The organism is Kitasatospora sp. NPDC101155 (genome assembly GCF_044768305.1).
Lineage (GTDB): Bacteria > Actinomycetota > Actinomycetes > Streptomycetales > Streptomycetaceae > Kitasatospora.
Window position 1 is genome coordinate 1 of record NZ_JBIWPN010000005.1, and the last position, 111,302, is coordinate 111,302.

Consider the following 111,302-nt stretch of genomic DNA (forward strand, 5'->3'; position numbering starts at 1 on the left):
GAAAGGGAGAAGGGCCAAGCCGCCGACGAAGGAGGTGGCGCAGTGCCCGCCGACCGTCGGCACCGGATCAGAGCGCCCCGGAGGCGAGCGGGCGAATAACAGCATTACAGCCGGAGGCCCGGCCCGCCTCCCCGAGGGAGCGGACCGGGCCTCCGGTCAGGCGTCGGAGCCTCAGTGCGAGTGGCCGTGGCCGTGCGAGTGGCCGTGACCGTTCTCGGCCTCCTCCTCCTTCTTCTCCACCACGAGGGTCTCGGTGGTGAGGAGCAGGGAGGCGATCGAGGCGGCGTTCTCCAGCGCGGAGCGGGTGACCTTGACCGGGTCGATGACGCCGGCCTTCAGCAGGTCGCCGTACTCGCCGGTGGCCGCGTTGTAGCCGTGACCGGTCTCCAGCTCGGCGACCTTGTGGGTGATGACGTAGCCCTCCAGGCCGGCGTTCTGGGCGATCCAGCGCAGCGGCTCGTGCAGCGCCTTGCGGACCACGGCGACACCGGTGGCCTCGTCGCCCGACAGGCCCAGGCCGTCGTTCAGCACCTTGGCGGCGTGGACCAGGGAGGCGCCACCACCGGCGACGATGCCCTCCTCGACCGCGGCGCGGGTCGCCGAGATGGCGTCCTCCAGGCGGTGCTTGCGCTCCTTCAGCTCCACCTCGGTGGCGGCGCCGACCTTGATGACGCAGACGCCGCCGGCCAGCTTGGCCAGGCGCTCCTGCAGCTTCTCGCGGTCCCAGTCGGAGTCGGTCGCGGCGATCTCGCCCTTGATCTGGGCGACGCGGCCGGCCACGGCCTCGGCGTCACCGGCACCGTCGACGACCGTGGTCTCGTCCTTGGTGATGGTCACGCGGCGGGCGGTGCCCAGCACGTCCAGGCCGACCTGGTCGAGCTTGAGGCCGACCTCCTCGGAGATGACCTGGCCACCGGTCAGGACGGCCAGGTCGCCGAGGATCGCCTTGCGGCGGTCGCCGAAGCCCGGGGCCTTCACGGCGACGGCGTTGAAGGTGCCACGGATCTTGTTCACGACCAGGGTCGACAGCGCCTCGCCGTCGACGTCCTCGGCGATGATCAGCAGCGGCCTGGAGGCACCGCCCTGCAGGATCTTCTCCAGCAGCGGCAGCAGCTCCTGGATGGAGGAGATCTTGCCCTGGTTGATCAGGATGTACGGGTCCTCCAGGACCGCCTCCTGCCGCTCCGCGTCGGTGACGAAGTACGGCGACAGGTAGCCCTTGTCGAACTGCATGCCCTCGGTGAAGTCCAGCTCCACGCCGAAGGTGTTCGACTCCTCGACGGTGATGACACCGTCCTTGCCGACCTTGTCGATCGCCTCGGCGATCAGCTCGCCGACCTGGGTGTCCTGGGCGGAGAGGGACGCGACGGCGGCGACGTCGTCCTTGCCCTCGATCTCGCGGGCCACCGACAGCAGGTGCTCGGAGACGGCGGCGACGGCCTTGTCGATGCCCTTCTTCAGGGCGGCCGGGCCGGCACCGGCGGCGACGTTGCGCAGACCCTCGTTGACCAGGGCCTGAGCCAGCACGGTGGCGGTGGTGGTGCCGTCACCCGCGACGTCGTTGGTCTTGGTGGCGACCTCCTTGACGAGCTGCGCGCCAAGGTTCTCGTACGGGTCGTCCAGCTCGACCTCACGGGCGATGGTGACACCGTCGTTGGTGATGGTCGGGGCGCCGAACTTCTTGTCGATGACGACGTTGCGGCCCTTGGGGCCGATGGTCACCTTGACGGTGTCGGCCAGCTTGTTGACACCGCGCTCCAGCGAGCGGCGGGCGTCCTCGTCGAACTGCAGGATCTTCGCCATGTTCCCTATTCCCTCGGGGCTGCGGCCGGCCCAGCGGCCGCCGAACTACGTGAACCAACAACCACGCCCCGGGCCCCTGTCACTTGGGACACGGATCCGGGGCGGGTCGGGACGTCTTACTTCTCGATGATCGCGAGAACGTCGCGAGCGGAGAGCACCAGGTACTCCTCGCCCTGGTACTTCACCTCGGTGCCGCCGTACTTCGAGTACAGGACGATGTCACCGACGGCGACGTCGAGCGGCAGACGCTGGCCGTCCTCAAAGCGGCCCGGGCCGACGGCCAGGACGACGCCCTCCTGGGGCTTCTCCTTGGCGGTGTCCGGGATAACCAGGCCGGAGGCCGTGGTGGTCTCGGCGTCGAGCGGCTGGACCACGATGCGGTCCTCAAGCGGCTTGATGGCAACCTTGCTGCTGGTGGTCACGTCCGAGCTCCCCTTCGGAGATTACGGGGTTTTCTAACGGGTAGGGGCGAACCTGCGAGTCTGCCGTCGCGGGGGTCAGACACGCGTCGTCGCGTTAGCACTCCCCCAGTGGGGAGTGCCAAGGACGACCATAGGCCGGTGTTAGCACTCAGTCAACCAGAGTGCCAACGGCGCGCCCTGAAGTACCGTGCTACGGATGAGTAGCCGTACTCATGTGCGACGCCTCCCCCGCGACCGACACTCGGGCCATGCCTCAGAAGCCCAAGCGCATCGGCCCGGCGCTGTCGGACGATCTGGTTCCGGCCCTGCTGCTCCTGCCCCTGCTGGCGGTTCTTCCGCTCGTCGCCGTCTCGCTCACGATCGCACTCGTCCTGAACGTGCCAGGACACGCCCAGGAGCTGGTCCTGACCGTCGCTCTGTTCGTCGACACCGCGCTCGTCCTCGGGGTCCCCGGCACGGTGGCCTTCCGCACCTGGCAGAAGGGGTACCGGTTCCTCCCGGTCATCGCCGGGCTGGCACCGCTCGTCCTGCCGGCGCTGTTCTGCTCGGGCGCCCTCCGGTGACCGGGCCGACCCGGGGGCGAGACGTGGCCTCCGCGCTGCTCGCGGCGGTGGCGGTGCCGGTCGGGATGGTGGTCGAGACCGCGGTGGTCATCGTCCTCATGTGGGACAGCGCCCCGCACTCGGCAACCACCGGCAGCATCGTCGAGGCCGTCTGGTTCTCGATCCCGCTCCTGGCGGCCGGGTGGGCGGCCCGGCGCGCCCGGCGGCGCGGGTACCGGATCACGCCGGTCGTCCTCCTGGCCACGCCACTCACCCTCGGTCTGGCACTGTGGCTGCTCGACTGACCGGCGAGAATGGCCCCGTGGACACCGAGAACCTCCAGCCCCTGCTGACCCCCGAGGGTCAGGCCCTGCTCGCCGAGTTGCGCGAGTTCACGCCCGAGGAGGAGTTGGCGCTCGCCACCCGGCTGCGGCGGGAGCATCCGGCGGAGCTGGTGTCGGCGGCGTTCGGGCAGGCGCGGTTGCGGCAGCGGGCGCGGGCGAAGTTCGGGGCGGACGCGGACCTGATGTACTTCACGCCCAACGGGGTCGAGCAGTCCACCCGACGCAGTGTGGCCGAGTGGCGGGCGCGCCGGTTCGCCGGGCTGGGGGTGCGGCGGCTCGCCGACCTGTGCTGCGGCATCGGCGGGGACGTGCTGGCGCTGGCCCGGGCCGGGATCGAGGTGCTGGCCGTCGACAAGGACCCGGCGGCCTGCGCCGCGACCGCGGCCAACGCCGCCGCGCTGGGGCTGTCCGAGCTGGTCGAGGTGCGCTGCGCGGACGTCGCCGAGGTGGACGTCACCGGCTACGACGCGGTGTTCACCGACCCGGCCCGCCGCACCTCGCGCGGCCGGGTGTTCGACCCCGAGGCGTACACCCCGCCACTGTCCTGGGCGATCGAGGCCGGACGGCGGACCCCGATCGGCGCGCTGAAGGTGGCGCCGGGTATCCCGCACGAGGCCGTCCCGGCGGACGCCGAGGCGGAGTGGGTCTCCGACCACGGGGACGTCAAGGAGGCGGTGCTCTGGTTCGGCACCGAGTCCGCCCGCCCGCACCGCGCCACCCTGCTGCCGCAGGGCGCCAGCCTGACCGGCGGTGACCTGCCCGACCCGCCGGCCGGCCCGGTCGGGCGGTACCTGTACGAGCCGGACGGCGCGGTGATCCGGGCGCACCTGGTGGCCGAGGTGGCCGAGCAGGTCCGCGGCCGGCTGATCGACCCGAAGATCGCCTACCTGACCTCGGACGAGCTGGTCGCCACCCCGTACGCGCACGCCTTCGAGCTCACCGACGTGCTGCCGTTCCACATCAAGAAGCTGAAGGCGCTGCTGCGCGAGCGTCAGGTCGGCACGGTGGTGATCAAGAAGCGCGGGATGGCGATCACCCCGGAGGAGTTGCGCCGTCAGCTCAAGCCCTCCGGGCCGAACACCGTCACGGTGATCCTCAGCCGCACCGACCACGGCCCGCTGATGATGCTGGGCCGGCCCGTCCAGGCGCCCTGAGGGGCGTCCTAGGAAGCGGGCGGCTGGATGTAGTCGTCCAGCCGGGCCACCGAGAAGCCCTGCTCCTGGATCCGGGCCAGCAGCTCGCCGAACATCTGGGTCATCGTGGCGCCCTTGAGCTCCTTGGGGCCGCGGAAGTGCGCCAGGATGATGTCGCCGGGCTTCAGCTTCTTGTCGGCGGCCTGGTACTGCATGTCGTGGATCTGCATCGACTCGCGCCAGAGCACGATCGCGCGCGGACCGCACTGCTGCACCGAGGTGTTGAGCATCGGGGTGTTGGCGCCGTCGCCGAACGGCGGGCGGAACAGCAGCGGGGCGGTGCCGTACTGCTGGGTGAGCGTGGCCTGGTCGTCGCAGATCTCGGACTTCTGCTTGTCCGCCGGGAGCTTGCTCATCACCGGGTGGGTGACGGTGTGGTTCTGGATGTGGTTGCCGAGCGCCTGGAGCGGCTTGAAGTAGCCGTAGTCGTTCTTGACGATGTCCTTGGTCAGGAACATCGTGATCGGCACCTTGAGGTCGGTCAGCATCTCGACGAACTTCGGGTCCTTCTCGGCACCGTCGTCGATGGTGATGAAGACGACCTTGTCGCTCGTCTTCACGTCGCTGAACACCGGTACGGTGCCGGTGCGTTCGAGCTTGATCGGCTTGTCCGTGGGCGGTGCGGGGGCCGGGGCGAGCGGCTTGAGGTTCCACTTCGCCCAGGCCGCGGCATCACCCTCGGCCGGGGCCGCGCCGGAGGTGGTGGCCGCGGCCGCCGGTGCGGCACCGCCGGACGGCTGGGGCGCGGCCGAGGCGTTCTTCGTCGCGGCCGGGGCGGCGCTGCCGCCGCCCCCGTTGTCGCCGCACGCCGTGGCGAAGGCCAGCAGGGCCAGCGCCCCCGCCGCGTACGTCCTGGTCCTGCTTCGCCCGTCCCTGTTCACCGCACCGCGCTCCCGGTCCCGTCCAGCTTTCTCTCGGCTATGCACGGTAACGGCCGGGGTGGCGGTTCCCGACCACCGCCTACTCGACGTGGTCGCTGGTGAAGGACCAGCGGTGCACCGGGCGGCCGAGCAGCTCGGCCGGCGGGTCGGCGACCGGGGTCGGCTCGCCGCTCCACCAGGTGATCAGCAGTACCCGCTCACCCGAAGCGGAAAGCAGTTCGAGGCGCTCCAGCCCGGCCGCGCCGCGGACCGCAGGCAGCGCGAACTCCCGCACCCAGGCGGCGAGTTCGACCCCGCGGCCGTCCGCCGCCCTGGCCTCCCACATCGCGGCGACGGTCACGCGGCACCCCCACCGAGGGCGTCGTAGGCCTGGCCGTGGACATCCCCGTGCCCGATGTCCGCAGTGGGCACGTGGACGTCGGTCACCGGCAGCGAGGAGTCGGCGGACAGGTCGAGGGCGGAGGGCGTGCGGCCCCGCCACACCATCTCGGAGCCCAGCGCCGCCACCATCGCGCCGTTGTCGGTGCACAGGCCCGGCCGCGGCACCCGCAGCCGGATCCCGGCGCGGTCGCAGCGCTGCTGTGCCATCTCGCGCAGCCGGGAGTTGGCCGCGACGCCGCCGCCGATCATCAGGTGGTCGACGCCGCTGTCCTTGCACGCCTTGACGGCCTTGCGGGTGAGCACGTCGGTGACCGCCTCCTGGAAGGAGGCCGCGACGTCGGCGATCGGCACCTCCTCGCCCGCCCGGCGCTTGGCCTCCACCCAGCGGGCGACGGCGGTCTTCAGGCCGGAGAAGGAGAAGTCGTACTCGGGGTCGTTCCTGCCGCTCAGGCCGCGCGGGAAGTTGATCGCCTTGCGGTCGCCCTCGCGGGCCGTCCGGTCGACGATCGGCCCGCCCGGGAAGCCCAGGCCGAGCACCCGGGCGACCTTGTCGAAGGCCTCGCCGGCCGCGTCGTCGATGGTCGCGCCGAGCGGGCGGACGTCCGTGGTGATGTCCTCGCTGAGCAGCAGCGAGGAGTGCCCGCCGGAGACCAGCAGGGCCATCGTCGGCGAGGGCAGCCGGCCGTGCTCCAGCTGGTCGACGCAGATGTGCGAGGCGAGGTGGTTGACCCCGTACAGCGGCTTGTCCAGCGCCCAGGCGTACGCCTTGGCGGCGCTGACGCCGACCAGCAGCGCGCCGGCCAGGCCGGGGCCGGCGGTGACGGCGATGCCGTCCAGGTCGCTCGCCTTGATCCCGGCGGTGTCCAACGCGCGCTGGATGGTCGGGACCATCGCCTCCAGGTGGGCGCGGCTGGCGATCTCCGGGACGACGCCGCCGAAGCGGGCGTGGTCGTTGACGCTGGAGGCGACCGCGTCGGCCAGCAGCGTGGTGCCGCGCACGATGCCGACGCCGGTCTCGTCGCAGGAGGTCTCGATGCCGAGGACGAGCGGTTCGTCAGCCATGGCGGGTGTCCTCAATGTCCTTCGGGTCAGTGCTGTCAGTGCTGGGGTGGTCGAGGCGCATCACCAGCGCGTCGACGTTGGCGGGCTGGTAGTAGCCGCGCCGGATGCCCACCGGTTCGAAGCCGTAGCGCTCGTACAGCCGCTGGGCGCGCAGGTTGTCCACCCGCACCTCCAGCAGCAGTTCGGCGCAGCCGCGCCGGGCGGCCTCGCCGATCAGGTCGGTGAGCAGCGCCGCGCCGAGGCCGGCGCCCTGGTGGCGCTCGTCGACGGCGATGGTCTGGACGTCGCCCTCGCCGGCGACGACCATCAGCCCGGCGTAGCCGACGATGGCGCCGTCCCCGGCGGTGGCGACGGTGTAGTGGCGGGTGCCGCCGGGGTGGGCCTCGGCGAGTTCGGACCAGTACATCCCGTGGGACCAGGCGTCCTCGGGGAAGAGCTTGAGCTCCAGCTCCATCACCGGCTCGATGTCCCACCAGCGCATCGGGCGCAGGGTGGTGCCGTGGTTCACGCCGGGAGCACCGCCTTGTAGCCGGCGGGGACCTGGGCGTCCGGGCGGCGCAGGTACAGCGGGAGGTTCGGCAGCAGCTCGCGGCCGGCGGCCAGCTCGGCGGCGGCGAAGCCGGCCAGGGAACCGGCCGAGACGTGCTCGGGGCTGTGGGCGCCCGGGAAGGCGTCGGGGTAGAGCAGTGCGCCGGCGCCCACCGACCGGGCCTCGGGCGTCAGCTCGGCCGGGCGGTCCACGCCGGGGCCCTCGGTGCGGCGGCCCTCGGCGTCGTAGGAGGCCCAGTAGACCTCCTTGCGGCGCGCGTCGGTGGCCACCGTGAACGGCTGCCCGGCCAGGCCCTCGGCGCGGGCCTGGAAGGCGATCGCGTCCAGGGTGCAGACGCCGTGCACCGGCAGCCCGAGGGCGTGGCCGAGCGCGGCGGCGGTCACCAGACCGACCCGCAGGCCGGTGTACGGGCCTGGGCCGACGCCGACCGCGATGCCGGTGAGCCGGTGCTTGTCCACCCCGGCCGCCCGCAGGACCTGGTCGATCGCGGGCAGAAGCAGTTCGCCGTGCCGTCGGGCGTCGACCTGGTGGGTCTCGGCGAGGACGGCCGTGCCGTCGTGGACGGCGGCGGTGACGGCGGGGGTAGCGGTGTCGAACGCGAGCAGCAGCACGGGGTCAAGGTTAGACCGCCGTCGGACCGGCCGACCGATCGAGCTGGTGTCCCCATCCGGAACACACGTGCTGGGCGCTCCCGACCGGCCGAGGGGACCTGGCACGATTAGGGCGGTACGTACAGAGGACGGCGGCGGGAGCGGCACGTGGCGAAGATGGGTCCTGGAGTGGTGGTCACGGGGTTGACCCTGGGGGCCCTGGCGGTGGTGAGCCTGCTGGCCTTCCAGGCCAGCGGCGCGCAGGACCGCGCGGGCGGAGCCCGTCCCACCACCACCACCGCCGCGACGTCCACCGGCCCGGTCGCCTCGGCGACGCCGAGCGCCTCGGCCACCCCGACCGTCCCGCCGCTGCCGACCAGCTCGGGCAGCGGCACGCGGGTGGTCTACTCGGTGAGCAGCCACTACGTCTGGCTGATCGACCCGAAGAAGAACCCGCAGGTCGCGGCCACCTTCCAGGTCTCCCCGGGCACGGTCGAGCCGACCCCGGGCAGCTACTCGGTGTACAGCCGCACCCCGGTCGGCACCGGGACGGACGGCCGGCAGATCGAGCACGTGGTGCGCTTCGCGCAGCAGAACGGCGTGGTGTTCGGCTTCAGCTCGGCGATGGACGGCTCGACGCCGACCGCCGACCCGAAGACCAAGACCGGCGGCATCCGCAGCGGCCGCGCCGACGGGCAGCTGCTCTGGGACTTCGCGCCCAACGGCACCAAGGTGGTCGTGGTCGCCTGAGACAGGCCCCTAGGCGGCCCGGGGTGTCTCCGCCTCGGGCTCCTCGGCCTGCTCCGGCCGCGGTTCGGGCGGGGTGGACACCGCCTCGGCGGCCGCGCAGGCGGCCAGCAGCGCCCGCATCGGCGCTCCCGGAGCGCGGCGGGCGGACTCTCCGGCCCCGGTGTCGCGCGCGGCGCGCTCCGGGGCGGGGGTGGTGCTCGACATGGCGCCTCCCTAGTTAGGCAGACCTAACCTCAGCACCCATCCCACCACGCCCGGCACCCCGCCCGCAACACCATGCCGACAGGCTGTCGGTAAAACGGGGAACGCCTACCCGAGCTCCGTCAGCTCCACACCCGACCAGCGGGCTCCGATGCCGGTCAGCACCACCCGGCGCGGGTCGTGGTCCTCCCCGGCGGTGTCGCCGATCGCCCGTTCGATCCGCACCTCCAGCCGGTCCTCGGACAGCCGCTCGACCTTGCCCTCGCCCCACTCGACCACGATCACCGACTCCGGCAGCGAGACGTCCAGGTCGAGGTCCTCCATCTCGTCCAGGTTCCCGCCCAGCCGGTACGCGTCCACGTGCACCAGGGCCGGGCCGCCGACCAGCGAGGGGTGCACCCGGGCGATCACGAAGGTCGGCGAGGTCACCGCCCCGCGGACCTGCAGCCCCTCCCCCAGGCCCCGGGTCAGCGTGGTCTTCCCCGCCCCCAGTTCGCCGGAGAGCAGCACCAGGTCACCCGGCCGCAGCAGCGCGGCCAGCTCCCGGCCGAGCCGGCCCATCCGCTCCGGAGTGGGGATGGTGAGAGTGGCGTGCGAGCCCATGCGCGTGTCTTGCCCTTCGGTCCGTAGCGGCGCGCCGACCACCGGCCGCCACCGCTACCGTGCCACACCGCCGCACCCCGATGTGGCGGGCGGGGGGCCGGGCGGGAGTCAGGCGGGGTCGACGACCGGGTTCGGCTCCGGCTCCCGGGGACGCTCGCTGGCGAGCTCCAGGACGGCCTCCGGCAGCGGCGCGGCGCCGGCGAAGTCGGCGGCACGGCGCAGCAGCCGCGCCAGCTCGTGGTCGACCAGCTCGGGGCGCTCCAGCAACACCAGGTGCCCGGCGCCCTCGACCAGCACCAGCTCGGCACCGGGCAGCCGCTCGGCCATCTCCTCGCTGTGCGAAGCGGGCGTCAGCAGGTCCTTCGTCCCGGCCAGCACCAGGGCGGGCAGACCGCGCAGGGCGTCCAGCGCCGCGTACTTCTCGTGCGCGTCGAACGCCGGGTAGAACTCGGCGACCACGTCGATCGGGGTGGCGTCCAGCAGCTGCTCGGCGAAGCGCACCACACCGGGGTCGACGTCCCGGCCGCCGAAGGAGAACCTCCGGTAGAAGACGGCGGCCACGTCCGAGCCGACCCGCCTGGTCGCCTCCACCAGGTCCACCTGACGGCCCAGCAGCCGCATCACCCCGGGCGCGACCTTCTTGAACAGCTTCGCCCCGGCCCTCGGCAGCCCGAGGCTCACCTCGTCCCAGTCCCCCGCCAGGGTGCCGACCAGCGCGACCCCGGCGACGCGCTCCCGGAACAGCTCCGGGTGCTGCTCGGCCAGCGCCATCACCGTCATGCCGCCCATCGAATGGCCCACCAGCACCAGCGGCCCGGTCGGCGCGACGGCGTCCAGCACCGCCTGGAGGTCGCCGCCCAGCTGATCGATGCTCGCCGGGTCACCGGCCAGGTACGAGCGGGAGCGCTCGGAGCGACCGTGGCTTCGCTGGTCCCAGAAGACCAGCCGCATGCCCTCGCGCAGCGCGGCGCGCTGGAAGTGCCAGCTGTCCTGGTTGAGGCAGTAGCCGTGGCAGAACACCACGGTCAACGGCTCGGCGCCGCCGTGACCCGCCCGCTCGCCTCCGGGGCGCTCGGGGCGGTGGCCGTCCGGCTCCGCCCAGCCGTCACCCGCCCGCTCGCGGGGGCCCTCCAGTTCCACGTACAGCTCCGTGCCGTCCGGCGCGGCCACCGTCAGCGGGAGCCCGCGCAGCGAGCCGTACGGGGCGGTCGCGTCCAGCTCGGCCCGGGCCCGGCGGCGCATCGCCCGGCCGACCGTCAGCCGCTCGATCGCGACGCCCGCGGCCGCGCCGGCCGCCAGCACACCGACGGAGATCCCGATCACACCGGCCCGGCTCACCCCGGACGCCGCGCCGGCCGCCTTGGCCACCGCCGCGACCGGGTTGCTCTCGGCCGGCGTGCCGGTCATGCCGGCAGGCCCTCGCGGTGGCTGCCGCCCAGGTAGCGGCGGGGCACTCGGGCGCCGATCCGGGTGACGACCTCGTACGAGATGGAGCCGCAGGCGCGGGCCCAGTCCTCGGCGGTCGGCTCACCGCGTTCGCCGTTGCCGAACAGCAGCACCTCGTCGCCGATCCCGGGGGTGTCGCCGCCCAGATCCACCACGAACTGGTCCATCGCGACCCGGCCGGCCACCGTGCGCCACTTGCCGCCGATCTGCACCGGGCCGGTGCCGCTGGCGTGGCGCGGGATGCCGTCGCCGTAGCCGACCGGGACGAGCCCCAGCGTGGTCGGGCCGGGCGTCACGTAGTGGTGGCCGTAGCTGACCCCGTGCCCGCCGGGGACGTGCTTGACCAGCGCCAGCCGGGCGGTCAGCGCCATGACCGGGCGCAGCCCGAAGTCCGCCGGGGAGCCGACCTCGGGCACCGGCGACAGCCCGTACGCGGCCAGGCCGGTGCGCACCAGGTCGAAGTGCGTCTCGGGCAGCAGCAGGGCGGCCGGGGAGTTCGCCAGGTGCCGGACCTCCGGGCGCAGCCCGGCGGCCTCGGCGTGCGCCAGCGCGGCGCGGTAGGAGTCCAGCTGGCCCTGGATCGACGGGTGGCCGGGCTCGTCGGCGGCGGCGAAGTGCGACCAGACGCCGACGACCTTCAGCAGCCCCTCGGCCTCGGCGCGCCGGGCGTTCGCCACCAGCTGCGGCCAGTCGTGCGGCTGGCAGCCGTTGCGGCCCAGGCCGGTGTCGGCCTTCAGGTGGACCCGCGCCGGGATGCCGGTCTCCCGGACGGCCGGCAGCAGTTCCTCCAGCGCCCACTGGCCGCTGACCGAGATGTCCAGGTCCGCGCGCAGCGCCTCGCGCCACGGCCCGCCGGGCGTCCACAGCCAGCACAGGATGCGGGCCCGCTCCGGGCGGATGCCCGCGGCCCGCAGCGCCAGCGCCTCCTCGGGCATCGCGCAGCCGAGCCAGCCGACCCCGTTCGCGACCGCCTCCCGGGCGCACTCGACCGCGCCGTGGCCGTAGGCGTCGGCCTTGACCGCGAGCATCACGGCGGAGCCGCCGACGCGCTCGCGCAGCGCGGCGAGGTTGCCGCGCAGGGCGGCGAGATCGATGGTCGCCTCAGCCCGTACGCCGTCGGTGAGGGTGGCTGTGCCGATCGTGTTCGCAGTTGTCATCAGGGTCAGTCTCCCAGACGTCCCGGAGTCCTCGCCGAACGGCCCATCGGCGCGGCGGTCGGTACCGGGGCGCCGGGCACCCCGCCGACCTGCGGCGGACGACTGGTCCGCCGTGTCTGGGACGCCCGGAACGGATGGTTCGGTTCCGTTCGACTATTCCTGCCGCACCGCCCGCCAGACCGCCGGGAGCGCCCCGGCGACGCCCGTCGCCGTCACCGGCGCGCCCGGGGTGCCCGCCGCCTCGCGGCCCGCCAGGCCGTGCAGGTAGGCGGCCACCGAGGCGGCGTCCAGCGGCGACAGGCCCGAGGCCAGCAGCGAGCCGGCCAGACCGGCCAGCACGTCCCCGCTGCCCGCGGTGGCGAGCCAGGAGGTGCCGGTCGGGTTCACCCGGACGGCCCCGCCCGGGTCGGCCACCACCGTGGTGGAGCCCTTCAGCAGCACGGTGGCCCGGTAGGCGGCCGCCAGCCGCCGGGCGGTGGTCAGCCGGGCGGCGGCCAGTTCCTCGGCGGCTGGCGGCGCGGTGCCCTCGGCGCCCGCGAGCAGCCGGGCGGCCTCGCCGGTGTGCGGGGTGAGCAGGGTCGGCGCGGTGCGGCCGGCCAGCGCCCGCGGGCCGAGCCGGCCCAGCTCGGTCAGCCCGTCCGCGTCCACCAGCACCGGGACGTCGGCCACCAGCGCCTCGGTCAGCGCCTGCCGCGCCCCCTCGCCGCCGCCCGGCCCGACCACCCAGGCCTGCACCCGTCCGGCCCCGGCCGGCCCGCCCTCGGTGACCAGCGCCTCCGGGAAGCGCCGCACCACCTCCTCGGCCGCCGTACCGACGTACCGGACGGCGCCCGCGCCGCCCCGCAGCGCCCCGGCGACCGCCAGCAGCGCCGCCCCCGGGTACGTCGCCGAGCCGGCCGCCACCCCGACCACGCCACGCCGGTACTTGTCGCTCTCCGCGCCCGGCAGCGGCAGCAGCGCCGCCACGTCCGCGTGCTGCAGGACCGTCACCTCCGGCTCCGGCAGCTCCAGCCCGATGTCCACCAGCTGCACCGCGCCCGCGTACGAGGCCCCCGGGTCGACCAGCAGCCCCGGCTTGTACGTGCCGAAGCAGACCGTGACGTCCGCGCGCAGCGCCGCCCCCGGCACCTCGCCGGTGTCCGCCTCGACCCCGCTGGGCAGGTCCACCGCCACCACCGGGCCGCGTCGCTCGGCCCGCGCGTACGGCTCCGCCTCGGGGCGCAGCCCGCCCCGGCCACCGATGCCGACGATCCCGTCCAGCACCAGGTCCGCGCGTGAGAAGTCGGCCAGGCCGACTTCCCGCTCCGCCGTCACCCGTCCGCCCGCGGCCCGCAGCGCGGCCAACCCGCCCTGATGCGCCTTCTGCGGCGCCAGCAGCACCGCCGTCACCCGCGCCCCGCGCCGCGCCAGCGCCGCCCCGGCGTACAGGGCGTCACCCCCGTTGTCCCCACTGCCCGCCAGCACCGTCACCCGGCTGCCGTACACCCGCCCCCGACGCCGCGTCAGCAGCCGGGCGCAGGTCGCGGCCAGCCCGGCGGCCGCCCGCTGCATCAGCGTGCCCTCCGGCAGCCGGGCCATCAGCGCGGCCTCGGCGGCCCGGACGGTTTCCACAGGGTGTGCATGACGCATGGGGAGAACTCCTTCGGCAGGCGCGGGCTACCCGCCGACGCTAGCCCGCGTCACCGCCCCACGGGGGCCGGGCCTGCGGCACACTTTCGAGTGACACCCACTTCGATTCCCCGCCGGTGTCGGCCCGTACGCCTACCTTGTGGGTCGGCACGGACCCACAGGAGGGAGAAGGGCCATGGTTGCCATGCCAGCAGTCGAGCACCCGCTGGACCAGGACAGCGTCCTCCAGGCGTTCCTGGAGCTGGACACGCCGCCCGGATTCAAGGCCGAGCTCATCGAAGGGGAGATCGTTGTGACGCCACCGCCGGACGGACCGCACGAGGGCGCGTTCTCGAAGCTCGCCAAGCAATTCTTTCGGAACGCCGCGATCGAATTGGACATCGCGGGCAACAAGGGCCTGATCACCCCCAAAGGCCGATTCATCCCCGACGGCACCGTGGTCCCGGAGGACCACTTCGATCACCTGGACTCCTGGGCGCCAGCAGAAGGAGTCCTGCTCGTGTTCGAGATCACCTCGACCAACCCGCACAAGGACCGCGAGCCCAAGCGCAAGGGCTACGCCGCTGCGGGCATCCCCTGCTACCTGCTGATCGACCGCAGTGAAGGCAAGGTCACGCTGTTCACCGAACCTGAGAACGGTGACTACAGGACGCTTGCCCAGACCGACTTCGGCAAGCCCGTCGACCTCCCCGCCCCGTTCTCCTTCACGCTCGACACGGCGCCCCTGCGGTAGGACGCAGCCACCGCAGGGGCGCCGTGAGAGGCCCGGCGACTACTCGACGGTGACCGACTTCGCCAGGTTGCGCGGCTGGTCGACCTCGTGGCCCTTGGCCGTGGCCAGCTCGCAGGCGAAGACCTGGAGCGGCACGGTGGAGACCAGCGGCTGCAGCAGGGTCGGGGTCACCGGGATGCGGATCAGGTGGTCCGCGTACGGCACGACCGCCTCGTCGCCCTCCTCGGCGATCACGATGGTGCGGGCGCCGCGGGCCCGGATCTCCTGGATGTTGGAGACGATCTTGTCGTGCAGGATCGACCGCCCGCGCGGCGAGGGCACGACCACCACGACCGGCAGCCCCTCCTCGATCAGCGCGATCGGGCCGTGCTTGAGCTCGCCCGCCGCGAAGCCCTCGGCGTGCATGTAGGCGAGCTCCTTGAGCTTGAGCGCGCCCTCCAGGGCCACCGGGAAGCCGACGTGGCGGCCGAGGAACAGCACCGAGCGGGCGTCGGCCAGCGAGCGGGCCAGCTCGCGCACCGGCTCCATGGTCTCCAGGACCTGCTCGACCTGCTTCGGCGCGTCGCCGAGTTCGCGGATGATGGTGACGATCTCGTCGCCCCACTTGGTGCCGCGCACCTGGCCCAGGTAGAGGGCGACCAGGTAGCAGGCGACCAGCTGGGTCAGGAACGCCTTGGTGGACGCGACCGCGACCTCCGGGCCGGCGTGGGTGTACAGCACCGCGTCCGACTCGCGCGGGATGGTGGAGCCGTTGGTGTTGCAGATCGCCAGCACCTTGGCGCCCTGCTCCCGGGCGTGCCGCAGGGCCATCAGGGTGTCCATGGTCTCGCCGGACTGCGAGATGGCGATGACCAGCGTGCCCGGGCCCATGATCGGGTCGCGGTAGCGGAACTCCGAGGCGACCTCGACCTCGCAGGGGATGCGGGTCCAGTGCTCGATCGCGTACTTCGCGATCATGCCCGCGTGGAACGCGGTGCCGCAGGCGACGATGACGACCTTGTCGACCGAGCGCAGGTCCGCGTCGGAGATGCGCAGCTCGTCCAGGGTCAGCCGGCCGTCGGCGCCGATCCGGCCCAGCAGGGTGTCGGCGACGGCCTTCGGCTGCTCGGCGATCTCCTTGAGCATGAAGTAGTCGTAGCCACCCTTCTCGGCGGCGGAGGCGTCCCAGTCGACGTGGTACTCGCGCACCTCGGCCGGGGTGCCGTCGAAGTTGGTCACCGTCACGCCGCCCTCGCGCAGCTCGACGACCTGGTCCTGGCCCAGCTCGATCGCCTCGCGGGTGTGCGCGATGAAGGCGGCGACGTCCGAGGCCAGGAAGTTCTCGCCCTCGCCGCGGCCGACCACCAGCGGCGAGTTGCGGCGGGCGCCGACGACCACGCCGGGCGCGTCCGCGTGCACGGCGACCAGGGTGAAGGCACCGTCCAGGCGGCGGCAGACCACCCGCATGGCCTCGGCGAGGTCTCCCTCGTACGCCTCGCCCAGCAGGTGGGCGACGACCTCGGTGTCGGTCTCGGACCGGAGGGTGTGGCCGCGCTCGGCGATCTCGGCGCGCAGCTGGGCGAAGTTCTCGATGATGCCGTTGTGGACCACGGCCACCCGGTTGTCGTCGTCCAGGTGGGGGTGGGCGTTGGCGTCCGTCGGGCCGCCGTGGGTGGCCCAGCGGGTGTGGCCGATGCCGGTGGTGCCGCCGGGCAGAGGGGATTCGGCGAGCGACTTCTCGAGGTTGGCGAGCTTCCCGGCCCGCTTGTCCGTGACCAGACCCCACTGCCCCTGGGAGTCCTGCGCCTGCACCGCGACACCGGCCGAGTCGTAGCCCCGGTACTCCAGTCGCTGCAGGCCCGCGATTACTACGTCGAGGGCGGACTGCGCGCCCACGTATCCAACAATTCCGCACATGCGTGCCAGCATAAGGGCGGTTCTGTGGCCGTTTTCCCGCCTCGGGCCAACTCTGCGTGACCGACACCACAGCCACCGTGAAGACCGCCACGGCTCACAATGGAGCATGTGCTGACCGAACTCTGTACGCGGGGCGCCGCCACGCCCGGCCCGTCGCCGTCCCCTTACGTGGACCTCAGCCGGGCCGAGTGGAGCGCGCTGCGCGAGCGTACGCCGCTTCCGCTGACCGCCGAGGAGGTGGAGCAGCTGCGCGGCCTCGGCACGGCGCTCGACCTGGACGAGGTCCGCGACGTCTACCTGCCGCTGTCCCGGCTGCTCAACCTGTACATCCACGCCACGCACGAGCTGCGCGGCACCCTGGGCACGTTCCTGGACACCCCGGACACCGAGCGCACCCGCACCCCGTTCATCATCGGCGTGGCGGGCTCGGTCGCGGTCGGCAAGTCCACCACGGCCCGTCTGCTGCAGGCCCTGCTGGCCCGCTGGCCCGAGCACCCCCGGGTCGAACTGGTCACCACCGACGGCTTCCTGCTGCCCAACGCCGAGCTGCGCCGCCGCGGCCTGATGGCCCGCAAGGGCTTCCCCGAGTCGTACGACCGCCGGGCGCTGATGCGCTTCGTCGCGGACGTGAAGGCGGGCAGGGAGCGGGTCACGGCGCCGGTGTACTCCCACCTGGTGTACGACATCGTGCCGGACCAGCGGCTGACCGTGGAGCGCCCGGACATCCTGATCGTCGAGGGCCTGAACGTGCTCCAGCCGGCCCTGCCCGGCACCGACGGCCGCACCCGCCTCGCGGTCGCCGACTACTTCGACTTCTCGATCTACGTCGACGCCCGTACCGACGACATCGAGCACTGGTACCTGGACCGCTTCCGCAAGCTGCGGCAGACCGCCTTCCAGGACCCGAACTCCTACTTCCGCCGCTTCACCGAGGTGCCGGAGGCGGAGGCGATGGAGTACGGCCGCCAGGTCTGGCGCACCATCAACAAGCCCAACCTGCTGGAGAACGTGCTGCCGACCCGCGGCCGGGCCACCCTGATCCTGCAGAAGGGCCCGGACCACAAGGTCCGCCGGGCGCTGCTGCGCAAGCTCTAGCAAGCCCCCGCGAAGCCCGGGAAGGCCCCCGGAGGCCCCCCGGAGCCCTGGAAACGCCCCGCAGGCCCCCACTGTCTCCAGTGGGGGCCTGCGCGTGCCTATCAGGGGGGCCGTCAGCCCAGGTGGGTGCGCACCGCCTCGGCCAGCCGCTGCCCGACCGTCTCGGCCTGCGCCGGGTCGGCGGCCTCGACCATGACCCGGACCAGCGGCTCGGTGCCGGACGGGCGCAGCAGCACCCGGCCGGTGGAGCCCAGCTCGGCCTCGGCCGCGGCGACCGCCTCGGCCAGCTCGACGCTGGTCTTCACCCGGCTCTTGTCGACGCCCTTGACGTTGATCAGCACCTGCGGCAGCCGGGTCATCACGGCGGCCAGGTCGGCCAGCGGCTGCTTGGTGGCGGCCAGTCGGGCGCCCAGCATCAGGCCGGTCAGGGTGCCGTCGCCGGTGGTGGCGTGGTCCAGCAGAATGACGTGGCCGGACTGCTCGCCGCCCAGCGCGAAGCCCTGCTCCTTCATCGCCTCCAGCACGTAGCGGTCGCCGACGGCGGTCTCCACCAGGTCGATGCCCTCGCGCTCCATCGCCAGCTTGAAGCCGAGGTTGGACATCACGGTGGCCACCGCGGTGTTGCGGCGCAGGGTGCCGGCCTCCTTCATGGCGACGGCGAGGATGGCGATGATCTGGTCGCCGTCCACCTCCTGGCCCTCGGCGTCGGCGGCCAGGCAGCGGTCGGCGTCGCCGTCCAGGGCGATGCCGAGGTCGGCGCGGTGCTCCTTCATCGCGGCGCGCAGCCGGTCCAGGTGGGTGGAGCCGACGCCGTCGTTGATGTTGAGGCCGGTGGGCTCGGCCCCCAGGGTGTGGACGACCTCGGCGCCGGCCCGGGCGAAGGCCTCGGGGGCGACGTACGCGGCGGCGCCGTGGGCGCCGTCGATGACGACCTTGATGCCGTCCAGGCGGTTGGGCAGCACGCCGATCAGGTGGGCGACGTACTTGTCGAAGCCCTCGGTGTACTCGCGCACCCGGCCGACGGCCGCGCCGGTGGGACGGTTCCAGTCCTCGCCGCCGACGGTGTGCTTGCGGTAGTGCGCCTCGATCGCGTCCTCGATCCGGTCGTCCAGCTTGTGGCCGCCGCGGGCGAGGAACTTGATGCCGTTGTCCGGCATGGCGTTGTGGCTGGCGGACAGCATCACGCCGAAGTCGGCGCCGAGCGCGCCGGTGAGGTAGGCCACGGCCGGGGTGGGCAGGACACCGACCCGCAGGACGTCGACACCGGAGCTGGCCAGACCGGCGATGACCGCGGCCTCCAGGAACTCGCCCGAGGCACGCGGGTCACGGCCGACCACCGCGACCGGCCGGTGCCCGTCGAAGGCGCCGGCCTCGCCGAGCACATGGGCGGCCGCGACCGACAGGCCGAGCGCCAGCTCCGCCGTCAGGCCCTCGTTCGCCACCCCGCGTACGCCGTCCGTACCGAAGAGTCGTCCCACTGTCCCGTCCTCCATCACCATGCTCGGAACCCACCGATGATCCCGGCCGCCGCACGTTAGCCGGGGAACACGTCGCCCCGGAGTACACGAGGTACTCCGGGGCGACGGTTTGCGCAACCAGGGGGTGCGCCGCCAGGGCGGAACGCACCCCCGGGGACGCGATTAGCGCTTGCTGTACTGCGGCGCCTTGCGGGCCTTCTTCAGACCGGCCTTCTTGCGCTCGACGGCGCGGGCGTCACGGGTCAGGAAGCCGGCCTTCTTGAGGGCGCCGCGGTTGTTGTCCACGTCGGCCTCGTTCAGGGCACGGGCCACGCCGAGGCGCAGCGCGTAGGCCTGGCCGGAGACGCCGCCACCGCTGATGCGGGCGACGACGTCGTAACGGCCGTCCAGCTCCAGGAGCTTGAAGGGCTCGTTCACGGTCTGCTGGTGCACCTTGTTCGGGAAGTAACCCTCAAGGGTGCGACCGTTGATCTTCCACTGGCCGGTGCCGGGGACGATGCGCACGCGGGCGATCGCCTCCTTGCGACGGCCGAGGCCGGCGCCGGGGACGGCCTCGCCGAAGCGGCCGGCCAGGGACTCGGAGGTGTAGCTCTCCTCGGAGGTGTACTCGCCCTCGACAGCCTCAACGGCCTCGTCGAAGTCGACCTCAAGGGTTTCAGTGGTCTCGGCCACGGTGTTCCTCAGCTCTTTTCAGTGATGGGGGGCTTGGTGGCCGGAATTACTGCGCGACCTGGGTGATCTCGAACGGCACCGGCTGCTGGGCAGCGTGGGGGTGCTGGTCGCCCGAGTAGACCTTCAGCTTCGAGAGCATCTGGCGGCCCAGGCTGTTCTTGGGGATCATGCCCTTGATGGCCTTCTCGACGGCCTTCTCCGGGTTGTTCGCCAGCAGGTCGTCGTAGCGCACCGAGCGCAGACCGCCCGGGAAGCCCGAGTGGCGGTAGGCCAGCTTCTGGGTCTTCTTGTTACCGGACAGGTGCACCTTGTCGGCGTTGATGATGATGACGAAGTCACCAGTGTCAACGTGCGGCGCGTAGATCGCCTTGTGCTTGCCCCGGAGGAGGTTGGCGGCCTGGGAAGCCAGGCGGCCGAGCACGACGTCGGTCGCGTCGATGACGTGCCACTGACGCTGGACGTCGCCGGGCTTGGGGCTGTACGTACGCACGGTCGTAGCCTTCGCTTTTCAGTGAGTGAGTCCTGACAGGAGCACCCGGACGGAAGAGCAGCCTGGCCAACCTTGGACGCAATTCAAGGGGGACCGCTGGTCGTCGACCTGATGTCTCCGGCGTACCGACCTCTCACGTGAGATAGAGCGAGCCAATACGCACATCAAGCGTCCAGATTACCGGGCGGGCGGGGAGGGGTCAAAAATCCCCTCCCGCCCATCGGGTCGTCACTCAGCGTTCGCGCTCCACCCGGGTGACGTCCCAGACCGGCTCGGGCGACTCAAACACCCGGCCGTCGGCCCCGAACACCAGGTAGCGGTCGAAGGTCCTGGCGAACCACCGGTCGTGGGTGACGCACAGCACCGTGCCGTCGAAGACCTCCAGCCCGGCCTGCAGCGCCTCGGCGCTCTCCAGGTCCAGGTTGTCGGTCGGCTCGTCGAGCAACAGGGCCGTCACACCGGAGAGTTCGAGCTTGAGAATCATCAGCCGGGCCTGCTGCCCACCGGACAGCGACTCGAACTTCTGCTCCTCCTGGCGGTCCAGCTCGTACCGGCGCAGCGCACCCATCGCGGCGCCGCGGCTGAGCGCGTGCTCCTCCTCGACGATCGAGCGGACGGTGCGGCCGAACAGCTCCGGGTGGGCGTGGGTCTGCCGGAAGTGGCCGGGGACGACCCGGGCGCCGAGCTTCCACGCCCCCGTGTGCTCGACCGTCTCGTCGCCGGCCAGCAGCCGCAGCAGGTGCGACTTGCCCGCGCCGTTGGCGCCGAGGACGCCGACCCGCTCGCCGTAGAAGACCTCCAGGTCGAAGGGCTGCATCAGGCCGGTGAGCTCCAGCCGCTCCATGGTGAAGGCGCGCACGCCGGTGCGCCCGCCCTTGAGCCGCATGGTGATGGACTGCTCGCGCGGGGGCTCCTCGGGACGGCCGGCCTCCTCGAACTTCTTCAGCCGGGTCTGCGCGGCGGCGTAGCGGGTGGCCAGCGCGTGGCTGACGGAGGCGGCCTGGCGCAGGGTGACGACGAGCTTCTTGAGCTTGGCGTGCTCCTCGTCCCAGCGTCGACCCAGCTCCTCGAAGCGCGCGAAGCGGTCCTTGCGGGCCTCGTGGAAGGTGTCGAAGCCGCCGCCGTGCACCCAGACGCTGCTGCCGGCCGCGCCCGCCTCGACACTGATGATCTTGTCGGCGGTCTTGGACAGCAGCTCGCGGTCGTGCGAGATGTACAGCACGGTCTTCGAGGTGGCCTTGATGGCCTCCTCCAGCCAGCGCTTGCCCGGGACGTCCAGGTAGTTGTCCGGCTCGTCGAGGAGGAGCACCTCCTCCGGGCCGCGCAGCAGTGCCTCCAGGACGAGCCGCTTCTGCTCGCCGCCGGAGAGGGTGTTCAGGCCGCGCCACTGGGCCTTGTCGAAGGGCACACCGAGGGCCGCCATGGTGCAGACGTCCCAGTCGGTCTCGTAGTCGTAGCCGCCGACGTCGGCCCAGTCGGAGAGCGCCTGGGCATAGGCCATCTGGGTCTTCTCGTCGTCCTGCGCGATCATCGCGAGCTCGGCGGCGTCCACCGCGCGGGCGGCCACGGCTATCCGCTCCGGGGCGACGGACACCAGCAGGTCCCGGACGGAGGCGTCGGCCGGCAGCGCGCCGGGGGTGGACGCCTGGTCCTCGCGGCCGGTGGTGCCGACGAACTGGCGCATCACGCCGAGCCCGCCGCTGATCGTCACCGAGCCGCCGTGCGGCTGGAGGTCGCCCGCGATCATGCGCAGCAGCGTCGTCTTGCCGGCGCCGTTGGCCCCCACGAGGGCGACCGCGGCGCCCTCGCCGACCCGGAAGGACGCGTCGTCGAACAGCACCCGCCCGTCCGGCAGGTAGTACTCCAGGTGCGAAATCTCGACGTGTCCCATGGGAGCGATTGTCGCAAGCGGACGCCCCCGGCCAAAACGGATTACCCGGCGGTCGGCTGCCCGGGCAGCGTGCGCATCCGCCTGGCCTGGCGGTTGCGCTCGGCGAGCTGGTCGTCCGGCGGGTAGCCGACCTCCTCAAGGGTGAGCCCGTACGGCCGGATCACGTTGACCGCCGAGTTGCGGACCCCGCCGGCCAGCACCTCGCCCGGGAACTCCACCGGCCGGTGCCCGTCGCCGACCAGCAGCATCGCGCCGACCAGCGCCCGGACCATGTTGTGGCAGAAGGCGTCGGCCCGTACGGTGGCGACCGCCAGCGAGCCCTCCTGCGCCGCGTAGGTGTCCACCGGGACACGGTCCCAGTGCAGCTCCAGCAGGGTGCGGATGGTGGTGGCGCCCTCGCGCTTCTTGCAGTACGCGGCGAAGTCGTGCTCGCCGAGCAGCAGCTTCGCGGCCGCGTTCATCCGGTCCAGGTCCAGCGGCCGGTCGTGCCAGAGCACGTGCCCGCGCAGCAGCGGGTCGACCCCGCCGGGGTGGTCGGCGACCCGGTAGGCGTACCGGCGCCAGATCGCCGAGAAGCGCGCGTCGAACCCGGCCGGCGCCTCGCCGACCCGGTAGATCCGGACGTCCCCGGGCAGCCGCCCGGCCAGCCGGCGCAGCAGCTTCTCCCGGTGCGCCTCCCACAGTTCGGCCGGCAGGTCGACGTGGGCGACCTGGCCGCGGGCGTGCACCCCGGCGTCGGTGCGGCCGGCCACGGTGAGCGGGAAGAGCTCCTGGCTGCGGGTGACGACCTGCAGCGCGCTCTCGATCTCCTCCTGGACCGTCCGGCGGCCGCCCTTCTGGCGGGCCCAGCCGGAGAACTCGGCGCCGTGGTAGGCGAGGTCGAGCCGGACCCGGACGTACCCGTCGGCCGGACCGTCCTTCACCGGCGGCTGCTCGGCGCAATCACTGACCACTGCTTCTCTTCTCCCAGGGACCTCGCGGACAAGGAACGGGCCCGCTCCCCCATCGCTGGGAAAGCGGGCCCGCGGCAACACCTAGAGGCGTCAGGCCTGCTCGGCGGCCTCGGCCTCGTCGGCCTTGGTCTCGACGGCAGCGGCCTCGTCGGCCTCCTTGACGGCGCGCTTGGTGGCGGCCTCGGCCTCGCCGACGGCGGTCTGCGCGACGGTCAGCGCCTCGACCAGCTCGATCACGGCCATCGGGGCGTTGTCGCCACGACGGGGACCGATCTTGGTGATGCGGGTGTAGCCACCCGGGCGGTTCTCGTAGCGCGGCGCGATCTCGGTGAAGAGGGTGTGCAGCACGGCGATGTCGGTGATCGTCTTGCGCACCAGGCGACGGTTGTGGATGTCGCCCTTCTTCGCCTTGGTGATCAGCTTCTCCGCCAGCGGGCGCATCCGACGGGCCTTGGCCTCGGTCGTGGTGATGCGGCCGTACTGGAACAGCTCCCGGCACAGACCGGCGAGCAGCAGCGGCTCGTGGTGCGGGCCGCCGCCGAGGCGGGCACCCTTGGTGGGACGCGGCATGGAATTACTCCTTGAATCTCCGACTGCGGCCGTACCAGGTACCGCAGCGGGCGTACGGGCACGGTGCCCGTACGGCTTTCATGACGACGGGGGCGGCTCCGTGGAACCGCCCCCGCGGCCAAATCTCTTAGTACTGCTCGGTCTCGGCGAAGTGCGAGTCGTCGAGGTCGTCGGCGCCGAAGGCGTCGGCGGCAGCGGTCGGGTCGAACCCGGGCGGGCTGTCCTTGAGGGCCAGGCCCATGCCGGCCAGCTTCGCCTTGACCTCGTCGATCGACTTCGCGCCGAAGTTGCGGATGTCGAGCAGGTCGGCCTCGGAGCGGGCGACGAGCTCACCCACGGTGTGGATGCCCTCGCGCTTGAGGCAGTTGTAGGAGCGGACGGTGAGCTCCAGCTCCTCGATCGGCAGCGCCAGGTCGGCGGCCAGGGCGGCGTCCGTCGGGGACGGGCCCATGTCGATGCCCTCGGCGTCGATGTTCAGCTCGCGGGCGAGGCCGAACAGCTCCACCAGGGTCTTGCCGGCCGAGGCCATGGCGTCGCGCGGACGCATGGCGGGCTTGGTCTCGACGTCGACGATCAGCTTGTCGAAGTCGGTCCGCTGCTCGACACGGGTGGCCTCGACCTTGTAGGTGACCTTCAGCACCGGGCTGTAGATCGAGTCGACCGGGATGCGGCCGATCTCCTGGCCGGAGGCCTTGTTCTGGACGGCGGAGACGTAGCCGCGACCGCGCTCGACGGTCAGCTCCATCTCCAGCTTGCCCTTGCCGTTCAGGGTGGCGAGGACCAGCTCGGGGTTGTGTACCTCGACACCCGCCGGCGGGGCGATGTCGGCGGCGGTGACGACACCCGGGCCCTGCTTGCGCAGGTACATCACGACCGGCTCGTCGTGCTCCGAGGAGACGACCAGCTGCTTGATGTTGAGGATGAGGTCGGTCACGTCCTCCTTGACGCCCGGCACGGTGGTGAACTCGTGCAGGACGCCGTCGATGCGGATGCTGGTGACAGCGGCACCCGGGATCGACGACAGGAGCGTGCGGCGCAGGGAGTTGCCGAGGGTGTAGCCGAAGCCCGGCTCCAGCGGCTCGATCACGAACCGCGAGCGGAACTCGTCGACGACCTCTTCGGTCAGCGAAGGACGCTGAGCGATAAGCATGGGGAGGTTCCTCCAGTTGTCTTCGGCACCCACTATTTGATGCCGACAGGACCAAGAGTACGGGCTCCTGCGCGCTGTATTGATTCAACGGCGTAGGAGCCCGTACCAGGTTTAAAGCAGAGACTGCGTGCCCGAAGGCGCTGCGTCAGACGCGGCGGCGCTTCGGCGGACGGCAGCCGTTGTGCGGGGTGGGGGTGACGTCCTGGATCGAGCCGACCTCCAGGCCGGTGGCCTGGAGCGAACGGATCGCGGTCTCGCGGCCGGAGCCCGGACCCTTCACGAAGACGTCAACCTTGCGCATGCCGTGCTCCTGCGCGCGACGGGCAGCGGCCTCGGCGGCCATCTGCGCGGCGAACGGGGTGGACTTGCGCGAGCCCTTGAAGCCGACGTGGCCGGCGGAGGCCCAGGAGATCACGTTGCCCGCGGGGTCGGTGATCGAAACGATGGTGTTGTTGAACGTGCTCTTGATGTGCGCGTGGCCGTGAGCGACGTTCTTCTTTTCCTTGCGGCGGATCTTCTTCGCGCCGGCAGCCTGACGACCCTTGGGGGGCATAAGTCTGTTCTCCTACTGAGGTGGTCGGTCCGCTGACCCGCGGGCCGGAGGGATGTCCGGTTACGGGACGGACTACTTCTTGCCCGGCTTCTTCTTACCGGCGATCGCGCGACGCGGGCCCTTGCGGGTACGCGCGTTGGTGTGGGTGCGCTGGCCGCGGACCGGCAGGCCACGGCGGTGACGCAGACCCTCGTAGCAGCCGATCTCGACCTTGCGGCGGATGTCGGCGGCCACCTCGCGGCGGAGGTCACCCTCGACCGTGAAGTTGGCGTCGATGTACTGGCTCAGCTTGACCAGGTCGTCCTCGGTGATGTCGCGAACGCGGACATCCGGGTTGACGCCGGTCTCGGCGAGGGTCTGCTGGGCGCGGGTACGGCCGATGCCGTACACGTAGGTGAGGGCGATCTCGATCCGCTTCTCACGGGGGAGATCAACGCCGGCGAGGCGTGCCATTCAAGGCTCCTGTGGTTCTTCAGAGGTCTTGCGTGCTACCTACTCCGACACCTCACGGTGAGGGAGCCCCGGCCTCTGACCGGGGGCGGCAGTCCGCCTGTTCCAGGACGGATCGGGTAGCCCGCTTATGACGTTTTCGCGTCGCGCGAAGTACTACGAGAAATGCTGGGGAGAGATCAGCCCTGGCGCTGCTTGTGGCGCAGGTTGTCGCAGATCACCATGACCCGGCCGTGACGGCGGATCACCTTGCACTTGTCGCAGATCTTCTTGACGCTCGGCTTGACCTTCATGTTCAGGTTCTCCGGGTCTAGATCTGACGTTCTTACTTGTAGCGGTAGACGATCCGGCCGCGCGTGAGGTCGTAGGGGCTGAGCTCCACGACGACCCGGTCGTCCGGCAGGATGCGGATGTAGTGCATGCGCATCTTGCCACTGATGTGCGCGAGGACCTTGTGACCGTTCTGCAGCTCGACCTTGAACATCGCGTTCGGAAGAGACTCGATCACGGTGCCCTCGATCTCAATGGCGCCTTGCTTCTTAGCCATGAACTGCGAGATCCACCTTCCGGGACCGGCTACCGTATGCGGAACGCTCGTGCGAACCTGGGTTCACCCCAGCCCCGAAGGGAAGAGGGCGTGCTGAAGCACGCTACGAGTGAGCCGACGGTCCATCCTACGCCAGCGCGTGCGATGGGCCAAAACCGGGGCCCGGAAGGCGGTACACGTCACACCCGCGCCTCAGACCCCGGTGGAGACGATCAGCGGCTCGACGTGGGCGGTGCAGGCCGAGCAGCGGCGGGCGGCCTCGGGGATCTCGGTCAGGCACTCGGGACAGGGGCGCTTCGGGGTCTTCGGCTTCTTCGGCAGGTAGCGCGCGGTGGCCTTGGTGACCGGCAGCACCACGCAGAAGTACAGCACCGCGGCGGTCATGAAGAACGCGATCAGCACGTTCAGGAACTGGCCGTACGGGAAGATCACCCCGCCGATGTCGGCCTTGTACGAGCTGAAGTCGCCGGCCGCGCCGACCACCACACCGACCAGCGGGGTGAGGAAGGCCGACACGAAGCCGGTCACCACGGCGGTGAACGCGGCACCGATGACCACACCGACCGCCATGTCGACGACGTTGCCGCGCATCATGAAGTCGCGGAATCCCTTGAGCACGTGCTCTCTCCTGCATCGATCGAAGGCCGGTCAAGCCGTAGATTGCCACTGCCAGCCGTTAAAAATAGGACAAAAGCCCTGGAGGTCCAAACCTCCAGGGCTCTGATCCCTTGTCAGGAGCGGCGGTCGGGCGCCGCCGCGACTACGCCAGCGGGTCCGGCGCGGCCGTGATGCCCAGCTTGGCGAGTTCGGCCTTGCCGCCGTCGAAGGCGGTCAGCACCAGCGGGCCCTGCTCGGTGACGGCCACCGAGTGCTCCCAGTGCGAGGCCCAGGTGCCGTCGTTGGTGACGACCGTCCACTCGTCGTCCAGCACGGTGGTGTGCGGGGTGCCCAGCGAGACCATCGGCTCGATCGCCAGCACGGTGCCGGGGATCAGCTTCGGGCCCTTGCCGCGGCCGCGCTCGACGTAGTTCAGCACGTGCGGCTCCATGTGCATCGCGGTGCCGATGCCGTGGCCGCCGTAGCCCTCGGTGATGCCCCACTTGCCCTTGGGCGGCAGCGGCTGGCGGCGGATGTAGCCCTCGATCGCCTTGGAGACGTCGACCAGGCGGTTGTTCTTCTTCATCTGGGCGATGCCGGCCCACATCGAGCCCTCGGTCACCCGGCTCAGCATCTCGACCTCGGGGCGGACCTCGCCGACCGCGACGGTGATCGCCGAGTCGCCGTGCCAGCCGTCCAGGATGGCGCCGCAGTCGATCGAGATGATGTCGCCCTCCTGCAGCGCCCGCTCGCCCGGGATGCCGTGCACGACCTCGTTGTTCACCGAGGCGCAGATCACACCGGGGAACCACAGGCCGCCGTGGTGGGCGCGGAAGTTCGAGGTGGCGCCGTGGCCGGTGATGACCTTGTCCGCGATGTCGTTGAGCTCCTGGGTGGTCACCCCGGGAGCGACCGCCTCGCGGCAGGCCTTGAGCGCCTCGGCGACGACCAGCCCGGCCGCTCGCATCTTCGCGATCTGCTCGGGGGTCTTGATCTCCACCATCAGGTCACGCCTTCCAAGTCCGGATTACCACTGCCTACCACCGTACGACGCCGAAACGGCCGGGCCGCCCGCTCCACGGGCGCCCCGGCCGTACACGCGTACCTCGCTGAGGGAACTCAGCCGTTCTGCTTCAGCGCCTCGATCGCGCGCTGGGTGACCTCGTGCACCTTGCCGAGGGCCGAGATCGTCGCCACCAGGCCCTGCTGGACGTAGTAGTCGATGATCGGCTCGGTCTCCGTGTGGTAGACCTCCAGGCGCGTGCGCACCTTCTCCTCGGTGTCGTCCGAGCGCTGGTACAGCTCGCCGCCGCACTCGTCGCAGACGCCCTCGACCTTCGGCGGGTTGTAGTCCACGTGGAAGACGTGGCCACCGTCGTTGCGGCACAGGCGGCGGCCGGCGATCCGGCGGACGACCTCGTCCTCGGGGACCTCCAGGTCCAGCACGCCGTCCAGCTTGATGCCCTGCTCGGCGAGGAACTCGTCCAGCGCCTTGGCCTGGCCCAGGTTGCGGGGGAAGCCGTCGAGCAGGAAGCCGTTGGCCGCGTCGGCCTGGAGCATGCGGTCCTTGGCCATCCCGATGGTGACCTCATCCGGCACCAGGCGACCCGCGTCCATGTAGCTCTTGGCCTCGAGCCCCAGTGGGGTGCCCTGGCCGATGTTGGCGCGGAACAGGTCGCCGGTGGAGATGTGGGGGATGGACAGGGTCTTGGCGAGCAAGTGCGCCTGAGTACCCTTCCCGGCCCCGGGAGGACCAACGAGGACGATACGCATCAGCGGAGGAACCCTTCGTAATTGCGCTGCTGGAGCTGGCTCTCGATCTGCTTCACAGTTTCGAGTCCGACGCCGACGACGATGAGAACGCTGGTGCCGCCGAACGGGAAGTTGGTCTGCTGTCCGAAGGCGACCAGGGCGATCATCGGGATCAACGCGATCAGGCCCAGGTAGAGCGAACCCGGCCACGTGATTCGGGTCAGCACGTAGTTCAGGTACTCGGCCGTCGGCCGGCCGGCCCGGATACCCGGGATGAAGCCACCATACTTCTTCATATTGTCGGCAACTTCTTCGGGGTTGAAGGAGATCGCGACGTAGAAGAAGGCGAAGAAGACGATCAGCAGGAAGTAGGTGGCCATGTAGATCGGGTGGTCACCCTTGACGAAGTTCTGCTTGATCCACACCGCCCAGCCGGCCTGGCTGTTGGTCAGCTGAACCACCAGAGCCGGGATGTACAGCAGCGATGAGGCGAAGATGACCGGGATGACGCCGGCCTGGTTCACCTTGAGCGGGATGTAGGTCGAGGTGCCACCGAACGCCCGGCGGCCGATCATCCGCTTCGCGTACTGGACCGGGATCCGGCGCTGGGCCTGCTCGACGAAGATGACCAGCATCACAACGATGACGCCGACCGCGATGACGGAGAGGAACTCGACCCAGCCGCCGCCGATGGTGCCGGACTGCTTGATCGCCCACATGTTGACCGGGAACTGCGCCGCGATCGAGGTGAAGATCAGCAGCGACATGCCGTTGCCGATGCCGCGGTCGGTGATCAGCTCGCCCAGCCACATGATGACCGTGGTGCCGGCCGTCATCGTGATGACCATGGTGGCGATCCGGAACACCGAGGTGTCCGGCACGATCTGGTTGGCCAGCGGGCAGCCCGAGAACAGCGCGCCGCTGGAGGCCGTCGCGACGATGCCGGTGCCCTGGAGCACGGCGAGCGCGATGGTCAGGTAGCGGGTGTACTGGGTGATCTTCGCCGTACCGGCCTGGCCCTCCTTCTTCAGCGCCTCCAGTCGCGGGATCACGACGGTGAGGAGCTGGAGGATGATGCTCGCCGTGATGTACGGCATGATGCCGAGGGCGAAGATCGTCAGCTGGAGGAGCGCGCCACCGCTGAACAGGTTGACGAGTCCGAAGAGGCCGTTGTTCTTGGTCTCCTTCACGCACTCGTTCACGGCCGTGAAGCTCACGCCCGGGATCGGAATGTGCGAGCCCAGCCGGAACAGCACCATGATGCCCAGCGTGAACAGCAGCTTCTTGCGCAGGTCGGGCGTCTGGAACGCCCGCGCGAACGCACTGAGCACGGTGCCTCCTGCGCCTCCCGCGCGTCGTCGGCGGGAGGGTCGGTCCTGAATGGGGAGTTTGCGGTTCGGGCTCCCGTACAGACGGCACAGGCGAGCCTACGCGCAGCCTACAAGGGAACTCCACGGACTCTAACAGTGCGCGGCCACTCGAAAGAAGCGCATACGGCCGCTCCCCCACTCACGGGGTACGGGATGCCCGGTTTTGCCACACAAAAGAACGAGGGCCTTACCGGGCCGATGCGGCCAATACAGGAATGGCCCGAAAAAGCACGAGCCCCGCACTTCCCGGAGGAAGTGCGGGGCTCGAAGCCGGTGGTCAGCGGGCTCAGACGAGCTCGGTGACCGTACCGCCGGCGGCGGTGATCTTCTCGGCGGCCGAGCCGGAGACGGCGTCAACCGTCACCTGCAGGGCGACCGAGATCTCGCCGGTGCCGAGCACCTTGACGAGGGAGTTCTTGCGAACCGCGCCCTTCGCGACCAGGTCCTCGACCGTGACCTCGCCACCCTGCGGGTAGAGCTCGGCCAGCTTGTCGAGGTTGACGACCTGGAACGTGATCTTGAACGGGTTCTTGAAGCCCTTCAGCTTCGGCAGACGCATGTGGAGCGGCATCTGGCCACCCTCGAAGCGCTGCGGAACCTGGTAGCGGGCCTTGGTGCCCTTGGTACCACGACCGGCGGTCTTACCCTTGGAACCCTCACCACGACCCACGCGGATCTTGTCGGTCTTGGCACCCGGGGCGGGACGCAGGTTGTGGATCTTGATCGGGTTGTCGCCCATGATCAGTCCACCTCCTCAACCGTCACCAGGTGACGGACCGTGTGGGCCATCCCGCGGATCTCGGGACGGTCCTCCTTCACCACGACGTCGTGCATGCGCTTGAGACCAAGCGAACGCAGGGTGTCACGGTGGTTCTGCTTGCTGCCGATGTACGACTTGGTCTGCGTGATCTTCAGGCGAGCCATCAGGCGCTCACCCCTGCAGCACGCGCCCGCAGCAGAGCGGCGGGAGCCACGTCCTCCAGCGGCAGGCCACGACGGGCGGCGATCTCCTCGGGGCGCACGAGGCCCTTCAGAGCAGCCACGGTGGCGTGCACGATGTTGATCGCGTTGTCCGAGCCGAGCGACTTCGACAGGATGTCGTGGATGCCGGCGCACTCCAGGACGGCGCGCACCGGACCACCGGCGATAACACCGGTACCGGGGGCGGCGGGCTTCAGCAGCACGACGCCGGCGGCCTTCTCACCCTGGATCGGGTGCGGGATGGTGCCCTGGATACGGGGGACCTTGAAGAAGTTCTTCTTGGCCTCCTCAACACCCTTGGCGATGGCGGCCGGAACCTCCTTCGCCTTCCCGTAACCGACACCCACGGTGCCGTCACCGTCGCCCACCACGACCAGCGCGGTGAAGCTGAAACGACGACCACCCTTGACAACCTTGGCGACACGGTTGATCGCGACGACGCGCTCGACGTAAGCGGTCTTCTCGACGGCGGGGGCGTTGCCCCGGTCGTCACGCTTACGGTCGCGCCGCTCGCCACCGCCGGTGCCACCGCCGGCGCCGCTACCGCGGCGCTGGGGTCCAGCCATTGGAATTACCTCTCTCGTTTACGTCCGCCGACAGAGTCGACGAGCGGCTTAGAAGTCGAGCCCGGCCTCGCGAGCCGCGTCCGCCAGGGCGGCGATGCGGCCGGCGTACCGGTTGCCCGCGCGGTCGAAGACGACCGACTCGATGCCGGCGGCCTTGGCGCGCTCGGCGACCAGGCTCCCGACCTTCTTGGCCAGCTCGGTCTTGTCGCCCTCGACGCCCTTGATGGACACGTCGAGGGTGGACGCCGACGCCAGGGTGTGACCCTTGGCGTCGTCGATGACCTGGGCGACCATGTGACGGTTCGAGCGCGTCACAACGAGGCGCGGACGCACCTCGGTGCCGACGACGCGCTTGCGAACGCGGATCGCGCGGCGCTTGCGAGCGGCGCTCTTGTAGGCGTTGCCCTTGCCGATCTTGACAGAGACGCTCATCGCTTACTTACCACTCTTTCCGACCTTGCGGCGGATGACCTCGCCCGCGTACTTGACGCCCTTGGCCTTGTACGGGTCGGGCTTGCGCAGCTTGCGGATCTTCGCGGCGACCTCGCCGACCTTCTGCTTGTCGATGCCGTCCACGTGGAACTTGGTGGCCGACTCGACGACGAAGGAGATGCCCTCGGGGGCCTCGACCAGGATCGGGTGGCTGTAGCCCAGCTGGAACTCCATGTCGGAGCCCTTCGCCAGAACTCGGTAGCCGACACCGCTGATCTCCAGCGACTTGCGGTAGCCCGCGGTCACGCCGGTGATCATGTTCGCCACCAGCGTGCGGGAAAGACCGTGCAGGGCCTTCGACAGACGCTCGTCGTTGGGGCGGGTGACGAGCAGCGTGCCGTCCTCGCCCTTACCGATCTCGATCGGCGCGGCGACGACGTGGGTGAGCGAGCCCTTGGGGCCCTTCACCGAGACCGTCTGGCCATCGATGGTGACGTCCACGCCAGCGGGGACCTGGATGGGCAGCCGTCCAATGCGCGACATTGCTGTACCTCCGTTTCCCGAATTACCAGACGTAGGCGAGAACTTCTCCGCCTACGCCCTTCTTGGCGGCCTGCTTGTCGGTCAGGAGGCCGGAGGACGTGGAGATGATCGCCACGCCCAGGCCGCCGAGCACCTTCGGCAGGTTGGTGGACTTTGCGTAAACGCGCAGACCCGGCTTGCTGATGCGCTTGATGCCGGCGATGGAGCGCTCACGGTTGGGGCCGAACTTGAGCTCGATGGTCAGCTTCTTGCCGACCTCGCCCTCAGCGGGCTCCTCAACCTTGTAGGAGGAGATGTACCCCTCCTGCTGCAGGATCTGGGCGACGTGCGCCTTGATCTTGCTGGCCGGCATCGCCACGGAGTCGTGGTACGCCGAGTTCGCGTTACGCAGACGCGTGAGCATGTCTGCGATGGGGTCGGTCATGGTCATGATGGCCTCAGGCCTCTCTCGCCGCGGTTTCTCCGCACCAGGTCCCCCCACCGCACTCGGAACGAGTGCGTCGGGGGCACAAGCGCAGGGGACCTACGACGTAGTAAGACTGGGTGCGAGCCCTCTCAGAAGAGGACCACGGGCATCCATGGGGAAGCCGTGGCGGGGGGCCCGACCCCACTACCTTACGGGAATCCGTACGGCAGCCCAAAAATGGGCGGTGTGGGATCGGGCACCTCTGCTTCGCTAGCGGTGCCTAAAGCTCTGGATTACCAGGAGCTCTTGGTCACGCCCGGCAGCTCGCCGCGGTGCGCCATCTCACGGAGGCAGACACGGCAGAGGCCGAACTTGCGGTACACCGAGTGCGGACGGCCGCAGCGCTGGCACCGGGTGTAGGCCCGGACGCCGAACTTCGGCTTGCGCTCGGACTTCGCGATGAGGGACTTCTTCGCCATTGGCTCACGCCTCCTTGAACGGGAAGCCCAGAGCGCGCAGGAGCGCCCGGCCCTCGTCGTCGGTCTGAGCGGTGGTCACGACGGTGATGTCCATACCGCGCTGACGGTCGACCTTGTCCTGGTCGATCTCGTGGAACATAACCTGCTCGGTCAGACCGAAGGTGTAGTTGCCACGGCCGTCGAACTGCTTCGGGGAGAGACCACGGAAGTCACGGATTCGCGGCAGGGCCAGCGAGACCAGACGGTCCAGGAACTCCCACATGCGGTCACCGCGGAGGGTGACGTGGGTGCCGATCGGCTGGCCCTCGCGCAGCTTGAACTGCGCGATGGACTTGCGGGCCTTGGTCACGGCCGGCTTCTGACCGGTGATCGCGGTCAGGTCGCGGATCGCGCCCTCGATCAGCTTGCTGTCACGGGCGGCCTCGCCGACACCCATGTTGACGACGACCTTGACCAGGCCGGGCGTCAGCATGACGTTCTCGTACGAGAACTGCTCCTGCAGCTGCCCCTTGATCTCGGAGTTGTAACGCTCCTTGAGGCGGGGGGTCACCTTCTCAACAGACGTCTCAGACATCAGATGTCCTCACCGGTTCGCTTGGCAACGCGGATCTTGTTGCCCTCGTCGTCGAAGCGGTAGCCAACGCGGGTGACGACCTTCTTGCCGTCCTTCTCCACGACCAGCTGGACGTTGGAGACGTGCACCGGGGCCTCGACGGTGACAATGCCACCCTGAGTGCCCGGGCCCGGCTTGGTGTGCTTCTTGACCCGGTTCACACCCTCGACCAGGACCTTGTTCTCAGCCGGCATGGCCTGGATGACCTTGCCCTGCTTGCCCTTGTCCTTGCCGGTGATGACCTGAACCAGGTCACCCTTCTTGATCTTCATGCTGTTCGCCATGAGTTAGAGCACCTCCGGCGCAAGCGAGATGATCTTCATGAACTTCTTGTCACGCAGCTCGCGGCCCACCGGGCCGAAGATGCGGGTACCACGGGGGTCACCCTCGGTGTTCTTCAGAACAACCGCGGCGTTCTCGTCGAAGCGGATGTACGAGCCATCCGGACGACGACGCGACTTCACGGTACGGACGACGACGCACTTGACGACGTCACCCTTCTTCACCGAACCGCCGGGGATCGCGTCCTTGACGGTCGCGACGATGACGTCCCCGATACCGGCGTAGCGGCGACCGGAGCCACCGAGAACGCGGATGCAAAGGATTTCCTTCGCGCCCGTGTTGTCGGCGACACGCAGTCGCGACTCCTGCTGGATCACAGCTTTCTCCTGATCGTCAACGAGAGCTGACGGGCCGGCCGCTGCTCACACCAGCGCCCGCAAGGGACCCGGTGCACATACGGCCGTACCGCATCAACTTCGTTACTTGGCCTTCTCGAGGATCTCGACGACGCGCCAGCGCTTCGTCGCGGACAGCGGACGGGTCTCCGCGAGGAGCACCCGGTCGCCGATGCCGCAGGCGTTCGCCTCGTCGTGCGCCTTCAGCTTGTTCGTACGGCGGATGACCTTGCCGTACAGAGCGTGCTTGACGCGGTCCTCGACGGCGACGACGACGGTCTTGTCCATCTTGTCGCTGACGACGAGACCCTCACGGGTCTTGCGGAAGCCGCGCGTCTCGTTGGTGTTCTCAGTCATCAGGCGCTCTCCACCGTCTCGATGCCCAGCTCGCGCTCGCGCATCAGGGTGTAGATCCGCGCGATGTCCTTGCGGACGAGCTTGAGCCGTCCGTGGTTGTCGAGCTGCCCGGTCGCCGCCTGGAAGCGGAGGTTGAACAGCTCCTCCTTGGCCTCACGGAGCTTGGCAACGAGACCCTCGTTGTCCAGCTCGCGGAGGTCAGCAGCCTTGGTGCCGGCCGACATCAGCTCTCACCTGCCTCGCGCCGGATGATCCGGCACTTCATCGGGAGCTTGTGAGCTGCGCGGGTCAGCGCCTCACGAGCCACCTTCTCGTTGGGGTACGACAGCTCGAACATGACCCGACCCGGGTGCACGTTCGCGATCCACCACTCGGGCGAACCCTTACCGGAACCCATGCGGGTCTCGGCCGGCTTCTTGGTGAGCGGACGGTCCGGGTAGATGTTGATCCAGACCTTGCCGCCACGCTTGATGTGACGGGTGACGGCGATACGAGCGGACTCGATCTGCCGGTTCGTCACGTAGGCCGGGGTGACGGCCTGGATGCCGTACTCGCCGAACGCGAGCTCGGTGCCACCCTTGGCAGCGCCACGGCGCTTCGGGTGGTGCTGCTTGCGGTGCTTGACCCTACGGGGGATCAGCATTGGGGTCAGGCCTCCGTTCCGGTGTTCTCGGCAGCCGGAGCCTCGGCGACCGGGGCCGCGGTGGCCTCGGCAGCGGCGGGGCGACGGCCGCGGCCACCGCGCTCGCCACCACGGCGCTCGCCACCGCGGGCGGGACGACCACCCTCGGGACGGGCCGGGCGGTTGCCCGAGCGGGCAGCGGCGTTCTCAGCGCGGACCTCGGCGATGTTCTTGACGTCGCCCTTGTAGATCCAGACCTTCACGCCGATACGGCCGAAGGTGGTCTTGGCCTCGAAGAAGCCGTAGTCGACGTTCGCGCGCAGGGTGTGCAGCGGCACACGGCCCTCGCGGTAGAACTCCGAACGGCTCATCTCGGCGCCGCCGAGACGACCGGAGCACTGGACCTTGATGCCCTTGGCGCCGGACTTCATGGTGCCCTGCATCGACTTGCGCATGGCACGACGGAAGGAGACGCGGGAGGACAGCTGCTCCGCGACGCCCTGAGCCACGAGCTGGGCGTCCAGCTCGGGGTTCTTGACCTCGAGGATGTTCAGCTGGACCTGCTTGCCGGTCAGCTTCTCGAGGTCGCCGCGGATGCGGTCGGCCTCGGTGCCACGGCGACCGATGACGATGCCGGGGCGAGCGGTGTGGATGTCGACGCGGACGCGGTCGCGGGTGCGCTCGATCTCGACCTTGGAGATGCCGGCGCGCTCCATGCCCTTCGTCATCATGCGACGAATGGCAACGTCTTCCTTGACGTAGTCCTTGTACAGCTTGTCGGCGTACCAGCGGGACTTGAAGTCCGTGCTGATGCCGAGGCGGAACCCGTGCGGGTTAACCTTCTGGCCCATTACCGGGTCCCTTCCTTGCTGCTGACGACCACGGTGATGTGGCTGGTCCGCTTGCGGATCCGGTAGGCACGACCCTGCGCACGCGGACGGAACCGCTTCAGGGTCGGACCCTCGTCAACGTACGCCTCGCTGATGACGAGGTCGTCCACGTTGGAGTGGTTGTAGTTGTGCGCGGCGTTGGCAATAGCGCTGTCGAGCACCTTGCCGACGGGCACGGTGGCGGCCTGCGGAGCGAAACGCAGGACGGCCTGGGCCTCCGTGGCCGGCAGGCCACGGATGAGGTCCACCACGCGGCGGGCCTTCATGGGCGTGACGCGGATGTACCGCGCCTGGGCCCTGGCTTCCATGGTTGTCCCCTTGCTGGTGTAAGTCATTGAGTCGGTAATCTCGCTGGCGACTAGCGACGCTTCGACTTGCGGTCGTCCTTGACGTGACCGCGGAAGGTACGCGTCGGCGCGAACTCGCCGAGCTTGTGGCCGACCATCGACTCGGTGACGAACACCGGGACGTGCTTACGGCCATCGTGCACCGCGATCGTGTGGCCGAGCATGGCCGGGAAGATCACGGAGCGACGGGACCAGGTCTTGATGACGTTCTGGGTACCCGCCTCGTTCTGCGCGTCCACCTTCTTGAGAAGGTGGCCGTCGATGAAGGGGCCCTTCTTGAGACTGCGCGGCATCTGACCTGCTCCTAGCGCTTCTTGTTGGTCTTGCGGCGGCGCACGATGAGAGCGTTCGACGCCTTCTTCGGGCGACGAGTGCGACCCTCCTTCTGGCCCCACGGCGAGACCGGGTGGCGGCCACCAGAGGTCTTACCCTCACCACCACCGTGCGGGTGGTCGATCGGGTTCATGGCGACACCACGCACGGTCGGGCGGACGCCCTTCCAGCGCATACGGCCGGCCTTGCCCCAGTTGATGTTCGACTGCTCGGCGTTGCCGACCTCGCCGACGGTGGCGCGGCAACGCGCGTCCACCAGGCGAACCTCGCCGGAGGGCATGCGCAGGTGCGCCATCTTGCCCTCACGCGCCAGCAGCTGGATGCCGGAACCGGCGGAGCGGGCCATCTTGGCACCGCCACCGGGACGCAGCTCCACCGCGTGGATGGTGGTACCGACCGGGATGTTGCGGAGCGGCAGGTTGTTGCCCGGCTTGATGTCGGCGCCAGCGCCGTTCTCAATCCGGTCACCCTGCGCGATGCCACGCGGCGCGATGATGTAGCGCTTCTCGCCGTCCGCGTAGTGCAGGAGCGCGATGCGCGCAGTGCGGTTCGGGTCGTACTCGATGTGCGCGACCTTGGCCGGCACGCCGTCCTTGTCGTGACGACGGAAGTCGATCACGCGGTAGGCGCGCTTGTGACCGCCACCCTGGTGGCGAACGGTGATCCGACCGGCGTTGTTACGGCCGCCCTTGCTGTGCAGGGGGCGAACCAGCGACTTCTCCGGCGTGGACCGCGTGATCTCTACGAAGTCGGCCACGCTGGAGCCACGACGGCCCGGCGTAGTCGGCTTGTACTTGCGGATGCCCATTTGGCTCTCTCGTCCTCGTCCTTATCGACGATCACGATCTCCGTTAGGAGACCGGACCACCGAAGATGTCGATGCGGTTGCCTTCGGCCAGCGTCACGATGGCGCGCTTGGTGTCCTTGCGCTTGCCAAAGCCCGTCTTGGAGCGCTTGCGCTTGCCCTGACGGTTGATCGTGTTGACAGCCTCGACCTTGACCGAGAAGACCGCCTCGACGGCCTGCTTGATCTGGGTCTTGTTGGCGCCCGGCGACACGATGAACGTGTACTTGTTCTCGTCGAGAAGGCTGTAGCTCTTCTCGGAGATGACCGGCTTCACCAGGACGTCACGGGGGTCCGTGAACGTCTTGCTCGTAACGTCGCTCATCAGGCGGCGCTCCCTTCGAGCTCGCCCTCAGCGGCAACGGCCTTGGCGGACGCGGCCGGACCGGCCACGAAACGCTCGAAGGCGGCCTGGGTGAAGACCACATCGTCGGAGACGAGCACGTCGTAGGTGTTCAGCTGACCGGCGTCCAGGATGTGCACGTGCGGCAGGTTGCGGGCGCTCTTCAGACCCAGCTCGTCGGCACGCTCGACGACGAGGAGGATGTTCTTGCGCTCGGTGATCTTGCCGAACAGGCCCTTGGCGGCCTTGGTCGACGGCGCCTCGGTCGCGGTCACGCCGGTGACGACGTGAATGCGGTTGTGGCGGGCCCGGTCGGTGAGCGCACCGCGCAGGGCGGCGGCGATCATCTTCTTCGGGGTCCGCTGCGAGTAGTCGCGCGGCACGGGACCGTGCACGACGCCACCACCGGCGAACTGCGGCGCACGGGTCGAGCCCTGACGGGCGCGGCCGGTGCCCTTCTGGCGGTACGGCTTCTTGCCGCCACCGCGGACCTCGGCACGAGTCTTGGTCTTGTGGGTGCCCTGACGGGCCGCAGCGAGCTGCGCCACGACGACCTGGTGCATCAGCGGAACGCTGACCTTCGCGTCGAAGATCTCGGCCGGCAGCTCAAGGCTGCCGGTCTTGTCGCCCGCGGGCGACAGGATGTCAATGGTGCTCATATCCTCACAGCCCCTTCGCCGCGGTGCGGACGAGGACGAGGCCGCCGTTCGGGCCCGGGATTGCGCCCTTGATCAGGAGCAGCCCCTTCTCCGCGTCAACGGCATGGACGGTCAGGTTCTGGGTGGTCACACGCTCGTGGCCCATCCGGCCGGCCATCCTCACACCCTTGAACACGCGACCCGGGGTGGCGCAGCCACCGATCGAGCCGGGCGAGCGGTGCTTGCGCTGCACACCGTGACCGGCGCCGAGGCCCCGGAAGTTGTGGCGCTTCATGACACCGGCGAAGCCCTTGCCCTTGGAGGTGCCGGTCACGTCGACCTTGACACCCGCCTCGAACAGCTCGGCGGTGATCTCCTGGCCCAGGGTGTACTCGGAAGCGTCCGAGGTACGGAGCTCGACCAGGTGGCGACGGGGGGTGACACCGGCCTTGGCGAAGTGGCCCGCGAGGGGCTTGTTCACCTTGCGGGGGTCGATCTCGCCGAAGCCGATCTGGACGGCGTCGTAGCCGGCCGGGCTGTCGGCGGTGTGGACCTGGGTCACGACATTGGGCCCAGCCTTGACGACGGTCACCGGAACGATCCGGTTGTTCTCGTCCCAGACCTGGGTCATGCCGAGCTTCTCGCCCAGGATGCCCTTAATCTGCTTAGCCATCTTCGGTGCGCCTCTCAGAGCTTGATCTCGATGTCGACGCCCGCCGGCAGGTCGAGACGCATCAGCGAGTCAACCGTCTTCGGCGTGGGGTCGAGGATGTCGATCAGACGCTTGTGAGTACGCATCTCGAAGTGCTCGCGCGAGTCCTTGTACTTGTGCGGCGAGCGGATGACGCAGTACACGTTCTTCTCAGTGGGCAGCGGCACCGGGCCCGCGACCTGCGCACCAGTACGGATCACCGTCTCGACGATCTTCTTCGCCGAGGAGTCGATGACCTCGTGGTCGTAGGCCTTGAGCCGGATGCGGATCTTCTGTCCCGCCATGGCTACTCAGTAGTCCTTTGTCCTTAGTTGCCGCACGACTCCCCCTCCGACCCCCGCGCTCGGGCGTGTCGCACTCGCGCTTGCAAAAAACCGGCGAAGAACTCGTCGGTTTCAAAATTTCGGGGTGGGGGGAGCCGGGCCGAGGCCCCGCCCACGCTTCCCGGAAGATTCCCGTACGTCCGCCCCGCAGCTGCCGTGGCGTAGAACTCACGCTTGACGGCCATCACGGGAACGACGAGTACATGGGACTCGCTTCCGGTCCTCCCGGCGGGAGGCGCGCAGCATCGGCACTCAACCGAGCAACTTGGACATACTGCCACATGGAGCAGCCCGGATGCCAATCGGGGCCGGTGAGGTGTACCTCACCGGCCCCGATCGGATGGTCCCGCCGGTCAGTCCTTGCGCCAGAGCACCCAGCCGTGGTCCTTGCTGTACTTCGCGACGTGCCAGCCTGGCAGCGGCTTCGCCCAGCTGCTCTCCGGCGTGGCGTTCTTGCCGAGGGTGAGCAGCATCGCGGTGGCCGTCGCCGGCGGAGTGTTGCCGTTCTTCACGTTGTCGGTCCAGACCCGGCCCCAGTAGACCTCGTAGGCCAGCGCCATCCTGACGCCCCAGTCGAAGTCCCAGTCCAGGATCACGTTGTCGCCCTTGCGCAGGCCGGCCTCCTTGGCCAGGCCGACGGCCTCGTACTGGCGACTCGTGGAGTGCGGCCGGGCGATGTTGTCGGTGATGGTGACCGTCGCGTACGCGGCGAAGAGCGTCACGCAGCCCACCACGGCCGCGACCACCTTGCGGCCGCCCGACGCCCGCAGCAGCAGGCAGGCGGCCAGCACCGCCAGCGCGCCGGTCGTCGTACGGGCCATGTGCAGGCCGTCCCAGGCCGACGAGAGGAACTGCGCGTCCGGCACGGTCCACGGTATGGCCCAGCCCTTGAGCTCACGGCCCGCGTACGCCGAGACCGAGACCTGGATGACCCCGATCAGCACCGCGCCGACCAGCGCGAGCTTCAGCAACGGGCGCAGGCCCGCCCGGAACAGGGCGGCCAGGCCGACCACCATGAACAGCGGCACCAGCACCGCGCAGTACCGGGCGTACACCCAGTTGTCCAGCCGGTCGGTGTCCGCCAGGCCGGCGGCGGAGGCCAGCGCCGTGCCGAACACCATGGCGGTCATGCAGAAGGCCACCACCCGTTCCGCCACCGAGAACCGGGTGCGGAAGAGGACCACCACGCACAGCACGAAGGCGACCGCGCCGAAGCCGAACGTGGAGGTCATGAAGTACCAGAGCTGGCCGAAGGTGCGACCGACGATGGTCCCGATGTACCGGCTGTTCTCCAGGTTCTCGAAGACCTTGTTGCCAACCGTGCTCGGCGGCACGTCCTTGAACTGGTTCTCGACGAAGCCCGCCAGCAGCTTGACGCCCACCAGCGACACGGCGAGCACGCCGAGGCCGGCCAGCGAGGAGAGCCGCGGCGCCCAGCCGAAGGCCAGCACCACGACCAGGACCAGCGCGGTCAGCGCCACGACCACGCCACCGCGGTCGTGGGTGGCCATCGAGTACCCGGCCGCCAGGCTCATCCCGGCCGCGTAGAGCGCGCGACGGCGCGGCGAGCCGGGCGAGAGCCAGCCGTGCATCGCGATCAGCCAGGCCAGCAGGAGCACCGGGAGGACGGTGTCCGACATGACGAACTGGGAGTAGAAGATCACCGGCGGCATCAGGGCCACGGCGGCCGCCGTCAGGTAGGCGTGCGGCCGGGACAGGGCCAGGCGCCGTGCGGCCACGAAGACCAGCGGGAAGACCAGCGCGTTGAGCACCGCGTTGATGCCCATGATCAAGTGGTACGCGGTGTTGGGGTTGTCGGCGATCCGTAGCGCCGGCGCCAGCAGCAGCGGGTACCCGCCGGGGATGACGACGCCAACGGGCATCTCGGTGGTCGGCCGGCCGGCCAGCACCCGGGCGATCACGAGGTACGAGTCCTCGTCCGCGTGCACCGACGGGTAGTAGTTGTGCATCGACAGCACGAACCGGAACAGCGTCTGCGCGAGGTAGCCGACCAGCAGCGCCGCCGGCCAGAACCACCGGTGCGCAGCGAGGGCCCGTAGTCGGATCCGAGCGGCCGAGGGCGGCGTCGTGGCGGCGGACCCGGCCACGCTCTCGCCGTCGCCCTCCCCCCGTCTCCGCCCGTCGGACGCATGGGCAGAGTCGATCAGCGGCTGCACCGAGACACTTCCCTACTTGTCGAACCAGTACTCGTCATGTCCGGCTCATAGGTACGCCGGGCGCTCCCGGCGCGCTCCCCCACTCGTCGGATCGCACCGGAAGTCTGCCACGCGGCCCGATGTGGGGGCCAGCGCGATCATTCAACGAATCGCATGCATACGAATTAGGAATGGCTTTTGGAACGCCATATCAACCTTCTTGTCGCATTTCGACGTTCCGCCCTTTACCCGACGTTTCGAAAACGGCCACCGCCCGGGGAGGCCGCCTGCGGCCCTGGCAGAATCGCACGGGGCACCTGTGACGACCGGGTGCCCGGGAGCGCACACTGCCCGCGCATCATTCCGCTTGCGACAGCTCAACGAGGATCAAACAGTGACGAACCTGTACCCCGCATCCGTCGCGGGCGAGACCCAGCGCACCCGGTCCACTCGGGGCAGACCAGCCACCGCTGGTCGGGTCCCCGTCGTCCTGTGGACCGCCGAGATCCTGACCGCGCTCGTGGCCGCACTTCTGATGGCCTGGCTGGCCCGGTTCGTCAATCTGAACCCCATATCACGAACAGGCCAGGTCAGCGGCCTCGCCGCGATCCAGCTGCAACTCCTCCTCCTGCTCGGCGGCATCGTCATGGTCTGCTGGCCGGCGATGCGCCGCTGGTCGGACACCCCGGTGCGGTTCGCCGCCGCGGCGGTCGCGGGCCTGTCCTCGGGCATTCTGGCCTCCGGCATCTCGCTGGCGCTGCGCGACACCAACTGGCCGCTGTTCGCCCAGGGCGGCGACTCCGGCAGCCTCCAGGCGTGGGTCGGCGCCCTGCTGGACGGCAAGCCGCTCGACGGCGCCTACCCGCCGATGTTCCCCCACATCGTCGCCTTCGTCGCCGAACACTTCACCCACGGACAGGTCGGTTACGCACTCAAGCTCGTCGACCTGCTGTTCGTCGCGCTGCTGGGACCGCTCGCCTACCTCTCCTGGCGGCTGCTGCTGCCCCCGCTCTGGGCGCTCGGGATCGGCGTCACGGCCGCGCTGCCGATGGCCCAGCCCTACAAGCCGTACACCAACTTCGTGCTGGTCGCCTTCATCCCCGTCCTGGCGAAGCTGATGCAGGTGATCCAGCAGGCGCCGCGGATCTCGCGCAAGACCGCCGCCGTCCGCGGCGCCGTCCTCGGCCTCGCGCTCGCCCTGCTGTTCCTGCTCTACTCCGGCTGGTTCGTCTGGTCCGCCGTCGGAGCGGTCGTCCTCGCGGTGGTCCTGCTGCTGCGCACCCGCCGCAGCGCCGGCACGCCGGCACTGCTCACCGCCCTGTGCACGGTGGGCGCCGCGGGTGGGGTCTTCCTCGCCGTGGCCGGCACGTATCTGACCCGCCTGCTCGGATCGGCCGGCAGCACCGTCGACCGCTACTGCTACTTCGACACCTACGTCGAGCCGACGTACTTCGCCATGTGGCGCGACGACCTGCCCGGCACCGACGCGCAGAGCACCTGGCCGATCCCCGGCGAACTCGGCGGAGTCGGCCTCTTCTCGATCCTCCTGCTGGTCGGACTCGGGATCGCGCTGGCCCTCGGGGTCAACCGGGCCGTCGTCCTGACCGCCGCCGCCTGCTCCGCGAGTGCCCTGCTGATGCGCTACTGGTACGCCTCCCACATGGAGCAGGACCAGGCCGTCATGCTCTACCCGCGGACCAGCGCCCAGCTGCTCTACTGCTTCCTGGTCCTCACCGGCTTCGCTTTCTACCTGGCCGCCCGCCGCCGCTCCACCGCGGCCGACCTGGCCGGCGGGGCGCCGTGGACCACCGGCTGGCGGCTCCCGTCCCGGTTCAACCCGCGCGCCGTGGCCGTCGGCACCATCTGCGCGCTGGGCCTGCTGTTCGGCATGGCCGGCTCCGCCACCGCCAGCAAGTACATGCCCGACCCGCGCTGGGGCACCGGCGCGCTGGCCTGGACCGCGCAGGGCACCGCGGACTTCGACGGCCACTGCTCCCGCTACGCGCCCGGGGGCAAGTGCGGCAAGCCGAAGGACCTCAAGCCGCTGCTCACGCCATCGGTGGACCCGGGCAAGCTCAACTGCCCGACGGTCAACCCGTACCCGGCGCAAGGTGCCGGAGCGTTCGGCCGACTGGCCGCGATCCTGGACTGACGGTCACGCCGGAAGCCCTCCGCACACGGCAGTGGGCCGGTAGTCCGAGTCGGACTACCGGCCCACTGCCGTGCTGCGACCGATCGAGGCGGTCAGTGCTTCTGGCCCGCCGTCAGCGCGTGCCGGAGCAGCACCTTGGCACCGTCCGACTGGCCGCGGCGCAGGGCGCCGGGGAGCATCGTGAGCGCGTGGAAGCGGGAGGCGCTGCGGACCCGGGCCGCGCGGGCGGCCTTGGGCCAGCCGCGGGCGTCCATCCGCTCGGCCACCGCGTTGAAGTAGCGCTCCGCCTCGGTGAAGCGGGTGCCGGAGAAGGCCTGCACCGATGACTCACTGACCGCGTGGCGGCGGTACTGGAAGACCACCGTGGTGTTGTCGATCATCATCGACTCACCCCGCTCCAGCAGGTCGACCACCAGTGCCAGGTCCTGGATCACCGAGTACTCGTCGCGGAAGTTGACCTGGCGCAGGGCCTCGCCCCGCCAGCAGATCGACGGGAAGTACAGCCAGTTGCCGCGCAGCACGCTGGCCGCGAGCTCCTCGCCGCCCATCAGGCGCCGGCCCTTGACGTTCGGGGCGTACAGCTTGCCCTTCACGTTGTCGGCCAGGCCGTAGCTGACCACGCCGTCACCGTCGATCACCTCGACGCCCGGCTGCACCATGCCCAGGTCCGGGTTGGCGTTGAGGATCGCCCGGACGGTCTCCAGGTAGTGCGGGTGCAGGAGGTCGTCGCAGCCCATGATCACCACGTGGTCCGCGGTGGACAGCTCCACGCACTTCTGGAAGTTCTTGGTGATCCCCAGGTTCTGCTCGTTGCGCAGGTAGCGGACCCGCTCGTCGCCGAGTTCGGCGAACCAGCCCGGGACGTCCGGCTCCTTGCCGTCGTCGATGACGGTCAGCCGGAGGTCCGGGTCGGTCTGCCCCAGGATGCTGCGCACGGCGGCCTGCATCAACGCCACGTCGCCGTAGTACGGCAGCATGAACTCGAAGGTCGCCATGGGACTCAGGCTCCGTTGCTCTTCACCGGGGCCGAGATCGGCAGGTCGAGGTCGAAGCGCTCCCCGTTCAGCCGGGAGCCCTCGTTGATCGCGACGGTGCGGGCCAGGTCCGTGAGCTTCTTCTCCAGCGAGCGGAAGCGCAGGAAGGTGTTCAGGGTCAGGAAGCCCATGGCCAGGACCATGACGTACAGCACCAGGTCGGTGCCGCGGCCGACGCCGAGCTTGTGGGCCACCCAGGTGACGTCACTCGGACGCAGGATCGCGTAGATGTTCGCGATCACGAAGACGGAGAACGCGATGCGCTTCCAGGCGCGGGTGTTCGCGGCGTCCCAACGCCGGATGAACATGAACGCGAGGGTGACCGCGCCCACGATCAGCACCAGCTGGATCCAGAAGTAGTTCATCGGCGGCCACGCTCCCGAAGCGAAATGTCGAAGATGATGTTCACGCCGTTGATCAGGGACTGACCCTTGGCGCGTGAGTAGTCGGTGTAGAGGATGTCCACCGGGAGTTCGGCCACCCGAAGGTCGGCGCCGGCCAGGAAGCTGACGATCTCCGAGGCGTGGGCCATGCCGTTCATGGTGATCCGGATCCGGCTCGCGGCCTCGCGGTTGAGCACACGCAGGCCGTTGTGCGAGTCGGTGAGCTTGAGCTTGCGCGCGGTCGGGCTGACCGTCGCGGCGGTCCGCAGCACGACGCGCTTGATCCACGGCACCTGGCCGTTCTGCTCGATGAAGCGCGAGCCGAGGACCACGTCGGCCTCGCCCGTGCGGAGCAGGGCGACCATCTTCTCGACGTCGGCGGTCTGGTGCTGGCCGTCCGCGTCGAAGGTGGCGAAGTACTTGGCGTCGGGCTGGTCGAGCGCGTAGGCGAGGCCGGTCTGCAGCGCGGCGCCCTGACCGAGGTTCACCGGGTGCCGCACCAGGTGGGCACCCGTCGTCATGATGTGCTTGGCCGAGTCGTCCGCACTGCCGTCATCGACCACAACGATGTTCGGGAACGTCTTGCGCGCTTCCTCCACAACGTCAGCGATCACCTGGCCTTCGTTGTAGGCCGGGATCACCAGCCAGACATCGTCGTACTGGGACACGGGGGCTCCATGTTCGGGGTGTCTCCCGCGCTCGTGCGCGGCAATCTGTATGGCGTGGGGCGGTGCGGTCATTCGCCGACCACCCCGGCAGGCATGGTGGGCGCGGCCTGCTCCGACGTGCTCAGCGCGGTACCGGCCCGGTTCCCGGTCGAACCGGGGAAGCTGCGCCTGAGAGCGGCCAGCATACCCAGCACGGCGACCACCGATCCGGCCGTGTAGGCCACGACCACACGGGTGGACACGTCGCCCGGCAGGAAGGTGACCCCGGCGAGGACCGCAGTCCCGACCGCCCAGCAGAGCAGCTGCAGGTTGTGCCGCTTGAATACCATCAGCGCCTGACCGAGCACCATCGCGAACATGTACGCCACGGTGCCGGCGGACATCCAGAAGAAGTCGAGGCAGCCGAGCACCGGCTTGGCGCCGAAGAGCACCTGGATCAGCCAGGGGCCGAGGGCCACCGCCGGGATCCCGCCGACCACGCCGAGTCCGCCGACCACGAGGCCGATCCGCCGGAGCATACCGGTGAAGGCCGCACGGTCGCCGACCGCGATCGCCGAGGACAGCCCGCTGAGCAGCGAGGCCTGGAGCGAGCCGAACACGAAGAGCGGGACCCGGGCCAGCACCAGCGCGTTGAGCAGCGCGGCGATCAGGGCGGAGTCCGAGGGGGCGAGCAGCTTGGTGCTCACCACGGCGGCGTTCACCACGACCTGGGACAGCAGGGTCGAGCAGATCAGCAGGCCCAGCCCGGAGCAGAGCTCCGACCAGGGCACCCGCGGGCCGGGCCGGACGGCCCGGAACAGCGGCGGCAGGGTCAGCAGGGTGGCCGCGACCGGCGCGACAGCCAGGATCAGGCTGAACGCCAGCGCCGAGTGCACCCCGCCGACCGCGGCGCCGAAGGCGAGCCCGATCCGCAGGCCGCCGTCGAGGCCGAGCTGAGTGCCGTACGCGCCGAACCGGCCGAGGCCGGCCAGCACGCCGCGGGTGAGGTAGCAGACCGCCATGCCTAGGAACGCGCCGCCCAGTGCCAGCACCAGCGAGCGGTCGCCGTGGAACATGGCGTCGGCGATCTGGCGCGAGCCGACCCCGAGCACCAGCAGCACGGTGGCGAGGATCCCGCCGGTCAGCAGGGTCGCGCGGCGCAGCACCGGGGCGGCGCCGTGCCCGAGCGCGGCGCGGGCCGCGACGATCCGGGTCAGCTCCTGCTCGATCGGGAAGAAGACTCCGATGCCGACGGACATCACGATGGTCCACAGCAGGGACACGTTCGCCATGTCGTCGACGGAGAGGCTGTGGCCCGCCACACCGAGGTGGATGTACGAAGCCGCGCCGAGCACGACAGTGCCGCCCGCCACCGCCAGGGTTCCCGGCGGTAGCGCGGCGGCCACCTTGGTCAGCGGATTCCTCACTGCGGTCTGTCGCTCTCGGTCGTCCGGGCCTTGACGGCCAGCTCGGTGAAGACGGGAGTGCCGAGCGCCTCGGCGAGCTGCTCGCGCCAGTCCGGCTGCGGGCTGAGGCCCGCCGCGGTCCACCGGTCGTGGCCCAGCACGCTGAACGCGGGCCGGACGGCGGGCGTGACGTACGCCGCGGAGGTGGTCGGACGGATCCGCTCCGGGTCGAGGCCGCTCAGCCGGTAGGCCTCGCGCGCCAGCCCGCACCAGGTCGTCCGGCCGGCCGCGGTGCCGTGGTAGACCCCGGCCGGGGCCCGCCCGGCGAGCGCGGCGGTGCCGAGCTCGACGAGCTGCCGGGCCAGGGCCAGCGACCAGGTCGGCTGGCCCTGCTGGTCGTCCACGACGTCCAGCGTCTCGCGCTGGGCGGCGAGCCGCAGCATGGTGGCGACGAAGTTCTTGCCGTGTTCGCCGTACAGCCAGGCGGTGCGCACCACGTAACCGTGCTGCGGGAGGAGTTCCGCCACGGCCTGCTCGCCGACCAGCTTGCCGCGGCCGTACGCGTTGACCGGGCCGGTCGGCGCGGTCTCGGCGTACGGCTCGGCGGCGTCCCCGGGCAGCACGTAGTCGGTCGACACCTGGAGCAGCCGGGCGCCGGTCTTGGCACAGGCGGCGGCGAGGTGGCGCACACCGGTGCCGTTGACGGCGGTGGCGGCCTCCTCCTCGGTCTCGGCCGCGTCGACGGCGGTCCAGGCGGCGCAGTTGACGACGACGTCGTGGCCCTCGACGGCGGCCAGCACGGCTGCCGCGTCGGTGATGTCGAGGTCGGCGCGGCCGAGGGCGGTCACCTCGGCCGTCGGGTCACCGGCGAGCACCGTCAGCAGGTCCCGGCCGAGCATGCCGGCCGCGCCGGTGACGAGCCAGCGGACCCGGCCCGGGGAAGTGGCGCTCACTTCTGCAGCGCCGCCTTCTGCTTCAGCGGCTCCCACCAGGCGCGGTTCTCGCGGTACCAGGTGATGGTCGCGGCGAGGCCGTCCTCGAAGCGGACCTGCGGCTCGTAGCCGAGCTCCTCGCGGATCTTGCTGATGTCCAGCGAGTAGCGCAGGTCGTGGCCCTTGCGGTCCTCCACGTGCTCGACCATGTCCCAGCCGGCGCCGGCGGCATCCAGCAGCAGGCCGGTCAGCTCCTTGTTGGTGACCTCGGTGCCGCCGCCGATGTTGTAGACCTCGCCGGAGCGGCCGCCGCGCATGACCAGCTCGATGCCGCGGCAGTGGTCCGAGACGTGCAGCCAGTCACGGATGTTGCCGCCGTCGCCGTACAGCGGGACCTTCTTGCCGTCGATCAGGTTGGTGGTGAAGAGCGGGATGACCTTCTCGGGGAACTGGTAGTGCCCGTAGTTGTTGGAGCAGCGCGTCACCACGACGTCCATGCCGTGGGTGCGGTGGTAGGCCAGGGCGAGCAGGTCGGAGCCGGCCTTGGAGGCCGAGTACGGGGAGTTCGGGGCCAGCGGCCAGGTCTCGGTCCACGAGCCCTCGCTGATCGAGCCGTACACCTCGTCGGTGGAGACGTGCACGAAGCGGCCCACGCCGTGCTTGCGGGCGGCGTCCAGCAGGACCTGGGTGCCGACGACGTTGGTCAGCACGAACGGGCCGGCGCCCGCGATCGAGCGGTCCACGTGGGACTCCGCCGCGAAGTGCACCACGACGTCGTGACCGGGCATCACCTGGTCGACGGCGTCGGCGTCGCAGATGTCGCCCTGGACGAAGGAGTAGCCGCTGTGACCCGCCACGGGCGCCAGGTTGGCCTCGACACCCGAGTAGGTGAGCTTGTCGAAGACCGTGATCTGGTCGGTGGAGTCGGCGCCCAGCAGCTGGCGGACGAATTCAGAACCGATGAAGCCGGCACCGCCGGTCACGAGGATGCGCATAGTACGCCGTAGTCTACCGGCGCGCCGGGGAGCCGCCGACCCGGGCCTCACTGACCTCGTCGGACTCGAATAAGGTGCACCCCATGCGTGGAATCCTTCTGGCCGGCGGCACCGGCTCGCGGCTCTGGCCGCTGACCCGAGCGGTGTCGAAGCAGCTCCTCCCGGTCTTCGACAAGCCGATGATCTACTACCCGCTGTCCACCCTGGTGATGGCAGGCATCAGCGAGATCCTGATCATCACCACCCCCGCCGACCGCGACCAGTTCGAGCGCCTGCTGGGCGACGGCTCGCAGCTGGGCCTGAAGCTGGAGTACGCCGTCCAGGAGAAGCCCGAGGGCATCGCCCAGGCCTTCGTACTCGGCGCGGACTTCATCGGCGACGAGTCGGTCGCCCTCATCCTCGGCGACAACATCTTCCACGGCAGCGGCCTCGGTACCCGGCTGGCCAAGGACACCGACACCCCCGGCGGCCGGGTCTTCGCCTACCCGGTGGCCGACCCGACCGCGTACGGCGTGGTCGAGTTCGACGAGCACGGCCACGCGATCTCCATCGAGGAGAAGCCCACCAAGCCCAAGTCCCGCTACGCCGTCCCCGGCCTGTACTTCTACGACAACCAGGTCGTGGAGATCGCCCGCGGTCTGAAGCCCAGCGCGCGCGGCGAGCTGGAGATCACCGCGGTCAACGACGCCTACCTGCGTCAGGGCGAGCTGAACGTCACCATCCTGGACCGCGGGACCGCCTGGCTGGACACCGGCACCTTCGTCTCGATGGTCCAGGCCTCCGAGTTCGTCCGGGTCATCGAGGAGCGTCAGGGCCTCAAGATCGGCTGCATCGAGGAGGCCGTCTGGCGAGCCGGCCTGATCAGCGACGACCAGCTGCGCGAGCTCGCCGAACCGCTGCTGAAGAGCGGTTACGGACAGTACCTGCTGGCCCTGCTGGACGAGGAGAACACCCGGTGAAGTTCCGCGAACTGACCATCGACGGCCTGATCGAGATCACCCCGCAGCTGCACGGCGACCCCCGCGGGCTGTTCACCGAGTGGTACCGCTTCGACCGGCTGGCCGAGGTCGTCGGCCACCCGCTGCGGCTGGCCCAGGCCAACCTCTCGGTCTCCTCGCGCGGCGTGGTCCGCGGCATCCACTTCGCCGACGTGCCGCCCGGCCAGGCCAAGTACGTGACCTGCGTACGCGGCGCCGTGCTCGACGTCATCGTGGACCTGCGGGTCGGCTCGCCGACCTTCGGCCGCTGGGAGAGCGTCCGACTCGACGACGTGGACCGCCGCGCGGTCTACATCCCGGAGGGCCTCGGCCACGGCTTCTGCTCGCTGACCGACGACGCCACGCTCTCGTATCTCTGCTCCGAGACGTACAACCCGACCGGCGAGCACTCCGTGCACCCGCTCGACCCGGACCTGGACATCAAGTGGCCGGCCGAGCAGCCGCTGCTGTCGGCCCGCGACGAGGCCGCGCCGTCGCTGGCGGAGGCGATCTCCTCCGGCCTGCTGCCGACGTACGAGTCCTGCAAGGCGTTCACCGAGAGCCTGCGCACCGAGCAGGGCTGAGGCCCCCTCAGGATGCGCGAAGGCCCGGCCGGTTCGCACCGGCCGGGCCTTCGCGCATCCTGGTCACTTGTCCCGGAACACCCAGTACTTGTAGCCGAAGTAGTTCACGACCGAGAGGGCCACCAGCGCGACCGCGCGGGCGAGCAGGTAGAACAGGCCGAGCTTCACGAGCCCGCCGACCACCAGCACGGTGCTGATCCAGTTCCCCCCCGCCATCACGAGGTAACGGGCCGTCTGCTTGCCGACCGGGGAGGAGCTCTCGAACGCCCATATCCGGTTCAGCACGAAGTTCGTGGTGAAGCCGGCCAGCACCGCGACCAGAGTGGACGGGGCCAGCGGCAGCTTGAGCACCCCGTGCAGGACGTAGAGCAGGCCCATGTCGACCGTGGTGCTGGTAACACCCGCAGCCAGGAACCGTACCGCGCTATGGCCCAGCAGTCCGGCAATTCGGCCCTTCGCGGAGGATCCGGGCACTTCCGCGGGCAGTTCCAGTTGAGTCACGGAGGGTATCGTAAGTGCAAAGCCCCGCGGCCACACAGCCGCCCGGGCAAGCGAATTCGGACGCCCGTTATCTTGGTCGCGTGTCCTCATACTCCCCCGCCGTGACCTCTCCCCCCGCTCCCGCCGTGAGCAGATCCGGCCGCTCGAGCCGTCCGCTGTTCCGGCGGACCTGGTGGACCGCCTTCATCGGGTTCTTCCTCCTGTGCGCGGGGTGGGCGCTCGCCGCGCCGTACGACGCGAGCCCGGACGAGGCCCAGCACATCATCCGGGCCGCCGGCGTCGCGCGCGGCGAGTTCGCGCCGAAGCCCGAGGCGGCGGGTGGCGGCACCGGGGCCTACCAGCACATCCCGGTCTCCCTGGTGCGGGACAACTGCTGGGCGTTCCACCCGGACAAGTCGGCGGCCTGCGCCAAGGCGCCCGGCGGGGACGAGCACGTGGAGAAGGTGGCGACCCGGGCCGGGCGCTACAACCCGGTCTTCTACGCCGTGGTCGGCTGGCCGCTGGCGCTCTGGCCGAACTGGCTGGGTGTCACGCTGGCCCGGCTGATCAGCGCCGGGCTGGTGTCCGCGCTGCTGGCCTGCGCCGCGCACAGCATGGTCGCCTGGACCAGGCACCGCATCGCGGCCGCCGGTGTGCTCGCGGCGGTGACCCCGATCACCGCCCACCTGGCAGGCTCGGTCAACCCCAACGGTGTCGAGATCGCCGCAGGCCTGGCGCTGATCGCGGCGCTCATCCCGACCATGCTGGAACCGGAGCAGCCGCTGCGCCGGGCCGCGATGGTCCAGATCGGCATCGCGGGCTCCGTCCTGATGACGGTCCGTGCCCTCGGCCCGCTGTGGTGCGCGGCCATCATCGGCATCATGCTGGTCCCGGCCACGCGCGAACGGCTGCGCGCCCTGCTGCGCTTCCGGCCGACCTGGTGGGCCGCCGCCGCACTGTTCGTCACGGGCGCGGCGGGCGCCCTGTGGACCGTGGTGATGAAGGCCAGCGAGCTGGCGCCCGTGGGCGCACCGCCGGAGCTCACCCTGGCCCAGGGCCTGCGGCATGAGGTGATCGTGCGCTGGCCCAACTACTTCACCGAGCTGATCGGTGTGCCCTCGTGGCTGGACACCTACCTTCCGAACACCGCCTACGACGCCTGGTACCTGGCGCTCGGCTCGCTGATCCTGCCGGCCTTCGCATTCGGCCGGTGGAGCGACCGCTGGCGGCTGTTCCTCTTCTTCATCGTGCCGTTCGGTGTGATATCGCTGTCGGACGCGATCGGCGCCCACAAGTACGGCTTCGGGGCTCAGGGCCGTTACCTGCTGCCGGTCGCCATCGGTGTGCCGGTGCTGGCGGCCTACCTGCTCGGCCGCCGCGACGTGCTCGACCGGGCCCGCTCCGCGCGGCTGGTCCGGACGATCGCCGTGGTTGTGCTCCCGCTCCAGCTCGCCTTCCTCGCCTACACCATGATCCGTTGGCAGGCAGGCGTGGGCACCTCGCTCACGTACACCCCGCTCAACCCCCTGGCCGGCACCTGGCACCCACCGGCGGGCTCGGCGACAGCGCTGCTGACCGCCGTGGCCGGCTGCGTCGTGCTCGGGTTCTGGGCGTGGACCAGCACCGGCCGTCGGGCCGAGGCCGCGCGGCAGGAGCGACAGGCCTCCGTCAGCGAGTCCTGAAGACCCACACTTTGAGGAGGACGAACCGGGCCACGGTGGCGAGACCGTTCGCCGCCACGAGCCCGGTCACCTCCACCACCCGGGACGCGTGCGGCACCGCCACGTCGAGAAGCGCCAGGGCACCGCTGCTGAGGCCGAGCCCGATCAGGAAGGCCACCGCGCCCTGCAGCTGGTGGCGGACCACGCCCTGCGAGCCGACCACGCCGAAGGTGAACCGGCGGTTGGCCGCCGTGTTGGCCACCGCGCTGACCGCCAGCGCGATCAGGTTGGCCGCCTGCGGGTTGGTGAACCAGCGCGCGGCGACGAACAGCCCCAGGTAGAAGAGGGTGCTGAGGACGCCGATGACCAGGAAGGACGGCAGCTGCCGCCGGGTCTGCGGGGTGGGCTCCGCGGGCTCCTCGGTCAAGGTCACCGGCCGGGGCCCCGCTCGTCGTCCTCGGCCGAGTCGTACCCGACGAAGTAGGCCGGGCGGGCCTGCACCGCCGAGTAGATCCGGCCGACGTACTCCCCCAGCAGTCCGACGCAGATCAGCTGCACGCCGCCGAGGAACAGCATCCCGATGAACAGCGAGGACCAGCCGGGCACGGTCGACCCGAGCGCGTACGCGACGGTGGCGTGGATCGCGAGCCCGATGCAGACCACGAAGCTCACCAGGCCGAGGTAGGTGGCCAGCCGCAGCGGGGCGGCGGAGAAGTTGGTGATGCTGTCCAGGGCGAGCCGCACCATCTTGGACAGCGGGTAATGGGTGCCGCCGGCCACCCGCTCCTCGCGGACGTAGACCACCTCGCCGCTGGGGAAGCCGAGCCACGGCACCAGCAGCCGGTAGACCGGCTGGTGCTCGGGCAGCTGCTTGAGGGCGTCCACCGCCGCGCGGCTGAGCAGCCGGAAGTCGCCGGCCTGGTTGGGCATCCGCTTGCCGACCAGCTTGCGCATCAGCCAGTAGTACCCGCCGGCCGTGCGGCGCTTGAAGGCGGTGTCGGTGCCGCGGTCGCCGCGCACGCCGTAGACGACGTCGAGGCTCTGCTCGCGCGCCAGGTCGAGCATCTCCGGGATCTTCTCCGGCGGGTCCTGCAGGTCGGCGTCGATGCTCACCACGTAGTCGCCGAGGGCCCGGTGGATGCCCGCGGTGAGCGCGGCCTGGTGCCCGGAGTTGCGGGCGAAGCGGACGATGCGGAACTCCGGCCAGTCCTGCCGGATCTTCTGCATGAGGACGGGCGTGGCGTCCCGGCTGCCGTCGTCGACGCCCACGACCTCGTAGTCGACCCCCAGCCCGTCCAGGATCGGACGCAGCCGCTGGACGGTCAGCGGGAGCGCCTCCTGCTCGTTGTAGATCGGCATCACGACCGACAGCAGCGGTGCCGTAGACATGCGTTGGGTCCCACTTTCCGCGACGGCGGGGCTGGATGGTGAGCCGACCATAACAGTCAGCCATGAGCTGCCCGTGAGAGGAAGGGCTCGCAGGTGAGCGCAGGGTGAGACGCCGAAGGGCCCCACGCACACGTAGTGCGCGGGACCCTTCGGACTAGCCTGACGAGGCAGGCAGGTCAGAGCATCAATTACTTGATGATCTTGGTGACCTGGCCGGCGCCGACGGTGCGGCCACCCTCACGGATGGCGAACTTCAGGCCCTCCTCCATGGCGATCGGCTGGATCAGCGCGACGGTCATGGCGGTGTTGTCGCCCGGCATGACCATCTCGGTGCCCTCGGGGAGGGTCACGACGCCGGTCACGTCCGTGGTACGGAAGTAGAACTGCGGGCGGTAGTTGTTGAAGAACGGGGTGTGACGGCCACCCTCGTCCTTCGACAGGATGTAGGACTGGGCCTCGAAGTCGGTGTGCGGGGTAACCGAACCCGGCTTGATGATGACCTGGCCGCGCTCGACGTCCTCGCGCTTGATGCCACGGAGCAGCAGACCGACGTTCTCACCGGCCTGGCCCTCGTCGAGCAGCTTGCGGAACATCTCGATGCCGGTGACCGTGGTGGTGGTCTTGGTCTCCTTGATGCCGATGATGTCGACAGTCTCGTTGACCTTGAGGATGCCACGCTCGATACGACCGGTGACGACGGTGCCACGACCGGTGATCGTGAAGACGTCCTCGATCGGCATCAGGAACGGCTGGTCCACGGCACGGGCCGGGGTCGGGATGCTCTCGTCGACCGCGTGCATGAGGCCGAGGAGCTTCTCGCCCCACTCCTTGTCGCCCTCCAGCGCCTTCAGCGCGGAGACGCGGACGACCGGCAGGTCGTCGCCCGGGAACTCGTACTCGGAGAGCAGCTCACGGACCTCGAGCTCGACGAGCTCCAGGATCTCCTCGTCGTCCACCATGTCGGCCTTGTTCAGGGCGACGACGATGTAGGGGACGCCGACCTGGCGGGCCAGGAGGACGTGCTCCTTGGTCTGCGGCATCGGGCCGTCGGTGGCGGCGACGACGAGGATCGCACCGTCCATCTGGGCCGCACCGGTGATCATGTTCTTGATGTAGTCCGCGTGACCCGGGCAGTCGACGTGGGCGTAGTGACGCGCCTCGGTCTGGTACTCGACGTGCGCGATCGAGATGGTGATACCGCGCTGCCGCTCCTCCGGCGCCTTGTCGATCTGGTCGAACGGCGTGAAGGGGTTGATCTCCGGGTACGCGTCGTGCAGCACCTTGGTGATGGCCGCGGTAAGGGTCGTCTTACCGTGGTCGATGTGACCGATGGTGCCGATGTTGACGTGGGGCTTCGTCCGCTCGAACTTCGCCTTCGCCACTGCAGTCCTCCTGAGGACAGTTCCTGTACGCCGTGCTGACGTCAGTTGGTCTTGATCGGGCTGGGTCCGTGGTGCCGGAAGCACCTCGCACCGTCCCGCGGGGTGGGGGCCGGAGGCCCCGGGAGGATCCGTCAGGATCCTCCCGGGTCGCCTCCTAATAGCCTAAGGGGTCGGAATCATCCCGAATGTCGGACTGATTCTGAAGCCGGCAGTGCCGGACCTCACTCGCCCTTGGACTTGGCGATGATCTCCTCAGCCACGGCCTTGGGGACCTCGGCGTACGAGTCGAACTGCATCGAGTAGCTCGCGCGACCAGAGGTCTTGCTGCGCAGGTCACCGACGTAGCCGAACATCTCGGAGAGGGGCACCAGCGCCGTGACGACGCGGGCACCGTGACGCTCGTCCATGGACCGGATCTGGCCACGGCGAGAGTTGATGTCACCGATCACGTCGCCCATGTAGTCCTCGGGCGTGGTGACCTCGACGGCCATCATCGGCTCCAGGAGGACCGGCTTGGCCTTCCGGGCGCCTTCCTTGAAGGCCATCGAACCGGCGATCTTGAACGCGAGCTCGGAGGAGTCGACGTCGTGCGACTGGCCGTCGAGCAGGCTCACGCGGACACCCTGCAGCGGGTAGCCGGCGAGAACACCGAACTCCATGGCCTCCTGGCAGCCGGCGTCGACCGACGGGATGTACTCCCGCGGCACGCGGCCACCGGTGACCTTGTTGACGAACTCGTAGCCCTCGGCCTGCTCGAGCGGCTCGATCGCGATCTGCACCTTGGCGAACTGACCGGAACCACCGGTCTGCTTCTTGTGGGTGTAGTCGATGCGCTCGACGGCCTGACGGATCGTCTCGCGGTACGCGACCTGCGGCTTGCCGACGTTGGCCTCGACCTTGAACTCACGGCGCATACGGTCGACGAGCACCTCGAGGTGCAGCTCGCCCATACCCGCGATGATGGTCTGGCCGGTCTCCTCGTCCGTGTTGACCTGGAAGGACGGGTCCTCCTCGGCGAGACGCTGGATGGCGACACCCAGCTTCTCCTGGTCACCCTTGGACTTGGGCTCGATGGCGACGCGGATGACCGGGGCCGGGAAGTCCATGGACTCCAGGATGACCGGGTTCTTCTCGTCGGCCAGCGTCTCACCGGTGGTGGTCTGCTTCAGGCCCATGACGGCGACGATGTCGCCGGCGCCCACCGACTCGATCTCCTCACGCTTGTTCGCGTGCATGCGGTAGATCTTGCCGATGCGCTCCTTCTTGCCCTTCACGGCGTTCAGCACGGAGGTGCCGGACTCCAGGCGACCGGAGTAGATCCGGACGAAGGTGAGCTTGCCCAGGTGCGGGTCGGACATGATCTTGAACGCCAGCGCGGCCAGCGGCTCGTCGTCCGAAGCCTTACGGGAGATCTTGGTCTCCGGGTCGTTCGGCTTGGTGCCCTCGATGGACTCGATGTCCAGCGGCGACGGCAGGTACTTGACGACCGCGTCGAGCAGGGGCTGAACGCCCTTGTTCTTGAAGGCGGTACCACAGAAGATCGGAGTGAAGTCCGAGTTCAGGGTGCCCTTGCGGATCGCGTCCTGCAGCAGCTCGACCGGGATCTCGGCCTCTTCGAGGGCGAGCTCCATGATCTCGTCGCTGACGTTCGAGACGGTGTCGATCAGCTGGGTGCGGTAGTCGTTCGCCTGCTCCTGCAGCTCGGCCGGGATGTCGACGACGTCGTACATCTCGCCCTTGGCGGCCTCGGCGGACCAGACCAGAGCCTTCATGCGGACCAGGTCGACAACGCCCTGGAAGTCCGCCTCGGCACCGATCGGGAGCTGCATCACCAGCGGGGTGGCGCCGAGGCGCTCCACGATGGTGTCGACGCAGAAGAAGAAGTTCGCGCCCGTGCGGTCCAGCTTGTTGATGAAGCAGATGCGCGGGACGCCGTAGCGGTCAGCCTGCCGCCACACGGTCTCGGACTGGGGCTCGACACCGGCGACACCGTCGAACACCGTCACGGCACCGTCGAGGACGCGCAGCGAACGCTCCACCTCGACGGTGAAGTCGACGTGACCCGGGGTGTCGATGATGTTGATGGTGTTGTCGACGCCGTCGACGGTCCAGTGGCAGGTCGTCGCGGCCGACGTGATCGTGATGCCGCGCTCCTGCTCCTGCTCCATCCAGTCCATGGTGGCAGCGCCATCGTGGACCTCACCGATCTTGTACGACACGCCGGTGTAGAACAGGATCCGCTCGGTGGTGGTGGTCTTGCCCGCGTCGATGTGCGCCATGATCCCGATGTTGCGGACCCTGGCGAGGTCAAGGGAGGTTGCAGCCATGGTGGCTCGTTCTCTCTCTGTCTAGTGACGGGGTACGGACTACCAGCGGTAGTGCGCGAAGGCCTTGTTGGACTCGGCCATCTTGTGGGTGTCCTCGCGACGCTTCACGGAAGCGCCCAGGCCGTTGCTGGCGTCGAGGATCTCGTTCATCAGACGCTCGGTCATGGTCTTCTCGCGACGGGCGCGGGAGTAACCGACCATCCAGCGCAGCGCCAGGGTGCTGGCGCGGCCCGGACGGACCTCGACCGGAACCTGGTAGGTCGCGCCACCGACACGGCGGGACTTGACCTCGAGGGCCGGCTTGACGTTCTCCAGCGCGCGCTTCAGCGCGACGACCGGGTCCGAGCCGGTCTTCTCACGGACGCCCTCAAGGGCGCCGTACACGATCCGCTCGGCGGTGGAGCGCTTGCCGTGCAGCAGGATCTTGTTGACCAGCTGGGTGACGACCGGGGAGCCGTAGACCGGGTCGATGATGACCGGGCGCTTCGGGGCGGGGCCCTTACGAGGCATTCTTACTTCTCCTTCTTGGCGCCGTAGCGGCTGCGGGCCTGCTTGCGGTTCTTGACACCCTGGGTGTCGAGCGAACCGCGGATGATCTTGTAGCGGACACCAGGAAGGTCCTTCACACGACCACCGCGCACCAGCACGATGGAGTGCTCCTGCAGGTTGTGGCCCTCGCCCGGGATGTAAGCGGTGACCTCGATCCCGCTGGTGAGGCGCACACGGGCGACCTTGCGAAGCGCCGAGTTCGGCTTCTTCGGGGTGGTCGTGTACACACGCGTGCAGACCCCACGGCGCTGCGGGGAGCCCTTCAGCGCGGGAGTCTTGTTCTTCTCGACCTTGTCCTGCCGGCCCTTTCGGACCAGCTGCTGGATCGTAGGCACCGTTTCTCCGTTTTCTGTGTGCCAAGGCTTGGTGGAACTAACCTGCGGTGTTCCCTCGCACACGACCCCGTGGTCGACCCACGCGGTCGGGTGTGTTGGGCTATTCCGACACGGAATCCCATGAGCTGATGTACAGCGACGGCGCTCTACGCGCGGCGCGCTGGGAGGCGCTCCGGCTCGGCGCGGCGACCGGTGTGCATGCACGCACAAGGACCCGGGGACACCCCAGGCACAAGGTCAGAGCGTACCTAGCGCATGGGGCGCGGTCAAAACAAATGCAACGCCGCAGGTCGTGGGGTTCTCGCCGGAACCGGGGCGGGAACCGGTCCGGGGCGGAACTCCTTACCACAACCGAGCACCGCCCGCACTGCGAAACCCTACGCCTCCGAACGGGCCCCGGCGAGCCGGGCGCGGTCCTCCGCGACGCTGCTCCCGGGCCCGTCGGACAACGGCGGCAGGGCCCGCCCACGGTGGTCCGACACCGCGGTGAGCAGACCCGTCGCGAGCGCCGCCACCGAGTACACCGCGACCCAGATCGGCCAGCCGCCGGGCGGCCCCCAGGCGGCCGGGCTGATCAGCAGCGCACCGTCGGTGCCGACCGCGTTGCGGCGCAGCGCCCAGACGAAGGCGACGACATTGACCAGGGCGAGCGAGAAGCCGGAGAGCACCAGCAGCCGCCGCCAGGCGAAACCGCCCCACGGCAGTCGCTCGTGGCAGAGCGCGGCGCAGATGATCGGCAGCCCGACGGCGAACGGCAGCAGGTAGCGGCCCTGCCAGATCATGCCCAGCTGGCGCGCCTGCATGGCCTGGGCCGCTATCGGTATCACCACGATCCCGGCCATCACCCCCACGATGGCCAGGACGTCCCGGAACCGGGCGTAGCACAGCGCGAACAGCGCCAGGGCGATCACCACGGCGCACCAGACCAGCAGCGTCGCGGCCGGCGCCTGCGCGTCCAACCAGCCGAAGTAGCCGATCATTTGCTTCATGTACAGCAGGCCGTTGTCGAAGGTTTTCCGGCCCGCGACCAGCGGGGTGAGGTTGCTCGGGGTGTCGATGACCGAGTTGTCCGGGTGGCTCGACGACCAGGCGAGCGCCGACCCGGCCGCCGCCACCGCCAGCAGGCCCCAGAGCCAGGTCGACCGTCGCCGCAACACCTCGCGCAGTGCGCCCTTCCGCCCCAGCAGCAGCCCGAAGAAGAGGGCCCCGGCGAACCAGACCAGCCCCAGCGGCCGGATGCAGATCAGCACCACCGCGCCGGCACCCAGCCGGGCCAGCCGACGGGTCAGCAGGTGCGGGTCCGGGTTCATCAGCATCGGCAGCCCGGCGCTCCAGACCAGGATGCCCGCGGCGATCTCCGGGCCGCTCGGGTTGACCACACCGAACATGAAGAGCGCCATCGGAGTGGCCGCAGTGACCACGCCGAGCAGGGTGAAGGACCGCCGCCGCCACTCCGCCGCCGAGACCACCGCGCTCGCCACCAGGGCGGAGCAGATCAGCGCCGACATCAGGCGCATCAGGTAGAAGGCCGTCTCGCCGTGGACGAACAGGCCGGGCCAGCCCACGGCGAAGTAGTACGCCGGGTGGTAGCGGCCCGCCGCCGTGGTCACCAGGGTCGTCCCGGGCGTCTCCTTGAGCGCCGGGGCGCACTTGGCCGACTTCCAGGGCTTGAAGACGTAACAGGTGTTGACGTCCTTCAGGTCCTGGTAGATGTGCGGCAGCTGGACACCGGTCTCGGCGAACTTCCCCTCGATGGAGGCGACCACGTGCGGGACCATCACCTCCCGGCCCTCGACCTGGCCGCGGGCAACCGTCGCCGCCCGGATGATGTGTGCGTGCTCGTCCGGTGAAGCGCCGATCGGCGTGGCGATCGACCAGGACGCGCTCAACACGAAGAAGATCGCGAAAGCGACGGCCCACAGCCGTCTCGGTGAGGCGACGAGCCGGTCAGCGAGACTTTTGACGGCAGTGTTCATCATCTGGATCCGGGGCCCTCGGGTCAGTTCGGCGTCACGCGGGAACTGGCATCGCCGAGGAGACCGTACCGAACCGGAGCAGCGGAGCGGACGGCACTCCGGTGACGGCGACGTACCGGGCGATGACCGTCCGCAGCCCCGGACACCGGTGGCATGCAGCGCATTGGCAAAGCCGACGGCCCGCGGATGCCCGGCCCGCGAGCGGCTCCCAGTGCGACGAAGATCACCACGCCGGAGCGGCCTCCGGTGTCCTGGCCCTCGGTCGGAACGGGCGGCGCTCCGCGAGCGGAGGACGGCGAGCGGCGGACAGCGGGCGAGCTACGCGGCCGTGCCCAGCAGGATCATCAGGGCCCAGAAGGTCGTGCCCAGGTAGCCGAGGACCAGCCCGAGGACGGCCGCCCCGTCCCCGTTCATGTTGCGCTCGCGGATCTGCGCCCGGGCGATGTGGCCGGCGACCACCGCGCCCACCGCCGGAAGCGCCATGAAGCCGGTCAGGCCGCAGACCACGGAGACCACTGCCAGCACGTTGGTGGGGCGGACCTGCGGCACGGGAGGCGGCAGGAAGGTCGCCGGGACCGGCTGCGCGGCCTGGAGCGGCGGCGTCACCATCGGCCCGGCCGGCAGGTCTGCCACCAGCGCGGCCAGCTCGCCGTAGGTGCGCGCCAGGGCGGCCGCCTCGTGGCGCTGCTCGTACTCCTCGGCGGAGAGCCGGCCCTCGGCGAAGCCGGCCTTCAGCACGTCCACCGTCCGGTCCCGGTCCGCGTGGCTCGCCCGCATCGCCGCCTGCGGGGAGGGCGCGGGCTGCCAGCCCGGCACCGCGGGCCGATGGCCGTGCGGATGCACGGGACGGGACTCGCCCCACGGTTGAACGGACATCCGCCACCTCCCGGCAACGCGGCACCCCCGCGCGTGCTCACTGTTCCTCATAGTGCAGGACGAACGGTGGAGCTGAGTAGTTGCCAAATCGGCCCGCCCACCGCGGCGGCGCGGTTTCCGGGCGGCGCGCCTCACCCGTTCGGCGGACACGCTCAGGGGATGCTCAAAGCCGACGACAGTCCGTTCGGGCAGTGACAGGCTGGGGCCCGGACAACCGTTCAGCCACCCGCTCACGAGTAGAGACAGAAGGCCGCCATGCAGGCGTCAGTACCGTCGCCCTCCGGGCACCCCGGACCGGGCACCCCGTCCGCCGTCAGTATCCAGGGACTGTGGAAGCACTTCGGCAGCCAGGCCGCCGTGGCCGGGCTCAGCCTCGAACTGCCCGCCGGGGCCTTCATCGGCCTGGTCGGGCCGAACGGCGCGGGCAAGACCACCACGCTGTCCATGGTCACCGGCCTGCTCCGGCCCGACCAGGGCACCGTGCTGGTGCACGGCGCCGACGTGTGGGCCGACCCGGTCACGGTCAAGGCCCGGATCGGCATCCTGCCCGAGGGCCTGCGGATGTTCGAGCGGCTCAGCGGGCGCGAACTGCTCCAGTACACCGGCCGGCTGCGCGGCCTGCCCGGCGCCGAGGTGGACCGCCGCGCCGAGGAGCTGCTGACCGTCCTGGACCTCGGCCGGGACGCCGACAAGCTGGTCGCCGACTACTCCACCGGCATGCGCAAGAAGATCGGGCTGGCCGCCGCGCTGTTGCACAACCCCGACGTGCTGTTCCTCGACGAGCCCTTCGAGGGCGTCGACCCGGTCTCCGCCCAGACGATCCGCGGCGTGCTCAAGCGGTACGCGGCGGCGGGCTCCACGGTGGTCTTCTCCAGCCATGTGATGGAACTGGTCGAGCAGCTCTGCGACTGGGTCGCGGTGGTCAACGCCGGCCGGGTGATCGCCCACGGCCCGCTGGACGCCGTCCGCGGCGAGCGCGGCCTGCACGCGGCCTTCCTCGACCTGATCGGCGTCCGCGAGGACGACGGCCAGGCGCTCGGCTGGCTCGGCGGCGGACACGCCGGAAGCGAGCGGCTCGGCGGCGAGCGGCTCGGCGGTGGGCAGTGACCGCGGCCTCCGTGCCCGACGGGCGGACGGTGGTCCGCGCCCTGGTGGCGCTCAAGCTGCGGCTGCTGCGCAACGGGCTGCGCCGCAGCCCCGGCCGTACCGCCGTGTACCTGATCGGCGGCGTCGTCGGGCTGGCCTTCGCGGGCGGTATCGCCTTCGCGCTGGCGATGCTCAACGGGCGCTACGCCGGCTCCGCGAACGCCGGCGTGGTGCTGCTCGGCGTGCTCACCCTGGGCTGGGCCGCGCTGCCGCTGTTCCTGTTCTCCAGCGACGAGAGCTCCGACCCGACCCGGCTCACCATGCTGCCGCTGCGGCCCGGACCGCTGCTGCGCGGCTCGCTGCTGGCCGCGCTGATCGGGCCCGGTCCGCTGATCAGCCTGGTGCTGGTGACCGGCGCGGCGCTGTCCGGCGCCGAGGGGGGTGCCTCGGCCGCGGCTGCGGTGGTCGGGGTGCCGCTCGCGGTGCTCTGCCTGGTCACGCTCTCCCGGGCGGTCGCGGCCGGCAACGCCCGGATGCTGTCCAGCCGGCGCGGCAAGGACTTCGCGATCTTCGGCGGGCTGGCCTTCGCGCTGCTGGTCCAGGCCGCCAACGTCGGCTCGCAGAGCATCTTCGGCCGCCGGGGCGGGCCGATCGACCTCAGCCCGCTGAAGCCGATCGCCTCGGTGCTGCGCTGGATCCCGCCGATCAGCGCGGCCGACGCCACCCACACCGCCGGCCAGGGCCGGTACGCGCTGGCGCTGCTGCAGCTGGCCGCGGCCGGGGCTCTGCTGGCCCTGCTGCTGCGCTGGTGGCAAAGCAGCCTGCAGGAGCTGATGGTCACCGCCGACTCCTCCACCCTGGAGGTGGCCCGCGGGGTGCAGGCGTCGCGCGGCTGGCGCTTCCTGCCCCGGGGCCGGACCGGCGCGGTGATGCAGCGCCACCTGCGGTACGCCTGGCGTGAGCCGCGGGCCAAGGCGGCGCTGTTCACCAGCATCGGGATGACGCTGGTGATCTGTGTGCTGTCGGTGGTCCAGGGCTGGTCCAGCGTCTACCTGCTGGCGATGACCGGGACCTTCCTCGGGCTGCAGATGCTCAACCTGTTCGGCATGGACGGCTCGGCGTTCTGGATGGTCGCCGCCACCCTGCGCACCCCGGCCGACGCCCGGGACGAGCTGCGCGGCCGGGCGTACGCGGTGCTGTCGTACGCCGTGCCGGTCGCGGCGGTGCTCGGGCTGGTGCTGGCCGCCGTCACCGGCGACTGGGCCGGGCTGCCCTCCGCACTCGGCCTCGCGCTGGCGATGCTCGGCTGCGGCGTCGCGCTCGGCTCGGTGTTCAGCGTGCTCGCGCCGTACACCATGCCGGCCGACAGCAACCCGATGCGCAACGCGGCCCCCGGGCAGGGCGGGCTGATCCTGCTCAACCAGTTCGGCTCGATGTTCGGCGTCGCGCTGCTCGCCCTGCCGGTCGGCGGCTACCTGCTCTGGGCGCTGACCTCGGACGGGCCGACCTGGCCGGTGCTGCTGGTCGGCCCGCTCTACGGCGGCCTGATCGCCACCCTGGGCATCCGGCTGGCGGCCGCCCGGCTGCTGGAGCGCACCCCGGAGATCCTGGCCAGGGCGATCGAGCGCTGAGGCCGGACAGGCTCCGGGTACGCCCCCGGATCCCGCCGCCTCGTCGGTCGGCTCGTCCGCTCCGGCATCATGGGCCGGAGAGGCCGGGCCGTCGAGGAGAGCAGGGACACACCGTGGGCAAGCGCACGCAGCAGGGCGGGAACGCCGGGCCGCTGCTGGAGCAGGCGGTGCGGTCGGTGCTCACCGCCCCGGACGAGGGGCTGGACCTCGCTCTGGACACCGGGGCCTCCCTGCTGGCCGCCTCGGCCGGGCAGTGGTCGGCGGTCAGCCGGGCGCTGCTGGGGTACGTGGACACCGCCGTGGGCCGCTGCTGGTCGGCGGGCTGGCGCCCGGCCGACCTGGTGCGGGTGGTGCGGCGCCAGCTGAAGCCCGTCCACCTGGCGCTCGCGGTGGACCTGATCGCCGCCGAGGGCCGCCGCCACCCCGCCGCAGGCCTGGACCGGCGCTGGCAGGAGCAGCTTCGCGAGCTGGAGACCGAGGTCTGGTGGCCGGCCGACGAGCAGTACCTCGACGCCTTCGCCCACCGGCACCGGCTGGACCGCTTCGCGCTCGCCACCACCGTCCTGGAGCTGCTGCGCAGCTGGGGCCGGCTGCCCCCGATCGCCCCGGTCGGCCCGGTGCCCGGACAGTCCGTACGGGCGCAGCACGCCACCGGGCCGGTGACCGGGGAACCGCGGATGCTGGCGCGGATCCGGGCACTGCTGGCCAAGGCCGAGTCCACCGAGTACCCGGAGGAGGCCGAGGCGCTGACTGCCAAGGCCCAGCAGCTGATGGCCCAGCACAGCATCGACGAGGCCCTGCTGGCCGCGGCCGGTGCCGACCGGGACGCCCCGGCGGCGCTGCGGATCGGCGTGGACAACCCGTACGAGGGCCCCAAGACGATGCTGCTGGACGCGGTCGCGGCGGCGAACCGGTGCCGGGTGGTGTGGGCGAAGGAGTACGGCTTCTGCACCGTGATCGGCTTCGACGGCGACCTGGACGGCGTCGAGCTGCTCTACACCTCGCTGCTGGTGCAGGCCACCCACGCGCTCAACAAGGCCGGCTCCGGCAAGGACTCCCGCAGCAAGGCGTTCCGGCAGTCCTTCCTGGTCGCGTACGCGGCGCGGATCCGCGAGCGGCTGACCGCCGCCACCGAGCGGACCACCAGCGCCGCCGCGGCCGGCCGCCACCTGCGCGAGGACGGCACCGAGGAGCAGCTGCTGCCGGACGAGCGGCTGCTGCCCGCGCTGGCCGCCCGCTCGGCGCAGGTGGACGAGGAGGTGGGCCGGCTGTTCCCGAAGCTGGTCTCGCAGCGGGTGCGGGTCAGCGACGGCGAGGGTTGGGCGGCCGGACGCGCCGCCGCCGACCGCGCCGCGCTCCACGGGCGGGGCGAGATCCACAACTGACGTCGTGCCTGATAGAAACGACCCCGCCACGAACGAAGGGGGATTCGACTTGACGGAGTCGGCGGCGGAGTCGGGTTACCGGGACCGGGTGCGCGGAGCGCTGCTCGGCGGCGCGATCGGCGATGCGCTGGGCTGGCCGGTGGAGTTCCAGCAACTCCACCAGATCCAGGACCGGTTCGGGCCGCAGGGCGTGACCGCGCTGCCGTCCGGGGGCGGCGGTCCGGTGGAGGTCACCGACGACACCCAGATGACGCTGTTCACCGCCGAGGGCCTGATCCGCGGCTTCGTCCGCGGTTGGACGGGCGGCGGCGGCTCGGTGCCGGAGGCCGTGCACGGCGCCTACCGGCGCTGGCTGCGCACCCAGTACCAGGGCGAGCCGGACACCGAGCCGCAGCCCCGGCCGTACGACGGCTGGCTGCTGGGCCGGCCCTTCCTGTACGCGCGGCGGGCGCCGGGCAACGCGTGCCTGAGCGGGACGTCCGAGCACCCGGTGTTCGAGGCGCCGTCCGCGATCGGGCACCCTGGGCCGATCAACCCCGGGTCCAAGGGCTGCGGCACGGTGATGCGCTCGGCGCCGTTCGGGCTGGCCCGCCTGGGCGTCGAGCAGTCCTTCGGACTGGCCGTGCAGTGCGCCCAGCTCACCCACGGACACCCGACCGGCTACCTCGCGGCGGGCACCTTCGCGGCGCTGGTCGAGCGGCTGGCGGCCGGGACTGAGCCGTGGGCGGCGGTCGGCGAGACGGTGGAGCAGATCCGCGAGCTGCCGAAGTCCAAGGAGACCGTCCAGGCGCTGGCCCGGGCGGTGCGGCTCGCCCAGGAGGCCGAGCCCTCGGCGGACACGGTGGAGCGGGTCGGGCTGGGCTGGATCGCCGAGGAGTGCCTGGCCATCGCGGTGTACTCGCTGCTGGCGGCCACCCTCGACCCCGACCCGGTGCGCACCGCGCTGCTGCTGTCGGTGAACCACTCCGGGGACAGCGACTCCACCGGCGCGGTCTGCGGCAACCTGGTCGGGGCCGCGTACGGCGCCTCGGCGCTGCCCGCCGAGTGGGCCGGGGCGGTCGAGGGGCGGGCCGAGCTGCTGACCGTCGCGGACGACCTGCTGGTGCTGTTCGGCAGCCGCGACCCCCACCACCCGGCGCTCGGCGGGCGCTACCCGGCCTGGTGAACGGCCTTACTCGGCCTGCGGGTCGGTGACCTGGCCGAGGAACAGCGGCCGTCCGTTCGAGGTGTCCCGGATCAGGAACAGGAACGGCCGGTCGATGTGCAGCTGGGCGGGCTGGCGCGGGGCGGGCGCGGCCGCCGCTCCGACCCCGACGCCGCTGCCCGCCGCCGCGACCGTGCCGTCCTCGTCGACCTCGACGGTGGCCTTCTGCACCACCGTGCTGACGGCGAGCGGCTCCTTGGCGATGCCGGACAGGTCGGCGTGGTCGAAGGCCGCGTTGACGCCGAGTGAGCGCAGCGCGGGGGTGAGTTCGTTGGACGTGTCGAAGTGGAAGCGCGGCAGCTGCAGGTCGACGGGCTGCGCGCTGAGGGCGCCGAGGATCCGGTCCAGCTGCGGTTGGTCCAGCCCCTTGGTGAAGGCCGCGAAGCCACCCTGCGCGGGGACGATCAGGTCCATCGCCAAGTTGCCGTTCGCGTATGGGAGTTCGACGGCCTGCCACGGTTCGCCGACGATCCCGCCGGAGCCGTCCGCGTACTTGAACTCGCCGGTCTGGCTCATCGTTGAGACGTTCGGGGTGGCACCGTCGAGCTTGTGGAACGGGCGGTCCTCGGTGTGCGCGGGCTTGAACGCGGAGGCCCACTTCGCCTTGAGGTAGAGCGCGTCGGTGAGGACCAGCCGAGTGCCTCCGTTGATCGCGTTCGGCGCGAAGAGGTCCTTGATCCGCCCCTCGGTGGCCTTCTCCACGGCCGCGTTGACGGCCTTGCGGCTGCCCTCCGGGTCCTTCTTGAAGTCGGTGGTGTGCACTCCGGCGTCGAAGGCGGTGGCGAGGGTGGCCAGGTAGTCGGGCTCCACCGGGAAGCCCTGCTGCGTCCAGACCTCGTCAGCCTGGTGCAGGGTGAGCCCGTCGGTGGTCGGGACGGGCCGGTTCAGCGCGCCGGCGACGAGGGCATACTGCTTCGGGTCGAGGCCGGTGTGCAGGGCCTTGGCGAGTTCCTGGGCGGTCGCGCCGCGGGCGCCGGGCAACAGCATCCCGAGCACGGTGGACAGCCCGGACGGGGAGACCACCAGGTTGCGCCCGGCGCTGTCCGGCGTCGCGGTGAGGGTGTGCAGGAGGTCCAGGCCGAAGGCGTCGGTGCCCTGCGCGGTGGCGGCCGCCTGGGCCGGGTCCACCGCGGGCCGGCTGGCCGGCGCGGAGGCCTTCAGCTCCGAGGTACCGGCGGCCCCAGTGCTGCCGCAGCCGGCGATCAGCGGCGTGGCGAGCGCGGCGGCGAGGAGCAGCGCCGCCGGGCGGCGGATGGCGCGGCGACGGGTTCCGGTGCTGCTGTTCGTCATGGCCCTTCGACGCGGCACCCCGCCTCCGGGTTCCGCCTCGGCTACCGGACGACAGGAATCCGACCGCTTCGCCAGTCATCGAGCCGCTTACGGATGCTCGCGACCATGGGCAGCGCGTCCACCTCGTCCGGGTTGAACCAGGCGGTTTCGAAGGACTCGTCCGAGGTGCGAAGGGTGCCGCCGACAGCCCGTCCGAGGAGACAGATGGAGAACTCCTGGCGGACCTCCCCGTCGTCGTACGCGAGGACGTGGCCCGGGTTCGTATAGGTGCCGACGATCCCGGTGATCTCGATCTCGATACCCGTCTCTTCGAGGGTCTCGCGAATCCCGCATCCAGCGAGGGATTCACCCAGTTCCATCTTTCCGCCCGGCAGTGCCCACATGCCGTTGTCGGTGCGCCGCTGCAACAGAACTCGGCCTACCTTGTCCACCACGACCACGGAAGCAGCCGGAACCAGACTGTTGGGCTCAGGGGCATTCGGGTCGTCTTCGTAGTCACGCCTGGCCATGCTCCGTCGCCTCCCAGATGTTCCGCCCCCGCCCCCTGAACGACCTCGGAGGCCTTAGAACGGCAGAGCGGGCTTGCTCTCCGCCCCAATGGTGACCAGCTGCTCATGGAACTGCCGGGTCAGTATCTCCTTCGGGTAGTTCGCCTGGAGCTCCTGATCCAGCTCTCCGGCGATCATGAGGAGGGACGGTAGTGACTTCCGCTCGGCCTCGAAGGCTCGCCCGGCGACGGAAACGGCCTCCTCAAGCTCACCTCGGCGGGCCGCAGCGACACCGAGCGTAAGCCTAGCCTCCGCCATGCGCATGGGTGAGCGCTCGGACCCGTCTGGCGCTGTGCCCACTCGGATGACCTCGCGGGCGTGGACCGAGGCGCGGTCGTCGTCGCCGAGCAGCCGGTACGCGTCCATCGCGTAGAAGTCCCACTTGTCGGGATCGATGACGAAGTGGTGGTCCGGGTGCTCCGGCTTGGGAAGGCGTTCCAGCCTCGCCCGCCCAGCCTCAAGGGCGTCTCGCACACCTCGGCCGTCGCCCATGCGCCCGTACGCCTTGGCGGCCTGCCCGTAGAGCTGAGCCCCGATGGAGTGGCTGGCGTCTGCGGCGTGGCCGGCCTCTACGGCGGTGATCACGTCGACAAATCGCCCCTGCGTGAGGGCGAACCACGCCTCAAGCTCCCATGCCCACGCGACGATCTCTCCGTGGCCGCTCTCGGCTCCGACGCGAAGGGCTGCGGCCCTGCTGAGGTTCGCGGCCTCGACCTGGCCCAGGTCGTATTCGAGGCATCCACCGAGCAGGAAAAGCCATCCGGCATCGACCAGTAGGTCACGGTGCTGCTTGAGCGAGATCCGGCGCTCCAACTGCCGGGTCACGAAGTTGATCCCCTCACGGGTCTTCTGGTGGAGGTCGGCCGCCGGCGCGTACGGATACGCCCGGCAGAGCTGGTAGATCGCGGCCTCGATCGACTCCATCGACGCCGGGTTTATGTCGGACTGCTCGATACGTCGCACCATCTCGGCCACCTCCCACAGGCCGAAGCTCCCTGTGGGCGGCAGGGCAACGGCGGCTGGCGGTTGTGCGACCACTCCTACCACAGCACCGCGTTCCCAGGGCCGGGCAGCCAAGCCGAGGAGATGACCAGGAATCCGCAGTCCGTCGGCAACCTGGATGATCTTCTCCATGGTGGTGATCGCGCCTTCATCACGGGCCAACCTGCCGACTCGTTCGGCCTTCACGTCGATGGCCTCGCCGATCTTGGTGAAGCTGATGCCGCCCCACTTCCGGGCAAGGGCGAAGACTTCGCCCAGGTCGCGACGGTTCAGGGCATCGCGCACGTCGGCGCGCTCAAGGACGTGCGGTGGCAGTGCTGCAGGCGTTGGAGCTTCAGACATGACCACGTCCCATGTGTCGATCTGACGCCGAGTCGCGCGGTGATCACCAAGTGTACCCATCGCGGGTATACCCACCACGGGGGAGCGGCTGCGGCCCCCTCACTTGAATCCTCTTCTGTGCGCAGGGAATTGCCGTCAGAGGAGGGGCGAGATGTCGACCGTCGAGATCTCCGCGTTCGAAACGATGCTCACGCGACACCGGCGGTCTGTCCGGACCGCCAGGAACCACCTGCGCGACTTCCTCGCCCAGGTTCCCTACGGTCCCGCCCTCCTGAGTGACGGTGAGGTCGTACTCACGGAGTTGGTGACCAACGCGGTTGTGCACGGCCGGGTGTCTCGGAGGCGACGCATCGCCATCCGCTTCGAGTTGCTGTGCGGCCATCTCCGGATCGAAGTGCACGACGCGAGCAGCGAGAAGCCGGTGATCCGGCGCGCAGCCGGCCCGGATGACCTCTCGGGGCGTGGGTTGTGTCTGGTGGAGGCCCTGTCCATGGAGTGGGGATGCGAGCCCCGGCCGGAAGGCATTGGAAAGATCATTTGGGCCCTGGTGGGCCCGGAAGGTGGTGCGCGATGAGGCTCGTGAGGACGTCCGGGGAGGCTGCGCCGTACCCGTTCCCGGTAGTGGTGGAGGTCAAGGGGGTCACGGAGCCCGCGCAGTTCTCCAAGCTGCCGGACGCGCTGTCGGCGCTCCTCGCCTCGCTGCGGGCGCTGCCGCTCACCGTCGAGCAACTGGACTACTTCGAGGAGCTGTTCGGGCCGGACTCCGCGCAGCGCATCGGCCACCGGCTCGCGACCTACGGCGAGGTGCGGTCGCTGGCGTTCCTCGGCCTGACGCCCCACCTGGTCAAGCTGTACCCGGCCGCCCCCGGATCGCCCCGGTGAAGCGGCGCCGCCTGCGGGCCCGACTCGATCGTTTCCGCACGTGGTGGTGGTTGGACGGTCAGTTCATGCGACCGATCCGGGCCATCTCGCCGAGTAGACGTGCCGCCCACCGCGAGGTGACGCGGTGGTGCGGCGAGCCTGGGTATCTCGACAGCTACCGGATGCAGTTGATGCGACGGATCTGGCGGGAACACGCGGGAGTTGACGACCCGCTGGCCGGCCTGAACGAGGCGGCGCTGTTCCGGCGGATCTTCGGCCGCGAGACCGGGCCTTGACCGCTCAGTCCCAGAGGGCCCCGAGTGCCAGCAGCTCGTCCCGGTACTCGATCCGCTCGACCCACTCCCCCGGCCAGACCGCCTCGCCGTGGTGGGCGCCCGCGAAGGCGCCGGTCAGGCAGGCGAGGGAGTCGGAGTCGCCGCTGGAGTAGGCGGCCCGGCGCACGGCGGCGACCGGGTCGTCTGGCAGCAGCAGGAAGCAGAGCAGGCCGGTGCCGAAGGCCTCCTCGGCGACCCAGCCCTCACCGGTGGCCAGGCAGGGGTCGGCCTCCAGGTCGGGCGCGGCGAGCGCGGCCTCCAGCTGGTCGAGCACCTTGAGGCAGTCGTCCCAGCCGCGGGCGATGACGGCCTGCGGGGAGCTGCCGTACCAGCGGTCGGCGAGGTCGCCGAGCCAGAACTCGTCGTACCGCTCGCGGCTCGCCAGCGCGTACGCCCGCAGCACCGCGGGCAGTCCGGCGGGCGGGAGGCCCTCGGCCAGCTTGCGGACGGCGTAGGCGGTGAGGTCACTGGCGGCGAGCGCGGTCGGGTGGCCGTGGGTGAGCGCGGACTGCAGCTGGGCGGCGCCGGAGAGCTGTCGGGCGTCCAGGTCGCGGATCAGCCCGATCGGGGCGACCCGCATGTTGGCGCCGCAGCCCTTGGAGCCGACGTCGCTCGCCTGCTGCCAGCGGTACTCGGGGTGGCTCAGCCGTTCGCAGGCGCGCAGGCAGGTCATGCCGGGGGCGCGGTTGTTCTCCGGGGAGCGCCACCAGTCGACGAACTCCTCGCGCACCGGCCGCTCCAGCCGCAGCGGCGTCAGCGGCCCGCGCTCCAGGGCGGTGCGCAGGCCGCGACCGAGGGCGAGGGTCATCTGGGTGTCGTCGGTGACCAGCGCCCGCTGTGGCAGCGGGAGTTGCCGCCAATCGGGATGGTCGGCGGCGATCGCCTCGACGCTCTTGAACTCGGTCACCCGGCCGATCGCGTCCCCGATCGCCAGCCCCAGCAGTGCCCCCGTCGCCTTGCCCACGGCAGCTCCCCCCTCTTCGTCACACTTCGACCAGCAGCTCCTTGAGTCCTCGGATCACATAGCCCGGGTTCCACTCGGGCTCGCGGACCAGCCGCAGGCCCGGGGCCCGGCGCAGCAGGGTGCCGTAGGACTCGGTGAGCTCCAGTCTGGCAAGCGGGGCGCCGAGACAGAAGTGGATTCCGGCGCCGAAGGTGATGTGCGGGTTGTCGGCGCGGGCGAGGTCGAGCCGGTCGGGGTCGGCGAAGCGCTCGGGGTCGCGGTTGGCGGAGCCGAAGAGGAGCGCGATCTCGGCGCCGCGCGGGATGGTGACGCCGCGGACCTCGATGTCCTCCAGCACCCAGCGCTCGAACATCTGCAGCGGGGTGTCCCAGCGCATCAGTTCCTCGACGGCGGTGGGCAGCAGTTCGTCCACCGAGCCGCGCAGCCGGGCGAGTTCCCCGGGGTTACGGAACAGCGCCCACCAGCCGTTGCCGGTGGTGTTGACGGTCGCCTCGTGGCCGGCGTTGAGCAGCAGCACGCAGGTGGAGACCATCTCCTGCTCGCTGAGCGCGTCGGAGCCCTCCTGAGCCTGGATCAGGGCGCTGATCAGGTCGGCGCCGGGGGCGGTGCGGCGCTCGCGGATCAGGGTGCGCAGGTAGTCGGAGAACTCAATGCTCGCGGTGACGGCCCGGCGGGCGGTCTCCTCGCTCGGGTTGAGTTCGAACATCCCGGTGATGTCGGCGGACCAGGGGCGCAGCAGGTGCCGGTCGCCCTCCGGGACCCCGAGCATCTCGGCGATCACGGCGACCGGCAGCGGCTCGGCGACGGTGGCGATCAGGTCGCCGCCGCCGGCGGCGAGCAGCCCGTCGACCAGTTCGCCCGCGAGGCGCTGGACGGTCGGCCGCAGCCCCTCGACCATGCGCGGGGTGAACGCCTTGGAGACCAGGCGGCGGATCCGGGTGTGGTCGGGCGCCTCCAGGTCGAGCAGCCCGTGGTCGTTGAGGGTGTGGAAGGGCTCGTGCGCCGGGTCGGGCTCGGGGCGGCCGAACTCCTGGTGGCTGAAGCGGTGGGTGTAGGTGCGGCCGAGTCGACGGTCGCGCAGCAGGGCGCTGACGTCCTCGTGGCGGGAGACGAGCCACTGGTTCGTCGGCTCGAAGTACGTCACCGGCGCGTGCTCGCGCAGCTCGGCGTACGCGTCGTACGGGTGGGCCACGAAAGCCGCCGACCAGGGGTCGAACTTCGCCGTCGTCGTCATCGGTCGTTCACTCCAGGCCGTGAGGGGAAGCCGGAAGGATCATCGTACGCACGCGGTACGTCCGCAAATAGCCCCTTCCGACCGCCCTTTTCTCACACCCGTTCCAGCACCAGCCGCCGCACCAGCTCGGGCAGCGCCTGGGAGATCGGCTCCCGGATCACCTCGGCCGCGGCCTCGTCGAAGGGGGTCGGCTCGCCGTTCATGACGATCAGCCGGGCACCGCCCTCCACCGCGATCTGCGGCAGCGCGGCCACCGGGTAGACCTGGAGGCTGGTGCCCACCGCGACGAAGATGTCGCAGGCCTTGGCGATCGCGTCGGCCTGGTCCAGCACCACCGGGTCCAGGTTCTCCCCGAACATCACCGTGCGCGGCTTGAGGATGCCGCCGCAGTCCCGGCACGCCGGGTCCGGCTCGCCCGCCTCGACCCGCGCCAGCGCCTCCTCCATCGTCCCGATGGTCCGACAGCCCACGCACTGCACCTCCCGGGCGGTGCCGTGCAGTTCGAGTACCTTGCGGGCGGGCAGGCCGGCCCGCTGGTGCAGCCCGTCCACGTTCTGGGTGAGCACCCGCACCGGCAGCCCGGAACGTTCCAGGTCCACCAGCGCGCGGTGCCCGGCGTTCGGCTCGGCGGCCAGCGCGCCGGCATCGCGGCGCATCAGCCAGGCCCGCGCGCGCACCTCCGGATCGGCCAGGTACGGGCCGATGGTCACGAGCCGCTGGGCCGACAGGTCCTTCTGCCACAACCCCTGCGGGCCGCGGTAGTCGGGGATGCCGGAGTCGGTCGAGATGCCCGCGCCGGTGAGCACGGCGATCAGAGGACGCTTGGCGTTCATACCCGGGACGGTACGGCCGCCGCACCGCCCCCGGCCACCGATATAACCGCCCCGTCAGGCCAGCGCCGCGCGGAGCGCGGGGGCCGGGCGGGTGAGCGGGGAGAGCGCGCCGAGGTAGCAGGCGGCGGCGAGCGGGATGAAGGCCAGGTCGGCGGCCGAGGCGACGGTACCGAGCAGCATCAGCACCGGGCTCCACCAGCGCAGCGTCCGGGCCGCGCCCACCGAGGCGGCGACCAGCAGGGCCAGCAGGCCGACGTAGAAGAGCAGCGGGCCGACCTTGTACACGGCGGGCAGCACCCCGGGGACGTCCTGGACCCGCTCGAAGAGGCGCGCCTGCTCGTCCTTGGTGGCCGAGGCCAGGCCGACGTAGAGGTCGATCCCGATCTGCGTCAGCGCGGCCGCCAGGCCGATGAGCGCCGTTCCCAGCGCGGTGTTCGCGGCCAGCCGCCCGACCGTGGTGCCGCGCGGGGCGAGCAGCCGGCGCAGGGCGAGGAGGACCGGGGCGAACAGCAGCAGACCCGCGAACATCGCGGTGTGCCCGGCGGTCCAGCCGAGGCCCGGGGCGCGGGAGCCGGGCACCAGGCGGATGCCGCCGTAGAGGGCCATCAGCGCGGGGGCACCGACGGCGGCGTAGCAGGTGAGGCGGCTGTTCCGGAGGGCGTTCATGCGAGGTTCTCCCGTGGTGTCCGTGATCCGTTGCGACACCCCAGAGCCTCCCGGCCGGGGCCCTCGTCGTGGATCGCCCGCACCGGCGAACTCCCGGCCTCCCCCGCTGGGGGGAGCCGGTCAGGACCGCCCTGCCGGAAAGCCGCTCAGGCCTCCCCTGCCGGACGTCGGGCCTCCCCTGCCGGACGTCAGGGCTCCCCCGCCACCACCGCCCCGGCCTCGTACGCGAACACCACCGCGTGCACCCGGTCGCGCAGCCCGAGCTTGCTCAGCACATTGCTGACGTGCGTCTTCACGGTGTGCTCGCTGACCACCAGTTCGGCCGCGATCTCCGCGTTGGACAGCCCGCGCGCGATCAGCCGCAGCGTCTCCTGCTCGCGCAGGGTCAGCTGCTCCAGCAGCTTGGACGGCGGCCGCTGCGCCCGGTCCGGCGCCCCCGGACGGCGGGCGGCGAACTCGCCGATCAGCCGCTTGGTCACCGAGGGCGCGAGCAGCGCCTCCCCCGAGGCGACCATCCGCACCCCGTGCGCCAGGTCGTCCCGGCGGACGTCCTTGAGCAGGAAGCCGCTGGCGCCCGCGTACAGCGCGTCGAAGACGTAGTCGTCGATGTCGAAGGTGGTCAGCATGATCACCTTGGTGGACGGGAACTCGGCGCACACCCGGCGGGCCGCCTCCAGCCCGTCCATCACCGGCATCCGGACGTCCAGCAGCAGCACGTCCGGGTTGTGGGCGCGCACCGCCTCGACCGCCTCGGCGCCGTCGCACGCCTCGGCCACCACCTCGATGTCCGGCTGCGCGTCCAGGATCATCCCGAACCCGGCTCGCACCAGCTCCTGGTCGTCCGCGACCACCACCCGTATCGACGTCATCCGCCCACCCTCTCCACCACGCCCGCCGGCCCCAGCGGCAGTCGGACACTCACCAGGAACCCCTTGCCCTCCGGCCCCGGACCGGCCTCGGCCCGGCCGCCGCAGGCCGCCGCCCGCTCGCGGATGCCGACCAGCCCGCGCCCGCCGGACCAGCCGGCCACCGTACGGTCGGCCTTCAGCGGCACGCCGCGCCCGTTGTCGGACACCACGACCTCCAGCACGTCACCGGTGCGCCGCACCCGGATCGCGACCCGGTCGGCCCCGGAGTGCTTGACGGTGTTGGTCAGCGCCTCCTGCACGATCCGGTACGCCGCCGCCTCCACGTCGGCGGGCACCGCGCCCAGCCCGTCCGCGAGTTCGAACTCCACCCGCAGGCCGGCCCCACGCACCCGCTCGGCCACGTCGGCGAGTTCGGCCAGCCGGGGCTGCGGCGCCAGCTCCCGCCCCGCCTCCGGATCCTTCAACACCCCGAGCACCCGCCGGAGTTGGACCATCGCGTCACGGCCCGAATCGGCGATGGTGTCGAAGGCGCGGATCGCCCGCTCCGGCTTGTTGTGCACCACCAGCGGCCCGGCCTCGGCCTGGATCACCATCAACGACACGGCGTGCGCCAGGATGTCGTGCATCTCCCGGGCGATCCGGGCCCGTTCCTCGGCGACCGCCCGGGCCGCCTCGGTGGCCGCCCGCTCGCCGGCCTCCCGCGCCCGCTCCGCCTGGATCCGGGCCAACTCCCGCTGGGTGCGCACCAAGGCGCCGAAGACGAAGGAACCGCCCGAGGTGAGCACGCTGAACAGCGCGCCGTTCGGCGAGTGGGTGCCGATCACGTTGGCGACCACCACCACCGCCAGCACCGGCCAGCGCTGCCGGTCGGGGAAGCGCTCCGCCACCGTGTACATCCCGATCACGGCGTACAGCGGCACCTGCGGGTTCGCCGAGTGCGCCACCACCGACAGCACCAGCGACGGCACACTGCCGACGATCAGGGCGGTCAGCGAGACGCGGCGCCGCCAGGGCAGGTACAGCGCGGTGGACACCGCCAGCAGGTAGACCCACCAGGGCCAGTCCGTGTCGTCGTTGTAGACCGCCCAGACCGACACCCCGGCCGAGCAGACCGCCAGGAAGGTGTCCAGCACGTACGGGCTCGGCCCGGTCGTCCGTGTCCGCCAGCGCGCCACGCGCTCCACCGTCGTACCTCCCCCGTACCCGGGGGCCCCGCCCCCGCGGAGAAGATCATGCCCTACCGGCAGAACCTCCGGCACCGCCCGGTCAGGCACCGCTGACCGTCACACCGCCGGTCTCCGCCCGCGCGGTGATGCTGTGCGCCGCGCCCGGCTGGGAGGGGATGCTCACGTCCGTCCCGCCCGTCGTGGCCCGCGCGTCCACCGTGTACGTCTCCCCGGATGGCACCTTCAGGTTCACCCCGCCGTTCGAGGTCGTCGCCTCCACCTTCGACGGCGCGCCGGCGAAGGTGGCCCGCACTCCCCCGTTCACGGCGCTCAGCCGCACCTGCGGGGAGGTCAGACCGCTGGCCTCGACCCCGCCGTTCTTCACGTCGGCGTCGACCTCGGCGGCCAGCCCGGACAGCTTGATGCCGCCGTTGCCCTCCTTGACCCGCACCTTGGTCCCGGCCGGCACCCGCACGGTGTACCCGATCCCGCAGGAGTCGCAGTCGTACGTCAGCCGGAGCACGCCGTCCTTCACCTCGTGGGTGCTCTTCGGCGCGTCCCCCTTGTAGTTCTGGTCCTCGACCACGTGCACCGCGTCGCCGCCGCCGGTCACCACCACGCCGCCGTTCTGCCCCTCGACCACCAGCTCCTTGACCTGGTCGGCCACCCCGTAGCTGACCGTCCGGTGCTCCTGGTCGTCCCCGATCGGCAGACAACCCGACATCCCGACCAGCACCCCAGCGGTGATCGCCATCGCGCCCAGCACTCGCTTCATTTCCGGCCCCTTCACAAGCCCCGTCATCCCGACACCGAGAAGCCTCCCGCAGCGGCCCCTCCGCCACCTCCCCCACCGGAGCGGTTCCCTCGGCTCCCCCGCGAGGGGGAGCCGAATTCGCGGAATCGCCGACGGCGCGGCCCGTTCGCGAGTAGCTTGTTTGCCCGCGCTCAACCACCCGCGCCCACCCCTGCCGAGGCGAACACAACGAGGGCTGATCAGCCATGGCCAACACGCCGTCCGGCGGACCCGGTCCCGCGACCGGCCACGGCCTCGACGACCGCGTGCCCTTCCTGGCCAGGCTGGACCACGCCGATCGCAGCGCACTGCTCGCCCTCGGCCGCCGGCTCAGCTACCCCGCGCGGTCCACCGCGCTGCGCGAGGGCGAACCCTCCGACCACGTCCTGCTCGTCCTGCACGGCTGGCTGAAGGTGACCGCCGCCGCCGAGAACGGGTACGAGGCACTGCTCGCGCTGCGCGGACCGGGCGACATCGTCGGCGAGTCCGCCGCCCTCAGCGGACGGCCCCGGGCGGCCACCGTCACCGCGCTGGAGCAGGTCGAGGCCGCCGCCGTCGACCGGGCCACCTTCACCGACTACCTGCAACGCACCCCCGCGGCCTCGATGCAGCTGCTGGCACTCTCCACCGACCGGCTGCGCGCGGCCGACCACCACCGGCTGAAGTTCGCCTCGCTCAGCGTCAGCGAGCGCCTCGCCGACCTCCTGCTGGAACTGGCCCGCACCCACGGGCGCCGGACGGACGAGGGCATCGTCATCTCGGTCCCGCTCAGCCAGCAGGAGCTGGCCGGCTCGGTGGGCGCCTCCCGGGAGGCCGTCGCCCGGCTGCTCAAGTCCCTGCGGGACCGCGGCATCGTCGCCACCAGCCGCCGCTCGCTGGTCATCGCGCGCCCCGACCTGCTCCGGAGGCCCGGTCAACTCCGTTGATCCGTACAGAGGTTCTGTGCACACCGTCACAGAACGAATGCCTCACCCGCGCTCACGCCACCGTGCCCGCACCGGGCAGGCTGAGGCCCGATGACGAACCGAGAGGTGACCATGACCGAGCCGGTGAACCACACCATCCTGCTGCTGGACATCGAGCAGTTCGGCCGACGGGACGACGTCGAGCAGGCCTTCATGCGCCGGATGCTCTACTCCGTCCTGCACGAGACGCTGCGCAGCGCCGGCATCGAACCCGCCGAACAGCGCTTGGAGGACCGCGGTGACTCGGTGATGGCCCTGATCAGCCCCACCGTCCCCAAACCCAAACTGCTGCACGCCCTGATCAACGAAACCCCCACCCTGCTGCACGCCAACAACCGCCTCGCCGCCGACAGCGCCCGGGTGCGGCTGCGGATCGTGCTCGCCGCCGGCGAGGTCGCCGTCCAGGAGCTGGGCGGAGCGCTCGGCGGCGCGGTCGGCTGGGACCTCAACCAGGCCTTCCGGCTGCTCGACTCGACGGCCCTGCAGGAGGCGCTGAAGCACCGGGACGGCCCGTGCGTGCTCAGCGTCTCCGACGCGGTCTACCAGGGCATCGTCCGGCACGGCCACGGCGGGCTGCCGACGGACGCCTTCCACCGGATCACCGTCCAGGGCAAGGAGGGCGACTTCCCCGCCTGGCTGCACGGCGAACCGGCGCCGACGCCGGTCGCCGTCCCTCCGGCCCCCCAGGGCATTCCCATCGCGGCCGCCGCCCCTTCCGCCTCCCCATCCGCCGCCCCTTCGGCCGGCCCTGCCCCGGTCCCCGCCGCCGCCCCGGCCCCGAGCCGGACCCCCGCCACCTTCCAGTTCCTCGGCGGCTCACCGTCCTTCGGCGGCAACCTGATCGGCGGCGACCAGCACGTCGTCTCCGGCGGCGAGGTCCACGGCGACGTCAACACCGGCAACACCGTCGGCGGCGACCGATGACCGCCACCCCCGAGCAGGAGGCCTCCCAGCAGCCGGCCGACCCCGACCAGGACGGCGCCGAACTCCAGGAGGCCCCGCCCGAGGAACCCCAGAACGCCTGGGAGGCCGCCCAGGAACTGCTGGAGCACGTCCCGGACGCCTTCGCCGGCCACGGTTTCCTCTTCGCCGGCGGCAACCCCCGCTTCGGCGGCGACCTCGTCGGCGGCGACCAGCACACCGTCTCCGGCGGGCAGGTCCACGGCGACGTCGTCACCGGCCACAAGACCACCGTCTACCAGCTCGGCTCCGCCTTCGGCGCGCCGCTGCACGCCTCGGGCGAGGTCCCGGCGGAGGAACTCGACGCTCTGATCCCGGTCTTCCACGGTGGTCTGCTCTTCGACCAGGCCGTCCACAAGCTGCGCGAACAACGGCTCCTGATCCTCACCGGCCGGGCCGACACGGGCCGCCGCTCCGCCGGACTGATGCTGTTGGCCTATCTGGGCATCCGCAGGATCCGCAACCTCGACCCCGATGTCTCCCCAGCCGACCTGCTCACCGGCGTCGAGCAGGCCAAGGGCTACCTGCTCGCCGACTACGCGACTCCCCGCTCCCGCCCACTGCGCCGCCCCGACCTCGACCGCCTCCGCGAGACCCTCACCAAGCAGGACAGCTACCTGGTCATCACCACCGTCCGCTCGGCGGCGATGCGCGAACTGCCCACTGTCAGCTGGGAGCCGCCCGACCCCCGCGCTGTGCTCGCCGAACACCTCCTCACCTTGCTGGAGGACCAACCGGCCGAACGGATCGAGGAGTTACTCGCCCTGGCCCCGGTCCGGGAGTTCCTGGCGCAGGCCCGGCCGATGCGGGAGTTGGCCGAGTTCGCCGTCGAGCTGGCCGAGTACTCGCCGGAGACGGGCGCACCCTCGAACCTCGCCGACTTCGGCCACGGCGTCGTCCAGGAACAGGTCGGCCGCTGGTTCGGCGACCCCGAACTCCCGCTCCGCGAAAAGGCGTTCCTGCTCTCCCTGGCCGTCTTCGACCACGCCCCCTACACGCTCGCCGCCGAGGGCGCCGACCTCCTCTTCCGCCGCCTGGAGACCATCCGTACCGCCGGCGAGCTGGACGGCATCCCGCCCTTCGGCAGCTCGATCGAGGAGCGGATGACCCTCGCCCGGGCCGAACTCACCGAGGAGACCGAGCAGACCCCGTGGGGCCCGGTCCCGCAGCGGATGGCCTCCTTCCTCGACCCCCGCACCTCGCACACGCTGCTGCGCGAGGTCTGGGCGAGCCATCCCTCCGCCCGCCCCGCGATCACCGGCTGGCTGAACGCGCTGGCCACCGACTCCCGCGCCCTGGTCCGCACCCGGGTGGCCTCCGCCACCGCCCTGCTCGCCTCCGTCGACCTCTCCGCCACGATGAGCGCTCTGCTCGGCCCGTGGTCCGGCGCCAAGGACTTCCGGCTGTGCGTCCAGGCCGCCAACAGCCTCGCCCTCGCGTACCACGCGGGCACCGGCGCCGTCCCGCGCATCCTGCGCAGCTGGGCGGCCGACGACAACGCCCACCGCCGCTGGACCGCCATCCGCTGCTACGCCCTGCTCGGCCCGCTGCTCCCGGCCCAGGCGCTGGAGGCCTTCGCACTGGCCGCCGACCGGCTCACCGCCGCGGAACTCGACCAGCTCGCCGCCAAGCTCCGGCTCGGCAACCAGGCCCCGGCCGTCGACCAGCCCAACCGCTACCAGGCGCTCGGCCTGGTCGAGGCCGCCGAACTGCTGCTGCTCTCCCCCGAGGCCGAGGAGGCCCTGCGCGCCCTGGTCCACTGGCTCTCCGGCCCGGCCGGCCTGCGGCAGCTCGCCCTGGCCACCTTCCTGACCGCCGCGCAGCGCACCGAGGACACCGTCGTGGGCCGGCCGCTGCTGCTCGACTGGTACGCCCGGAGCCCGCGCCCCGAACCGGGGGGCGTGGTCAGCGTCACGGTGCTGTCGACCCCCGAGGAGCCGCCGCCGGTCCGGTCCCTGCTGGCCCTCCTGTGGCGTACGGCCCTCACCGACCGCCTCTACGGCACCGTCGCCCTGGGCGTGCTGCGCGGCTGGCTGATCGGCGCCACCGACCAGCCCGAGACGGACTCCCGACTCAGCGAGCTGTTCGACGACCTGGCGGTCACCGAGCGCGACCGCCAGCGGCTCGACCACCTCGTCCGCACCGTCCGCGACGGCGGCCCGGCCACCCTGCCGCCCGCGCCGTCCCCGTCCAGCGGCTGAAGCCGAAGCCCACCCGACCCGTCCCGATCCTGGAGCATCCGCGCATGTCGGCACGACACCGCCCCGACCTCCCCACCGGGGACCTCAGCGACCCGGTCCTGAAGGTCCACCCGTTGGGCCGCTCGCTCGGCCTGCCCAAGCGGCCGGCCGCCCGCGCCGACTCCGCGCTGGTGCTGACCTCGCCCTCCGGCGAGCACCAGGTCTTCCTCCCGCCGCACCGCCCCGGCTTCAGCGATCTGGTCGGCCGCGGCTACCAGGCCGCGTACGAGATCGACCTCGGCCTGCACCACCTGCGGATGGTGGAGCGGCTGCCCGGTCGGGACGACGTCGGCGCCTTTGAGGCCGTGGTGGAGATCGACTGGCAGGTCACGGTCCCGGAACTGGTGGTGACCAGCCGGATCGGTGACGTCCCGGCCGTGCTCGTCCCCCGCATCCGGCAGCGGATGCGCGCGGTCACCCGCACCCTCACCACCGACCGGAGCGGCGAGGCCGAACTCGCCGTCCAGCAGGCGCTGGACGAGTACCCGGTCGCCGAGGCCGAGGGCCTGCGGGTGGGCTGCGCCGTCCAGCTCGACATCGACCAGGCCGCCCGCGACCAGAAGGAGCGGCTACGCGGGTACCACTTCGACACCCAGGCACATCCGCACGCCCTCCGGCAGGTCCAGGAGGCGAACGAGATCCTGGCCGCGAAGGCGAAGTTCTACCAGTACCACCTGGAGCAGGGCGGGGTGGCCGCCTGGGCCCTCCAGGTCGCCGCCCACCCGGAAGACCTGCCGCGGGCGCTCGGCTACCTGAAGGACGAGCAGCAGGAGCTGGTCCAGGGGCAGCTCTCGGTGATCCAGCGGCTGCTCGACCAGGACGCCCTGGAGGACTTCGAACTGGAGGGCCCGCGCCGGGACGCCAAGGCCGCGTTCGAGGCCATCCTGCGCGCCCGGCCCGGCGCCCCGGGGGCGCCCCGGCTCGACAAGGGCCCGAACCCGCCGCTCCCCCGGTGAACCCGGGGAACCCGTAGGCGCCGACCTGTTCCCGCCGGTCACCGCCCTGCTGCTGGGCTGACCCGGTTCCGCACACCCGTCCGCACCCGTCCGCACCCGTCCACCGCCGTACGGACGCCGCTGTCGCGCGCGTCCCGTCCCAAGGACTCCGTCATGACCGAACCGACCTATCCGGACGCTCCGCCGCCGCAGTACCCGACGTCCCCACCGCCGTACCCGACCGTCCCGCCGCAGCACCCGCACGGCGCTCCCCAGCACCCGGCCGCGGCCCCGCCGCAGTACCCCACCGCCGCACCGGAGTACCCGGCCGCGGCTCCTCAGCACCCCACCGCGGCCCCGCCCCAGTACCCCACCGCCGCACCGCAGTACCCCACCGCACCCCCGCCGCAGTACGCACCCCCGCCCCCGCCTCAGCAGCAGCCGCCCCGCGTCCCCGCCCAGGGCTTCGCCCCGCCGCCCGCACCGCCGCAGCCGCCCGTTCTCGACCCCACGGTCGACATCGACCCGCACACCGGCCGGATCCACCTGGCCGCCCGCCAGCGCGGCGCCGACGCCACCACGATCGGTCAACTGCTCTTCCAGCTCCCGCACTTCCTCTGCAGCCTGGTGGTCGTCGCGATCGTCTCGCTGTTCCTCCCCTCCCCCGCCAACCTGCTGCTGATCGGTCTCTGGATCGCCTCGGGCGCACTGGTCTTCCACCGCCCCACCGAGAAGATCCTCGCCCGCTACCTGTTCCGGATGCGCCCGGCGCTGCACTCCGAGCTGACCCGCCTGGAGCCGATCTGGCACCAGGTGACCGCCAAGGCCGGGGTGAACCCGGAGTCTTACGACCTGTGGATCGAGGACCACAAGAGCATCAACGCGACGGCGGCCGCCGGGCACATCGTCGCGGTCACCCGGTACGCGCTGGACACCCTCCCCGCCGCGCAGCTGGCGGGTGTGCTGGCGCACGAGCTCGGCCACCACCGCGGCGGCCACGCCTGGGCGAGCCTGCTCGGCTACTGGTACTCGCTGCCGGCCCGGTTCAGCTGGGCGCTGTTCCGCTTCGTCGCCGTGATCGCGTTCCGGATCGCCGCGATCTTCTCGCTGCTCGGCGCACTGGTGGTGGGGCTGGTCTCGGTGGTCCTGGTGGTGGCCGTGGCCTTCGCCTTCCCGCCGCTGCTGCTGCTCCTCGTCACGCCCTACCTGCTCGCCGCGGTCGGCCGCCGCTCCGAGCTGCGGGCCGACGTCCAGGCGGCCGAGCTCGGCTTCGCCGACGCCCTGATCGAGGTCTTCCACGGTTTCCTGCGGGACGAGGAGGCGGCGCTGGCGGTCGCCGCGCGGGAGAACGGCGGCCGGGCCGTCCGCCCGGGCCTCGGTCAGCGGCTGCTGTCCACCCACCCCGACACCCACACCCGGATCCGCCGCCTGGAGGACTGGCGCGCGGCGGCGGCCACCGGCGCGCGCTGAACCCGCCCGCCGAGCAGGCCTGCTGACCACGCCCGGTAGCCGGAAACGCCGCAGGGCGGCCACCCCGTGAGGGGTGACCGCCCTGCGATCAGTGACGCGCGACTCAGCCGGTGTACGGGCCGTAGTCGTAGTCGTCCAGCGGAACCGCCTGGCCGGAGCCGGCGCCGAAGGGCGACAGGTCGTAGTCGTCGTAGCCGACGGCCGAGTACATCGCGGCCTTGGCCTCCTCGGTCGGCTCGACCCGGATGTTGCGGTAGCGGGGCAGACCCGTACCGGCCGGGATGAGCTTACCGAGGATGACGTTCTCCTTGAGGCCCAGCAGCGGGTCCGACTTGGCGTGGATCGCCGCGTCGGTGAGGACCCGGGTCGTCTCCTGGAAGGAGGCGGCCGACAGCCAGGACTCGGTGGCCAGCGAGGCCTTGGTGATACCCATCAGCTGCGGACGACCGGAAGCGGGGTGACCGCCCTCGGAGACCACGCGACGGTTCTCGGTCTCGAACCGGCCGCGCTCGACGAGCTCGCCCGGGAGCAGCTCGGCGTCGCCCGACTCGATGATCGTCACGCGGCGGAGCATCTGCCGGATGATGATCTCGATGTGCTTGTCGTGGATCGACACACCCTGCGAGTTGTAGACCTTCTGGACCTCGGCGACCAGGTGGACCTGGACGGCACGCTGGCCCATGATGCGCAGGACGTCGTGCGGGTTGGTGGCACCCATGGTCAGCTTCTGGCCGACCTCGACCGCCTCGCCCTCGCTGACGAGCAGCTTCACACGCTTCGAGACCGGGTAGGCGATCTCGTCGGTGCCGTCGTCCGGCGTGATGACGATCTTGCGGGTCTTCTCGGTGTCCTCGATCCGCGCCCGGCCGGTGGCCTCCGAGATCGGGGCCACACCCTTGGGGGTACGGGCCTCGAAGAGCTCGACGACACGCGGCAGACCCTGGGTGATGTCGTCACCGGCCACACCACCGGTGTGGAAGGTACGCATGGTCAGCTGGGTACCGGGCTCACCGATGGACTGGGCGGCGATGATGCCGACCGCCTCACCGATGTCGACCAGCTTGCCGGTGGCCAGCGAGCGGCCGTAGCAGAAGGCACAGGTGCCGACGGCCGACTCACAGGTCAGGATCGAGCGGACCTTGACCTCGGACACGCCGTGGCGGATCAGCTCGTCGATCAGCACGTCACCGAGGTCGGTGTTGGCCGTGGCGAGGAGCTTGCCGTCGACGGTGATGTCCTCGGCGAGCATGCGGGCGTACACGCTGGTCTCGACGTCGTCGGCCTTGCGCAGCACGCCGTCGGCGCCCACGGAACCGATCGACAGCTTCAGGCCGCGCTCGGTGCCGCAGTCCTCCTCGCGAATGATGACGTCCTGGGAGACGTCGACCAGACGACGGGTGAGGTAACCGGAGTCGGCGGTACGGAGGGCGGTGTCGGCCAGACCCTTACGGGCACCGTGGGTGGAGATGAAGTACTCCAGCACGGTGAGACCCTCACGGAACGACGCCTTGATGGGTCGCGGGATGGTCTCGTTCTTGGCGTTCGACACCAGACCACGCATACCGGCGATCTGACGCATCTGCATCATGTTTCCACGAGCACCCGAGTCGACCATCATGAAGATGGGGTTCGTCTTCGGGAAGTTCGCGGCCATGGCGTCCGCGACCTCGTTGGTCGCCTGGGTCCAGATGCCGACGAGCTCCTGCTTGCGCTCGTCGTTGGTGATCAGACCGCGCTCGTACTGCTTCTGGACCTTCTCCGCCTTCGCCTCGAAGCCCTCCAGGATCTGGGGCTTGCTCGGCGGGACGATGACGTCCGAGATCGAGACGGTGACACCCGAGCGGGTCGACCAGTGGAAGCCGGCCGCCTTCAGGTTGTCCAGGGTCGCCGCGACGACGACCTTGGGGTAGCGCTCCGCCAGGTCGTTGACGATCGCGGAGAGCTGCTTCTTGCCCACCTCGTAGTCGACGAACGGGTAGTCCTCGGGCAGCAGCTCGTTGAAGAGCGCGCGGCCCAGGGTGGTGCTCAGGCGGAAGGGCTCGCCCTCGAACCAGGTCTGCTGGCCGTCCTCGTCCACCGGAGCGGTCCAGCCGCGCGGCGGGACGGTGCCGGCGCCGAGGCGCAGCTCGATCGGGGCCTGGACGTCCAGCTCGCGGGCGTCGAAGGCCATGATCGCCTCGGCGGTCGACGAGAAGCTGCGGCCGGCGCCCTTCACGTTGTCGCGGTCCGAGGTCAGGAAGAACAGACCGAGCACCATGTCCTGGGTCGGCATGGTGACGGGGCGACCGTCGGCCGGCTTCAGGATGTTGTTCGAGGACAGCATCAGGATGCGGGCCTCGGCCTGCGCCTCCGCGGAGAGCGGCAGGTGGACGGCCATCTGGTCACCGTCGAAGTCCGCGTTGAACGCGGTGCAGACGAGCGGGTGGATCTGGATGGCCTTGCCCTCGACCAGCTGCGGCTCGAAGGCCTGGATGCCGAGGCGGTGCAGGGTGGGCGCACGGTTCAGCAGGACCGGGTGCTCGGCGATGACCTCTTCGAGCACGTCCCACACGACCGGGCGGGCACGCTCGACCATGCGCTTGGCCGACTTGATGTTCTGCGCGTGGTTCAGGTCGACCAGGCGCTTCATCACGAACGGCTTGAAGAGCTCCAGCGCCATGGCCTTCGGCAGACCGCACTGGTGCAGCTTGAGCTGCGGGCCGACGACGATGACCGAACGGGCCGAGTAGTCGACTCGCTTGCCGAGCAGGTTCTGGCGGAAACGACCCTGCTTACCCTTCAGCATGTCGCTGAGGGACTTCAGCGGGCGGTTGCCCGGACCGGTGACCGGACGGCCGCGGCGGCCGTTGTCGAACAGCGCGTCGACGGCCTCCTGGAGCATGCGCTTCTCGTTGTTCACGATGATCTCGGGGGCACCGAGGTCGAGCAGGCGCTTCAGGCGGTTGTTGCGGTTGATCACGCGGCGGTACAGGTCGTTCAGGTCGGAGGTCGCGAAGCGGCCACCGTCCAGCTGCACCATCGGACGCAGGTCCGGCGGGATGACCGGGACGCAGTCCAGCACCATGCCGTTGGGCTTGTTGCTGGTCTGCAGGAACGCGGAGACGACCTTGAGGCGCTTCAGCGCACGGGTCTTCTTCTGGCCCTTGCCGGTGCGGATGATCTCGCGCAGGCGCTCGGCCTCTTCGGCCAGGTCGAAGGTCTCCAGGCGGTCCTTGAGGGCCGCCGCGCCCATCGAGCCGGAGAAGTAGGTGCCGAAGCGGTCGCGCAGCTCGCGGTAGAGCAGCTCGTCGCCCTCGAGGTCCTGGACCTTGAGGTTCTTGAAGCGGGCCCACACCTCGTCGAGGCGGTCGAGCTCGCGCTGCGCACGGTCGCGCAGCTGCTTCATCTCGCGCTCGGCGCCCTCGCGCACCTTGCGGCGCACGTCGGCCTTGGCGCCCTCGGCCTCCAGCTCGGCCAGGTCGTTCTCGGCCTTCTTGGCGCGGCCTTCGAGGTCGGAGTCGCGACGGTTCTCGATCTGCTGGCGCTCGACCGAGACGTGCGCCTCCAGGGACGGCAGGTCGCGCTGGCGGCGCTCGTCGTCGACCCAGGTGATCATGTAGGCGGCGAAGTAGATGACCTTCTCGAGGTCCTTCGGCGCCAGGTCGAGCAGGTAGCCGAGGCGGGACGGCACACCCTTGAAGTACCAGATGTGGGTCACCGGGGCGGCCAGCTCGATGTGGCCCATCCGCTCGCGGCGCACCTTGGCGCGGGTCACCTCGACGCCGCAGCGCTCACAGATGATGCCCTTGAAGCGGACGCGCTTGTACTTACCGCAGTAGCACTCCCAGTCCCGGGTCGGGCCGAAGATCTTCTCGCAGAAGAGGCCGTCCTTTTCGGGCTTCAGGGTGCGGTAGTTGATGGTCTCCGGCTTCTTGACCTCGCCGTGCGACCACTGGCGGATGTCGTCGGCGGTGGCCAGGCCGATGCGGAGCTCGTCGAAGAAGTTGACGTCAAGCACTGGTCGTCAAGCCCTCTTTCGTAATTCGAGAGTCTTATCTGTGGTCTGAGGGGGGCCTGGGGGCGGGCCGGCTGCTCGGGGCAGCCGGCCCGACCTCCGTCAGACCTCTTCGACGCTGCTCGGCTCGCGCCGGGACAGGTCGATGCCGAGCTCCTCGGCGGCGCGGAACACGTCCTCGTCGGAGTCCCGCATCTCGATGGACTGGCCGTCCGAGGACAGCACCTCCACGTTGAGGCAGAGCGACTGCATTTCCTTGATGAGAACCTTGAAGGACTCGGGAATGCCGGGCTCGGGGATGTTCTCGCCCTTGACGATGGCCTCGTAGACCTTGACTCGGCCGAGGACGTCGTCGGACTTGATGGTGAGCAGCTCCTGCAGTGCGTACGCAGCGCCGTACGCCTCCAGGGCCCACACCTCCATCTCACCGAAGCGCTGACCACCGAACTGCGCCTTACCACCGAGCGGCTGCTGGGTGATCATCGAGTACGGACCGGTCGAACGGGCGTGCAGCTTGTCGTCGACCAGGTGGTGCAGCTTGAGGATGTACATGTAGCCGACCGAGACCGGCATCGGGAACGGCTCGCCGGAGCGGCCGTCGAACAGGCGGGCCTTGCCGGTGGAGTTCACCAGGCGCTCACCGTCACGGGTGAGGGTGGTGTTGTCCAGCAGGCCGGTGATCTCGTCCTCGCGGGCGCCGTCGAAGACCGGGGTGGCGAGGTTGGTCCCACCCTCGACCTGGTCGGCGCCGATCGCCTGCAGGCGCTGGGCCCACTCGTCGGCGAGACCGGAGACGTCCCAGCCCTGCTTGGCGAGCCACCCGAGGTGGATCTCCAGGACCTGTCCCGGGTTCATTCGGGACGGGACACCCAGCGGGTTGAGGATGATGTCGACCGGGGTGCCGTCCTCGAGGAAGGGCATGTCCTCGACCGGCAGGATCTTGGAGATGACACCCTTGTTGCCGTGGCGGCCGGCGAGCTTGTCACCGTTGGTGATCTTGCGCTTCTGGGCCACGTAGACGCGGACCAGCTGGTTCACGCCCGGGGGAAGCTCGTCGCCCTCCTCGCGGTCGAAGACGCGGACGCCGATGACCTTGCCGGACTCACCGTGCGGGACCTTCAGCGAGGTGTCGCGGACCTCACGGGCCTTCTCACCGAAGATCGCGCGGAGCAGGCGCTCCTCGGGGGTCAGCTCGGTCTCACCCTTCGGGGTGACCTTGCCGACGAGGATGTCACCGGTGACGACGTCGGCGCCGATCCGGATGATGCCGCGCTCGTCGAGGTCGGCGAGGACCTCCTCGGAGACGTTCGGGATGTCCCGGGTGATCTCCTCGGGGCCGAGCTTGGTGTCACGGGCGTCGACCTCGTGCTCCTCGATGTGAATCGAGGAGAGGACGTCGTCCTGCACGAGGCGCTGCGACAGGATGATCGCGTCCTCGTAGTTGTGACCCTCCCACGACATGAACGCCACGAGCAGGTTCTTGCCGAGGGCCATCTCGCCCGCGTCGGTGCAGGGGCCGTCGGCCAGCACCTGGCCGGACTCGACCCGGGCGCCCTCGTCCACGAGCACCTTCTGGTTGAAGGCGGTGCCCTGGTTGGAGCGGGTGAACTTGGCGGCGCGGTACGTGGTGTACGTGCCGTCGTCGTTGGCCACGGTGACGTAGTCGGCCGAGACCTCCTGGACGACACCGGCCTTCTCGGCGGTGATCACGTCGGCGGCGTCGACGGCGCAGCGGTACTCCATGCCGGTACCGACCAGCGGGGCCTCGCTCTTCAGCAGCGGCACCGCCTGGCGCATCATGTTCGAGCCCATGAGCGCGCGGTTGGCGTCGTCGTGCTCGAGGAACGGGATCATGGCGGTCGCGACCGACACCATCTGGCGCGGCGAGACGTCCATGTAGTCGATCTCGGAGCCCGGGATGTAGTCGATCTCGCCACCACGGCGGCGGACCAGGACGCGCGGCTCGGCGAAGTGCAGGTCCGCGGTCAGCGGCGCGTTCGCCTGGGCGATGACGTAGCGGTCCTCCTCGTCGGCGGTGAGGTAGTCCACCTGCTCGGTGACCACACCGTCGACGACCTTGCGGTACGGGGTCTCGATGAAGCCGAAGGCGTTGACCCGGCCGTACGAGGCCAGCGACCCGATCAGACCGATGTTCGGGCCTTCCGGGGTCTCGATCGGACACATGCGGCCGTAGTGCGAGGGGTGCACGTCACGGACCTCGAAGCCGGCGCGCTCACGGGAGAGACCACCGGGGCCGAGGGCGGACAGACGACGCTTGTGGGTCAGGCCCGACAGCGGGTTCGTCTGGTCCATGAACTGCGACAGCTGGCTGGTGCCGAAGAACTCCTTGATGGAGGCGACGACCGGCCGGATGTTGATCAGGGTCTGCGGCGTGATCGCCTCGACGTCCTGGGTGGTCATGCGCTCGCGCACGACGCGCTCCATACGGGCGAGACCCGTACGGACCTGGTTCTGGATGAGCTCGCCGACGTTGCGCAGGCGGCGGTTGCCGAAGTGGTCGATGTCGTCGACCTCGACCACGATGTCGCGGCCGGTCTCGTCGCGCCACTCGGTCTCACCGGCGTGCAGCTTCACCAGGTACTTGATCGCACCGATGATGTCGGGCTCGGTGAGCACGCCGGAGTCCAGCGACTCGGCGTTGCCCAGCTTGCGGTTGAGCTTGTACCGGCCGACCTTCGCCAGGTCGTAGCGCTTCGGGTTGAAGTACAGGTTCTCCAGAAGCGTCTGCGCGGCCTCGCGCGTCGGCGGCTCGCCCGGACGCAGCTTGCGGTAGATGTCCAGCAGCGCGTCGTCCTGGCCCTGGGTGTGGTCCTTCTCCAGGGTGTTGCGCATCGACTCGTACTCGCCGAACTCCTCGAGAATCATCTCGTTGGTCCAGCCGAGAGCCTTGAGCAGCACGGTGACGGACTGCTTGCGCTTGCGGTCGATGCGGACGCCGACCATGTCGCGCTTGTCGATCTCCATCTCCAGCCAGGCACCACGCGAGGGGATGACCTTGCAGGAGTAGATGTCCTTGTCGGACACCTTGTCCAGGGTGGAGTCGAAGTACACACCCGGGGAGCGGACCAGCTGCGACACGACGACACGCTCGGTGCCGTTGATCACGAACGTGCCCTTGTGGGTCATGAGCGGGAAATCGCCCATGAAGACCGTCTGAGACTTGATCTCACCGGTCTCGTTGTTGGTGAACTCGGCCGTGACGAAGAGCGGAGCCGCGAACGTGAAGTCGCGGTCCTTGCACTCGTCAATGGAGTTCTTCGGCGGCTCGAAACGGTGGTCGCGGAAGGTCAGGGACATCGACCCGCTGAAGTCCTCGATCGGGGAGATCTCCTCGAAGATCTCCTCCAGACCGGACTTGGTGGGGACGTCCTGACCGGACTCCAGCGCCTGCTCGACCCGGGTCTTCCAGGCCGCGTTGCCGAGCAGCCAGTCAAAGCTCTCGGTCTGCAGGGCCAGGAGGTTCGGGACCTCGAGGGGCTCCTTGATCTTCGCGAAGGAGACGCGGAGCGGGGCGGTGGATGCGGCGGAATTGTTCGAGGCGTTGCGCGGCGCGGCCAAGAGGGGGGTCCTTCCGAGGGCTCGGAGCTCACTACGCGCGTACCAGCCGGGCCTGCTTGAGCCTAGGTGCCGCCTCCCGCCACCGGCCTCTGTCGGAGTCGAAACCCCAGGTCAGAGCCGCTTTGCGGAGGCGGTGCCAGACCCCTTCAGGGCAACGCAAACTCCGGGCGACGAGTCACGGAGAAGCTAACAGGCAGCGCAAAGGGACAGTGTAGCCAAAGGCCACACTGCTGTCCAGCTCTGATTCGGAGACCGAATCGGAGACTCCTCCCGGTAGCCGGCGGACGCGTGCGCCCACCGGGTACTGCTCTAACTCACGTGGAGTCACTTCCCGCCGGAGCCGCTGGTTATGCATCCAGCCGCAAACCAACCGGGCGGACTCGCGCCTTGAGAATCGCGCGCCGCGCCGGGTTCGTCAAGGGCCCGCCGGCGGCGCGGACCTCGACCCGTCTATCGGCCCGAACCCCTCCGGCGTTACAGAAGCCGTGGTGGGGGCCACCGTCGATGACGGTGATCACCATACTCCTCGGCGCCGACAGTGCCGAGTGGGCGTTCGGCCACACCGGTGGCCGTGCCGATCCGGACAGCGGAAGGGGACCGCGTGTCCGGAAACGCGAAAAGGCCGGGCCGACCACCCGCAAGGGTGATCGGCCCGGCCTCAGGCCCCCTCAGAGGGGGCGAGAAGTCACTTGACGGTGACCTTGGCGCCGGCACCCTCGAGGGCGGCCTTGGCCTTCTCGGCAACGTCCTTGGCAACCTTCTCCAGGACCTTGGCACCAGCGGTGTCAACGAGGTCCTTGGCCTCCTTCAGGCCGAGGGAGGTCAGGGTGCGCACCTCCTTGATGACCTGGATCTTCTTGTCGCCGGCACCGTCGAGGATGACGTCGAACTCGTCCTGCTCCTCAGCGGCCTCGGCGGCCGGGCCGGCAACGCCGGCGGCGGCAACGGCGACCGGGGCGGCAGCGGTGACGTCGAACTTCTCCTCGAAGGCCTTCACGAAGGCAGCGAGCTCGATGAGGGTGAGCTCCTCGAACTGCGCGAGCAGCTCGTCCTGGGTCAGCTTCGCCATGATTGGCGTCCTTCCACTAAATCGGCAGGTGGTGCCGGATGTACGGGTTGGCGGGCGTACGGGCCCGCAGCGAGGCGTGAGCCTGCGGAATTACTCCGCGGCCTCGTCCTCGGCGGCGGGAGCCGGCGTACCGGCACCGCCCTGCTCGACCTTGTCGCGCAGCGCGTCCACGGTGCGGACGAGCTTCGACGGCAGGGCCTGGAAGAGCGCGGCAGCCTGGGACTGCTTGGCCTTCAGGGCACCCGCCAGCTTGGCGAGCAGCACCTCGCGGGACTCGAGGTCCGCGAGCTTCTTGATCTCATCGGCGGACAGCGCCTTGCCGTCAAGGACACCGCCCTTGATGATGAGAGCGGGGTTCTCCTTGGCGAAGTCACGCAGAGCCTTCGCCGACTCCACCGGGTCACCGGTGACGAAGGCGACAGCCGTCGGACCGTTGAACAGGTCGTCGAGCTCGGAGATCCCGGCCTCGTTGGCCGCGATCTTGGTCAGCGTGTTCTTCACCACGGCGTACTCGGCGTTGTCGCCGAGCGAGCGACGCAGGGTCTTGACCTGCTTCACCGAGAGACCGCGGTACTCGGTCAGCAGCGCCGCGGAGGAGCCACGGAACTTGTCCGTGATCTCGGCAACGGCAGCAGCCTTGTCGGGCCTGGCCATAGGCTTACGCCTCCTTCCGTGATGTCGAAGTCCGGCCGACCGTGAAGTCGACCATTCACACCTCGAACCGACCGGACGGAAGGAAAGCTCCTGCGGAAACGCAATGAGCCCCGGTGCGCAGGCGCACGGGGCTCGAAACGACCTCAACGGGCGACCCGCGCGAACGCGGACCCGGAAATCGAAGCTCCAGACACACCTGCGCGGGCTGCCTGCGCGAAGCGCAGATCCTTCGGCCACCGACTCCCTCACGGGCGATCGGCGACAACCAGCGGTCTTTGGCTTCGGCAACAGTAACCGGACCGTTCGTACGGCGCAAATCGCCCCCCGAGCCCCCGGGCGGGTGAAGGCCCGGGAGCGGCTCAGCGGGCCAGCGGGGAGATCGTCCGGACCCCGGTGTCCACGGTGTCCGTCTCGGCCGGGGCCTGGGCCGAGAGCAGCGGCCCGGCGAAGTCCGAGTAGAGCACCGAGTCGTCCGCCCGCCCGCTGTCCCCGGTACCGGTGCGCTGCAGCCGGACCAGCTGGTCCTTGTCGTTGAGCCAGAGGTCCACGGTGAGCGAGAGCGAGCCGCCGAGCGCCAGGGCCGCCCGCAGGCCGTCCCGGCGGGCCTGGCTCAGCTGGGTCTGGGCGGCCGCGTACTTCTCGGCGGTGGTGGTCACCCGGTAGTGCTCGACGGCCGAGTCCTCGTACTTCTCCTCGCCGACGAAGGTCGGGTCCACCCCGTCGGCGGTGGCCGCGGCCAGCGCCTCGACCGGGTTCAGCTGGTCGATCAGCCCCGCGTACGGGACCTCCTTGTGACCGTCCGGTCCGGGCGGGACGGTGAAGCGCTCCCAGTGCTTGCCGCCGTTGCGGGCCGCGGTCGCGGCGTCGCCGCCCTGGTAGGCGACGGTGTCCACGACGATCAGCTGCTCGGCCTCGGCCGGGGTGGAGCGCTTGATCTGCAGCGCCGTCTTGGGCGCCCAGAACAGCGAGCCGGAGCCGGCGTCGGCGCCCAGCCGGTAGCTGACCTTGGCCCGGCGGGCGGTCTGCGCGGCCAGCTCGGCGGAGAGCAGCACGCCGTGCGGCGACCGGTCGGTCGGCTTGGCCGGACCGGTCGGGGTCGCGCTGGTCGACGGGGCACTGGCGGACGTCGGACTGCCGGACGGCGTGTCGGCGGCGTCGTCGCCCCCGCCGCAGCCGGTCAGCCCGCTCGCGAGCACGGCGACCGCGGCCAGCGCCGCCAACCGCTGCCGTCCCGCCATCGTCCGTTCCTCTCTCACCCGGGCCACCTTGCCATCCGGACCGGGATCAACCGGTGGCGGCCCCCTCGTCGAACTCCACCAGCCCCGACTCATCCACCGGGTCGGACGAGTCGGGCGCCGGAGCGCAGGAGGGGATCAGCTGCCGGAGCCGCTGTCGGCGAGCTTCGCCAGGTCGGCGAGGGTGAGGAAGTCACCCGGGGTGGAGGCGATGACCGGGGTGCCGTAGTCCGAGTAGCTCACGGCGACGTTCATCGGTCCGGCCTTGGTGTCGGCCTGCTCCATCCGCTTGACGACCAGCTGGTCGGCGTCGACCCAGACGTCGACCTGCTCGCTGGTGACACCGGCCTTGTCCAGGTTCTGCTTGATCCGCTCGGCCTGCTCCTGGGTCACGCCCGGGCCACTCGCTTTGACCAGGTCGGCGGCGGCGAGCTCGCCCGAGTAGTGGGTGGTCGCCTTGCCGTTCACCGTCTCCGGGCCGACCTCGGTGACCTTGCCGCTGGCGATCAGCGTCCGGACCCCCTGGACCGGGTCCGCGCTCTGAAGCTGGTCGGTCGAGCCGCCGCTGGCCTTGGACATCTCGGCCTTGTCGTAACGGAGCCAGCGCGGGCCGCCGCCGCTCTGGACCAGCTGACCGCCCAGGCCCATGAACATCGCGTCCTTGGTGTACAGGTAGTGCACCTTCGGCCCGCCGGTGAGCGGCTCCAGGACCTTGGCCATCGGGGAGCCGGTCAGGTCCATGGTCAGGTCGGCCTCCAGGCCGTCGGACCAGTCCATCGCCCCCTGGCCCTTCATGGTGACCTGGCCGATCGTGATCGTCTCGTCGACCTTGGCCGACTTGGCGGCGCTGGTCTTCTGGGAGACCTGTTCGAGGTAGACCGCCGGGCTCACCTTGGTCGGGGTGGCGGCGGCGGACGGGGTGGCCGCCGCGGCGGTGGTCGGCGCGGCGGTGGTCGGCGCGGCCGGGGCGGCGTTCTTGCTGTCGTCGTTGTTGTTGCAGGCGGTCGCGGTCAGCGCCAGGGCGGCGAGGACGACGGCGACGGCGGCCTTGCGGGTTCCAGCCATTGGTTCCCCCCTTGAGAACCCCCGGGCGCGTGGTGCGCCCGGGGCGGTAGCCGGTGGTTGGTGCGGATCGAGCAGGTGCGGGACCTGCTCAGCCGAACAGCTTGAGCAGGTCGGCCTGGGAGCCGAGGTCGCCGGCGGCGGGCGCCTCGATCTTGTCGCCCTTGCCCAGGTCGGAGTACTTGACGGTGACGGCCTGCGACTCGCCGTTCGTGTCGCCGTACTCCTGGTACTTGACGAGCTCCTGCTTGCCGTTCAGCCAGAAGTCGATGGTGAGGGTTTTGCCGTCCTCCTCCAGCTTCTTCTGGACGGACTGGCGCTGGTCCGGCGTGAGCGCGGTCATCCCGGCCACCAGGACCGAGGTGTCCTCGACCGCCCGCAGGTGGGTGGTCTGGACGCCGTCCACGGTCTCCTGGCCGACCTTGGTCAGCTTGCCGCTCTGGGCGGCGACGGTGAGCTGGGCGACCGGGTTCATCATCTGGCCCATCACGAGGAAGGCACCGCCCATCTCCTCCGAGGCGGGCACCTTGACCCAGTGCTTGCCGCCCAGGGCCGGGGTGCTGGCGTCGTCGCCGCCGACGTAGGCGTCCGTCCCGACCACCCGGACCTTGAGCTTCTTTCCCGACATGTCCATGGCCACGTCCGCGGCCACCTTGCCCGGGTCCTTCCAGTCGGCGGTGCCGCCGCCACCGGGGTTGGAGGTGTCCGCGGAGGTCATGGCGACCTTGCCGTTGCCGGCCTTCTGCATCACCAGGGCGGAGGCGGCCAGCGCGGCCTTCGGGTCCCCGGTCAGCGCGCCCGCGAGCGAGCCCGGGTCCTGGGCGGAGGCGCTCTTGGCGTCGCTGCTCTTGGCGTCGCTGCCGCCCTTGCTGCCGCAGGCGGTGAGGGCGGCCAGCAGGACGGCGGCGGTCGCGACGGTCGAGGCGAGGCGCACAGCGCGCATGGAGGTACCCCCGTAGGTTCTTCGGAAGAGCCGATCCTCAGCTTCTTCTCACGCGGACTCTAACGGATCGCCGGATCCGTTCCGCACCGAATATCCCCTTCCCGTCACCCGGCTGCGGCGGCTGTCGTGTCCCCCGCGCCGGAGGCTGAGACGTCCGTCGTGGTCACCGTGGTTCCGGCGCTCCCCCGGGCCGTCTCACGCAACCTCAACAACCGCTGGCCGGGGCCGACCCAGACGTCGTAGCCGATCTCCGCCACCCCTTGCCGGCGGTACCAGTCGACCACCACTGCGAGCTGCTGCGGGCTCAACTCCCGGTCCGCGCCGAAGTAGTCGGCCACCGGCGCGGAGCCCTGGTAGTGCGCGACGGTCAGTCCGGCGAGCTGCTCGCCGCCGAGCGAGCCGAGCCGGTCGGTCTGGGCCATCGCGTACGCCCGGCTGCCCGGATTGGTGACCAGGTCGGTGGTCCAGCCGCCCGCGTAGTCGGCCGGGTCGGCCCCGGCCTTCGGGTCGAGCGACTCGGCGGTGGCGCGGTCCGCGCGCTTGGCCACGCCGCCCTGGTAGGCGAGGTCGATGGCGCCGTCCCGGAGGGTCAGCTGCCCGGTGCCCAGTTCGTCGGTGACGGTCAGCGCGGCCTCGTCCCGGTCGCCCCAGGCCAACGTGCCGCTCGCGGTGCGCTTGCCGGACGCGCTCTCCCGCACCACGTCGATCCGGGCGCCGCCGGTGTCGTCCAGCCCCTGGGCGGCCGTGAGCACCACCTGCTTGGGCGGCACCGGTGCCGGCTCACCGGGGACGCGGGTGCCGGGGGCGGCCAGGACGCTGCAGCCGGTGACGGCGCCGAGCAGCAGCAGGGCCGCCGCGAGCGCGGCGGGGCGAAGGGCGGGCGGCACGGCACACTCCTGCGGTCACAGGTTCTCCACATGATCTGACCGGCAGAGCGTACGACGCTTCGGGCACACGTTCCCATCCGCCCGTGTCCCGATCCGGCAACCGTTTCGGCGGCCCTTCCTGGGCCCCTTCCGACGGTCCCTTCCGCACCGACGAACGACGGCGGGCCCGCACCCCCGGTGAAGGGGGTACGGGCCCGCCGTACGGACTGCTCTAGAGCGCTGAGGCTCAGACCGCGGCCGGGTCCTCCTCGACGAGGAGGTTGCGGGTGCGGTTCGGGTCCACCTGGATGCCGGGGCCCATGGTGGTCGAGAACGCGGTCTTCTTGATGTAGCGGCCCTTGGCGGCGGACGGCTTGGCGCGGAGCACCTCGTCCAGCGCGGCGGCGTAGTTCTCGACCAGCTGCTCGTCGGTGAAGGAGGCCTTACCGATGATGAAGTGCAGGTTCGAGTGCTTGTCGACGCGGAACTCGATCTTGCCGCCCTTGATGTCGTTGACAGCCTTGGCGACGTCCGGGGTCACGGTGCCGGTCTTCGGGTTCGGCATCAGACCACGGGGACCGAGCACGCGGCCCAGGCGGCCGACCTTGCCCATGAGGTCCGGGGTGGCGACGACGGCGTCGAAGTCCAGCTTGCCCTTCGCGACCTCGTCGATCAGCTCGTCGGCACCGACGATGTCGGCACCCGCAGCACGCGCGGCCTCGGCACGCTCGCCGGTCGCGAAGACCAGGACCCGAGCGGTCTTACCGGTGCCGTGCGGGAGGATCACGGTGCTGCGGACCATCTGGTCGGCCTTGCGCGGGTCGACGCCCAGACGCATGGCGACCTCAACGGTGCCGTCGAACTTGGTGGTGCTGGTCGCCTTGGCGAGGCGGACGGCCTCGAGGGGGGCGTAAAGGCGCTCGCGGTCGACCTTGGCGTCCGCGGCCTTCAGAGCCTTGCTGCGCTTCACTGCTGCTCCTGAATGGTGATTGGAGTTGTGGTGTCTCGGGCCTGCGCAGGCCCTACCACAAGGGACGAGAAGGTGATCAGCCCTCGACGGTGATGCCCATCGACCGGGCGGTGCCGGCGATGATCTTCTCCGCCGCGTCCAGGTCGTTGGCGTTCAGGTCGGGCATCTTGGTGGTGGCGATCTCGCGGACCTGGGCGCTGGTGAGCTTGGCGACCTTGGTCTTGTGCGGCTCGCTGGAGCCCTTCTCGATACCGGCGGCCTTCAGGATGAGGCGCGCGGCCGGCGGCGTCTTCGTGATGAAGGTGAAGGAACGGTCCTCGTAGACCGTGATCTCCACCGGCACGATCATGCCGCGCTGCGACTCGGTCGCAGCGTTGTAGGCCTTGCAGAACTCCATGATGTTGACGCCGTGCTGGCCCAGCGCGGGGCCGACCGGCGGCGCCGGGTTGGCCGCACCGGCGTTGATCTGGAGCTTGATAAGCCCCGTGATCTTCTTCTTCTTGGGAGGCATGTCTCTCCGGGTCCTTCCGAGAGGTGATTGCTGGTGCGTGCGGAACCGGGGCGACACCCGGCCGCCAGCACACACATCGGACCAGGCTAACGCGTCCGCGCCGCTGGACCAAAACGGATTCGGGGCGGGGCCGTCGGCCCCGCCCCGAATCCGAAGACCGTATGACTAGTTCTTCTGGATCTGGTCGAAGGAGAGCTCGACCGGGGTCTCCCGGCCGAAGATCTCGACCAGGCCCTTGACCTTCTTCGAGTCGGGGTTGATCTCGTTGATGGTCGCCTGCAGGGTCGCGAACGGGCCGTCGGTGACGGTGACCGAGTCGCCCACCTCGAAGTCCAGCACCTGGATCTCGGTCGGCTTGACCGGCGAGGGCTTGCCGGCCTCCTTGGCGGCCTGGCGCTCGACGTCCGGGGCGAGCATCTTGACGACCTCGTCCAGGGTCAGCGGGTACGGGTCGTAGGCGTTGCCGACGAAGCCGGTGACACCGGGGGTGTTGCGCACGACGCCCCAGGACTCGGGGGTGAGGTCCATGCGCACCAGGACGTAGCCGGGGAGCTTGTTCTGGCGGATGGTCTTGCGGTCGCCGTTCTTGATCTGGACGACCTCCTCCTGCGGCACCTCGGCCTGGAAGATGTACTCCTCGACGTTCAGCGAGACGGCGCGCTGCTCCAGGTTCTGCTTCACCCGGTTCTCGTAGCCGGCGTAGGTGTGGATCACGTACCACTCACCCGGCATGAAGCGCAGGTCCTCGCGGAACTTGGCGACCGGGTCGACCTCGGCGGCGTCCTCGACGGACTCCTCGACGGACTCCTCGACGACGTCCTCGTCGGCGGCGAGCTCCTCGTCGCCCTCCACGTGCAGCGCGGCCTCCTCGGCGGGCTCGCCGGCCTCGGCCTCGTCGAAGGCCTCGACCTCGTCCTCGTCACTGTCCGAGGCGTCCACGATCTGCTCGGCGGTCTCAGTGTCGTCAGCCAGCTCGGCCGCGTCCAGCTCGGCGGCGACATCCGCCTCGCGGACGGTCTCGTCGGCGTCGTACAGGGGGGACTCAGACACGGTGGCTGCTTCTTTCCTGGAGATGGTGAAGGTGGCGCGCTCCGAAACCGGACCGGCGCGCGGCCGCTCGCGCGGGCGCCAGGAGAGGTCTCGGAGACTTCAACAGTACCGAGTCCACGGTACGCGCGCGTACGTCCGCCGCAGACAGCTCGACCCGGGCCGAGAATTCGGCCCGGGTCGGGAGGTGGTTCCGGAGGTGGGGCGGCCGGTCAGCCGAAGACCAGAAGGCTCAGCTTGGAGAGGCCGTAGTCCAGGCCGGCGACGAAGGCCATCACGACCACGACGAAGGTCACCACGACAGTGGTGTAGTTGGTCAGCTCGTTCCGGGAGGGCCAGACGACCTTGCGCAGCTCGGCGATGATCTGCCGGTAGAACAGACCCATCCGCGCGAACAGACCCTTCTTGGCCCGCTTGCCGGACTTCTTCTTGCCGGACTTCTTGTCGCCCTCGGCAGACGTGGTCTCGGCAGCGCCGTCGGCCCCCTCGGGGTTGCCGCTCTCAGGCGTTGCGGTGGAGCCCGTGGTCTCCGTCACTCGTCCTCACCTGAATCCGGGTCCGGCCGAACATCACCTGCGTACCCGTTTGAGGCACGAGCGGTCGGCTTAAGCGGTGCTGATCGGTGCCCTCTCCGCATCAAGCCCGCTCGCTCTGTGGAGCGAACGGGCTGATGAACGGATCGAGCAGCAGGGCAAGAGGGACTCGAACCCCCAACCGCCGGTTTTGGAGACCGGTGCTCTACCAATTGAGCTATTGCCCTACGGAGCCTTGCGGCTCCTGGTGGCGACCAACTTACCGCATCTCCCCCCGCTGTCTGCACAGGCGGTGAAAGCTCCGGTCTTTTTCGGTGGCCGTCGAGGAGCGAGTGTACGTGGTCGAGGGGTGTTTGGTCGAACCTCTTCTTCCGAGTCCACCGGCCGCCCGGCAGATGTCCGGCCCGGCGCGGCGATCACCGGCGGATCGGCGGGAGCCGTGATGCGGACGAAGCCGTACGGATACTGAAACCGCGAGGCCCGGTCCGTCCCGGTTCTGCGACGATGCAGGCATGAGCGCTTCCACCCCGCAGCCCGACCAGTCCATCCGCCCCGCCGACCGCCGGGTCTCCGCCCGGATCGGCGCGATCGCCGAGTCCGCGACCCTCGCCGTGGACGCCAAGGCCAAGGCCCTCAAGGCCGCCGGCCGCCCGGTGATCGGCTTCGGTGCCGGCGAGCCCGACTTCCCCACGCCGGACTACATCGTCGAGGCGGCCGTCGAGGCCTGCCGCGACCCGAAGAACCACCGTTACACCCCGGCGGGTGGCCTGCCCGAGCTGAAGGCCGCGATCGCCGCGAAGACGCTGCGCGACTCCGGCTACCAGGTGGACGCGTCCCAGGTGCTGGTCACCAACGGCGGCAAGCAGGCGATCTACGAGGCCTTCGCGGCGATCCTGGACCCGGGCGACGAGGTCATCGTCCCGGCCCCGTACTGGACCACCTACCCGGAGTCGATCCAGCTGGCCGGCGGTGTCCCGGTGGAGGTCGTCGCCGACGAGACCACCGGCTACAAGGTCTCGGTCGAGCAGCTGGAGGCCGCCCGCACCGAGAACACCAAGGTGGTGCTCTTCGTCTCGCCGTCCAACCCGACCGGCGCGGTGTACACCCGGGCCGAGGCCGAGGCGATCGGCCGCTGGGCGCTGGAGCACGGCCTGTGGGTGCTCACCGACGAGATCTACGAGCACCTGGTCTACGGCGACGCGGAGTTCACCTCGCTGCCGGCCCTGCTGCCCGAGCTGGCCGACAAGTGCATCGTGGTCAACGGTGTCGCCAAGACCTACGCGATGACCGGCTGGCGGGTGGGCTGGGCGATCGGCCCCCAGGACGTGATCAAGGCCGCGACCAACCTGCAGTCGCACGCCACCTCGAACGTCTCCAACGTCGCCCAGCGCGCCGCGATCGCCGCCGTCTCCGGCGACCTGTCCGCGGTGCACGAGATGCGCACCGCCTTCGACCGCCGCCGCAAGACCATCGTGCGGATGCTCAACGAGATCGAGGGCGTCGTCTGCCCCGAGCCCGAGGGCGCCTTCTACGCCTACCCGTCGGTCAAGGGCCTGCTGGGCAAGGAGATCCGCGGCCGGCGCCCGCAGACCTCCGGCGAGCTGGCGAGCCTGATCCTGGACGAGGTCGAGGTCGCCGCCGTCCCGGGTGAGGCCTTCGGCACCCCCGGCTACCTGCGGTTCTCCTACGCGCTCGGCGACGAGGACCTGGTCGAGGGCATCAGCCGGATCCAGAAGCTGCTCGGCGAGGCCCGCGACTGAGACCCAACCCCGAGGTAGTTCCGGTACGGACGTCAATCCGACGTACGGGATTCACCCACCGCCCCGAGCCGAAGGGCGCGCCAGCGCCGAAAGCGACGAGCGACCAGCGAGGAACGAGCGCCGGAGCGAGGAACGTCGGCGCCGGGTCAGGAGCGCCCGGAGGCGAGCGGGCGAGTAGCAGCACCGCCCTCTTTCACCCCTTCGGGGGACGGAAAGGGGGCGGTTCCCGTTTGGGGGCCGTATACGGCAGTATCGGCGAATGGAACGCCTGTTGAACCCGCGAGACGTCAGGGGCCTCCCGAAGGCCCACCTGCACCTGCACTTCACCGGCTCGATGCGGCCCGCCACCCTGCTTGAGCTGGCCGACAAGCACGGCGTCCGGCTGCCGGAGGCGCTCAGCTCCGGCGAACCGCCCCGACTGCGGGCCACCGACGAACGCGGCTGGTTCCGCTTCCAGCGCCTCTACGACACCGCCCGCTCGGTGCTCCGGGACGAGTCGGACATCCGTCGGCTGGTCCTGGAGACGGCCGAGGACGAGAAGCGGGACGGCTCCCGCTGGCTGGAGATCCAGGTCGACCCGACCTCCTACGCGCCCCGGCTGGGCGGGCTGATCCCCGCGCTGGAGCTGATCCTGGACGCGGTGGAGCACGCCGCCGGGGCCACCGGGGTGGGCATCCGGGTGCTGGTCGCGGCCAACCGGATGAAGTCCCCGATGGACGCCCGGACGCTGGCCCGGCTCGCCGTCCGGTACGCCGACCACGGCGTGGTCGGCTTCGGCCTCTCCAACGACGAGCGCCGCGGCCTGGCCCGGGACTTCGACCGGGCCTTCGCGATCGCCCGCAAGGGCGGGCTGCTGGCCGCCCCGCACGGCGGTGAGCTGGCCGGGCCGGAGTCCGTCCGGGACTGCCTGGACGACCTGGGCGCCGGCCGGATCGGCCACGGCGTGCGGGCCGCCGAGGACCCGCGGCTGATGGCCCGGCTCGCGGACCGCCAGGTCACCTGCGAGGTCTGCCCGTCCTCCAACGTCTCGCTCGGCGTCTACGAGCGCCCCGAGGACGTCCCGCTGCGCAAGCTGTTCGACGCCGGGGTGCCGCTGGCGCTCGGCGCGGACGACCCGCTGCTGTTCGGCAGCCGGCTCGCCGCCCAGTACGACCTGGTCCGCGATGTGCTGGGCTTCAGCGACGCCGAACTCGCCGAGCTGGCGCGGCAGTCGGTGCGCGGCTCGTGCGCGCCGGAGGCCGTCCGCAAGGAACTGCTGGCGGACATCGACGCCTGGCTGGTGGACGGGCGCGGCGCCGCTTAGAGCTTGACGCCCACCATCACCGGCTCGTTCACGAGCTCCACCCCGAAGACCTCCCTGACCCCGTCCCGGATCTCCCGGGCCAGCGCCAGCAGGTCCTCGGCGGTGGCCGAGCCGCGGTTGGTGAGCGCCAGGGTGTGCTTGGTGGAGAGGGTCGCCGGGCCACTGCCGTAGCCCTTGCCGAAGCCCGCCTTGTCGATCAGCCAGGCCGCCGAGGTCTTGGTGCAGCCCTCCTGGGCCGGGTAGGCGGGGGCGTTCTCGGCGCCCGGGCGGGTGCGGAAGGACTCGTACTGCGCGGCCGTGAGCACCGGGTTGGTGAAGAAGGAGCCGGCCGACCAGGTGTCGTGGTCCGCCGGGTCCAGCACCATGCCCTTGCCGGAGCGCAGCTTCAGCACCGCCTCGTACGCCTCCCCCAGCGGCACCCGCTCGCCCTGCTCGACGCCGAAGTGCTTGGCCACCTCGGCGTACTTGACCGGGGTGGAGAGGCCCGCGTGGTCCGTCAGGGCGAACCGCACCCGCAGCACCACATAGCGGTCCGGCTCGGCCTTGAATCGGCTGTGGCGGTAGGAGAACGCGCACTCGGCGTTCGTCAGGGTGACCACCTGGTCGTCGACGCGGTCGTACGCGACCACCTCGGTGATCGTCTGGGCGACCTCCTGGCCGTAGGCGCCGACGTTCTGCACCGGGGTCGCGCCGGCCGAACCGGGGATGCCGGCCAGGAACTCGACGCCGGCCAGGCCGTGCTCGCGCACCGCACGGGTGACCGCCTCCGACCACACCTCGCCGGCCGCCAGCTCCAGCACCACGCCGTCCAGGGCGAAACCGGTGGTGGCGATCCGCAGCACCGTGCCGGGGAAGCCGGCGTCGCCGATCACCAGGTTGGAGCCGCCGCCCAGGACCAGCAGCGGCTCGCCGGCCGCGTCGGCCTCGCGGACGGCGGCGATCACCTCGTCGTCGGTGTGGGCGGTCACCAGGCGGCGGGCCGGGCCGCCGAGCCGGAGCGTGGTCAGCGGGGCGAGGGGGGCGTCGTTTTCTACCAGCACGCCCACCAGCGTACGGGTGCGGGGGCGGCCGACCCGCCGCCCCCGTGGCCGGAGCCCCCCCCGTGCTCAGGCCCTGGCGGACTCGGCGGCGTCCACAAGGACGAAAACCGCCCCGGAGGCCCGTCGAGCGGGCCTCCGGGGCGGCCGATCAGCGGCAGCCCGGTCGACGAAAGGGCTGCGGCTCAGGCGAGCCGGACGACCGCCTTGGACATCCCGAGCACCTTCTGCCCGCCGGTGGTGGCCAGCAGGTCGACCTGCACCTTGCGGTCGTCCAGCTTCTTGGCGACCTTGGCGGAGACCTCGACCACCGCGCCGACCCCGTCGTTCGGCACCGGCACCGGACGGACGAAGCGGACGCCGTACTCGACCACCGCGGCCGGGTCGCCGGCCCAGTCGGTGACCACCCGGATCGCCTCGGCCATGGTGAACATGCCGTGCGCGATGACGTCCGGCAGGCCGACCTCCAGCGCGAACTTCTCGTTCCAGTGGATCGGGTTGAAGTCGCCGGAGGCACCCGCGTACTGCACCAGCGTGGCGCGGGTCACCGGGAAGGACTGCGCCGGGAGCTCGGTGCCGACCTCGACCTCGTCGTAGTTGACCGTCATGCCGCTCACTCCCCCGACTCGTCGGCGGCCCGGGCCACCAGCGTCATGATCGACGTCACCACGTGCTCGCCGCTCTCGTCCGCCACCTCGCCGCGCACGGTGAGCACGTCGTTGCCCGCCAGCGACTTGATGTTGTCGATGGTGATCGCGACCGTCAGCCGGTCGCCGGCCTGCACCGGACGGGTGTAGACGAACTTCTGGTCGCCGTGCACCACCCGGCTGTAGTCCAGGCCCAGGTCCGGGTCCTCGACCACCTGGCCGGCCGCGCGGTAGGTGATCACGAACGGGAAGGTCGGCGGGGCGATCACGTCCCGGTGGCCGAAGGCCTTCGCCGCCTCCGCGTCGGTGTACGCCGGGTTGGCGTCCCCGATCGCGATCGCGAACTCGCGGATCTTCTCCCGGCCGACCTCGTACGGCTCGGTGGGCGGGTAGCTACGCCCGATGAAGGAGGGGTCGAGCGCCATGGCAGCTCCTCGAAACGCGGGTGGATACGAAAAAACTCCGGGCCGCACCCCCCTTGAGGGATGCGGCCCGGAGTAGAAGACCTGAATTCACACAGGCCCGACGCCCTGTGACAGGGTCAGCGGGTCTCGCGGTGCGCAGTGTGCGAGTTGCAGCGGGGGCAGTGCTTCTTCATCTCAAGACGGTCCGGGTCGTTACGCCGGTTCTTCTTGGTGATGTAGTTCCGCTCCTTGCACTCCACGCAGGCCAGCGTGATCTTCGGGCGGACGTCGGTGGCAGCCACGGGAGTGCCTTCCTTGGACAACGAATAAGAACACAACAAGAGTAGCCGACCGGGAGTGCGATCTCCCGACCGACTACGCGGGGTAGCGGTGACCGGACTTGAACCGGTGACACAGCGATTATGAGCCGCTTGCTCTACCAACTGAGCTACACCGCCACAGTGATCCGCAGAACAGCCTGAGCTGACTGCTTCTCACCAGAGCCCCCATGCGGAATCGAACCGCAGACCTTCTCCTTACCATGGAGACGCTCTACCGACTGAGCTATAGGGGCGAACGAGGAAGAGATTACACGTTCCGCGCCCAGAGGTGAAATCCGCATCCCGAGGCGAAGACCGCAGGTCGGCGAGGTGGACGGACGACCGATCCAAGGCAGGGCGTTCGACGGGCCCGCGGGCCGTGCGCCCCGACCCGATACGACTATTGCCCGCCTCCCGGCGCCCCGCCCCCGCGCGCCATAGGCTCGACCCTCATTGACCGGGACACCGGCCGATCTCCCCGGAGCCGATCCCGACCGGCCCCCACCGGTCCCCACTGGTCCCCACTGGGCAGCGCGAGAAGGAGCCGGCGATGGACAGCGCAGCCGCCGACGGGCCGCACTCCGGGCCCGGCCCGGCGGCCAACCCGCTCGGGCACGGCCCGGTCCTGCTGCTCGCCAACGCCCGGCTGGCCGACGGACGGGTGGTGGACGTCCGGATCAGCGGCGACCGGATCCAGGCCGTCGGCACCGTCGGCAGCCTCGGCCCACTGCCCGCCCTGCCCGGCGCGCCCACCGTCACCACCGGCGCCCGGATCGACCTCAAGGGCTACCTGCTGCTCCCGGCCCCCGCCGAGGCGCACGCCCACTACGACGCCGCCTTCTCCGCCGCCCTGCCCGCCCCGCCGCCGGAGACCCCCACCGACCTCACCCGCCGGATCACCGAGGCCGCGCTCACCTCGCTCGGCTACGGCGCCACCGCCCAGCGCACCCACGTCCGGATCGGCGACGTGCACGGGCTGCGCCGGCTGGAGGCGGTGCTCACCGCCCGGCAGGCGCTGCGGGGCCTCGCCGAGCTCCAGGCGGTGGCGATGCCCCGGCTGCTCACCGGCCGCACCGGCGCCGACGGGCGGGCGCAGCTGCGCGAGGCGCTCAAGCTCGGCGCCACCGCGGCCGGCGGCTGCCCGGAGCTGGACCCGGACCCGGCCGGGTACGTGCAACTGCTGCTGGAGGCCGCCCGGGAGGCGGACTGCCCGGTGGACCTGCACACCACCGCCGCCGACGCGGCCCAACTGGCCCGTCTGGCCGGTGCGTTGGCCCCACTTCGACCGCGGGTGTCGCTCGGGCCGTGCGGGGCGCTGGCCCGGGGCGCCTCCACCGTGCTGGCGACCAGCGGGGTGCGGGTGGTCTGCCTGCCGCAGAACGGCGGGTGCACCGGACTGGAGGGCCGGGTGACCGGACTACGGCCGGGCCTGGTACGGGAGTTGGCCTCGGCCGGGGTGCCGCTGGCGGCGGGCAGCGGCGCGCTGCGGGACCCGTCCAACCCGGTCGGCCGGGCCGATCCGCTGGAGTCGGCCTATCTGCTCGCCGCGGGCGGGGAGTTGGACCCGGACGCGGCGTACGACGCGGTGGCGAACCAGGCCCGGGCGGCGCTCGGGCTGCCGCCGGTCCGGGTGGACGCGGGCTTCCCGGCGGAGCTGCTGGCGGTGCGCGGGGACAGCCTGGCCGGGGCGCTCGCGGGCGGGCACAGCCGACTGGTGGTGCACAGCGGCCGGGTGGTCAGCCGGACCAGTGCGGTGCGGGAGTTCGCGGACACCGTGGCGCTGGCGCTGCCCCGGCAGTCCGACGGCGCGGACGGCTGAGGCCCGCACCGGGGAGAGCACGCACCCCGGGACGTCGCGTAGCGGCGGAATCAAAGGGGCGCGCGACGTGCGTCGCGCGCCCCTCCCCCACCTGCTGGCCGCCTTGGCGGCGGCTGGAGAGCGGCCCCGGACTACCCCCACACGGAGCAGGGCCCGCTCGTTCCAGCACTGACGCTACGCCCACGGAACACCGCCGCCGACCGGCCTTGACACTCTCCTGTCGTCCGCCGAGGCGCCCTTGACGGTTCGTTGACGTCCTCAGGGCACGTAGCGGTACCCGATCCCCGGTTCGGTGACCAGATGGCGCGGGCGGGCCGGGTCCCGCTCCAACTTGCGGCGCAGCCCGGCGAGGTAGACCCGCAGGTAGTTGCCGCGCGCCTCCTGGGCCGGGCCCCACACCTCGCGCAGGATCTGCCGCCCGGGCACCAGCCGGCCGGGGTTGGCGAGCAGCAGGCTGAGGATCCGCCACTCGGTCGGGGTGAGCCGCACCTGGCCGCCCGGGCCGGTCACCGTGGTGGCCGCGAGGTCGACGGTGTGGTCGCCGATCACCGGCCGGCCCAGCGGGACCCCGCCTAACGGCCGGCGCAGCACCGCGCGCAGCCGGGCCAGCAGTTCGTCCATCAGGAACGGCTTGGTGAGGTAGTCGTCGGCGCCCGCGTCCAGGGCGCCGATCTTGTCGGCGGCGTCGGTCCGGCCGGAGAGCACGATGATCGGCACCGAGCTGCGGGTGCGCAGTCCGCGCAGCACGTCCATGCCGTCGACGTCGGGCAGGCCGAGGTCGAGCAGGACGGCGTCCGGGACGGAGTGTGCGGCCCGGTCGAGCGCCTCGCCGCCGCTGGCGGCGGTGCGCACGGCGTACTGGCGGGCGCTGAGGTTGATCCGCAGGGTGCGCAGCAGGGCCGGTTCGTCGTCGACGATCAGGACCTCGCACCTCTCGGTGATTCGTTCACTTCGATCACTCATGCGGTGGTTCCTCCCCAGGGACGGCTGGCTCGGTGACGGCTGGCTCGGTGATGGCTGACTCGGTGGCGGCGGGCAGGGTGAGCAGCATGGTGGTGCCGCCGCCGGGGGTGTCCTCGACCTCCAGGCTGCCGCCCATCGCCTCGGCGAGGCCGCGGGAGAGCGCGAGGCCGAGGCCGACGCCGGTGGTGTTGTCGGTGTCGCCGAGCCGCTGGAAGGGCAGGAAGACCCGGTCGCGGTCCTCGGGGGCGATGCCGGGGCCGCGGTCGATCACCCGGATCTCGACCTGGTCGGCGTGGTGGCTGGCGGTGACCAGGACGGGCGCGCCGGGGGCGTTGTGGCGCAACGCGTTGGTGATCACGTTGGCGAGGACGCGTTCCAGCAGCGGCGGGTCGGCGAGCACCGGCGGGGCGCTGTCCAGGTCGAGCGGCTGGATCGGCGCGTACGGGTCGGGGAGGCTGTCGAGCGCCCTGGGCAGGATCTCGTCCAGGTGGGTCTCGGTGAGGTGCAGGGTGAGCGCGCCGGCCTGGAGCCGGCTCATGTCGAGCAGGTTGTCGACCAGGCGGGTGAGCTTGACCAGTGACTCGTCGGCGGTGGCGAGGAGTTCGGCCTGGTCCTCGGGCGAGAACTCGACGTCGGGGCTGCGCAGCGAGCCGACCGAGGCGCGGGCGGCGGCGAGCGGGGTGCGCAGGTCGTGGCTGACGGCGGCGAGCAGGGCGGTGCGCATCCGGTCGGCGGCCTTGATCGGCTCGACCTCGGCGGCGACCACGGCCAGCCGGTCGCGCTCCAGCGCGGCGGCGACGTGCGCGGCGAAGGCGGTGAGCACCCGCTGGTCGGCGGCGGGCAGCCGACGGCCGGTGAGGACCAGCAGGGCGTCGACGCCGACCGGGACCTCGGTGGTCTCGTGCTGCCCGTGGCCGTCGTCCGGGTGCTCGGCCTCGCTGTGGGCGAGCACCTCGCCGCCGGTGCGGGAGAGCAGCGCGACGGCCTGCATGCCGAAGGCCGTACGGGACTTCTCCAGCAGGGCGGGCAGCGCGTCGGCGCCGCGCAGCACGCTGCCCGCCAGGGTGGAGAGGGTCTCGGCCTCGGCGGTGGCGCGGGCGGCCCGGGTGGTGAGCCGGCCCGCGTGGTCGACCACGGTGGAGACGGCGAGCGCGATGGCGGCGAAGACCACCAGGGCGACGATGTTGTTGGTCTCGCCGATGGTGAGGCTGTGCACCGGCGGGATGAAGTAGTAGTTCAGCAGCACCGAGGCGATGAAGGCGGCCAGCAGGGCGGACATGGCGCCGCCGAGCAGGGCGACGATGACCACGCCGAGCTGGAAGATCAGGGCGTCGGTGGTGAGGTTGATGGTGTCGTGCGCCTGGGAGAGCACGGCGGTGAGCAGCCAGGGCAGCACGAGACCGGCCAGGTAGCCGGCGACGGTGCGGCGCCGGGAGTGGCGGCGGCCGAGCGAGGGCAGCCGGCCGCGGCCGGTGAACTCGTGGGTGACCATGTGGACGTCGATGTCCTCGGAGGCGTCCACGGTGGTCTGCCCGGTGCCGGGGCCGGTGAGGAAGCGGTTGACCCGGCCGCGGCGGCTGGTGCCGAGTACCAGCTGGGTGGCGTCGTGGGCGCGGGCGAAGGCCAGCAGCGCGGTGGGGATGTCGTCGCCGACCACCACGTGGTAGCTGCCGCCGAGGGACTCGACCAGCTGCCGCTGCTGGGCGAGC

At 70.6% G+C, this 111,302-nt stretch carries 118 protein-coding genes and 3 tRNA genes (1 of these 121 running past the window's edge); 25 read left to right on the plus strand and 96 right to left on the minus strand.

Features of this window, described 5'->3' with window-relative positions; all coding sequences use genetic code 11:
• Positions 1–171: 171 nt before the first annotated feature.
• Both groL and groES read right to left on the minus strand, forming a co-directional pair.
• On the minus strand, positions 172–1,803 hold the full coding sequence (gene groL, locus ACIRYZ_RS08770) for a chaperonin GroEL (protein ID WP_402941481.1): 1,632 nt from the start codon (positions 1,801–1,803) through the stop codon (positions 172–174).
• A 116-nt stretch (positions 1,804–1,919) separates the two neighbouring features.
• Positions 1,920–2,225, minus strand: coding sequence for a co-chaperone GroES (gene groES / locus ACIRYZ_RS08775; protein WP_014136232.1), 306 nt, complete (start codon positions 2,223–2,225; stop codon positions 1,920–1,922).
• A gap of 248 nt (positions 2,226–2,473) precedes the next feature.
• Between groES and ACIRYZ_RS08780 the strand changes: the two genes are divergently transcribed.
• Genes ACIRYZ_RS08780 through ACIRYZ_RS08790 form a run of 3 tightly spaced genes read left to right on the plus strand, consistent with a single transcriptional unit; the run spans position 2,474 to position 4,265 of the window.
• Complete coding sequence (locus ACIRYZ_RS08780; protein WP_402941484.1) at positions 2,474–2,788, plus strand: hypothetical protein; 315 nt, start codon at positions 2,474–2,476, stop codon at positions 2,786–2,788.
• A gap of 23 nt (positions 2,789–2,811) precedes the next feature.
• Positions 2,812–3,072, plus strand: coding sequence for a hypothetical protein (locus ACIRYZ_RS08785; protein ID WP_402941486.1), 261 nt, complete (start codon positions 2,812–2,814; stop codon positions 3,070–3,072).
• Positions 3,069–4,265 carry an SAM-dependent methyltransferase gene (locus ACIRYZ_RS08790; protein WP_402942074.1) on the plus strand — a complete coding sequence of 399 codons (1,197 nt, stop codon included), beginning with the start codon at positions 3,069–3,071 and terminating at the stop codon, positions 4,263–4,265. Before ACIRYZ_RS08785 ends, ACIRYZ_RS08790 begins: the two co-directional genes overlap by 4 nt.
• 8 nt (positions 4,266–4,273) lie before the next feature.
• Here the strand turns inward: ACIRYZ_RS08790 and ACIRYZ_RS08795 are convergent, their stop codons facing one another.
• From ACIRYZ_RS08795 to tsaB, 5 genes are all read right to left on the minus strand, one after another.
• Positions 4,274–5,185 carry a polysaccharide deacetylase family protein gene (locus ACIRYZ_RS08795; RefSeq protein ID WP_393025436.1) on the minus strand — a complete coding sequence of 304 codons (912 nt, stop codon included), beginning with the start codon at positions 5,183–5,185 and terminating at the stop codon, positions 4,274–4,276.
• A gap of 79 nt (positions 5,186–5,264) precedes the next feature.
• A complete protein-coding gene (locus ACIRYZ_RS08800; RefSeq protein ID WP_402941490.1) occupies positions 5,265–5,525 on the minus strand; it encodes a hypothetical protein in 261 nt (86 codons plus the stop codon).
• Entirely contained in the window at positions 5,522–6,628 is a 1,107-nt protein-coding gene (gene tsaD, locus ACIRYZ_RS08805) for a tRNA (adenosine(37)-N6)-threonylcarbamoyltransferase complex transferase subunit TsaD (protein ID WP_402941493.1), read from the minus strand. The genes ACIRYZ_RS08800 and tsaD overlap by 4 nt, the downstream gene beginning before the upstream one ends.
• Positions 6,621–7,109: a ribosomal protein S18-alanine N-acetyltransferase gene (gene rimI / locus ACIRYZ_RS08810; protein WP_402942076.1), complete on the minus strand. Its 489-nt coding sequence runs from the start codon at positions 7,107–7,109 to the stop codon at positions 6,621–6,623. The genes tsaD and rimI overlap by 8 nt, the downstream gene beginning before the upstream one ends.
• A 23-nt stretch (positions 7,110–7,132) precedes the next feature.
• Entirely contained in the window at positions 7,133–7,789 is a 657-nt protein-coding gene (gene tsaB / locus ACIRYZ_RS08815; protein WP_402941496.1) for a tRNA (adenosine(37)-N6)-threonylcarbamoyltransferase complex dimerization subunit type 1 TsaB, read from the minus strand.
• Between the two features lie 156 nt (positions 7,790–7,945).
• Here tsaB and ACIRYZ_RS08820 point away from each other — a divergent pair, with 156 nt between their 5' ends.
• Complete coding sequence (locus ACIRYZ_RS08820) at positions 7,946–8,518, plus strand: hypothetical protein (protein ID WP_402942078.1); 573 nt, start codon at positions 7,946–7,948, stop codon at positions 8,516–8,518.
• 9 nt (positions 8,519–8,527) lie between these two features.
• Here the strand turns inward: ACIRYZ_RS08820 and ACIRYZ_RS08825 are convergent, their stop codons facing one another.
• The 5 genes from ACIRYZ_RS08825 to ACIRYZ_RS08845 all read right to left on the minus strand — a co-directional run bounded on the left by ACIRYZ_RS08825 (position 8,528) and on the right by ACIRYZ_RS08845 (position 13,554).
• On the minus strand, positions 8,528–8,722 hold the full coding sequence (locus ACIRYZ_RS08825) for a hypothetical protein (RefSeq protein WP_380608238.1): 195 nt from the start codon (positions 8,720–8,722) through the stop codon (positions 8,528–8,530).
• 105 nt (positions 8,723–8,827) lie between these two features.
• Positions 8,828–9,322 (minus strand): tRNA (adenosine(37)-N6)-threonylcarbamoyltransferase complex ATPase subunit type 1 TsaE, encoded by a 495-nt coding sequence (gene tsaE / locus ACIRYZ_RS08830; protein WP_393025424.1) that lies wholly within the window; start codon positions 9,320–9,322, stop codon positions 8,828–8,830.
• 108 nt (positions 9,323–9,430) lie between these two features.
• Positions 9,431–10,729, minus strand: a complete 1,299-nt coding sequence (locus ACIRYZ_RS08835; RefSeq protein WP_402941500.1) for an alpha/beta fold hydrolase — start codon at positions 10,727–10,729, stop codon at positions 9,431–9,433.
• Positions 10,726–11,925, minus strand: coding sequence for an alanine racemase (alr, locus tag ACIRYZ_RS08840; RefSeq protein WP_402941503.1), 1,200 nt, complete (start codon positions 11,923–11,925; stop codon positions 10,726–10,728). The genes ACIRYZ_RS08835 and alr overlap by 4 nt, the downstream gene beginning before the upstream one ends.
• Before the next feature lie 153 nt (positions 11,926–12,078).
• On the minus strand, positions 12,079–13,554 hold the full coding sequence (locus tag ACIRYZ_RS08845; protein WP_402941506.1) for an NAD(P)H-hydrate dehydratase: 1,476 nt from the start codon (positions 13,552–13,554) through the stop codon (positions 12,079–12,081).
• Positions 13,555–13,729: 175 nt separating this feature from the next.
• Here ACIRYZ_RS08845 and ACIRYZ_RS08850 point away from each other — a divergent pair, with 175 nt between their 5' ends.
• Positions 13,730–14,287 carry a Uma2 family endonuclease gene (locus ACIRYZ_RS08850; RefSeq protein WP_402941508.1) on the plus strand — a complete coding sequence of 186 codons (558 nt, stop codon included), beginning with the start codon at positions 13,730–13,732 and terminating at the stop codon, positions 14,285–14,287.
• Positions 14,288–14,326: 39 nt separating this feature from the next.
• Here ACIRYZ_RS08850 and glmS read toward each other — a convergent pair whose 3' ends face one another.
• Positions 14,327–16,183 (minus strand): glutamine--fructose-6-phosphate transaminase (isomerizing), encoded by a 1,857-nt coding sequence (gene glmS / locus ACIRYZ_RS08855; RefSeq protein ID WP_402941511.1) that lies wholly within the window; start codon positions 16,181–16,183, stop codon positions 14,327–14,329.
• Positions 16,184–16,282: 99 nt separating this feature from the next.
• Here glmS and coaA point away from each other — a divergent pair, with 99 nt between their 5' ends.
• Positions 16,283–17,278: a type I pantothenate kinase gene (gene coaA, locus ACIRYZ_RS08860; RefSeq protein ID WP_402941513.1), complete on the plus strand. Its 996-nt coding sequence runs from the start codon at positions 16,283–16,285 to the stop codon at positions 17,276–17,278.
• Between the two features lie 113 nt (positions 17,279–17,391).
• On the opposite strand, the gene glmM is transcribed toward coaA, so the two are convergent.
• The 37 genes from glmM to ACIRYZ_RS09045 all read right to left on the minus strand — a co-directional run bounded on the left by glmM (position 17,392) and on the right by ACIRYZ_RS09045 (position 41,965).
• Positions 17,392–18,756 carry a phosphoglucosamine mutase gene (glmM, locus tag ACIRYZ_RS08865; protein ID WP_402941516.1) on the minus strand — a complete coding sequence of 455 codons (1,365 nt, stop codon included), beginning with the start codon at positions 18,754–18,756 and terminating at the stop codon, positions 17,392–17,394.
• Positions 18,757–18,918: 162 nt separating this feature from the next.
• A complete protein-coding gene (rpsI, locus tag ACIRYZ_RS08870; protein WP_049649053.1) occupies positions 18,919–19,428 on the minus strand; it encodes a 30S ribosomal protein S9 in 510 nt (169 codons plus the stop codon).
• A gap of 46 nt (positions 19,429–19,474) precedes the next feature.
• On the minus strand, positions 19,475–19,918 hold the full coding sequence (gene rplM, locus ACIRYZ_RS08875) for a 50S ribosomal protein L13 (RefSeq protein WP_030055846.1): 444 nt from the start codon (positions 19,916–19,918) through the stop codon (positions 19,475–19,477).
• Positions 19,919–20,150: 232 nt separating this feature from the next.
• Entirely contained in the window at positions 20,151–21,809 is a 1,659-nt protein-coding gene (locus tag ACIRYZ_RS08880; RefSeq protein WP_402941519.1) for an ABC-F family ATP-binding cassette domain-containing protein, read from the minus strand.
• Positions 21,810–21,850: 41 nt separating this feature from the next.
• Positions 21,851–22,762 carry a tRNA pseudouridine(38-40) synthase TruA gene (truA, locus tag ACIRYZ_RS08885; RefSeq protein ID WP_402941522.1) on the minus strand — a complete coding sequence of 304 codons (912 nt, stop codon included), beginning with the start codon at positions 22,760–22,762 and terminating at the stop codon, positions 21,851–21,853.
• A 90-nt stretch (positions 22,763–22,852) separates the two neighbouring features.
• Positions 22,853–23,332, minus strand: coding sequence for a 50S ribosomal protein L17 (gene rplQ / locus ACIRYZ_RS08890; RefSeq protein ID WP_350519919.1), 480 nt, complete (start codon positions 23,330–23,332; stop codon positions 22,853–22,855).
• Positions 23,333–23,459: 127 nt separating this feature from the next.
• Positions 23,460–24,482: a DNA-directed RNA polymerase subunit alpha gene (locus ACIRYZ_RS08895; RefSeq protein WP_049649049.1), complete on the minus strand. Its 1,023-nt coding sequence runs from the start codon at positions 24,480–24,482 to the stop codon at positions 23,460–23,462.
• Positions 24,483–24,627: 145 nt separating this feature from the next.
• A complete protein-coding gene (gene rpsK, locus ACIRYZ_RS08900; RefSeq protein WP_030232513.1) occupies positions 24,628–25,035 on the minus strand; it encodes a 30S ribosomal protein S11 in 408 nt (135 codons plus the stop codon).
• A gap of 72 nt (positions 25,036–25,107) precedes the next feature.
• On the minus strand, positions 25,108–25,488 hold the full coding sequence (gene rpsM / locus ACIRYZ_RS08905) for a 30S ribosomal protein S13 (RefSeq protein ID WP_380608253.1): 381 nt from the start codon (positions 25,486–25,488) through the stop codon (positions 25,108–25,110).
• Positions 25,489–25,664: 176 nt separating this feature from the next.
• A complete protein-coding gene (gene rpmJ, locus ACIRYZ_RS08910; RefSeq protein WP_003956441.1) occupies positions 25,665–25,778 on the minus strand; it encodes a 50S ribosomal protein L36 in 114 nt (37 codons plus the stop codon).
• 32 nt (positions 25,779–25,810) lie between these two features.
• On the minus strand, positions 25,811–26,032 hold the full coding sequence (gene infA, locus ACIRYZ_RS08915) for a translation initiation factor IF-1 (RefSeq protein ID WP_003956442.1): 222 nt from the start codon (positions 26,030–26,032) through the stop codon (positions 25,811–25,813).
• 192 nt (positions 26,033–26,224) lie between these two features.
• On the minus strand, positions 26,225–26,650 hold the full coding sequence (gene mscL, locus ACIRYZ_RS08920; RefSeq protein ID WP_402941527.1) for a large conductance mechanosensitive channel protein MscL: 426 nt from the start codon (positions 26,648–26,650) through the stop codon (positions 26,225–26,227).
• A gap of 142 nt (positions 26,651–26,792) precedes the next feature.
• Positions 26,793–27,632 carry a type I methionyl aminopeptidase gene (map, locus tag ACIRYZ_RS08925; RefSeq protein WP_387616913.1) on the minus strand — a complete coding sequence of 280 codons (840 nt, stop codon included), beginning with the start codon at positions 27,630–27,632 and terminating at the stop codon, positions 26,793–26,795.
• A 116-nt stretch (positions 27,633–27,748) separates the two neighbouring features.
• The gene (locus ACIRYZ_RS08930) at positions 27,749–28,402 is read right to left on the minus strand and encodes an adenylate kinase (RefSeq protein ID WP_402941530.1); all 654 of its coding nucleotides are present in this window, start codon (positions 28,400–28,402) and stop codon (positions 27,749–27,751) included.
• Complete coding sequence (gene secY / locus ACIRYZ_RS08935) at positions 28,402–29,712, minus strand: preprotein translocase subunit SecY (RefSeq protein WP_393025385.1); 1,311 nt, start codon at positions 29,710–29,712, stop codon at positions 28,402–28,404. Before secY ends, ACIRYZ_RS08930 begins: the two co-directional genes overlap by 1 nt.
• A 325-nt stretch (positions 29,713–30,037) precedes the next feature.
• On the minus strand, positions 30,038–30,490 hold the full coding sequence (gene rplO, locus ACIRYZ_RS08940) for a 50S ribosomal protein L15 (RefSeq protein ID WP_255752515.1): 453 nt from the start codon (positions 30,488–30,490) through the stop codon (positions 30,038–30,040).
• Positions 30,491–30,492: 2 nt separating this feature from the next.
• Positions 30,493–30,675: a 50S ribosomal protein L30 gene (gene rpmD, locus ACIRYZ_RS08945; RefSeq protein WP_030055835.1), complete on the minus strand. Its 183-nt coding sequence runs from the start codon at positions 30,673–30,675 to the stop codon at positions 30,493–30,495.
• Positions 30,675–31,298 carry a 30S ribosomal protein S5 gene (rpsE, locus tag ACIRYZ_RS08950; protein ID WP_030055834.1) on the minus strand — a complete coding sequence of 208 codons (624 nt, stop codon included), beginning with the start codon at positions 31,296–31,298 and terminating at the stop codon, positions 30,675–30,677. Before rpsE ends, rpmD begins: the two co-directional genes overlap by 1 nt.
• 48 nt (positions 31,299–31,346) lie before the next feature.
• Positions 31,347–31,730: a 50S ribosomal protein L18 gene (gene rplR, locus ACIRYZ_RS08955; protein ID WP_209414075.1), complete on the minus strand. Its 384-nt coding sequence runs from the start codon at positions 31,728–31,730 to the stop codon at positions 31,347–31,349.
• 3 nt (positions 31,731–31,733) lie between these two features.
• A complete protein-coding gene (gene rplF, locus ACIRYZ_RS08960; protein WP_402941534.1) occupies positions 31,734–32,273 on the minus strand; it encodes a 50S ribosomal protein L6 in 540 nt (179 codons plus the stop codon).
• A gap of 22 nt (positions 32,274–32,295) precedes the next feature.
• The gene (rpsH, locus tag ACIRYZ_RS08965) at positions 32,296–32,703 is read right to left on the minus strand and encodes a 30S ribosomal protein S8 (protein ID WP_030280781.1); all 408 of its coding nucleotides are present in this window, start codon (positions 32,701–32,703) and stop codon (positions 32,296–32,298) included.
• Positions 32,704–32,972: 269 nt separating this feature from the next.
• Positions 32,973–33,158: a type Z 30S ribosomal protein S14 gene (locus ACIRYZ_RS08970; RefSeq protein WP_030055830.1), complete on the minus strand. Its 186-nt coding sequence runs from the start codon at positions 33,156–33,158 to the stop codon at positions 32,973–32,975.
• Between the two features lie 4 nt (positions 33,159–33,162).
• Positions 33,163–33,732 carry a 50S ribosomal protein L5 gene (rplE, locus tag ACIRYZ_RS08975; protein ID WP_030300393.1) on the minus strand — a complete coding sequence of 190 codons (570 nt, stop codon included), beginning with the start codon at positions 33,730–33,732 and terminating at the stop codon, positions 33,163–33,165.
• Positions 33,732–34,043 (minus strand): 50S ribosomal protein L24, encoded by a 312-nt coding sequence (rplX, locus tag ACIRYZ_RS08980; RefSeq protein WP_030232484.1) that lies wholly within the window; start codon positions 34,041–34,043, stop codon positions 33,732–33,734. Before rplX ends, rplE begins: the two co-directional genes overlap by 1 nt.
• Before the next feature lie 15 nt (positions 34,044–34,058).
• The gene (gene rplN / locus ACIRYZ_RS08985) at positions 34,059–34,430 is read right to left on the minus strand and encodes a 50S ribosomal protein L14 (RefSeq protein ID WP_030055827.1); all 372 of its coding nucleotides are present in this window, start codon (positions 34,428–34,430) and stop codon (positions 34,059–34,061) included.
• A gap of 102 nt (positions 34,431–34,532) precedes the next feature.
• Entirely contained in the window at positions 34,533–34,805 is a 273-nt protein-coding gene (rpsQ, locus tag ACIRYZ_RS08990; RefSeq protein WP_030055826.1) for a 30S ribosomal protein S17, read from the minus strand.
• Entirely contained in the window at positions 34,805–35,029 is a 225-nt protein-coding gene (gene rpmC / locus ACIRYZ_RS08995) for a 50S ribosomal protein L29 (protein WP_049649042.1), read from the minus strand. The genes rpsQ and rpmC overlap by 1 nt, the downstream gene beginning before the upstream one ends.
• Positions 35,029–35,448 (minus strand): 50S ribosomal protein L16, encoded by a 420-nt coding sequence (gene rplP / locus ACIRYZ_RS09000; protein WP_030055824.1) that lies wholly within the window; start codon positions 35,446–35,448, stop codon positions 35,029–35,031. Before rplP ends, rpmC begins: the two co-directional genes overlap by 1 nt.
• A 5-nt stretch (positions 35,449–35,453) precedes the next feature.
• Positions 35,454–36,278, minus strand: coding sequence for a 30S ribosomal protein S3 (gene rpsC / locus ACIRYZ_RS09005; protein WP_402941540.1), 825 nt, complete (start codon positions 36,276–36,278; stop codon positions 35,454–35,456).
• The gene (rplV, locus tag ACIRYZ_RS09010; protein ID WP_030055822.1) at positions 36,278–36,625 is read right to left on the minus strand and encodes a 50S ribosomal protein L22; all 348 of its coding nucleotides are present in this window, start codon (positions 36,623–36,625) and stop codon (positions 36,278–36,280) included. The genes rpsC and rplV overlap by 1 nt, the downstream gene beginning before the upstream one ends.
• Before the next feature lie 50 nt (positions 36,626–36,675).
• On the minus strand, positions 36,676–36,957 hold the full coding sequence (rpsS, locus tag ACIRYZ_RS09015; protein WP_030055821.1) for a 30S ribosomal protein S19: 282 nt from the start codon (positions 36,955–36,957) through the stop codon (positions 36,676–36,678).
• Between the two features lie 11 nt (positions 36,958–36,968).
• A complete protein-coding gene (rplB, locus tag ACIRYZ_RS09020) occupies positions 36,969–37,805 on the minus strand; it encodes a 50S ribosomal protein L2 (protein ID WP_402941543.1) in 837 nt (278 codons plus the stop codon).
• Positions 37,806–37,848: 43 nt separating this feature from the next.
• The gene (gene rplW, locus ACIRYZ_RS09025; protein WP_030280768.1) at positions 37,849–38,166 is read right to left on the minus strand and encodes a 50S ribosomal protein L23; all 318 of its coding nucleotides are present in this window, start codon (positions 38,164–38,166) and stop codon (positions 37,849–37,851) included.
• Entirely contained in the window at positions 38,166–38,843 is a 678-nt protein-coding gene (gene rplD, locus ACIRYZ_RS09030; RefSeq protein ID WP_393025371.1) for a 50S ribosomal protein L4, read from the minus strand. Before rplD ends, rplW begins: the two co-directional genes overlap by 1 nt.
• Positions 38,844–38,847: 4 nt before the next feature.
• On the minus strand, positions 38,848–39,495 hold the full coding sequence (gene rplC / locus ACIRYZ_RS09035; protein ID WP_393025368.1) for a 50S ribosomal protein L3: 648 nt from the start codon (positions 39,493–39,495) through the stop codon (positions 38,848–38,850).
• Between the two features lie 14 nt (positions 39,496–39,509).
• Positions 39,510–39,818 carry a 30S ribosomal protein S10 gene (rpsJ, locus tag ACIRYZ_RS09040; protein ID WP_012785157.1) on the minus strand — a complete coding sequence of 103 codons (309 nt, stop codon included), beginning with the start codon at positions 39,816–39,818 and terminating at the stop codon, positions 39,510–39,512.
• Between the two features lie 392 nt (positions 39,819–40,210).
• The gene (locus tag ACIRYZ_RS09045) at positions 40,211–41,965 is read right to left on the minus strand and encodes a hypothetical protein (RefSeq protein WP_402941547.1); all 1,755 of its coding nucleotides are present in this window, start codon (positions 41,963–41,965) and stop codon (positions 40,211–40,213) included.
• Positions 41,966–42,407: 442 nt separating this feature from the next.
• On the opposite strand from ACIRYZ_RS09045, the gene ACIRYZ_RS09050 reads away from it, so the two are divergent.
• Positions 42,408–44,165, plus strand: a complete 1,758-nt coding sequence (locus tag ACIRYZ_RS09050; RefSeq protein ID WP_402941550.1) for a hypothetical protein — start codon at positions 42,408–42,410, stop codon at positions 44,163–44,165.
• Between the two features lie 92 nt (positions 44,166–44,257).
• Here the strand turns inward: ACIRYZ_RS09050 and ACIRYZ_RS09055 are convergent, their stop codons facing one another.
• The 6 genes from ACIRYZ_RS09055 to rfbB all read right to left on the minus strand — a co-directional run bounded on the left by ACIRYZ_RS09055 (position 44,258) and on the right by rfbB (position 49,562).
• The gene (locus ACIRYZ_RS09055; RefSeq protein WP_402941552.1) at positions 44,258–45,160 is read right to left on the minus strand and encodes a glycosyltransferase family 2 protein; all 903 of its coding nucleotides are present in this window, start codon (positions 45,158–45,160) and stop codon (positions 44,258–44,260) included.
• 5 nt (positions 45,161–45,165) lie between these two features.
• The gene (locus ACIRYZ_RS09060) at positions 45,166–45,564 is read right to left on the minus strand and encodes a DUF2304 domain-containing protein (protein WP_393025360.1); all 399 of its coding nucleotides are present in this window, start codon (positions 45,562–45,564) and stop codon (positions 45,166–45,168) included.
• Positions 45,561–46,250, minus strand: a complete 690-nt coding sequence (locus tag ACIRYZ_RS09065) for a glycosyltransferase family 2 protein (protein ID WP_393025357.1) — start codon at positions 46,248–46,250, stop codon at positions 45,561–45,563. The genes ACIRYZ_RS09060 and ACIRYZ_RS09065 overlap by 4 nt, the downstream gene beginning before the upstream one ends.
• Before the next feature lie 68 nt (positions 46,251–46,318).
• Positions 46,319–47,656 carry a lipopolysaccharide biosynthesis protein gene (locus tag ACIRYZ_RS09070; protein WP_402941555.1) on the minus strand — a complete coding sequence of 446 codons (1,338 nt, stop codon included), beginning with the start codon at positions 47,654–47,656 and terminating at the stop codon, positions 46,319–46,321.
• On the minus strand, positions 47,653–48,588 hold the full coding sequence (gene rfbD, locus ACIRYZ_RS09075; RefSeq protein ID WP_402941558.1) for a dTDP-4-dehydrorhamnose reductase: 936 nt from the start codon (positions 48,586–48,588) through the stop codon (positions 47,653–47,655). Before rfbD ends, ACIRYZ_RS09070 begins: the two co-directional genes overlap by 4 nt.
• Positions 48,585–49,562, minus strand: a complete 978-nt coding sequence (rfbB, locus tag ACIRYZ_RS09080) for a dTDP-glucose 4,6-dehydratase (protein ID WP_402941561.1) — start codon at positions 49,560–49,562, stop codon at positions 48,585–48,587. The genes rfbD and rfbB overlap by 4 nt, the downstream gene beginning before the upstream one ends.
• An 83-nt stretch (positions 49,563–49,645) precedes the next feature.
• Here rfbB and rfbA point away from each other — a divergent pair, with 83 nt between their 5' ends.
• Positions 49,646–50,521, plus strand: a complete 876-nt coding sequence (rfbA, locus tag ACIRYZ_RS09085) for a glucose-1-phosphate thymidylyltransferase RfbA (RefSeq protein ID WP_402941564.1) — start codon at positions 49,646–49,648, stop codon at positions 50,519–50,521.
• A complete protein-coding gene (gene rfbC, locus ACIRYZ_RS09090) occupies positions 50,518–51,123 on the plus strand; it encodes a dTDP-4-dehydrorhamnose 3,5-epimerase (RefSeq protein ID WP_393025343.1) in 606 nt (201 codons plus the stop codon). The genes rfbA and rfbC overlap by 4 nt, the downstream gene beginning before the upstream one ends.
• 63 nt (positions 51,124–51,186) lie before the next feature.
• Here the strand turns inward: rfbC and ACIRYZ_RS09095 are convergent, their stop codons facing one another.
• Positions 51,187–51,624: a GtrA family protein gene (locus ACIRYZ_RS09095; RefSeq protein WP_402941567.1), complete on the minus strand. Its 438-nt coding sequence runs from the start codon at positions 51,622–51,624 to the stop codon at positions 51,187–51,189.
• Between the two features lie 125 nt (positions 51,625–51,749).
• Between ACIRYZ_RS09095 and ACIRYZ_RS09100 the strand changes: the two genes are divergently transcribed.
• Positions 51,750–53,285: a DUF2142 domain-containing protein gene (locus tag ACIRYZ_RS09100; protein ID WP_402941570.1), complete on the plus strand. Its 1,536-nt coding sequence runs from the start codon at positions 51,750–51,752 to the stop codon at positions 53,283–53,285.
• Here the strand turns inward: ACIRYZ_RS09100 and ACIRYZ_RS09105 are convergent.
• From ACIRYZ_RS09105 to ACIRYZ_RS09140, 8 genes are all read right to left on the minus strand, one after another.
• Positions 53,272–53,697 carry a GtrA family protein gene (locus ACIRYZ_RS09105; protein WP_402941572.1) on the minus strand — a complete coding sequence of 142 codons (426 nt, stop codon included), beginning with the start codon at positions 53,695–53,697 and terminating at the stop codon, positions 53,272–53,274. The two genes, ACIRYZ_RS09100 and ACIRYZ_RS09105, sit on opposite strands and share 14 nt — an antisense overlap.
• Positions 53,694–54,653, minus strand: coding sequence for a glycosyltransferase family 2 protein (locus ACIRYZ_RS09110; protein ID WP_402941575.1), 960 nt, complete (start codon positions 54,651–54,653; stop codon positions 53,694–53,696). The genes ACIRYZ_RS09105 and ACIRYZ_RS09110 overlap by 4 nt, the downstream gene beginning before the upstream one ends.
• Before the next feature lie 188 nt (positions 54,654–54,841).
• Positions 54,842–56,035, minus strand: a complete 1,194-nt coding sequence (tuf, locus tag ACIRYZ_RS09115; RefSeq protein ID WP_031063092.1) for an elongation factor Tu — start codon at positions 56,033–56,035, stop codon at positions 54,842–54,844.
• Between the two features lie 221 nt (positions 56,036–56,256).
• Positions 56,257–58,362, minus strand: a complete 2,106-nt coding sequence (fusA, locus tag ACIRYZ_RS09120; protein WP_402941578.1) for an elongation factor G — start codon at positions 58,360–58,362, stop codon at positions 56,257–56,259.
• A gap of 39 nt (positions 58,363–58,401) precedes the next feature.
• Positions 58,402–58,872 (minus strand): 30S ribosomal protein S7, encoded by a 471-nt coding sequence (rpsG, locus tag ACIRYZ_RS09125; protein ID WP_148644378.1) that lies wholly within the window; start codon positions 58,870–58,872, stop codon positions 58,402–58,404.
• 2 nt (positions 58,873–58,874) lie between these two features.
• Entirely contained in the window at positions 58,875–59,246 is a 372-nt protein-coding gene (gene rpsL, locus ACIRYZ_RS09130) for a 30S ribosomal protein S12 (protein WP_014144289.1), read from the minus strand.
• A gap of 377 nt (positions 59,247–59,623) precedes the next feature.
• Positions 59,624–61,135, minus strand: a complete 1,512-nt coding sequence (locus ACIRYZ_RS09135) for a DUF2142 domain-containing protein (protein WP_402941581.1) — start codon at positions 61,133–61,135, stop codon at positions 59,624–59,626.
• 405 nt (positions 61,136–61,540) lie between these two features.
• Positions 61,541–62,098: a DUF1707 and DUF4190 domain-containing protein gene (locus tag ACIRYZ_RS09140; protein WP_402941583.1), complete on the minus strand. Its 558-nt coding sequence runs from the start codon at positions 62,096–62,098 to the stop codon at positions 61,541–61,543.
• Positions 62,099–62,353: 255 nt separating this feature from the next.
• Here ACIRYZ_RS09140 and ACIRYZ_RS09145 point away from each other — a divergent pair, with 255 nt between their 5' ends.
• The 4 genes from ACIRYZ_RS09145 to ACIRYZ_RS09160 all read left to right on the plus strand — a co-directional run bounded on the left by ACIRYZ_RS09145 (position 62,354) and on the right by ACIRYZ_RS09160 (position 67,365).
• Positions 62,354–63,205, plus strand: coding sequence for an ABC transporter ATP-binding protein (locus ACIRYZ_RS09145; RefSeq protein WP_402941586.1), 852 nt, complete (start codon positions 62,354–62,356; stop codon positions 63,203–63,205).
• Positions 63,202–64,815: a transporter gene (locus ACIRYZ_RS09150; protein WP_402941588.1), complete on the plus strand. Its 1,614-nt coding sequence runs from the start codon at positions 63,202–63,204 to the stop codon at positions 64,813–64,815. Before ACIRYZ_RS09145 ends, ACIRYZ_RS09150 begins: the two co-directional genes overlap by 4 nt.
• A 113-nt stretch (positions 64,816–64,928) precedes the next feature.
• On the plus strand, positions 64,929–66,200 hold the full coding sequence (locus ACIRYZ_RS09155; protein WP_402941591.1) for a DUF2786 domain-containing protein: 1,272 nt from the start codon (positions 64,929–64,931) through the stop codon (positions 66,198–66,200).
• 49 nt (positions 66,201–66,249) lie between these two features.
• A complete protein-coding gene (locus ACIRYZ_RS09160; RefSeq protein ID WP_402941594.1) occupies positions 66,250–67,365 on the plus strand; it encodes an ADP-ribosylglycohydrolase family protein in 1,116 nt (371 codons plus the stop codon).
• Positions 67,366–67,371: 6 nt separating this feature from the next.
• Here ACIRYZ_RS09160 and ACIRYZ_RS09165 read toward each other — a convergent pair whose 3' ends face one another.
• From ACIRYZ_RS09165 to ACIRYZ_RS09175, 3 genes are read right to left on the minus strand one after another with little or no spacing between them, the layout of a single operon-like run.
• Entirely contained in the window at positions 67,372–68,694 is a 1,323-nt protein-coding gene (locus ACIRYZ_RS09165; RefSeq protein ID WP_402941596.1) for a serpin family protein, read from the minus strand.
• A gap of 41 nt (positions 68,695–68,735) precedes the next feature.
• Complete coding sequence (locus ACIRYZ_RS09170; RefSeq protein ID WP_402941599.1) at positions 68,736–69,203, minus strand: NUDIX hydrolase; 468 nt, start codon at positions 69,201–69,203, stop codon at positions 68,736–68,738.
• A gap of 54 nt (positions 69,204–69,257) precedes the next feature.
• Positions 69,258–70,529: a tetratricopeptide repeat protein gene (locus ACIRYZ_RS09175; protein WP_402941602.1), complete on the minus strand. Its 1,272-nt coding sequence runs from the start codon at positions 70,527–70,529 to the stop codon at positions 69,258–69,260.
• Between the two features lie 208 nt (positions 70,530–70,737).
• Here ACIRYZ_RS09175 and ACIRYZ_RS09180 point away from each other — a divergent pair, with 208 nt between their 5' ends.
• The 3 genes from ACIRYZ_RS09180 to ACIRYZ_RS09190 all read left to right on the plus strand — a co-directional run bounded on the left by ACIRYZ_RS09180 (position 70,738) and on the right by ACIRYZ_RS09190 (position 71,743).
• A complete protein-coding gene (locus ACIRYZ_RS09180; protein WP_402941605.1) occupies positions 70,738–71,160 on the plus strand; it encodes an ATP-binding protein in 423 nt (140 codons plus the stop codon).
• Positions 71,157–71,468: a hypothetical protein gene (locus tag ACIRYZ_RS09185; protein WP_402941607.1), complete on the plus strand. Its 312-nt coding sequence runs from the start codon at positions 71,157–71,159 to the stop codon at positions 71,466–71,468. The genes ACIRYZ_RS09180 and ACIRYZ_RS09185 overlap by 4 nt, the downstream gene beginning before the upstream one ends.
• A 65-nt stretch (positions 71,469–71,533) precedes the next feature.
• On the plus strand, positions 71,534–71,743 hold the full coding sequence (locus ACIRYZ_RS09190; protein WP_402941609.1) for a hypothetical protein: 210 nt from the start codon (positions 71,534–71,536) through the stop codon (positions 71,741–71,743).
• Between the two features lie 4 nt (positions 71,744–71,747).
• Here the strand turns inward: ACIRYZ_RS09190 and ACIRYZ_RS09195 are convergent, their stop codons facing one another.
• The 7 genes from ACIRYZ_RS09195 to ACIRYZ_RS09225 form a co-directional block, all read right to left on the minus strand.
• The gene (locus ACIRYZ_RS09195; RefSeq protein WP_402941612.1) at positions 71,748–72,746 is read right to left on the minus strand and encodes an ADP-ribosylglycohydrolase family protein; all 999 of its coding nucleotides are present in this window, start codon (positions 72,744–72,746) and stop codon (positions 71,748–71,750) included.
• A gap of 19 nt (positions 72,747–72,765) precedes the next feature.
• On the minus strand, positions 72,766–73,980 hold the full coding sequence (locus ACIRYZ_RS09200) for a cytochrome P450 (protein ID WP_402941615.1): 1,215 nt from the start codon (positions 73,978–73,980) through the stop codon (positions 72,766–72,768).
• Between the two features lie 92 nt (positions 73,981–74,072).
• Complete coding sequence (locus tag ACIRYZ_RS09205) at positions 74,073–74,813, minus strand: SIR2 family NAD-dependent protein deacylase (protein ID WP_402941617.1); 741 nt, start codon at positions 74,811–74,813, stop codon at positions 74,073–74,075.
• Positions 74,814–74,867: 54 nt separating this feature from the next.
• The gene (locus ACIRYZ_RS09210) at positions 74,868–75,479 is read right to left on the minus strand and encodes a hypothetical protein (RefSeq protein ID WP_402941620.1); all 612 of its coding nucleotides are present in this window, start codon (positions 75,477–75,479) and stop codon (positions 74,868–74,870) included.
• Between the two features lie 188 nt (positions 75,480–75,667).
• Positions 75,668–76,348, minus strand: coding sequence for a response regulator (locus ACIRYZ_RS09215; protein WP_402941622.1), 681 nt, complete (start codon positions 76,346–76,348; stop codon positions 75,668–75,670).
• Positions 76,345–77,532, minus strand: a complete 1,188-nt coding sequence (locus ACIRYZ_RS09220; protein WP_402941625.1) for a sensor histidine kinase — start codon at positions 77,530–77,532, stop codon at positions 76,345–76,347. Before ACIRYZ_RS09220 ends, ACIRYZ_RS09215 begins: the two co-directional genes overlap by 4 nt.
• A gap of 82 nt (positions 77,533–77,614) precedes the next feature.
• On the minus strand, positions 77,615–78,289 hold the full coding sequence (locus ACIRYZ_RS09225) for a DUF4097 family beta strand repeat-containing protein (protein ID WP_402941627.1): 675 nt from the start codon (positions 78,287–78,289) through the stop codon (positions 77,615–77,617).
• A 224-nt stretch (positions 78,290–78,513) separates the two neighbouring features.
• Here ACIRYZ_RS09225 and ACIRYZ_RS09230 point away from each other — a divergent pair, with 224 nt between their 5' ends.
• From ACIRYZ_RS09230 to ACIRYZ_RS09250, 5 genes are all read left to right on the plus strand, one after another.
• On the plus strand, positions 78,514–79,233 hold the full coding sequence (locus ACIRYZ_RS09230) for a Crp/Fnr family transcriptional regulator (protein WP_393025271.1): 720 nt from the start codon (positions 78,514–78,516) through the stop codon (positions 79,231–79,233).
• A gap of 90 nt (positions 79,234–79,323) precedes the next feature.
• Complete coding sequence (locus tag ACIRYZ_RS09235; protein ID WP_402941630.1) at positions 79,324–80,196, plus strand: hypothetical protein; 873 nt, start codon at positions 79,324–79,326, stop codon at positions 80,194–80,196.
• The gene (locus tag ACIRYZ_RS09240) at positions 80,193–82,433 is read left to right on the plus strand and encodes a hypothetical protein (protein ID WP_402941632.1); all 2,241 of its coding nucleotides are present in this window, start codon (positions 80,193–80,195) and stop codon (positions 82,431–82,433) included. The genes ACIRYZ_RS09235 and ACIRYZ_RS09240 overlap by 4 nt, the downstream gene beginning before the upstream one ends.
• Positions 82,434–82,477: 44 nt before the next feature.
• Complete coding sequence (locus tag ACIRYZ_RS09245; protein ID WP_402941634.1) at positions 82,478–83,428, plus strand: hypothetical protein; 951 nt, start codon at positions 82,478–82,480, stop codon at positions 83,426–83,428.
• Positions 83,429–83,581: 153 nt separating this feature from the next.
• Positions 83,582–84,877: a M48 family metalloprotease gene (locus tag ACIRYZ_RS09250; RefSeq protein ID WP_402941635.1), complete on the plus strand. Its 1,296-nt coding sequence runs from the start codon at positions 83,582–83,584 to the stop codon at positions 84,875–84,877.
• Positions 84,878–84,980: 103 nt separating this feature from the next.
• Here ACIRYZ_RS09250 and ACIRYZ_RS09255 read toward each other — a convergent pair whose 3' ends face one another.
• From ACIRYZ_RS09255 to ACIRYZ_RS09315, 13 genes are all read right to left on the minus strand, one after another.
• Complete coding sequence (locus tag ACIRYZ_RS09255) at positions 84,981–88,874, minus strand: DNA-directed RNA polymerase subunit beta' (protein ID WP_402941637.1); 3,894 nt, start codon at positions 88,872–88,874, stop codon at positions 84,981–84,983.
• 99 nt (positions 88,875–88,973) lie between these two features.
• Positions 88,974–92,450 carry a DNA-directed RNA polymerase subunit beta gene (gene rpoB / locus ACIRYZ_RS09260; RefSeq protein ID WP_393025253.1) on the minus strand — a complete coding sequence of 1,159 codons (3,477 nt, stop codon included), beginning with the start codon at positions 92,448–92,450 and terminating at the stop codon, positions 88,974–88,976.
• Positions 92,451–93,135: 685 nt separating this feature from the next.
• Complete coding sequence (gene rplL, locus ACIRYZ_RS09265) at positions 93,136–93,519, minus strand: 50S ribosomal protein L7/L12 (RefSeq protein ID WP_360494915.1); 384 nt, start codon at positions 93,517–93,519, stop codon at positions 93,136–93,138.
• A gap of 90 nt (positions 93,520–93,609) precedes the next feature.
• A complete protein-coding gene (rplJ, locus tag ACIRYZ_RS09270) occupies positions 93,610–94,173 on the minus strand; it encodes a 50S ribosomal protein L10 (protein WP_030290437.1) in 564 nt (187 codons plus the stop codon).
• Positions 94,174–94,532: 359 nt separating this feature from the next.
• Entirely contained in the window at positions 94,533–95,411 is an 879-nt protein-coding gene (locus tag ACIRYZ_RS09275; protein ID WP_402941640.1) for a hypothetical protein, read from the minus strand.
• Positions 95,412–95,546: 135 nt separating this feature from the next.
• On the minus strand, positions 95,547–96,473 hold the full coding sequence (locus ACIRYZ_RS09280) for a hypothetical protein (protein ID WP_402941642.1): 927 nt from the start codon (positions 96,471–96,473) through the stop codon (positions 95,547–95,549).
• 88 nt (positions 96,474–96,561) lie between these two features.
• Complete coding sequence (locus ACIRYZ_RS09285) at positions 96,562–97,413, minus strand: hypothetical protein (RefSeq protein ID WP_402941644.1); 852 nt, start codon at positions 97,411–97,413, stop codon at positions 96,562–96,564.
• 104 nt (positions 97,414–97,517) lie between these two features.
• Positions 97,518–98,300 (minus strand): hypothetical protein, encoded by a 783-nt coding sequence (locus ACIRYZ_RS09290; RefSeq protein ID WP_402941645.1) that lies wholly within the window; start codon positions 98,298–98,300, stop codon positions 97,518–97,520.
• A gap of 226 nt (positions 98,301–98,526) precedes the next feature.
• Positions 98,527–99,249, minus strand: coding sequence for a 50S ribosomal protein L1 (gene rplA, locus ACIRYZ_RS09295; protein ID WP_030290441.1), 723 nt, complete (start codon positions 99,247–99,249; stop codon positions 98,527–98,529).
• Between the two features lie 76 nt (positions 99,250–99,325).
• Entirely contained in the window at positions 99,326–99,760 is a 435-nt protein-coding gene (rplK, locus tag ACIRYZ_RS09300; RefSeq protein ID WP_387617018.1) for a 50S ribosomal protein L11, read from the minus strand.
• A 165-nt stretch (positions 99,761–99,925) separates the two neighbouring features.
• Positions 99,926–100,810 (minus strand): transcription termination/antitermination protein NusG, encoded by an 885-nt coding sequence (gene nusG, locus ACIRYZ_RS09305; protein ID WP_402941647.1) that lies wholly within the window; start codon positions 100,808–100,810, stop codon positions 99,926–99,928.
• Between the two features lie 209 nt (positions 100,811–101,019).
• On the minus strand, positions 101,020–101,343 hold the full coding sequence (gene secE / locus ACIRYZ_RS09310; protein ID WP_393025232.1) for a preprotein translocase subunit SecE: 324 nt from the start codon (positions 101,341–101,343) through the stop codon (positions 101,020–101,022).
• Between the two features lie 151 nt (positions 101,344–101,494).
• A tRNA-Trp gene (locus ACIRYZ_RS09315) sits at positions 101,495–101,567 on the minus strand.
• Positions 101,568–101,852: 285 nt separating this feature from the next.
• On the opposite strand from ACIRYZ_RS09315, the gene ACIRYZ_RS09320 reads away from it, so the two are divergent.
• Positions 101,853–103,100, plus strand: coding sequence for a pyridoxal phosphate-dependent aminotransferase (locus ACIRYZ_RS09320; protein ID WP_402941650.1), 1,248 nt, complete (start codon positions 101,853–101,855; stop codon positions 103,098–103,100).
• Positions 103,101–103,359: 259 nt separating this feature from the next.
• Positions 103,360–104,403: an adenosine deaminase gene (locus tag ACIRYZ_RS09325; RefSeq protein WP_387617026.1), complete on the plus strand. Its 1,044-nt coding sequence runs from the start codon at positions 103,360–103,362 to the stop codon at positions 104,401–104,403.
• On the opposite strand, the gene ACIRYZ_RS09330 is transcribed toward ACIRYZ_RS09325, so the two are convergent.
• From ACIRYZ_RS09330 to ACIRYZ_RS09355, 6 genes are all read right to left on the minus strand, one after another.
• Complete coding sequence (locus tag ACIRYZ_RS09330; protein ID WP_402941652.1) at positions 104,400–105,443, minus strand: UDP-N-acetylmuramate dehydrogenase; 1,044 nt, start codon at positions 105,441–105,443, stop codon at positions 104,400–104,402. The genes ACIRYZ_RS09325 and ACIRYZ_RS09330 overlap by 4 nt on opposite strands.
• Before the next feature lie 182 nt (positions 105,444–105,625).
• A complete protein-coding gene (locus tag ACIRYZ_RS09335) occupies positions 105,626–106,048 on the minus strand; it encodes a MaoC family dehydratase (RefSeq protein ID WP_380608311.1) in 423 nt (140 codons plus the stop codon).
• Positions 106,049–106,053: 5 nt separating this feature from the next.
• The gene (locus ACIRYZ_RS09340) at positions 106,054–106,512 is read right to left on the minus strand and encodes a MaoC family dehydratase N-terminal domain-containing protein (protein WP_402941654.1); all 459 of its coding nucleotides are present in this window, start codon (positions 106,510–106,512) and stop codon (positions 106,054–106,056) included.
• A 116-nt stretch (positions 106,513–106,628) separates the two neighbouring features.
• Positions 106,629–106,793, minus strand: coding sequence for a 50S ribosomal protein L33 (gene rpmG, locus ACIRYZ_RS09345; protein WP_006604855.1), 165 nt, complete (start codon positions 106,791–106,793; stop codon positions 106,629–106,631).
• An 83-nt stretch (positions 106,794–106,876) separates the two neighbouring features.
• Positions 106,877–106,949, minus strand: a tRNA-Met gene (locus tag ACIRYZ_RS09350).
• Between the two features lie 43 nt (positions 106,950–106,992).
• Positions 106,993–107,065: transfer RNA gene (locus ACIRYZ_RS09355), tRNA-Thr, on the minus strand.
• Between the two features lie 296 nt (positions 107,066–107,361).
• Between ACIRYZ_RS09355 and ACIRYZ_RS09360 the strand changes: the two genes are divergently transcribed.
• Positions 107,362–108,630, plus strand: a complete 1,269-nt coding sequence (locus ACIRYZ_RS09360; protein WP_402941656.1) for a hydrolase — start codon at positions 107,362–107,364, stop codon at positions 108,628–108,630.
• A gap of 258 nt (positions 108,631–108,888) precedes the next feature.
• Here ACIRYZ_RS09360 and ACIRYZ_RS09365 read toward each other — a convergent pair whose 3' ends face one another.
• Both ACIRYZ_RS09365 and ACIRYZ_RS09370 read right to left on the minus strand, forming a co-directional pair.
• Complete coding sequence (locus ACIRYZ_RS09365) at positions 108,889–109,593, minus strand: response regulator (protein ID WP_393025216.1); 705 nt, start codon at positions 109,591–109,593, stop codon at positions 108,889–108,891.
• Positions 109,586–111,302 carry the 3' portion of an ATP-binding protein gene (locus ACIRYZ_RS09370; protein ID WP_402941658.1) on the minus strand. Its footprint extends 869 nt past the window's final position, so the window shows 1,717 of its 2,586 coding nt (coding positions 870–2,586); its start codon lies off the right edge, out of view; it ends in the stop codon at positions 109,586–109,588. The genes ACIRYZ_RS09365 and ACIRYZ_RS09370 overlap by 8 nt, the downstream gene beginning before the upstream one ends.

Coding starts and splice junctions, on each gene's coding strand:
- groL (WP_402941481.1), bottom strand. CDS start 1,803: ATGGCGAAGATCCTGCAGTTCGACGAGGACGCCCGCCGCTCGCTGGAG.
- ACIRYZ_RS09215 (WP_402941622.1), bottom strand. CDS start 76,348: ATGACGTCGATACGGGTGGTGGTCGCGGACGACCAGGAGCTGGTGCGA.
- rpsQ (WP_030055826.1), bottom strand. CDS start 34,805: ATGACTGAGAACACCAACGAGACGCGCGGCTTCCGCAAGACCCGTGAG.
- ACIRYZ_RS09180 (WP_402941605.1), top strand. CDS start 70,738: ATGTCGACCGTCGAGATCTCCGCGTTCGAAACGATGCTCACGCGACAC.
- ACIRYZ_RS09320 (WP_402941650.1), top strand. CDS start 101,853: ATGAGCGCTTCCACCCCGCAGCCCGACCAGTCCATCCGCCCCGCCGAC.
- rplJ (WP_030290437.1), bottom strand. CDS start 94,173: ATGGCCAGGCCCGACAAGGCTGCTGCCGTTGCCGAGATCACGGACAAG.
- ACIRYZ_RS09335 (WP_380608311.1), bottom strand. CDS start 106,048: ATGACGGTCAACTACGACGAGGTCGAGGTCGGCACCGAGCTCCCGGCG.
- rplF (WP_402941534.1), bottom strand. CDS start 32,273: ATGTCGCGCATTGGACGGCTGCCCATCCAGGTCCCCGCTGGCGTGGAC.
- rpmD (WP_030055835.1), bottom strand. CDS start 30,675: ATGGCTCGCCTGAAGATCACGCAGACCAAGTCGTACATCGGCAGCAAG.
- ACIRYZ_RS08850 (WP_402941508.1), top strand. CDS start 13,730: ATGGTTGCCATGCCAGCAGTCGAGCACCCGCTGGACCAGGACAGCGTC.
- ACIRYZ_RS09060 (WP_393025360.1), bottom strand. CDS start 45,564: ATGAACTACTTCTGGATCCAGCTGGTGCTGATCGTGGGCGCGGTCACC.
- map (WP_387616913.1), bottom strand. CDS start 27,632: ATGGTGGAGATCAAGACCCCCGAGCAGATCGCGAAGATGCGAGCGGCC.
- ACIRYZ_RS09205 (WP_402941617.1), bottom strand. CDS start 74,813: ATGAACGCCAAGCGTCCTCTGATCGCCGTGCTCACCGGCGCGGGCATC.
- alr (WP_402941503.1), bottom strand. CDS start 11,925: ATGACAACTGCGAACACGATCGGCACAGCCACCCTCACCGACGGCGTA.
- ACIRYZ_RS09280 (WP_402941642.1), bottom strand. CDS start 96,473: ATGGCTGGAACCCGCAAGGCCGCCGTCGCCGTCGTCCTCGCCGCCCTG.
- ACIRYZ_RS08930 (WP_402941530.1), bottom strand. CDS start 28,402: ATGCGTATCGTCCTCGTTGGTCCTCCCGGGGCCGGGAAGGGTACTCAG.
- ACIRYZ_RS09245 (WP_402941634.1), top strand. CDS start 82,478: ATGTCGGCACGACACCGCCCCGACCTCCCCACCGGGGACCTCAGCGAC.
- rplB (WP_402941543.1), bottom strand. CDS start 37,805: ATGGGCATCCGCAAGTACAAGCCGACTACGCCGGGCCGTCGTGGCTCC.
- rplR (WP_209414075.1), bottom strand. CDS start 31,730: ATGAGCGTCTCTGTCAAGATCGGCAAGGGCAACGCCTACAAGAGCGCC.
- rpsK (WP_030232513.1), bottom strand. CDS start 25,035: ATGCCCCCCAAGGGTCGTCAGGCTGCCGGCGCGAAGAAGATCCGCCGC.
- ACIRYZ_RS09340 (WP_402941654.1), bottom strand. CDS start 106,512: ATGGCGCTCGACCCCTCCTTCATCGGGCGTAGCTACCCGCCCACCGAG.
- rpmJ (WP_003956441.1), bottom strand. CDS start 25,778: ATGAAGGTCAAGCCGAGCGTCAAGAAGATCTGCGACAAGTGCAAGGTG.
- rpsJ (WP_012785157.1), bottom strand. CDS start 39,818: ATGGCGGGACAGAAGATCCGCATCCGGCTCAAGGCCTACGACCACGAG.
- rplO (WP_255752515.1), bottom strand. CDS start 30,490: ATGGGCGACAACCCGATCAAGATCCACAACCTGCGTCCCGCCCCGGGT.
- rpsM (WP_380608253.1), bottom strand. CDS start 25,488: ATGGCACGCCTCGCCGGCGTTGATCTCCCCCGTGAGAAGCGGATCGAG.
- rpsH (WP_030280781.1), bottom strand. CDS start 32,703: ATGACCATGACCGACCCCATCGCAGACATGCTCACGCGTCTGCGTAAC.
- rfbB (WP_402941561.1), bottom strand. CDS start 49,562: ATGCGCATCCTCGTGACCGGCGGTGCCGGCTTCATCGGTTCTGAATTC.
- rplP (WP_030055824.1), bottom strand. CDS start 35,448: ATGCTGATCCCCCGTAGGGTCAAGCACCGCAAGCAGCACCACCCGAAG.
- ACIRYZ_RS09200 (WP_402941615.1), bottom strand. CDS start 73,980: ATGACGACGACGGCGAAGTTCGACCCCTGGTCGGCGGCTTTCGTGGCC.
- ACIRYZ_RS09110 (WP_402941575.1), bottom strand. CDS start 54,653: ATGTCTACGGCACCGCTGCTGTCGGTCGTGATGCCGATCTACAACGAG.
- rpsS (WP_030055821.1), bottom strand. CDS start 36,957: ATGCCGCGCAGTCTCAAGAAGGGCCCCTTCATCGACGGCCACCTTCTC.
- ACIRYZ_RS08895 (WP_049649049.1), bottom strand. CDS start 24,482: ATGCTTATCGCTCAGCGTCCTTCGCTGACCGAAGAGGTCGTCGACGAG.
- fusA (WP_402941578.1), bottom strand. CDS start 58,362: ATGGCTGCAACCTCCCTTGACCTCGCCAGGGTCCGCAACATCGGGATC.
- rplQ (WP_350519919.1), bottom strand. CDS start 23,332: ATGCCGCGTCCCACCAAGGGTGCCCGCCTCGGCGGCGGCCCGCACCAC.
- rplL (WP_360494915.1), bottom strand. CDS start 93,519: ATGGCGAAGCTGACCCAGGACGAGCTGCTCGCGCAGTTCGAGGAGCTC.
- rpmC (WP_049649042.1), bottom strand. CDS start 35,029: ATGTCGGCCGGCACCAAGGCTGCTGACCTCCGCGAGCTGGACAACGAG.
- rplC (WP_393025368.1), bottom strand. CDS start 39,495: ATGGCTAAGCAGATTAAGGGCATCCTGGGCGAGAAGCTCGGCATGACC.
- rfbA (WP_402941564.1), top strand. CDS start 49,646: ATGCGTGGAATCCTTCTGGCCGGCGGCACCGGCTCGCGGCTCTGGCCG.
- rplV (WP_030055822.1), bottom strand. CDS start 36,625: ATGGAAGCCAGGGCCCAGGCGCGGTACATCCGCGTCACGCCCATGAAG.
- ACIRYZ_RS09250 (WP_402941635.1), top strand. CDS start 83,582: ATGACCGAACCGACCTATCCGGACGCTCCGCCGCCGCAGTACCCGACG.
- ACIRYZ_RS08780 (WP_402941484.1), top strand. CDS start 2,474: ATGCCTCAGAAGCCCAAGCGCATCGGCCCGGCGCTGTCGGACGATCTG.
- ACIRYZ_RS09185 (WP_402941607.1), top strand. CDS start 71,157: ATGAGGCTCGTGAGGACGTCCGGGGAGGCTGCGCCGTACCCGTTCCCG.
- ACIRYZ_RS09165 (WP_402941596.1), bottom strand. CDS start 68,694: ATGACGAACAGCAGCACCGGAACCCGTCGCCGCGCCATCCGCCGCCCG.
- ACIRYZ_RS08970 (WP_030055830.1), bottom strand. CDS start 33,158: ATGGCGAAGAAGTCCCTCATCGCGAAGTCCGAGCGCAAGCCGAAGTTC.
- ACIRYZ_RS09190 (WP_402941609.1), top strand. CDS start 71,534: ATGCGACCGATCCGGGCCATCTCGCCGAGTAGACGTGCCGCCCACCGC.
- ACIRYZ_RS09140 (WP_402941583.1), bottom strand. CDS start 62,098: ATGTCCGTTCAACCGTGGGGCGAGTCCCGTCCCGTGCATCCGCACGGC.
- ACIRYZ_RS09145 (WP_402941586.1), top strand. CDS start 62,354: ATGCAGGCGTCAGTACCGTCGCCCTCCGGGCACCCCGGACCGGGCACC.
- rpsC (WP_402941540.1), bottom strand. CDS start 36,278: ATGGGCCAGAAGGTTAACCCGCACGGGTTCCGCCTCGGCATCAGCACG.
- ACIRYZ_RS08845 (WP_402941506.1), bottom strand. CDS start 13,554: ATGCGTCATGCACACCCTGTGGAAACCGTCCGGGCCGCCGAGGCCGCG.
- ACIRYZ_RS09240 (WP_402941632.1), top strand. CDS start 80,193: ATGACCGCCACCCCCGAGCAGGAGGCCTCCCAGCAGCCGGCCGACCCC.
- ACIRYZ_RS09365 (WP_393025216.1), bottom strand. CDS start 109,593: ATGAGTGATCGAAGTGAACGAATCACCGAGAGGTGCGAGGTCCTGATC.
- ACIRYZ_RS09210 (WP_402941620.1), bottom strand. CDS start 75,479: ATGAACGCCCTCCGGAACAGCCGCCTCACCTGCTACGCCGCCGTCGGT.
- ACIRYZ_RS08835 (WP_402941500.1), bottom strand. CDS start 10,729: ATGACCGGCACGCCGGCCGAGAGCAACCCGGTCGCGGCGGTGGCCAAG.
- ACIRYZ_RS09055 (WP_402941552.1), bottom strand. CDS start 45,160: ATGGCGACCTTCGAGTTCATGCTGCCGTACTACGGCGACGTGGCGTTG.
- ACIRYZ_RS08825 (WP_380608238.1), bottom strand. CDS start 8,722: ATGTCGAGCACCACCCCCGCCCCGGAGCGCGCCGCGCGCGACACCGGG.
- ACIRYZ_RS08820 (WP_402942078.1), top strand. CDS start 7,946: ATGGGTCCTGGAGTGGTGGTCACGGGGTTGACCCTGGGGGCCCTGGCG.
- rplE (WP_030300393.1), bottom strand. CDS start 33,732: ATGTCTGAGACGTCTGTTGAGAAGGTGACCCCCCGCCTCAAGGAGCGT.
- ACIRYZ_RS09275 (WP_402941640.1), bottom strand. CDS start 95,411: ATGGCGGGACGGCAGCGGTTGGCGGCGCTGGCCGCGGTCGCCGTGCTC.
- ACIRYZ_RS09285 (WP_402941644.1), bottom strand. CDS start 97,413: ATGCGCGCTGTGCGCCTCGCCTCGACCGTCGCGACCGCCGCCGTCCTG.
- rplX (WP_030232484.1), bottom strand. CDS start 34,043: ATGAAGATCAAGAAGGGTGACCTGGTTCAGGTCATCACCGGCAAGGAC.
- ACIRYZ_RS08880 (WP_402941519.1), bottom strand. CDS start 21,809: ATGGGACACGTCGAGATTTCGCACCTGGAGTACTACCTGCCGGACGGG.
- ACIRYZ_RS09230 (WP_393025271.1), top strand. CDS start 78,514: ATGGCCAACACGCCGTCCGGCGGACCCGGTCCCGCGACCGGCCACGGC.
- rplK (WP_387617018.1), bottom strand. CDS start 99,760: ATGCCTCCCAAGAAGAAGAAGATCACGGGGCTTATCAAGCTCCAGATC.
- tsaD (WP_402941493.1), bottom strand. CDS start 6,628: ATGGCTGACGAACCGCTCGTCCTCGGCATCGAGACCTCCTGCGACGAG.
- ACIRYZ_RS09170 (WP_402941599.1), bottom strand. CDS start 69,203: ATGGCCAGGCGTGACTACGAAGACGACCCGAATGCCCCTGAGCCCAAC.
- glmS (WP_402941511.1), bottom strand. CDS start 16,183: ATGTGCGGAATTGTTGGATACGTGGGCGCGCAGTCCGCCCTCGACGTA.
- ACIRYZ_RS09225 (WP_402941627.1), bottom strand. CDS start 78,289: ATGAAGCGAGTGCTGGGCGCGATGGCGATCACCGCTGGGGTGCTGGTC.
- ACIRYZ_RS09235 (WP_402941630.1), top strand. CDS start 79,324: ATGACGAACCGAGAGGTGACCATGACCGAGCCGGTGAACCACACCATC.
- ACIRYZ_RS09325 (WP_387617026.1), top strand. CDS start 103,360: ATGGAACGCCTGTTGAACCCGCGAGACGTCAGGGGCCTCCCGAAGGCC.
- infA (WP_003956442.1), bottom strand. CDS start 26,032: ATGGCTAAGAAGCAAGGCGCCATTGAGATCGAGGGCACCGTGATCGAG.
- rplW (WP_030280768.1), bottom strand. CDS start 38,166: ATGAGCGACGTTACGAGCAAGACGTTCACGGACCCCCGTGACGTCCTG.
- rpsG (WP_148644378.1), bottom strand. CDS start 58,872: ATGCCTCGTAAGGGCCCCGCCCCGAAGCGCCCGGTCATCATCGACCCG.
- rplD (WP_393025371.1), bottom strand. CDS start 38,843: ATGAGCACCATTGACATCCTGTCGCCCGCGGGCGACAAGACCGGCAGC.
- coaA (WP_402941513.1), top strand. CDS start 16,283: ATGGAGCATGTGCTGACCGAACTCTGTACGCGGGGCGCCGCCACGCCC.
- tsaE (WP_393025424.1), bottom strand. CDS start 9,322: ATGGGCTCGCACGCCACTCTCACCATCCCCACTCCGGAGCGGATGGGC.
- rpsE (WP_030055834.1), bottom strand. CDS start 31,298: ATGGCTGGACCCCAGCGCCGCGGTAGCGGCGCCGGCGGTGGCACCGGC.
- ACIRYZ_RS09360 (WP_402941656.1), top strand. CDS start 107,362: ATGGACAGCGCAGCCGCCGACGGGCCGCACTCCGGGCCCGGCCCGGCG.
- rimI (WP_402942076.1), bottom strand. CDS start 7,109: ATGCGCTGGTGGGACATCGAGCCGGTGATGGAGCTGGAGCTCAAGCTC.